The organism is Phenylobacterium sp., assembly GCF_041916435.1.
Classification (GTDB): Bacteria; Pseudomonadota; Alphaproteobacteria; order Caulobacterales; family Caulobacteraceae; genus Phenylobacterium.
In genome coordinates, this window is sequence record NZ_JAYRZM010000001.1 from 167,035 (window position 1) to 276,376 (window position 109,342).

The 109,342-nt window shown below is 70.5% G+C and carries 108 protein-coding genes and 2 tRNA genes (2 of these 110 running past the window's edge); 61 read left to right on the top strand and 49 right to left on the bottom strand.

Annotated features, from left to right (window positions below):
* The 4 genes in view from ccoG to ccoS are tightly spaced (at most 35 nt apart) and all read left to right on the top strand, a layout consistent with a single transcriptional unit that may run on beyond the window.
* Window positions 1-814 carry the 3' portion of a cytochrome c oxidase accessory protein CcoG gene (gene ccoG / locus ACE3TA_RS00845; protein ID WP_374569795.1) on the top strand. It extends 695 nt beyond the left edge of the window, so the window shows 814 of its 1,509 coding nt (coding positions 696-1,509); its start codon lies beyond the left edge, outside the window; its stop codon occupies window positions 812-814.
* A gap of 2 nt (window positions 815-816) precedes the next feature.
* A complete protein-coding gene (locus tag ACE3TA_RS00850) occupies window positions 817-1,296 on the top strand; it encodes a FixH family protein (RefSeq protein WP_374569796.1) in 480 nt (159 codons plus the stop codon).
* A 35-nt stretch (window positions 1,297-1,331) separates the two neighbouring features.
* Window positions 1,332-3,467 carry a heavy metal translocating P-type ATPase gene (locus ACE3TA_RS00855; RefSeq protein ID WP_374571092.1) on the top strand — a complete coding sequence of 712 codons (2,136 nt, stop codon included), beginning with the start codon at window positions 1,332-1,334 and terminating at the stop codon, window positions 3,465-3,467.
* Window positions 3,464-3,619, top strand: coding sequence for a cbb3-type cytochrome oxidase assembly protein CcoS (ccoS, locus tag ACE3TA_RS00860; protein ID WP_374569797.1), 156 nt, complete (start codon window positions 3,464-3,466; stop codon window positions 3,617-3,619). Before ACE3TA_RS00855 ends, ccoS begins: the two co-directional genes overlap by 4 nt.
* Window positions 3,620-3,711: 92 nt before the next feature.
* On the opposite strand, the gene ACE3TA_RS00865 is transcribed toward ccoS, so the two are convergent.
* Window positions 3,712-6,057, bottom strand: coding sequence for a TonB-dependent receptor domain-containing protein (locus ACE3TA_RS00865; protein WP_374569798.1), 2,346 nt, complete (start codon window positions 6,055-6,057; stop codon window positions 3,712-3,714).
* Between the two features lie 190 nt (window positions 6,058-6,247).
* Between ACE3TA_RS00865 and ACE3TA_RS00870 the strand changes: the two genes are divergently transcribed.
* The 3 genes from ACE3TA_RS00870 (at window position 6,248) to ACE3TA_RS00880 (ending at window position 9,067) form a co-directional block, all read left to right on the top strand.
* Window positions 6,248-7,009 carry a DeoR/GlpR family DNA-binding transcription regulator gene (locus ACE3TA_RS00870; protein ID WP_374569799.1) on the top strand — a complete coding sequence of 254 codons (762 nt, stop codon included), beginning with the start codon at window positions 6,248-6,250 and terminating at the stop codon, window positions 7,007-7,009.
* A gap of 91 nt (window positions 7,010-7,100) precedes the next feature.
* Window positions 7,101-8,486 carry an oxygen-independent coproporphyrinogen III oxidase gene (gene hemN, locus ACE3TA_RS00875; protein ID WP_374569800.1) on the top strand — a complete coding sequence of 462 codons (1,386 nt, stop codon included), beginning with the start codon at window positions 7,101-7,103 and terminating at the stop codon, window positions 8,484-8,486.
* Entirely contained in the window at window positions 8,486-9,067 is a 582-nt protein-coding gene (locus tag ACE3TA_RS00880; protein ID WP_374569801.1) for an NAD(P)H-dependent oxidoreductase, read from the top strand. Before hemN ends, ACE3TA_RS00880 begins: the two co-directional genes overlap by 1 nt.
* A gap of 37 nt (window positions 9,068-9,104) precedes the next feature.
* On the opposite strand, the gene ACE3TA_RS00885 is transcribed toward ACE3TA_RS00880, so the two are convergent.
* The 4 genes from ACE3TA_RS00885 to ACE3TA_RS00900 form a co-directional block, all read right to left on the bottom strand.
* A complete protein-coding gene (locus tag ACE3TA_RS00885; RefSeq protein WP_374569802.1) occupies window positions 9,105-9,488 on the bottom strand; it encodes a response regulator transcription factor in 384 nt (127 codons plus the stop codon).
* A gap of 84 nt (window positions 9,489-9,572) precedes the next feature.
* A complete protein-coding gene (gene fixJ, locus ACE3TA_RS00890; RefSeq protein WP_374571094.1) occupies window positions 9,573-10,208 on the bottom strand; it encodes a response regulator FixJ in 636 nt (211 codons plus the stop codon).
* Window positions 10,198-11,697 (bottom strand): PAS domain S-box protein, encoded by a 1,500-nt coding sequence (locus ACE3TA_RS00895; RefSeq protein ID WP_374569803.1) that lies wholly within the window; start codon window positions 11,695-11,697, stop codon window positions 10,198-10,200. The genes fixJ and ACE3TA_RS00895 overlap by 11 nt, the downstream gene beginning before the upstream one ends.
* Window positions 11,694-14,357 (bottom strand): GNAT family N-acetyltransferase, encoded by a 2,664-nt coding sequence (locus ACE3TA_RS00900; RefSeq protein WP_374569804.1) that lies wholly within the window; start codon window positions 14,355-14,357, stop codon window positions 11,694-11,696. The genes ACE3TA_RS00895 and ACE3TA_RS00900 overlap by 4 nt, the downstream gene beginning before the upstream one ends.
* 129 nt (window positions 14,358-14,486) lie before the next feature.
* Here ACE3TA_RS00900 and ACE3TA_RS00905 point away from each other — a divergent pair, with 129 nt between their 5' ends.
* Window positions 14,487-15,491 (top strand): zinc-dependent alcohol dehydrogenase family protein, encoded by a 1,005-nt coding sequence (locus ACE3TA_RS00905; protein WP_374569805.1) that lies wholly within the window; start codon window positions 14,487-14,489, stop codon window positions 15,489-15,491.
* Window positions 15,492-15,564: 73 nt separating this feature from the next.
* Here ACE3TA_RS00905 and ACE3TA_RS00910 read toward each other — a convergent pair whose 3' ends face one another.
* From ACE3TA_RS00910 to ACE3TA_RS00945, 8 genes are all read right to left on the bottom strand, one after another.
* The gene (locus ACE3TA_RS00910) at window positions 15,565-16,392 is read right to left on the bottom strand and encodes a universal stress protein (RefSeq protein WP_374569806.1); all 828 of its coding nucleotides are present in this window, start codon (window positions 16,390-16,392) and stop codon (window positions 15,565-15,567) included.
* 28 nt (window positions 16,393-16,420) lie between these two features.
* A complete protein-coding gene (locus ACE3TA_RS00915; protein WP_374569807.1) occupies window positions 16,421-17,074 on the bottom strand; it encodes a helix-turn-helix domain-containing protein in 654 nt (217 codons plus the stop codon).
* 94 nt (window positions 17,075-17,168) lie between these two features.
* Window positions 17,169-17,771: an NAD(P)H-dependent oxidoreductase gene (locus ACE3TA_RS00920; protein ID WP_374569808.1), complete on the bottom strand. Its 603-nt coding sequence runs from the start codon at window positions 17,769-17,771 to the stop codon at window positions 17,169-17,171.
* A 77-nt stretch (window positions 17,772-17,848) separates the two neighbouring features.
* Window positions 17,849-18,757, bottom strand: coding sequence for a flagellin (locus tag ACE3TA_RS00925; protein WP_374569809.1), 909 nt, complete (start codon window positions 18,755-18,757; stop codon window positions 17,849-17,851).
* Between the two features lie 4 nt (window positions 18,758-18,761).
* Complete coding sequence (gene flgK, locus ACE3TA_RS00930; protein WP_374569810.1) at window positions 18,762-20,489, bottom strand: flagellar hook-associated protein FlgK; 1,728 nt, start codon at window positions 20,487-20,489, stop codon at window positions 18,762-18,764.
* Window positions 20,490-20,495: 6 nt separating this feature from the next.
* Entirely contained in the window at window positions 20,496-20,798 is a 303-nt protein-coding gene (locus ACE3TA_RS00935) for a hypothetical protein (protein WP_374569811.1), read from the bottom strand.
* Between the two features lie 4 nt (window positions 20,799-20,802).
* On the bottom strand, window positions 20,803-22,089 hold the full coding sequence (flgE, locus tag ACE3TA_RS00940) for a flagellar hook protein FlgE (protein ID WP_374569812.1): 1,287 nt from the start codon (window positions 22,087-22,089) through the stop codon (window positions 20,803-20,805).
* A 14-nt stretch (window positions 22,090-22,103) separates the two neighbouring features.
* The gene (locus ACE3TA_RS00945) at window positions 22,104-22,430 is read right to left on the bottom strand and encodes a flagellar hook capping FlgD N-terminal domain-containing protein (protein WP_374569813.1); all 327 of its coding nucleotides are present in this window, start codon (window positions 22,428-22,430) and stop codon (window positions 22,104-22,106) included.
* Between the two features lie 232 nt (window positions 22,431-22,662).
* On the opposite strand from ACE3TA_RS00945, the gene ACE3TA_RS00950 reads away from it, so the two are divergent.
* From ACE3TA_RS00950 to ACE3TA_RS00980, 7 genes are all read left to right on the top strand, one after another.
* The gene (locus ACE3TA_RS00950) at window positions 22,663-23,493 is read left to right on the top strand and encodes a flagellin (protein ID WP_374569814.1); all 831 of its coding nucleotides are present in this window, start codon (window positions 22,663-22,665) and stop codon (window positions 23,491-23,493) included.
* A gap of 96 nt (window positions 23,494-23,589) precedes the next feature.
* The gene (gene fliD / locus ACE3TA_RS00955) at window positions 23,590-25,299 is read left to right on the top strand and encodes a flagellar filament capping protein FliD (protein ID WP_374569815.1); all 1,710 of its coding nucleotides are present in this window, start codon (window positions 23,590-23,592) and stop codon (window positions 25,297-25,299) included.
* 4 nt (window positions 25,300-25,303) lie between these two features.
* On the top strand, window positions 25,304-25,687 hold the full coding sequence (locus ACE3TA_RS00960; protein WP_374569816.1) for a flagellar protein FliS: 384 nt from the start codon (window positions 25,304-25,306) through the stop codon (window positions 25,685-25,687).
* A gap of 105 nt (window positions 25,688-25,792) precedes the next feature.
* Entirely contained in the window at window positions 25,793-26,413 is a 621-nt protein-coding gene (locus ACE3TA_RS00965; RefSeq protein WP_374569817.1) for an RNA polymerase sigma factor, read from the top strand.
* The gene (locus tag ACE3TA_RS00970; RefSeq protein ID WP_374569818.1) at window positions 26,367-26,594 is read left to right on the top strand and encodes a hypothetical protein; all 228 of its coding nucleotides are present in this window, start codon (window positions 26,367-26,369) and stop codon (window positions 26,592-26,594) included. The genes ACE3TA_RS00965 and ACE3TA_RS00970 overlap by 47 nt, the downstream gene beginning before the upstream one ends.
* Before the next feature lie 337 nt (window positions 26,595-26,931).
* On the top strand, window positions 26,932-28,443 hold the full coding sequence (locus tag ACE3TA_RS00975; RefSeq protein WP_374569819.1) for a methyl-accepting chemotaxis protein: 1,512 nt from the start codon (window positions 26,932-26,934) through the stop codon (window positions 28,441-28,443).
* Between the two features lies 1 nt (window position 28,444).
* Window positions 28,445-28,912, top strand: a complete 468-nt coding sequence (locus tag ACE3TA_RS00980; protein WP_374569820.1) for a chemotaxis protein CheW — start codon at window positions 28,445-28,447, stop codon at window positions 28,910-28,912.
* An 87-nt stretch (window positions 28,913-28,999) separates the two neighbouring features.
* On the opposite strand, the gene ACE3TA_RS00985 is transcribed toward ACE3TA_RS00980, so the two are convergent.
* The 4 genes from ACE3TA_RS00985 to ACE3TA_RS01000 are packed head-to-tail and all read right to left on the bottom strand — an operon-like array spanning window position 29,000 to window position 33,997.
* Window positions 29,000-29,332, bottom strand: coding sequence for an ArsR/SmtB family transcription factor (locus tag ACE3TA_RS00985; protein WP_374569821.1), 333 nt, complete (start codon window positions 29,330-29,332; stop codon window positions 29,000-29,002).
* Between the two features lie 42 nt (window positions 29,333-29,374).
* Window positions 29,375-32,587 carry an efflux RND transporter permease subunit gene (locus ACE3TA_RS00990; RefSeq protein ID WP_374569822.1) on the bottom strand — a complete coding sequence of 1,071 codons (3,213 nt, stop codon included), beginning with the start codon at window positions 32,585-32,587 and terminating at the stop codon, window positions 29,375-29,377.
* Complete coding sequence (locus tag ACE3TA_RS00995; protein ID WP_374569823.1) at window positions 32,584-33,615, bottom strand: efflux RND transporter periplasmic adaptor subunit; 1,032 nt, start codon at window positions 33,613-33,615, stop codon at window positions 32,584-32,586. Before ACE3TA_RS00995 ends, ACE3TA_RS00990 begins: the two co-directional genes overlap by 4 nt.
* 19 nt (window positions 33,616-33,634) lie before the next feature.
* Entirely contained in the window at window positions 33,635-33,997 is a 363-nt protein-coding gene (locus ACE3TA_RS01000) for a rhodanese-like domain-containing protein (protein ID WP_374569824.1), read from the bottom strand.
* Window positions 33,998-34,165: 168 nt separating this feature from the next.
* Here ACE3TA_RS01000 and ACE3TA_RS01005 point away from each other — a divergent pair, with 168 nt between their 5' ends.
* The 7 genes from ACE3TA_RS01005 to ACE3TA_RS01035 all read left to right on the top strand — a co-directional run bounded on the left by ACE3TA_RS01005 (window position 34,166) and on the right by ACE3TA_RS01035 (window position 39,997).
* The gene (locus ACE3TA_RS01005; RefSeq protein ID WP_374569825.1) at window positions 34,166-35,446 is read left to right on the top strand and encodes an NAD(P)/FAD-dependent oxidoreductase; all 1,281 of its coding nucleotides are present in this window, start codon (window positions 34,166-34,168) and stop codon (window positions 35,444-35,446) included.
* A gap of 9 nt (window positions 35,447-35,455) precedes the next feature.
* Window positions 35,456-35,899 (top strand): thioredoxin TrxC, encoded by a 444-nt coding sequence (gene trxC, locus ACE3TA_RS01010; RefSeq protein WP_374569826.1) that lies wholly within the window; start codon window positions 35,456-35,458, stop codon window positions 35,897-35,899.
* A 21-nt stretch (window positions 35,900-35,920) separates the two neighbouring features.
* Complete coding sequence (locus tag ACE3TA_RS01015; protein WP_374569828.1) at window positions 35,921-36,124, top strand: DUF2892 domain-containing protein; 204 nt, start codon at window positions 35,921-35,923, stop codon at window positions 36,122-36,124.
* A gap of 95 nt (window positions 36,125-36,219) precedes the next feature.
* Window positions 36,220-37,071: a universal stress protein gene (locus ACE3TA_RS01020; protein ID WP_374569830.1), complete on the top strand. Its 852-nt coding sequence runs from the start codon at window positions 36,220-36,222 to the stop codon at window positions 37,069-37,071.
* A 61-nt stretch (window positions 37,072-37,132) separates the two neighbouring features.
* Complete coding sequence (locus tag ACE3TA_RS01025) at window positions 37,133-38,560, top strand: murein L,D-transpeptidase (RefSeq protein WP_374569831.1); 1,428 nt, start codon at window positions 37,133-37,135, stop codon at window positions 38,558-38,560.
* A 45-nt stretch (window positions 38,561-38,605) separates the two neighbouring features.
* The gene (locus tag ACE3TA_RS01030; RefSeq protein ID WP_374569832.1) at window positions 38,606-39,136 is read left to right on the top strand and encodes a DUF882 domain-containing protein; all 531 of its coding nucleotides are present in this window, start codon (window positions 38,606-38,608) and stop codon (window positions 39,134-39,136) included.
* 117 nt (window positions 39,137-39,253) lie between these two features.
* Entirely contained in the window at window positions 39,254-39,997 is a 744-nt protein-coding gene (locus ACE3TA_RS01035) for a hypothetical protein (protein ID WP_374569833.1), read from the top strand.
* A gap of 25 nt (window positions 39,998-40,022) precedes the next feature.
* Here ACE3TA_RS01035 and ACE3TA_RS01040 read toward each other — a convergent pair whose 3' ends face one another.
* Window positions 40,023-40,592, bottom strand: a complete 570-nt coding sequence (locus tag ACE3TA_RS01040; protein ID WP_374569834.1) for a LuxR C-terminal-related transcriptional regulator — start codon at window positions 40,590-40,592, stop codon at window positions 40,023-40,025.
* Window positions 40,593-41,058: 466 nt separating this feature from the next.
* Here ACE3TA_RS01040 and ACE3TA_RS01045 point away from each other — a divergent pair, with 466 nt between their 5' ends.
* Both ACE3TA_RS01045 and ACE3TA_RS01050 read left to right on the top strand, forming a co-directional pair.
* Window positions 41,059-42,546 carry a methyl-accepting chemotaxis protein gene (locus ACE3TA_RS01045; RefSeq protein ID WP_374569835.1) on the top strand — a complete coding sequence of 496 codons (1,488 nt, stop codon included), beginning with the start codon at window positions 41,059-41,061 and terminating at the stop codon, window positions 42,544-42,546.
* 8 nt (window positions 42,547-42,554) lie between these two features.
* Window positions 42,555-44,576: an ATP-binding protein gene (locus ACE3TA_RS01050; RefSeq protein ID WP_374569836.1), complete on the top strand. Its 2,022-nt coding sequence runs from the start codon at window positions 42,555-42,557 to the stop codon at window positions 44,574-44,576.
* An 83-nt stretch (window positions 44,577-44,659) separates the two neighbouring features.
* Here the strand turns inward: ACE3TA_RS01050 and ACE3TA_RS01055 are convergent, their stop codons facing one another.
* A complete protein-coding gene (locus ACE3TA_RS01055; protein ID WP_374569837.1) occupies window positions 44,660-45,130 on the bottom strand; it encodes an Hsp20/alpha crystallin family protein in 471 nt (156 codons plus the stop codon).
* Window positions 45,131-45,336: 206 nt separating this feature from the next.
* Between ACE3TA_RS01055 and ACE3TA_RS01060 the strand changes: the two genes are divergently transcribed.
* Both ACE3TA_RS01060 and ACE3TA_RS01065 read left to right on the top strand, forming a co-directional pair.
* Entirely contained in the window at window positions 45,337-47,841 is a 2,505-nt protein-coding gene (locus ACE3TA_RS01060) for a cation-translocating P-type ATPase (protein WP_374569838.1), read from the top strand.
* Window positions 47,842-47,863: 22 nt separating this feature from the next.
* Window positions 47,864-48,883, top strand: a complete 1,020-nt coding sequence (locus tag ACE3TA_RS01065; RefSeq protein WP_374569839.1) for a sodium:calcium antiporter — start codon at window positions 47,864-47,866, stop codon at window positions 48,881-48,883.
* Window positions 48,884-48,889: 6 nt separating this feature from the next.
* Here the strand turns inward: ACE3TA_RS01065 and ACE3TA_RS01070 are convergent, their stop codons facing one another.
* Entirely contained in the window at window positions 48,890-49,753 is an 864-nt protein-coding gene (locus ACE3TA_RS01070; protein ID WP_374569840.1) for a universal stress protein, read from the bottom strand.
* A 170-nt stretch (window positions 49,754-49,923) separates the two neighbouring features.
* On the opposite strand from ACE3TA_RS01070, the gene ACE3TA_RS01075 reads away from it, so the two are divergent.
* From ACE3TA_RS01075 to ACE3TA_RS01095, 5 genes are all read left to right on the top strand, one after another.
* A complete protein-coding gene (locus tag ACE3TA_RS01075; RefSeq protein WP_374569841.1) occupies window positions 49,924-50,901 on the top strand; it encodes an NAD(P)H-dependent flavin oxidoreductase in 978 nt (325 codons plus the stop codon).
* Window positions 50,902-51,063: 162 nt separating this feature from the next.
* On the top strand, window positions 51,064-51,930 hold the full coding sequence (locus ACE3TA_RS01080) for a xanthine dehydrogenase family protein subunit M (protein WP_374569842.1): 867 nt from the start codon (window positions 51,064-51,066) through the stop codon (window positions 51,928-51,930).
* Window positions 51,927-52,409, top strand: coding sequence for a (2Fe-2S)-binding protein (locus ACE3TA_RS01085; protein ID WP_374569843.1), 483 nt, complete (start codon window positions 51,927-51,929; stop codon window positions 52,407-52,409). The genes ACE3TA_RS01080 and ACE3TA_RS01085 overlap by 4 nt, the downstream gene beginning before the upstream one ends.
* Window positions 52,409-54,697 (top strand): xanthine dehydrogenase family protein molybdopterin-binding subunit, encoded by a 2,289-nt coding sequence (locus tag ACE3TA_RS01090; protein ID WP_374569844.1) that lies wholly within the window; start codon window positions 52,409-52,411, stop codon window positions 54,695-54,697. Before ACE3TA_RS01085 ends, ACE3TA_RS01090 begins: the two co-directional genes overlap by 1 nt.
* 16 nt (window positions 54,698-54,713) lie before the next feature.
* Entirely contained in the window at window positions 54,714-54,947 is a 234-nt protein-coding gene (locus ACE3TA_RS01095; protein WP_374569845.1) for a MoaD/ThiS family protein, read from the top strand.
* A 3-nt stretch (window positions 54,948-54,950) separates the two neighbouring features.
* On the opposite strand, the gene ACE3TA_RS01100 is transcribed toward ACE3TA_RS01095, so the two are convergent.
* On the bottom strand, window positions 54,951-56,114 hold the full coding sequence (locus ACE3TA_RS01100) for an acyl-CoA dehydrogenase family protein (protein WP_374569847.1): 1,164 nt from the start codon (window positions 56,112-56,114) through the stop codon (window positions 54,951-54,953).
* A 171-nt stretch (window positions 56,115-56,285) separates the two neighbouring features.
* Between ACE3TA_RS01100 and ACE3TA_RS01105 the strand changes: the two genes are divergently transcribed.
* Window positions 56,286-56,981, top strand: a complete 696-nt coding sequence (locus ACE3TA_RS01105) for a GNAT family N-acetyltransferase (protein WP_374569848.1) — start codon at window positions 56,286-56,288, stop codon at window positions 56,979-56,981.
* Here the strand turns inward: ACE3TA_RS01105 and ACE3TA_RS01110 are convergent, their stop codons facing one another.
* Both ACE3TA_RS01110 and ACE3TA_RS01115 read right to left on the bottom strand, forming a co-directional pair.
* On the bottom strand, window positions 56,982-58,148 hold the full coding sequence (locus tag ACE3TA_RS01110; protein ID WP_374569849.1) for an acyl-CoA dehydrogenase family protein: 1,167 nt from the start codon (window positions 58,146-58,148) through the stop codon (window positions 56,982-56,984).
* A 162-nt stretch (window positions 58,149-58,310) separates the two neighbouring features.
* A tRNA-Lys gene (locus ACE3TA_RS01115) sits at window positions 58,311-58,386 on the bottom strand.
* A gap of 367 nt (window positions 58,387-58,753) precedes the next feature.
* Between ACE3TA_RS01115 and ACE3TA_RS01120 the strand changes: the two genes are divergently transcribed.
* Window positions 58,754-59,194 carry a hypothetical protein gene (locus ACE3TA_RS01120; RefSeq protein ID WP_374569850.1) on the top strand — a complete coding sequence of 147 codons (441 nt, stop codon included), beginning with the start codon at window positions 58,754-58,756 and terminating at the stop codon, window positions 59,192-59,194.
* A gap of 90 nt (window positions 59,195-59,284) precedes the next feature.
* Window positions 59,285-59,635 carry an Hpt domain-containing protein gene (locus ACE3TA_RS01125; RefSeq protein ID WP_374569851.1) on the top strand — a complete coding sequence of 117 codons (351 nt, stop codon included), beginning with the start codon at window positions 59,285-59,287 and terminating at the stop codon, window positions 59,633-59,635.
* On the opposite strand, the gene ACE3TA_RS01130 is transcribed toward ACE3TA_RS01125, so the two are convergent.
* A complete protein-coding gene (locus ACE3TA_RS01130; protein WP_374569852.1) occupies window positions 59,608-59,940 on the bottom strand; it encodes a chorismate mutase in 333 nt (110 codons plus the stop codon). The two genes, ACE3TA_RS01125 and ACE3TA_RS01130, sit on opposite strands and share 28 nt — an antisense overlap.
* A 12-nt stretch (window positions 59,941-59,952) precedes the next feature.
* Entirely contained in the window at window positions 59,953-60,909 is a 957-nt protein-coding gene (gcvA, locus tag ACE3TA_RS01135; protein ID WP_374569853.1) for a transcriptional regulator GcvA, read from the bottom strand.
* Between the two features lie 174 nt (window positions 60,910-61,083).
* Between gcvA and cobA the strand changes: the two genes are divergently transcribed.
* From cobA to ACE3TA_RS01165, 6 genes are all read left to right on the top strand, one after another.
* Window positions 61,084-61,932, top strand: a complete 849-nt coding sequence (gene cobA, locus ACE3TA_RS01140; protein ID WP_374569854.1) for a uroporphyrinogen-III C-methyltransferase — start codon at window positions 61,084-61,086, stop codon at window positions 61,930-61,932.
* On the top strand, window positions 61,929-62,291 hold the full coding sequence (locus ACE3TA_RS01145) for a DUF2849 domain-containing protein (RefSeq protein ID WP_374569855.1): 363 nt from the start codon (window positions 61,929-61,931) through the stop codon (window positions 62,289-62,291). Before cobA ends, ACE3TA_RS01145 begins: the two co-directional genes overlap by 4 nt.
* An 11-nt stretch (window positions 62,292-62,302) precedes the next feature.
* Entirely contained in the window at window positions 62,303-63,958 is a 1,656-nt protein-coding gene (locus ACE3TA_RS01150) for a nitrite/sulfite reductase (protein ID WP_374569856.1), read from the top strand.
* Window positions 63,942-64,445 carry a DUF934 domain-containing protein gene (locus tag ACE3TA_RS01155; protein WP_374569857.1) on the top strand — a complete coding sequence of 168 codons (504 nt, stop codon included), beginning with the start codon at window positions 63,942-63,944 and terminating at the stop codon, window positions 64,443-64,445. The genes ACE3TA_RS01150 and ACE3TA_RS01155 overlap by 17 nt, the downstream gene beginning before the upstream one ends.
* 2 nt (window positions 64,446-64,447) lie before the next feature.
* Window positions 64,448-65,185 carry a phosphoadenylyl-sulfate reductase gene (locus tag ACE3TA_RS01160; protein ID WP_374569858.1) on the top strand — a complete coding sequence of 246 codons (738 nt, stop codon included), beginning with the start codon at window positions 64,448-64,450 and terminating at the stop codon, window positions 65,183-65,185.
* A gap of 98 nt (window positions 65,186-65,283) precedes the next feature.
* The gene (locus ACE3TA_RS01165) at window positions 65,284-66,099 is read left to right on the top strand and encodes a ferredoxin--NADP reductase (RefSeq protein WP_374569859.1); all 816 of its coding nucleotides are present in this window, start codon (window positions 65,284-65,286) and stop codon (window positions 66,097-66,099) included.
* Window positions 66,100-66,120: 21 nt separating this feature from the next.
* On the opposite strand, the gene ACE3TA_RS01170 is transcribed toward ACE3TA_RS01165, so the two are convergent.
* A complete protein-coding gene (locus ACE3TA_RS01170) occupies window positions 66,121-66,612 on the bottom strand; it encodes a 3D domain-containing protein (RefSeq protein WP_374569860.1) in 492 nt (163 codons plus the stop codon).
* 168 nt (window positions 66,613-66,780) lie between these two features.
* On the opposite strand from ACE3TA_RS01170, the gene ACE3TA_RS01175 reads away from it, so the two are divergent.
* From ACE3TA_RS01175 to folD, 4 genes are read left to right on the top strand one after another with little or no spacing between them, the layout of a single operon-like run.
* Window positions 66,781-67,368 (top strand): glutathione S-transferase family protein, encoded by a 588-nt coding sequence (locus ACE3TA_RS01175; RefSeq protein WP_374569861.1) that lies wholly within the window; start codon window positions 66,781-66,783, stop codon window positions 67,366-67,368.
* 9 nt (window positions 67,369-67,377) lie between these two features.
* A complete protein-coding gene (locus ACE3TA_RS01180; protein ID WP_374569862.1) occupies window positions 67,378-68,391 on the top strand; it encodes a S1/P1 Nuclease in 1,014 nt (337 codons plus the stop codon).
* On the top strand, window positions 68,391-68,849 hold the full coding sequence (locus tag ACE3TA_RS01185) for an NUDIX domain-containing protein (RefSeq protein ID WP_374569863.1): 459 nt from the start codon (window positions 68,391-68,393) through the stop codon (window positions 68,847-68,849). Before ACE3TA_RS01180 ends, ACE3TA_RS01185 begins: the two co-directional genes overlap by 1 nt.
* 48 nt (window positions 68,850-68,897) lie before the next feature.
* The gene (folD, locus tag ACE3TA_RS01190) at window positions 68,898-69,794 is read left to right on the top strand and encodes a bifunctional methylenetetrahydrofolate dehydrogenase/methenyltetrahydrofolate cyclohydrolase FolD (RefSeq protein WP_374569864.1); all 897 of its coding nucleotides are present in this window, start codon (window positions 68,898-68,900) and stop codon (window positions 69,792-69,794) included.
* Here folD and ACE3TA_RS01195 read toward each other — a convergent pair.
* From ACE3TA_RS01195 to ACE3TA_RS01210, 4 genes are read right to left on the bottom strand one after another with little or no spacing between them, the layout of a single operon-like run.
* Complete coding sequence (locus ACE3TA_RS01195) at window positions 69,791-70,429, bottom strand: ABC-type transport auxiliary lipoprotein family protein (protein WP_374569865.1); 639 nt, start codon at window positions 70,427-70,429, stop codon at window positions 69,791-69,793. The genes folD and ACE3TA_RS01195 overlap by 4 nt on opposite strands.
* On the bottom strand, window positions 70,426-71,364 hold the full coding sequence (locus tag ACE3TA_RS01200) for an MlaD family protein (protein ID WP_374569866.1): 939 nt from the start codon (window positions 71,362-71,364) through the stop codon (window positions 70,426-70,428). The genes ACE3TA_RS01195 and ACE3TA_RS01200 overlap by 4 nt, the downstream gene beginning before the upstream one ends.
* Window positions 71,364-72,185, bottom strand: a complete 822-nt coding sequence (locus ACE3TA_RS01205) for an ABC transporter ATP-binding protein (RefSeq protein WP_374569867.1) — start codon at window positions 72,183-72,185, stop codon at window positions 71,364-71,366. Before ACE3TA_RS01205 ends, ACE3TA_RS01200 begins: the two co-directional genes overlap by 1 nt.
* On the bottom strand, window positions 72,182-73,297 hold the full coding sequence (locus ACE3TA_RS01210; RefSeq protein WP_374569868.1) for an MlaE family lipid ABC transporter permease subunit: 1,116 nt from the start codon (window positions 73,295-73,297) through the stop codon (window positions 72,182-72,184). The genes ACE3TA_RS01205 and ACE3TA_RS01210 overlap by 4 nt, the downstream gene beginning before the upstream one ends.
* Window positions 73,298-73,572: 275 nt before the next feature.
* Here ACE3TA_RS01210 and ACE3TA_RS01215 point away from each other — a divergent pair, with 275 nt between their 5' ends.
* Window positions 73,573-73,944: a hypothetical protein gene (locus ACE3TA_RS01215; RefSeq protein WP_374569869.1), complete on the top strand. Its 372-nt coding sequence runs from the start codon at window positions 73,573-73,575 to the stop codon at window positions 73,942-73,944.
* A gap of 84 nt (window positions 73,945-74,028) precedes the next feature.
* Here ACE3TA_RS01215 and ACE3TA_RS01220 read toward each other — a convergent pair whose 3' ends face one another.
* From ACE3TA_RS01220 to ACE3TA_RS01245, 6 genes are all read right to left on the bottom strand, one after another.
* A complete protein-coding gene (locus tag ACE3TA_RS01220; RefSeq protein WP_374569870.1) occupies window positions 74,029-75,282 on the bottom strand; it encodes an acetyl-CoA C-acetyltransferase in 1,254 nt (417 codons plus the stop codon).
* A gap of 80 nt (window positions 75,283-75,362) precedes the next feature.
* Window positions 75,363-76,574, bottom strand: a complete 1,212-nt coding sequence (locus ACE3TA_RS01225; RefSeq protein WP_374569871.1) for an MFS transporter — start codon at window positions 76,572-76,574, stop codon at window positions 75,363-75,365.
* Between the two features lie 44 nt (window positions 76,575-76,618).
* Window positions 76,619-77,674 carry a 2-oxoacid:ferredoxin oxidoreductase subunit beta gene (locus tag ACE3TA_RS01230; RefSeq protein WP_374569872.1) on the bottom strand — a complete coding sequence of 352 codons (1,056 nt, stop codon included), beginning with the start codon at window positions 77,672-77,674 and terminating at the stop codon, window positions 76,619-76,621.
* A complete protein-coding gene (locus tag ACE3TA_RS01235) occupies window positions 77,671-79,497 on the bottom strand; it encodes a 2-oxoacid:acceptor oxidoreductase subunit alpha (protein WP_374569873.1) in 1,827 nt (608 codons plus the stop codon). The genes ACE3TA_RS01230 and ACE3TA_RS01235 overlap by 4 nt, the downstream gene beginning before the upstream one ends.
* On the bottom strand, window positions 79,488-81,269 hold the full coding sequence (locus ACE3TA_RS01240; RefSeq protein WP_374569874.1) for an FAD-dependent oxidoreductase: 1,782 nt from the start codon (window positions 81,267-81,269) through the stop codon (window positions 79,488-79,490). The genes ACE3TA_RS01235 and ACE3TA_RS01240 overlap by 10 nt, the downstream gene beginning before the upstream one ends.
* Before the next feature lie 155 nt (window positions 81,270-81,424).
* The gene (locus tag ACE3TA_RS01245; protein WP_374569875.1) at window positions 81,425-82,252 is read right to left on the bottom strand and encodes an enoyl-CoA hydratase; all 828 of its coding nucleotides are present in this window, start codon (window positions 82,250-82,252) and stop codon (window positions 81,425-81,427) included.
* 168 nt (window positions 82,253-82,420) lie between these two features.
* Here ACE3TA_RS01245 and ACE3TA_RS01250 point away from each other — a divergent pair, with 168 nt between their 5' ends.
* From ACE3TA_RS01250 to phnE (ACE3TA_RS01275), 6 genes are all read left to right on the top strand, one after another.
* The gene (locus tag ACE3TA_RS01250) at window positions 82,421-83,170 is read left to right on the top strand and encodes a VOC family protein (RefSeq protein WP_374569876.1); all 750 of its coding nucleotides are present in this window, start codon (window positions 82,421-82,423) and stop codon (window positions 83,168-83,170) included.
* A gap of 166 nt (window positions 83,171-83,336) precedes the next feature.
* Window positions 83,337-83,750, top strand: coding sequence for a hypothetical protein (locus ACE3TA_RS01255; protein ID WP_374569877.1), 414 nt, complete (start codon window positions 83,337-83,339; stop codon window positions 83,748-83,750).
* A gap of 168 nt (window positions 83,751-83,918) precedes the next feature.
* Entirely contained in the window at window positions 83,919-84,890 is a 972-nt protein-coding gene (gene phnD, locus ACE3TA_RS01260) for a phosphate/phosphite/phosphonate ABC transporter substrate-binding protein (protein WP_374569878.1), read from the top strand.
* Complete coding sequence (locus tag ACE3TA_RS01265; protein ID WP_374569879.1) at window positions 84,887-85,735, top strand: phosphate/phosphite/phosphonate ABC transporter substrate-binding protein; 849 nt, start codon at window positions 84,887-84,889, stop codon at window positions 85,733-85,735. Before phnD ends, ACE3TA_RS01265 begins: the two co-directional genes overlap by 4 nt.
* 5 nt (window positions 85,736-85,740) lie before the next feature.
* The gene (gene phnE / locus ACE3TA_RS01270; protein WP_374569880.1) at window positions 85,741-86,631 is read left to right on the top strand and encodes a phosphonate ABC transporter, permease protein PhnE; all 891 of its coding nucleotides are present in this window, start codon (window positions 85,741-85,743) and stop codon (window positions 86,629-86,631) included.
* Window positions 86,628-87,449 carry a phosphonate ABC transporter, permease protein PhnE gene (gene phnE, locus ACE3TA_RS01275; protein WP_374569881.1) on the top strand — a complete coding sequence of 274 codons (822 nt, stop codon included), beginning with the start codon at window positions 86,628-86,630 and terminating at the stop codon, window positions 87,447-87,449. The genes phnE (ACE3TA_RS01270) and phnE (ACE3TA_RS01275) overlap by 4 nt, the downstream gene beginning before the upstream one ends.
* Here phnE (ACE3TA_RS01275) and ACE3TA_RS01280 read toward each other — a convergent pair.
* Window positions 87,446-88,315: a carbohydrate kinase family protein gene (locus ACE3TA_RS01280; RefSeq protein ID WP_374569882.1), complete on the bottom strand. Its 870-nt coding sequence runs from the start codon at window positions 88,313-88,315 to the stop codon at window positions 87,446-87,448. The two genes, phnE (ACE3TA_RS01275) and ACE3TA_RS01280, sit on opposite strands and share 4 nt — an antisense overlap.
* A 190-nt stretch (window positions 88,316-88,505) precedes the next feature.
* Here ACE3TA_RS01280 and phnC point away from each other — a divergent pair, with 190 nt between their 5' ends.
* The 3 genes from phnC to phnN are packed head-to-tail and all read left to right on the top strand — an operon-like array spanning window position 88,506 to window position 90,560.
* Window positions 88,506-89,291 (top strand): phosphonate ABC transporter ATP-binding protein, encoded by a 786-nt coding sequence (phnC, locus tag ACE3TA_RS01285; RefSeq protein ID WP_374569883.1) that lies wholly within the window; start codon window positions 88,506-88,508, stop codon window positions 89,289-89,291.
* The gene (locus ACE3TA_RS01290) at window positions 89,291-89,983 is read left to right on the top strand and encodes a DapH/DapD/GlmU-related protein (RefSeq protein WP_374569884.1); all 693 of its coding nucleotides are present in this window, start codon (window positions 89,291-89,293) and stop codon (window positions 89,981-89,983) included. Before phnC ends, ACE3TA_RS01290 begins: the two co-directional genes overlap by 1 nt.
* The gene (phnN, locus tag ACE3TA_RS01295; RefSeq protein WP_374569885.1) at window positions 89,931-90,560 is read left to right on the top strand and encodes a phosphonate metabolism protein/1,5-bisphosphokinase (PRPP-forming) PhnN; all 630 of its coding nucleotides are present in this window, start codon (window positions 89,931-89,933) and stop codon (window positions 90,558-90,560) included. The genes ACE3TA_RS01290 and phnN overlap by 53 nt, the downstream gene beginning before the upstream one ends.
* Before the next feature lie 6 nt (window positions 90,561-90,566).
* Here the strand turns inward: phnN and ACE3TA_RS01300 are convergent, their stop codons facing one another.
* The 8 genes from ACE3TA_RS01300 to phnG are packed head-to-tail and all read right to left on the bottom strand — an operon-like array spanning window position 90,567 to window position 97,080.
* Window positions 90,567-91,301 (bottom strand): DUF1045 domain-containing protein, encoded by a 735-nt coding sequence (locus tag ACE3TA_RS01300; protein ID WP_374569886.1) that lies wholly within the window; start codon window positions 91,299-91,301, stop codon window positions 90,567-90,569.
* Window positions 91,298-92,446, bottom strand: a complete 1,149-nt coding sequence (locus ACE3TA_RS01305; protein WP_374569887.1) for an alpha-D-ribose 1-methylphosphonate 5-triphosphate diphosphatase — start codon at window positions 92,444-92,446, stop codon at window positions 91,298-91,300. The genes ACE3TA_RS01300 and ACE3TA_RS01305 overlap by 4 nt, the downstream gene beginning before the upstream one ends.
* Window positions 92,447-92,448: 2 nt before the next feature.
* Window positions 92,449-93,159, bottom strand: a complete 711-nt coding sequence (gene phnL / locus ACE3TA_RS01310; protein WP_374569888.1) for a phosphonate C-P lyase system protein PhnL — start codon at window positions 93,157-93,159, stop codon at window positions 92,449-92,451.
* Window positions 93,160-93,166: 7 nt separating this feature from the next.
* Window positions 93,167-93,964, bottom strand: coding sequence for a phosphonate C-P lyase system protein PhnK (phnK, locus tag ACE3TA_RS01315; protein ID WP_374569889.1), 798 nt, complete (start codon window positions 93,962-93,964; stop codon window positions 93,167-93,169).
* Complete coding sequence (locus ACE3TA_RS01320; RefSeq protein WP_374569890.1) at window positions 93,964-94,884, bottom strand: alpha-D-ribose 1-methylphosphonate 5-phosphate C-P-lyase PhnJ; 921 nt, start codon at window positions 94,882-94,884, stop codon at window positions 93,964-93,966. Before ACE3TA_RS01320 ends, phnK begins: the two co-directional genes overlap by 1 nt.
* Window positions 94,881-95,990, bottom strand: a complete 1,110-nt coding sequence (locus ACE3TA_RS01325; RefSeq protein WP_374569891.1) for a carbon-phosphorus lyase complex subunit PhnI — start codon at window positions 95,988-95,990, stop codon at window positions 94,881-94,883. The genes ACE3TA_RS01320 and ACE3TA_RS01325 overlap by 4 nt, the downstream gene beginning before the upstream one ends.
* A 2-nt stretch (window positions 95,991-95,992) precedes the next feature.
* On the bottom strand, window positions 95,993-96,607 hold the full coding sequence (phnH, locus tag ACE3TA_RS01330; protein ID WP_374569892.1) for a phosphonate C-P lyase system protein PhnH: 615 nt from the start codon (window positions 96,605-96,607) through the stop codon (window positions 95,993-95,995).
* Entirely contained in the window at window positions 96,607-97,080 is a 474-nt protein-coding gene (phnG, locus tag ACE3TA_RS01335) for a phosphonate C-P lyase system protein PhnG (RefSeq protein WP_374569893.1), read from the bottom strand. The genes phnH and phnG overlap by 1 nt, the downstream gene beginning before the upstream one ends.
* Window positions 97,081-97,235: 155 nt before the next feature.
* Between phnG and phnF the strand changes: the two genes are divergently transcribed.
* Genes phnF through ACE3TA_RS01350 form a run of 3 tightly spaced genes read left to right on the top strand, consistent with a single transcriptional unit; the run spans window position 97,236 to window position 99,884 of the window.
* Complete coding sequence (phnF, locus tag ACE3TA_RS01340) at window positions 97,236-97,973, top strand: phosphonate metabolism transcriptional regulator PhnF (RefSeq protein ID WP_374569894.1); 738 nt, start codon at window positions 97,236-97,238, stop codon at window positions 97,971-97,973.
* Window positions 97,974-97,975: 2 nt separating this feature from the next.
* Window positions 97,976-99,109, top strand: coding sequence for an alpha-D-ribose 1-methylphosphonate 5-triphosphate diphosphatase (locus ACE3TA_RS01345; RefSeq protein WP_374569896.1), 1,134 nt, complete (start codon window positions 97,976-97,978; stop codon window positions 99,107-99,109).
* Window positions 99,110-99,116: 7 nt separating this feature from the next.
* The gene (locus tag ACE3TA_RS01350) at window positions 99,117-99,884 is read left to right on the top strand and encodes an endonuclease/exonuclease/phosphatase family protein (protein WP_374569897.1); all 768 of its coding nucleotides are present in this window, start codon (window positions 99,117-99,119) and stop codon (window positions 99,882-99,884) included.
* 125 nt (window positions 99,885-100,009) lie between these two features.
* Here the strand turns inward: ACE3TA_RS01350 and ACE3TA_RS01355 are convergent, their stop codons facing one another.
* A complete protein-coding gene (locus tag ACE3TA_RS01355) occupies window positions 100,010-102,742 on the bottom strand; it encodes a TonB-dependent receptor (RefSeq protein ID WP_374569898.1) in 2,733 nt (910 codons plus the stop codon).
* A 379-nt stretch (window positions 102,743-103,121) separates the two neighbouring features.
* Between ACE3TA_RS01355 and ACE3TA_RS01360 the strand changes: the two genes are divergently transcribed.
* The gene (locus tag ACE3TA_RS01360) at window positions 103,122-103,991 is read left to right on the top strand and encodes a sulfurtransferase (RefSeq protein WP_374569899.1); all 870 of its coding nucleotides are present in this window, start codon (window positions 103,122-103,124) and stop codon (window positions 103,989-103,991) included.
* 2 nt (window positions 103,992-103,993) lie between these two features.
* Here the strand turns inward: ACE3TA_RS01360 and ACE3TA_RS01365 are convergent, their stop codons facing one another.
* The 3 genes from ACE3TA_RS01365 to gph all read right to left on the bottom strand — a co-directional run bounded on the left by ACE3TA_RS01365 (window position 103,994) and on the right by gph (window position 105,748).
* On the bottom strand, window positions 103,994-104,758 hold the full coding sequence (locus tag ACE3TA_RS01365; RefSeq protein WP_374569900.1) for an SDR family oxidoreductase: 765 nt from the start codon (window positions 104,756-104,758) through the stop codon (window positions 103,994-103,996).
* Between the two features lie 178 nt (window positions 104,759-104,936).
* Window positions 104,937-105,011: transfer RNA gene (locus ACE3TA_RS01370), tRNA-Val, on the bottom strand.
* Window positions 105,012-105,058: 47 nt separating this feature from the next.
* Window positions 105,059-105,748: a phosphoglycolate phosphatase gene (gph, locus tag ACE3TA_RS01375; protein ID WP_374569901.1), complete on the bottom strand. Its 690-nt coding sequence runs from the start codon at window positions 105,746-105,748 to the stop codon at window positions 105,059-105,061.
* Window positions 105,749-105,859: 111 nt separating this feature from the next.
* Between gph and glmU the strand changes: the two genes are divergently transcribed.
* The 3 genes from glmU to gor form a co-directional block, all read left to right on the top strand.
* Window positions 105,860-107,218, top strand: coding sequence for a bifunctional UDP-N-acetylglucosamine diphosphorylase/glucosamine-1-phosphate N-acetyltransferase GlmU (glmU, locus tag ACE3TA_RS01380; protein WP_374569902.1), 1,359 nt, complete (start codon window positions 105,860-105,862; stop codon window positions 107,216-107,218).
* Between the two features lie 82 nt (window positions 107,219-107,300).
* Window positions 107,301-107,984 (top strand): ribose-5-phosphate isomerase RpiA, encoded by a 684-nt coding sequence (gene rpiA, locus ACE3TA_RS01385; protein ID WP_374569903.1) that lies wholly within the window; start codon window positions 107,301-107,303, stop codon window positions 107,982-107,984.
* 13 nt (window positions 107,985-107,997) lie between these two features.
* Window positions 107,998-109,342, top strand: partial view of a glutathione-disulfide reductase gene (gor, locus tag ACE3TA_RS01390; protein ID WP_374569904.1) — the 5' portion only. 38 nt of this gene lie beyond the right edge of the window; the window shows 1,345 of its 1,383 coding nt (coding positions 1-1,345); it begins with the start codon at window positions 107,998-108,000; its stop codon lies off the right edge, out of view.

Sequence of the window (109,342 nt, forward strand, 5' to 3'; positions counted from 1 at the left end):
GGCCGGCACCATGCGCGAGCAGGTCTGCACCTACATGTGCCCCTGGCCCCGCATCCAGGGGGCCATGCTGGACAAGGACAGCCTGCAGGTCACCTACCGCCGCGATCGCGGCGAGCCGCGCGGCCCGCACAAGAAGGGCGCCTCCTGGGAAGGCCGGGGCGACTGCATCGACTGCAACCAGTGCGTGGTGGTCTGCCCCATGGGCATCGACATCCGCGACGGCGCGCAGCTCGAGTGCATCAACTGCGGCCTGTGCATCGACGCCTGCAACGAGATGATGGTGAAGATCGACCGGCCCAAGGGGCTGATCGCCTACGACACCGACGCGGCGGTGCTGGCGCGCGAGGCCAAGCAGCCGGCGGTCTATCGCCTGCTGCGGGGCCGCACGATCTACTACGCCGTCGCCCTGACCGTGGTCTCGGCGGTGATGCTGTGGGGCTTCCTGAACCGGCCGCAGTTCGAGCTGCACGTGCTGCGCGACCGCAACCCCACCTTCGTGCGCCTGCACGACGGCTCGATCCGTGACGGCTACACCCTGAAGGTCTCCAACCGCACCTTCGAGCCGCATGAGGCGGTGATCAGCTTCACCGGGATCGACGGCGCCAAGCTGCGCACGCCGGGCGAGCAGGCGACCACGGCCGACTTCAAGATCACGCTGGAGCCCAACCAGGTGCGGGCGATCCGCGTGTTCGTCACCGCGCCTGAGGACAGCCTGACCGGGCCGAACATGCCGGGCGCCTTCGAGGTCCATACGGACGGCCAGGTCGTGCAGACCAAGACGGTGTTCCTTTCGGGAGCTGCGAACGAACAATGAGCATGACGGACACCCCTTCGGGCTTTCGCCTGCGCGGCTGGCACGTGCTGGTCATTCTGGTGGCCTTCTTCGGCGTCGTGTCGGCGGTGAACGCGGTGATGATCACCGCCGCCATCGGCACCTTCCCCGGCCAGGTCTCGGTGACGCCCTACGAGGACGGCATCGTCTACAACAAGACCCTGGCGCAGATGGCCTCGCAGGAGCGGCTGGGCTGGCGCGCCGCGGCCAGCGTGGAGGAGGGCGCGGTGATGATCCGCGTCGTCGACCGGCTGGGCCAGCCGGTCGAGGGCCTGCGGCTGAACTGCAAGCTCGAGCGGCCCGCCACCGAGACCGGCCGGCTGACGCCGGCGTTCAAGGAGGTGTCGCCGGGCGTCTACCGGGCCCATCCGGGCGTGACCGCCGGCGCCTGGGACCTGAGCTTCGACGCCACCGACGCCGCCGGCCACAGGTTCGAAGGCCAGCGGAGGCTGATGTGGCCCTGACCTACGGTCTCGCCGGGGCGGACCTGTCCGCCTTCATGCGGCCCCGCGACGACGGCGGCCGCACGCTCGAACTGCTGGTCAAGGGCGCGCGCTGCGCGGGCTGCCTGGCCAAGATCGAGCGGGAGGTGGGCGCGCTGCCCGGCGTGTCGCAGGCGCGGATGAACCTGACCACCGGCAAGCTGGTGGTCGCCTTCGAGGGGCAGGCGGGCGATCCGGTCGCCGTGATCCAGACCCTGGAGCACGCCGGCTATCCGGCCGCGCCCTTCGATCCCGGCCAGGCCCAGGCGGCGCAGGACAAGGAGGGCCGGCGGCTGTCGCTGGCGCTCGCCGTCGCCGCCTTCGGGGCCGGCAACGTGATGATGTTCTCCGTGCCCGTCTGGGCCGGACTGTTCGGCCAGGAGCTGGGGCCGGCCACGCGCGAGGTGATGCAGTGGCTGTCGGCGATCATCGCCGCGCCCTGCGCGATCTTCGCCGGCATGCCGTTCTTCGAGTCCGCCTGGCGCTCGGTGCGCCGCGGCCGGGCCAACATGGACGTGCCGATCTCGATCGCGGTGATCCTGACCCTGCTGATCAGCTTCACCGAGACGATCCTGGGCGGCCGCGACGCCTATTTCGACGCGGCGATCTCGCTCCTGTTCCTGCTGCTGATCGGCCGCTGGCTGGACCACCGGCTGCGCGCCACGGCCCGCAGCGCGGCCTCCGACCTGCTGGCCATGCAGGCGCCCACGGCCGCCGTGGTCGGCGCCGACGGACACGAGCGGGTGACGCCCCTGCGCGAGGTGATGACCGGCGACGTCCTGGTGGTGCGGCCGGGCGAGCGGGTGCCGGTGGACGGGGTGGTGGAGAGCGGAAGCTCGGCCTTCGACAACGCCCTGCTGACCGGCGAGACCGCGCCGGTGGACGTGACCGCGGGCTCGGCCTGCCGGGCCGGGGCGGTGAACCTGAGCGGGACCTTGCGCATCCGCGCCACCGCCCGCTCGGAGGACTCGGCCCTGGCCGAGATCGCCCGGCTGGTGGAGGCCGGCGCCCAGTCGAAGTCGCGCTACGTGCAACTGGCCGACAAGGCCGCGGCGCTCTACGTGCCGGTGGTGCATACGGTGGCCGCCCTGACCTTCGCCGGCGGCTGGGCCCTGGGCCTGGGCCCGCGCGAGGCGCTGCTGCGGGCGGTGACCGTGCTGATCATCACCTGTCCCTGCGCCCTGGGGCTGGCGGTGCCGGCGGTGCAGATCACCGCCTCGGGCCGGCTGTTCCGCAAGGGCGTGCTGGTGAAGTCCGGCGCGGCGCTGGAGCGCCTGGCCGAGGTGGACCAGGTGGTGCTGGACAAGACCGGCGTGCTCACCGAGGGCCGCCCGCGCCTGATCGACGCGCCGGCCAGCGTGGTGGCCATGGCCGCGCCGCTGGCCCGCGCCTCGGCTCACCCGCTGGCCCGCGCGCTCGCCGCCGAGGCCGGGCCCGGACCTTCGGCCGAGGGCGTGATCGAGTTCGCCGGGCAGGGGGTCGAGGGCCTGATCGACGGACGGCGCGCGCGCCTGGGCCGGGCCGTGTTCGTCGGCGCGCCGGCGGGCGAGGCCAGCGAGACCGAGCTGTGGTTCGGCTTCGAGAACGACACCAAGATCCGCCTGCGCTTCACCGACCACCTGCGCGCCGACGCGGCCGAGGCGGTGGAGGCGCTGCGCCGGCGCGGGCTTTCCGTGCGCGTCCTGTCCGGCGACAGCGCCGGGCCGGTCGAGCGGGCCGCCCGCCAAGCGGGGATCGACGACTGGCGCGCGGGCCTGACGCCGGCCGAGAAGGCTGAGGCCGTGGAGGCCGCGACGGCCGCCGGCGGCAAGGTGCTGATGGTCGGCGACGGGCTGAACGACACGGCCGCGCTGGCCAAGGCCCATGCGGCCATGGCGCCGGGCACGGCGCTGGACGCCAGCCAGAACGCCGCCGACCTGATCTTCTCCGGCGAGGAGCTGATGGCCGTGGTCGACGCCATCGACGTGGCCCGCGCGGCCCGCCGCCGGGCCCTGGAGAACTTCGGCTTCGCTGCGGTCTACAACGCCGTGGCCGCGCCCGCGGCGGTGCTGGGGCTGGTCAATCCCTTCGTGGCGGCGCTGGCGATGTCGGGTTCGTCGATCACGGTGACGCTCAACGCGCTTCGCATGCACTTCGCGGGGAGGTCGAAATGAGCATCGTCCTGTTCCTGGCGCCGATCTCGCTGTTCATCGCCGTGGTGGGCCTGGGCGCCTTCTGGTGGACGCTGAAGAGCGGCCAGTACGACGACCCGGCGGGCGACGCCGCGCGCATCCTCATCGACGATCCCGAGGACCGGCCGCTCTAGGCGCCGATCCGGGCTCTCCAAAAAGCTAGGGGCGCCGCGGCGTTTCCGCCGAGGCGCCCCCGCGTGGGCGGACCGATCCCAAGGGGCTCGGATCAGAAGTCCGCCGTCAGGGCGATGGTCACGGTGCGCGGCGCGCCGATGAAGGCGGTCGAGCCGTCCGCGCCAGCCAGGTAGCTCTCGTCCGTCAGATTGTTCACCGTCAGGGTCAGGTCGAAGCCCTTCAGGAGCGGATTGACGGCCTCGCCGGCCACGCCGACGTAGGCGTTGGTAAGCACCACGCTGTCGGCCTTCACCGAGCCGGCTTTGTCGAGGAAGCGCTCGCCGATGTACTTGCTCGACATGCCGGCCTTCCAGACGTCGCCGCGCCAGTCGAGCGAGCCCACGAACATGTGCTTGGGCGAGCCGGCCACCTGGGCGCCTTGGACGATCCCCAGCTCGGCGTCGCGGGCGGCGTCGCCGCTGCCGAGATAGCTCGCGTCGTTGTAGGTGTAGGCGCCCGACAGGCTCAGGCCGTTGGCGAAGGCGTAGGAGGCGGCCGCCTCGAGGCCCTTGCTCTCGATCCCGCCCAGGTTCTGGTAGACGCCGTCAACCTCCGACAGATAGTCGATGCCGGTCACGAAGCCCGAGGGCACGTAGACGATCCGGTTGTCGAACTTGATCTTGTAGAGGGTCAGGTTGGCGCTCAGCGGGCCGCGGGCGATGCGCGCGCCGAGCTCGATGTTGTCGGCCGTCTCGTTCTTCACGGTCTTGACCGACAGGGCGTCGGAGGCGCCCAGGACGCCGCGCGGCACCGCCGCGTAGTTCTGCGAGAAGCCGGCGAACAGCACCACGCCGTCCATCGGGGTCTGGTAGGCCACGCCCGTGGAGATCAGCGGGTCAGACTGCGAGTTCAGGCTGATGTGGAACTTGTCGTTCATCAGCTCCTGGCGGCTCTGGTCGATGAAGAACTGCTTGACCCCGATCCGCGCGGTGAGGGGGCCGACCACCGCCACGTCCTCGACGTAGTACATGGTCTCGTCGGTCTCGTAGTCGGTGCTGTACTGGATCCAGTAGGGGTTGTCGGCGAAGGCGTAGCCGATGCGCGTGTCGATCAGCTTGTGCCAGTCGCGGGTGGAGTTGGACTTGCCGTGCTCCAGCCACAGGCCGCCGCGCAGGGTGTTGTCGACCTGGCCGAAGACGTGGCGCCACTCGGCGTCGGCGGTCACCCCGTAACGGCGGTTGCGGTAGTGGGTGTGGCGGTAGGACTGCACCGCCAGGGAGTCGGAGGCGTAGCAGGTCGGGTCGTACTCGGCCGGGATGCCCGCCGTGCCGGCGCAGCCGGGGATCATCGTCGCCGTGGCCCCGGTCGGGGTGACGAAGTAGATCTTGCCCAGGGCCGAGCCGCCGAGGATCGTCGTGCCGCTGAGGAACTCGGTGTTGGGCGCCGAGCCATTGTCGGTGACGTCGACCAGGTAGGGCGGCAGCCAGTCGCCGCGGCCGTTCATCATGTGGCCGTAGCCGGTGAGCGTGACCTTGACCTCAGCCACGTCGAACTTGCCGCGCAGGTAGGCGAAGGTGTTGTCGCGCAGGGCCCGCGAGCCGGAGCGGTAGGCCTGGTCGATGTAGGGAACGCCCGTCCAGGTTCCGGTCAGGCGGTCCCAGCCGGGGTTTTCCGCGAACTGCTCGGGCGAGATGCTGCTGTATTCGGACTCGTCGGCGTTGTCGTAGGACAGGTAGCCGGTGAGGTCGACGCCGGCGAAGCGGCTGACGATCTTGGCCGCGGCGTGGTCGCGGGTGGTCTTGCCCGAGCCGTCGATCCAGTCGCTGTTGCGCGCCGAGGAGGCGCTGATCCAGGCGTAGGTGTCCGGGGCGATCTCGCCGGTGTCGAGGCGCACGTAGTACTTGCGCGCGTCGTAGTCGCCGCCCGCGACCGTCACGCGCACGCGCTGCTCGTGCTCCGGATCAGAGGTGACGTAGTTGAGCGTGCCGCCCAGGGCCTCGTTCGAGCGCGAGGCGATGTCGGCGGTGCCCTGCGAGACCTCGACGGTCTTCAGGTCGAGCACGTCGATGTAGCGGTTGGCCTTGGAGCCGCCGCCGTAGCCGGAGCCGCCGTTGGGCAGGCCGTCGATGGTGGTGCCGATCTGCTGTTCGTCACGGTTGGAGACGAAGCCGCGCATGGTGATCGACGTGCCCCAGTCGGACGAGCCGAAGGTGTCGGCCTCGGTGACCAGCACGCCGGGCAGTTCGTTCAGCACGTCGTTGGCGCTGGAGAGGGCCGATTGCCGCTCCATCATCGGCTGCTGGACCACCGAGCTCGCATAGACTTCCTGCGCGCCGGTCACCACCAGCTCGTCGACCGTTCCGGCGGTCGCGTCGGCCCCCGCGCCGTCCGCAGCGCGCGCCTGCGCGCCGGCCAGACTCAGGGCGACCACGGCCGCCCCCATCATCCACTTGTTCATCCCCGTCTCCTTCAGCGGCCCGCTCTCTCAGGCGCGGGGGGACCGCTAGCGACGGCGCACGACAGACATGTGACAGCATGACTGGATCAGCGTGAATTATGTGGGTTTATGTGGGATTCCCACAGGCCCGTGTTGCCGACCGCACACGGGTGAGCTAGAGCGCGCTCGAACGGGAGGCGCCGGTGGCGGCATGACTCAGCTCGATCGGCTGGCCGAGATTCTCGACCTGCTGCAGTCCAGGGGCGCCTGCGCCATCGGCGAACTGGCGCTCAAGTTCGGCGTGTCCGAGGAAACCATCCGCCGCGACGTGCGGCGCCTGGAGGCGAGCGGGCGGGCCTACAAGGTGCACGGCGGAGTGCGGCTGCCCGACAACCTGTTCGAGGCGCCCTACCAAATCCGCATGAACGAGAACGCCGAGGCCAAGCGGCGGGTGGCGGCCCAGGCCGTGCGCCTGGTCGAGGACGGCATGACCGTGATGATGGATTCCGGCAGCACGACCTTCTGGACCGCCAAGGCGCTGGTGCGGCCGCGGAACCTGACCATCGTGACGAATTCGCTGGAGGTCGCGCGCGAAGTGCTGGGGCGCGACAACAACCGGCTGTTCTTCGCCGGCGGGGAGGTCAACGTCGACCACCGCGCCGCCTTCGGCGCCGACGCCGTCGCCTTCGCCGGGCGCTTCGTGCCGGACATCGCCTACCTGTCCATCGGCGCGATCGACGCCGAGCGGGGCTTCCTGGACTTCCACGTGGACGAGGCCCAGTTCAAGCGCTCGCTGCTGGCGGATGCGCGACGGGTGGCGGTGGTGGCCGACCACAGCAAGTTCGGCCGCGTGGGCGCGGTGCACACGGCGAGCTTCGCGCAGGTGGACGACCTCATCGTCGACGAGGAGCCGCCCGCCGATATCCGCGCGGCGGCCGAGGCCGCCGGGGTGCGCGTGCACGTCGCCGGCTGAGCCTCGCGGCAGGGTGAACGCGGGTTGATCTAGATCAGCGCGTTCGAAGCGCGCCGAAGCGATTGTGGCGGCCTCAATCCGGAGGAGCGCCTTGTCCGTCGTCGTGCCCTTGAAAGCCCACACGAGCGCGCTGATGGCGCTGGTCGACAAGTACGACGGCCGCGTTCCGCGCTACACGAGCTATCCCACCGCCGTGCAGTTCACCCCGGAGGTGGACGCCGAAACCTACGGGCGGTGGCTGTCGGAGCTGCCGGCCGACGAGGCGGTTTCGCTCTACGTCCACGTGCCGCTCTGCGCGCGGCTGTGCTGGTACTGCGGCTGCAACACCCGCGCGGTGAACCGCCCCGAGGCGGTGAGCGATTATGTGACCCATCTGGTGCAGGAGCTGGCGTTGGCCGAGCCGGTGCTGCCGGGCCGCCTTCGGGCCAGCGCCCTGCACCTGGGCGGCGGCACGCCCAACATGCTGAGCCGCGAGGACATGCGCGTGCTGTTCGAGGCGGTGCGCCACGTCTTCCGCCTGGAGGCCGGCGCCGAGATCGCCGCCGAACTCGACCCGGCGGTGCTGACCGAGGACTGGGTGAAGGCGGCCGCCTATCACGGCCTGAACCGCGCGAGCCTGGGCGTGCAGAACTTGTCGCCCAACGTGCAGGCCGCGGTGAACCGGCCCGAGCGCTTCGAGGACATCGCCCGCTGCGTCGGCTGGCTGCGCGCGGCCGGCGTGCGCTCGGTGAACCTGGACCTGATGTACGGCCTGCCCGAGCAGACGGTGGCCAACACCCTGTCGACGGTGCACCAGGTCATCGCCCTTCGGCCCGAGCGGATCGCCCTGTTCGGCTACGCCCACGTGCCCTGGATGAAGGCGCACCAGCAGCTCATCGATGAGAAGGCGCTGCCGGGCCCGGCCGAACGGCTGGAGCAGAGCGAAGCCGCCGCCGAGCTCCTGGCCATGGAAGGCTATGTGCGCATCGGCCTGGATCACTTCGCCCTGCCGGGCGACGAGCTGGCGATCGCCCAGGCCGAGGGCCGGCTGCACCGCAACTTCCAGGGCTACACCACCGATACGGCGGGCACGCTGCTGGGCTTCGGCGCCTCGGCGATCAGCTCGCTGCCGCAGGGGTTCACCCAGAACAACGCCCAGGAGCTGGGCTGGCGCAAGGCGGTGAACGAAGGCCGCGCGCCGGTCGTGCGCGGCGTGGCGCTGAGCGAGGACGACCGCTGGCGCGGCGAGATCATCGAGCGGCTGATGTGCGACCTGCAGGTCGATCTGGCCCAGGTGAGCGCGCGCCACGGCCGCGACTGGCGCACGCTCGAGGCCGAGGTCGCCGGCCTGGCGCCGATGACCCGCGACGGTCTGCTCACCATCGAAGGGCCGAAGCTCTTCGTCACCGAGACGGGGCGGCTCCTGGTCCGCACCATCTGCGCGGCGTTCGACGCCTATTACGCGCCGGAGGCCCAGCGTCACTCCAAGGCGCTGTGATGGTCGACCGGATCCTGGTGATCAACGGCCACCCCGATGCGCGCTCCGAACGGCTCTGCTCGGCGCTGGCCGACGCCTATGTGCGCGGCGCGCACCGGGCCGGCCACGAGGTGCGCCGCATCGACGTGGGCCAGCTCGATTTTCCGCTGATCCGCTCGCAGGCCGACTTCACGCAGGGCGCGCCGCCGCCGGTGGTCGCCGAGGCGCAGGCCTCGCTGAAGTGGGCCAACCACCTGGTCTTCATCTTCCCCCTGTGGATCGGCGGGCCGCCGGCCCTGCTGAAGGGCTTCCTGGAGCAGGTGTTCCGCTACGGCGTGGCGCTGTCCGGCTCGGACAGCCACGTCCAGGGCCTGCTCAAGGGCCGTTCGGCGCGGATGATCGTCACCATGGGCATGCCGGCGGCGGTGTTCCGCCTGGTGTTCGGCGGCTATGGGCTGAAGAGCCTGACCCGGGGCCTGCTGTGGATCAGCGGCGTCGGCCCGATCCGCAGCACCGTCCTGGGCGGCGTCGAAGCGGTGGCGCCGTCGCGCCGCGAGGGCTGGCTGCGCAAGGTGGAGGCGCTGGGCGCGTCGGCGTCCTGAGCGCGGCGGGCGAAGCCGGACACGGGCGAAGCCGGATTCAGGAAGCCGAGGCCAGGGCGGTGTGGATCTCGCCCAGCAAGGCGTCGCCCAGCAGGGGCTTTTCGACGATCTTGGCGTGCGCGTGTTCGGCGCCCAGGCGCACGGTCAGCCGCGGATGGCTGGTGATCAGCAGGGCGGGCAGGTTTACCCCGCGCCGGCGCAGCTCGGTCAGGGCGGCGAGGCCGTCCATGCCTCCAAGGTTGTAGTCGAGCACCAGGCAGGCGCGGGAGGTGGGCAGCTTGGCGGCCAGCAGCTCTTCGCCGCTCTCGCAGGCCTCGACCTGGTAGCCTTCGATCTCCAGCGAGAACTTCAGCGCCGTGCGCAGCGCCGTGTCGTCGTCGACGAGCACTACGGTCGGGCGTGGGGGCAGGGCCTGCAACATGACCCTGATGCTAGGGCGCCCCTCGCGGGGCTCATTGATCCAGCGCAACCCGGCCCTTGCGACAACCGGCGCTGATCCAATGGGTTAGTCGACGCGCACCCCGGCCAGCAGCGCCATGCGGACCAGTTCCGACAGATTGGCCGCGCCGGTCTTGGTCATGACGTTGGCGCGATAGACCTCGACCGTGCGCGGGCTGATGCCCAGCTCCAGCGCGATCACCTTGTTGGCCTTGCCCGCCACCACGCCCATGAACACCTCCTCCTCGCGCGGCGAGAGCGCGGCGACGAGGGCTTCGAATCGGCGGGTCTCTTCGGTGTCGCGGGTCTCGGTCCCGCCGCCTGCGGTCGGCGCGGGCGCCTTGAGCGCCGACTGGATGGCGCCCAGCAGGGCGTCGTCGCTGAACGGCTTTTCGAGGAAGTCGATGACGCCGGCCTTCATCGCCTGCACCGCCAGGGGCACGTCGCCGTGGCCGGTGATGACGATGACCGGCAAGGTCACGCCGCGCTCCTTCAGGCGCTGCACCAGCTCCAGCCCGCTCATCTCCGGCATGCGCACGTCGGTGACGATGCATCCCTCGGTGAGGCTCTGGGCCTGCTCCAGGAACTCGGCGGCCGAATCGTAGGTGCGGGCCGGCAGGCCCGCGGTGTCGAGCAGAAAGGCGAGCGACTCGCGCATGGCGTCGTCGTCGTCGATCACATGCACTACGGTCTCAGTCACCAGCCGCCAGGTCTCCCGCAGGCACGGCGGGCAGGGTGAAGCGGAACACCGCGCCGCCGCCGTCATTCGGCTCGACCCAAATCCGCCCCCCATGGGCCTCGATGATCGTGCGCGAAATCGACAAGCCTACGCCCATACCTTGTTGCTTGGTCGTGATGAAGGGCTGGAAGAGCTGATCGCGGATTTTCTCGCTGACGCCCGGACCGGTGTCGGCCACGGCGGTTTCGACCATGTCCTCGCCCACCGGGCGGGCGGTGACGAGCAGATCGCGGCGCGGCGACTCCTCCATGGCGTCGACCCCGTTGCGCATCAGGTTCAGCAGCACCTGCTGAATCTGGACCTTGTCGGCCAGCACCCGGTCCACCCGCGGGTCGATGGACATGCGCAGGCGCACGCCGTGCTCCTTGGCGCCGACCATGGCGAGCGCGGCGGCCTCCTCGATGAGCTGCGGCATGCTCTCGATGCGCCGCTCGCTCTCGCCCTTGGCCACGAAATCGCGCAGCCGGCGGATGATCTGGCCCGCGCGCAGGGCCTGTTCGCCGGAGTTGGCCAGGGCCGACTTCACCTTCTCCAGGTCGGGCGACGGCTGGTCCAGCAGGCGCACGCTGCCCTTCATGTAGTTGGCGATGGCCGACAGGGGCTGGTTGAGCTCGTGCGCCAGGGCCGAGGCCATTTCGCCCATGGCCGTGAGCCGCGAGACGTGGACCAGCTCGGACTGCAGATCCTGCATCCGCCGCTCGGTCTCCTGGCGCTCGGACAGGTCGCGCACGAAGCCGGTGAAGTAGCGTCCCTCGGCCGACTTCAGCTCGCCCACCGCCAGCTCCATGGGGAAGGTCGAGCCGTCGCGCCGCTCGCCGACCACCACCCGGCCGATGCCGATGATGCGCCGCTCGCCGGTGGTCATGTAGCGACCGATGTAGCTGTCGTGCGCGCCGCGATAGGGCTGGGGCATCAGGATGCTGACGTTGCGCCCGATCACCTCCTCGGTCTTCCAGCCGAACATGCGCTCGGCCGCGGCGCTGAACGATTGCATCACGCCGCGCGCGTCGATGACGATCATGGCGTCCGGCACGGTGTCGAGGATGAGCTGCAGGTGCGCCTCGCGGGCGCGCAGGTGGTCCAGCAGGTTCGCCGCGCGCTCGTTCGACCGCTTCGAGCGCTCGCCGAGCACCGACATCACCAGGCCGAGCGTCACGTAGACGGCCAGGCTCACCAGCTCCGCCGGCTGGGCCAGCGCGTCGCCGCCGCCGAACGTCAGGCTGGCGACGCCGCCCAGCACCACGGCCACGAGGCCCGGCCCGAGTCCGCCCCAGATCGCCGAGACGAACACGGCCGGGATGAACAGCACGAACAGGGCCGCGTCGTGCATCCACGGCGCGACGGCCAGGCGCGCGATCGCCGCCGCGCCGGTCGCGACCAGGGCCAGCAGGTAGCCGAAGAACGCCGAGCGGGGAGGGCGCGGCTCGCGCGCCGCCAGGGGCGTCGCCGTCACTGGACGGCCGGCTCAGGCTCGAAGCGCACGACCACCCGCACCAGGCGCGGGTCCTCCGAGGTGTGGCGCTTGAAGCCCACCGCGTCGGTCAAGGTCAGCATGCGGTCGTTGTCGCTCATCACGTCTCCCCAGACGCAGCTCAGATTACGGCGGCGCGCGTATTCGACAATGGATCGAAGCAGGGTGCGCCCCAGCCCCTGCTTCTGATGATCCGTGCGGACGAACAAGGCGAATTCGCCGGCCTCGCCCTCGGGATCGGCGATGACGCGGGAGACGCCGACGATCGCGTCCTGCTCGTCGACGGCGACGATCGCCATCTCGCGGTCGTAGTCGATCTGGCTGAGGCGGGCGGCCAGGGCGTGGGGCAGGGTGCGCAGGCCCCCGTGGAAGCGCAGGCGCACGTCCTCGGCCGAGGAGCTGGCCACCAGATGCTCCAGCCCGGGCGCGTCGTCCGGCCGGATCGGCCGCACGGTGACCTTCTCGCCGGAGTCCAGGGTGAGCGTGGCCTCCAGGTCCGACGGATAGGGGCGGATGGCGAAGCGCGCCTTGGGCTGGGCCAGGCGGATGCGCGCGTCGAGCGCCAGGACGCCGTGCTCGTCGGCCAGCAGCGGATTGATGTCCAGCTCGGCGATCTCGGGAATGTCGATGGCCAGCATGGACAGGCGCTCAAGCACCTCGGCCACCAGGTCCTCGTCGACGGCGTCGCGGTCGCGGAACGCCTTGAGCAGGCGCGAGACGCGGGTGCGGCCGATCATCTCGTGGGCCAGCACGCGGTTGAGCGGCGGCAGGCCCACGGCCCGGTCCTGCATCACCTCCACGGCGATGCCGCCGGAGCCGAACAGCACGATGGGGCCGAAGGTGGGGTCCACCGCCAGGCCGGCGATCAGCTCGCGGGCGTGCGGCCGCTCGGCCATCGGCTGGATCAGGAAGCCGCCGAGGCGCGCCTCGGGCGCGGCCTGGGTGACGCGGGCCAGCATGGCGTGGGCGGCGATCTCCACCGCCTCGGCGTCGGCCAGGCCCAGCACCACGCCGCCCACGTCGGACTTGTGGCTGATGTCGGCCGAGCGGATCTTCAGCGCGAAGGGCCCGCTCATGCTGCGCGCGAGCCTGGCGGCCTCGGCGGGCGTGTCCGCCACCGCGTTGCGCACCACCGGCACGCCGTAGGCCTCCAGCACCGCCTCGGCCTCCAGCGGGGTCAGGGTGTCGCGCTGCTCGGCCAGGGCCGCGTCGACCACCTGGCGCGCCCGCTCGCGCTCGGCCGCCTGGGGGCTGGCCGGCGGCGTCTGCAGCAGGAGTTCCTGGTTCCGGTGGTGGTCGACCATGTGCATGAAGGCGCGCACGGCCTCGTCCGGGGTCTCGTGGGTGGGAAAGCCGTGCTCGCTCAGGAGCCGGCGGGCCGGCGCGGCGTTGGTCTCGCCCAGCCAGCAGGTCAGGATCGGCCGGCGCACGCGGCCCTTGGGCCGGCTCTCCAGCACCTTGACCACCGCCTCGGCCGCCGCCGTGCTGTCGGCCACGGCGGTGGGGCAGTTGAGGATCAGCAGCGCCTCGGCGTTCTTGTCGGCGAGCACGGTCTCCAGCGCGGCGGCGTAGCGCTCGGGCGGGGCGTCGCCGATGATGTCCACCGGATTGCCGTGCGACCAGGCGGCGGGCAGCACGCCGTCGAGGGCCTCGATGGTCTCCGGCGCCAGGTCGGCCAGGCGCCCGCCGTGGGCGGAGAGCGCGTCCACCGCCATCACGCCCGCCCCGCCGCCGTTGGTGAGGATGGCCAGGCGCTCGCCGCGCACCCAGGCGCCGGCGCCCAGGGTGTCGACCGCATCGAACAGCTCGCGCAGCTCGCCGACGCGCAGCATGCCGGCCCGCCGGATGGCCGCGTCGTAGACGGCGTCGGAGCCGGCCAGCGCGCCGGTGTGGGAGAAGGCCGCCTTGGCGCCGGCGGCGCTGCGTCCGGACTTGATCACCACCACCGGCTTGGCGCGCGAGGCGATACGGCCGGCGGTCATGAACTTGCGCGCGTCGGTGATGCTCTCGACGTAGAGCACGATGGCCTTGGTCGCGCGGTCGAGCGCCAAGTAGTCGAGCACGTCGCCGAAATCCACGTCGGCCATGTCGCCGAGCGTGACCACGTGGGAGAAGCCGATGCCGCGCCCCTGAGCCCAGTCCAGCGCCGCGGCGGCGATCGCGCCGGACTGGGCCACCAGGGCGATGTCGCCGGCCTTGGGCGTGAGCTGGGCGAAGCTGGCGTTGATCCCGCGCGCCGGCGAAATGAAGCCCAGGCAGTTGGGCCCGACGACGCGCAGCAGGTGCGGCCGCGCCGCGTCCAGCAGGCGCTGGTGCAGGCCCTGATCGGAAAAGCCGGCGCTGATCACCACCGCCGCGCGGCAGCCGCGCGCGCCCAGCTCGGCGACGATGTCCGGCACGGTCGGCGCGGGTGTGGCGATCACCGCCAGGTCCGGGGTGACGGGCAGGTCGGCCACCGACTTGTAGGCCAGCGCCGAGCGGACGGCCTCGGCGTGGGGATTGACCGGCAGCACCGGCCCGGCGAAGCCGTTCTCCAGGAGGTTGCGCGCCAGCACCTCTCCCACCGAGCCCGGCGTGTTGCTGGCGCCCACCAGCGCGATCGCCGCAGGCTCGAACAGAGCATGGAAGTTCCGTGTGGTCATCTTCGGGCTCCTTGGGCGCGGAAGAAATCCAAAGGGCGCGTCGCGGCCATGATCAACCTCAAAACGATGGGGCCGCCGCCGAGGCTATCATCGCGCGGTGCATGATAGTTTGACGCCAAGGAGCCTGTGATGTTCGCCATGAGCCTGAGCCGTCCGGGCGAGCCCCTGCGGGCCGAGACCCGGCCCGATCCCGAGCCCGGGCCGGGCGAGGTGCGCCTGCGGGTGAGGGCCTGCGGCGTCTGCCGCACCGACCTGCACATCGTCGACGGCGAGCTGGAGCCGCAGCGCTCGCCCATCGTGCCGGGCCACGAGATCATCGGCGTGGTCGACGCGATCGGGCCGGGCGTGTCCGGCGTGGAGCTGGGCGCGCGCGTCGGCGTGCCGTGGCTGGGCGCGACCTGCGGAACCTGCCGCTATTGCCGCGACGGCGAGGAGAACCTGTGCGACGCGCCCGGCTTCACCGGCTGGACCCGCGACGGCGGCTATGCGGACGTGGTGGTGGCCCGCGCCGACTACGTCTTCCCCGCGCCCGAGGGGCTGAGCGACGCGGAGGCCGCCCCGCTGATGTGCGCGGGCCTGATCGGCTATCGCGCCTGGCGCATGGCCGAGCAGGCGCGGCCGGTGAAGCGGCTGGGGCTCTACGGCTTCGGCGCGGCGGCGCACCTTCTGGCGCAGCTCGCCATCCACCAGGGCCAGGAGATCTACGCCTTCACCCGCTCGGGCGACGCGGCCGCCCAGGGCCTGGCCCGCGAGCTCGGCTGCATCTGGGCCGGCGGCTCGGACGAGGCGCCGCCGCAGGAGCTGGACGCGGCGATCATCTTCGCCCCGGTGGGCGCGCTCGTGCCCGCGGCCCTGCGCGCGGTGCGCAAGGGCGGCACGGTGGTGTGCGGCGGCATCCACATGAGCGACATCCCGAGCTTTCCCTACAGCATCCTGTGGGAGGAGCGGCGGGTGGTCTCGGTGGCCAACCTCACCCGGCGCGACGCCCTGGAATACCTGCCGCTGGCGGCCAAGGCCGGCGTGCGGCCGCAGGTGAAGCTCTACGCCCTGGGCGACGCCAACACCGCGCTGAACGACCTGCGGGCCGGCGCCTTCGCCGGCGCGGCCGTGCTGACGCCCGACCTCGGCGACTGAGCGCGGCGCAAAAAAGAGCCCCGCCGAGGGGGACGGCGGGGCCAAGCAGCAAGGTGCGGGGAGGAACCGCGCCTCAATGGCTGAGAAGCACGAACCGGTCGGCCATGTTCAGGAGGTCTCGGGTCACGCCGCCCAGGACCCATTCCTGCAGGCGGCTGTGGCCATAGGCGCCGGCGACCACCAGATCGGCGTCGATCGACACGGCCTCGTTGAAGATTTCGCCGCAGATGTCTTCCTCGTGCTTGGGCGTGACCACCTTGGCCTTGGCCGGCACGCCGTGGCGCGCCAGGGCGGCGGCGACGTCGTTCACCTGGAACTCGACGGCGGTGGTGTCGGTCTCCAGCGTGGCGCCCAGCACGGTGACCCGCTCGGCGCGCTTGAGGAAGGGCATGGAGTCGGAGAGCGCCCGGCGCGCCTCGCGCGTGTCCTTCCAGGCCAGCACGACGCCCTTGGCCTGCAGCCGCCCGCCGGTGGGCGGCGCCACCAGCACCGGGCGGCCGGCGTTGACGGCCAGCTCGCCGGTGTCGACGATGCGGTAGATGTCGATGGTTCCGCGCGGCGCGCCGCCGGCCACGATCAGGTCGGCCGCGCGGGCGGCGCGGGCCATGGCCTGGGTGGGGATGTCCTGGGAAATGCGCCACTCGTTGGACAGGCGTCCGGCCTTGGCGCGGAAGGCGGCCTCGGCGGCGGCGGCGTTGACCTCGATCGCCGAGCGCATGGCCACGATCATGTCGCCCTGGGCGAAGCCGTAGGGGTCGGCGAAGCCGAGCGGCGGCAGCGCCTCGGCGCCCAGGCCGATCAGGTGGGCGCCGAAGTCGCCCGCTACGTCCACGGCGCTTTGCAGGCGCAGCACCGCTTCCGCGTCCGGCTGGACGTGGGTGAGGATCGTCTTGTAGGTCATCACGCGCTCCCTTTACGCAGGCCTTGGACTACTCGGCCAGGCGGGCCAGCGCGGCGTCGTTGCAGATCTTGAAGTGGCGGCAGCCCTCGAACTCGATGATCGCCTGGTTCTGCAGCTTGGAGATGGTGCGCGACACCGTCTCGATGGTCAGGCCCAGGTAGTCGGCGATGTCCTGGCGGCTCATCGGCAGGTCGCCGGAGCGGCCCTTGCCGCGGCGGGTGATGTCGGACAGGAAGCTGGCGACCTTCTCGAAGGCGCTCTTGCGGCCCAGCAGCATCACGTGCTCGTGGGCGCGTTCCAGTTCGCGGGTGGTGGCTTCCCAGACCACGCGGGCCAGGGCTTCCTCGTCGGCCTGGGTGCGCAGGGCCGATTGCTTCAGCACCTGGACCACGCAGTCGGTGAGGGCCTCGGCGCTGTAGCGATGCTCGTCGCCGGGCTCCAGGCCGAAGATGTCGCCCGGGTAGTAGAAGTCGCCCACCTGGCGGCGGCCGTCGCTCATCAGGCGCGAGGTGCGCACCACGCCGGAGACGACGCGGTAGATGAGATCGGCTTCCTCGTCTTGAGCGTAGATCTCCTCGTCCTTGGCGAAGGCCATCTTCACGCCCAGGCGTTCGATGGCGTCGGCGCAGGTGTCGACGGCGTGTTGGGCGGAAGAGGAGTGCAGGGGATAGGCCAAGGACATCGGGTGAGCCTCCAGTGCTGTCCCCTAATGCCTAGGCCCCTCGCGCCGATGGAGAAATTCGGGTCGGCGCCTTAAGTAGACCCCCGCTACGTACTCATACGGAGGCGTTCGGACCGAAGCGTTCGGCCACCGCCGCGTCGATCCGGCCCATGATCGCCGAGAAGGCTTCGTCGGTCATGTTGGGGATCACGCCGCCCTCGTGCACGTGGTCGACCACGGTCATGCCGCACACGGCGGCCACATGCCGGTCGAACAGGGTCATCAGCGCCTCGTAGGCGCCGGTCGAATGCACCCAGCGCTCCGGCGCGCCGGAGGTGGTGAAGCTGATCATCTTGCGGCCTTCCAGCAGGCCGCTGGTGCCGCCGTAGACCGCCTCGAAGCCGAAGCCGATGCTGAAGACGCGGTCCACGTAGCCCTTGATCATCGCCGGCGGGGCGTTGAACCAGAAGGGGTAGACGAAGGCGAAGACGTCGGCGTCGGCGATCGCCTCGCGTTCGGCGACGATGTCCGGCGCCGGGCCGAAGTGGTCGCCCACAGGCAGCTCGCCGGCCTTCAGCCGAGGGTCGAAGTCCATCCTGTAGAGATCGCGCAGCACGCTGGTGTGGCCGAGCTTTCCGACCGCCTCGATGTAGCGGTGGGCGACGGCCAGCGCCAAGCTGTGCTCGCTGGGGTGGGCGACGATGACGGCGTGTTTCATGACGGGCCTCCGAGCGCACGATAGGGCGCCCGAAGCGGGCGTCCTTGACCCTGGTCATGTCAAGCGTAAGCGCGACCCTAGAGGTACTTCAGAAGGCTCAGCGACGAGAGCCGGCTGATCGTCGAATAGAGCGTCTCGAGCTGGGTCTGCTGCTGGGTGACCTTGACCGCCGCCTCGGCCAGGTCGACGCCGTTCAGGTCGCTGGACAGGCCGTCGAGGATGTCGATCTTGGCGGTGTTGTGGTCGATGCGGTCCTGCAGGGCGCTCACCCGCGCCGACAGGCCCTCCTGCAGCGTGCCGAGGCCGGAGATGGATTCCTGCACCAGGTCATAGGCTTGTTGCGCCACGTCGGCGTCGCTGGGCGACGCCTTGAGCAGGGTGAGGGCGCGCGCGAGCTTCTCGAACGCCGGATCGTCGGCCGTGACCGATATCTCCACTGTCGAGCCGTCCGAGGCGGTGTAGGTGCGCGCCTTGGCCGTGCCCTGGTAGTAGCCGGTGTCCGAGGCCGTGGGATCGGCCGTGGGGTCGTAGCCGGCGTCGGAGAAGTCGACGGCGTCCCCGTCGAGCGCCTCGCCGGAGAACAGCGAAATCCCGCCGAGGTCGGCGTTCATCATCGACTGCAGATCCTCCAGCCACTGGCTGGCGTAGGTCGAGACCAGCTCGGAATCGTCGCTGGAGCCGCTGTTCAGGGCCGAAAGCTGGCTGAGGATGGTGGTCGCCAGGTCGGAGATGTCGCCCACCGCCGAATAGGCGCCCTGGGCGAAGCTCTGGGCGTCGGTGGCCGCGGCGTTGTCGGCGGTCAGGCGCGCAGACTGGGAGTTCAGGCGCAGCAGCCGGGCGGCGTCCGCGCCCAGGCCGCCGAGCGAGCTGGATTTCACCCCCGAGGCTTCCTGGTCCTGCACCTTGGCCATGTCGGCCTGCACCTTCAGGCTGGCCGTGATCATCTGCTGGGTGTGGGCGAAGGTGGCGATGCGGCTGACGGACATGGTCTCAGTTCACCATGGACATGAGCGTGTCGAAGAGATCGCGCGCGACGGAGATCATCTGGGCGTTGGCCTCGTACTGGGCCTGGTACTGGGTGAGCAGGGCGGTCTCCTCGTCGAGGTTGACCGCCGTCTGGTTCTCCAGCCGCGTCTTGGCGTAGTCGTAGACGCTCTGGGCCGTGTCCGCGTCGGAGGAGGCCTGGGAGATCTTGGTGGCCGCCGACGAGACGAAGCGGGCGGCGTAGCCGGCGATGGTGGAGCTCTGGGCGGCGAAGTCGCCGGCGGCGGGGAAGTCCTGCGTCGCCGACAGGAGCGACTGCAGGGCCGTGACCGTGGTGGTGTCGCCCGAGGCCAGGCCGATGTCGCCGGCGGCCAGGGCGGAGTCCGCGCTCAGCACGCCGGTCGGCAGGCGGCTGGAGTCGGCGCTGATCGTCGATGAGAGCGCGATGTCTGCGGCGCTGGAGCCGCTCAGCAGGTCGTTGAAGCCGAAGTAGCTGGAGAAGTCGTCGCTGTCCGCGCCCACGCTGGAATCGAGGGCGCCGAGCGAGACGCCGTTGGCGGAATCGTCGGCGCTCAGCACCAGCTTGCCGTCGGCCGAGATCGAGGCGGACAGGCCGTCGACCGCGTCCAGCGCGCTCACCAGGTCGCCCATGGTGGAATAGGCGGATAGGTCGATGTCCTGGGTGGAGACCACGGTCCCGGAGGAATCCAGCACGGCCACGCGCACCGAGCCGGTGGCGCTGAAGGCGTCGGACGCCGCCACCGTCGTGCTGCTGCTCAGGGTGTCGGGCGGCGGATAGGCGGTTCCCTGGTTGGCGACGGTGTTCACCTGGTCGATCAGGCTGGCCGCCAGGGCGTCGAGCTTGGCCTGTTCGTCGGGCAGGATGTCGTCGCGCAGCGAGATCAGCCCGCCGAGTTGGCCGCCGGTCAGCGAGGTCGTGACGTCCTTGCCGTTGAGATAGATGCCGGAGATGGCGCCCGGATAGCTCGTCGAGGCGTCCAGGGTGCTGGAGGCGGTGTAGGACAGGCTGGCCGCCGTGGTCCCGACCAGGAGGTCGCCGCTGGGGGCGTAGACCATCACCCGGTTGTCGGAGTTGGTGTAGTAGGACACCCCCATCAGGTTCGACAGGGTCTCCAGCGCCGTGTCGCGCTGGTCCTCCAGGTCGGTCAGGTCCTGGCCCGTGGCGCCGCCCTGGGCGATCTGGTCGTTCAGGCTGGCGATGGTGGAGAGCTGGCTGTTGATCTGGTCGACGGTGTCGGCGATCGACTTGTTGGCCTCGGTGCGCAGCGACTGGATCTCGTCGGAGGTGTCGCTCAGGCTGGAGACCACCGCGCTCAGGGCCGAGACGGCCGAGGACTTCTCGGCGCTGCTGGTGGGCGAGCTGGCCAGCCCCGAAAGCGCCGTGGCGTAGGCGTCCAGGAGGCTGGAGAGGTCGTCGCCGCCGTCGGTCGTGCCGAGCGCGGCGTCGTACGACTGCATGTACTCGTCGATCACGCTGGTGCGGCCGGCCTCGGCCGCCTTGGCGATCATCGTCTTGGACAGATAGCTGTTGGTGACGCGGCCGACGGTCCCCTCGGTCAGGGCCAGCACGGTGGTGTTGGCCGTCGCCGAATAGGTCTTGCGGCTGATGGAGGTGTCGCTCGCATTGGCGATGTTCGTGTCGGTGATCGAGATCGCGTACTGCGTCTTGATCAGCGCCGCCGAGGCCGAGGAGATGATCGAGTTGAGCGACATGGCCGGTCAGTCCCGCCGGCGCGTGGGCGCGTAGCGGGCGTGCGCCTGCAGGCCCTGGTTCAGCGACAGGATCGCCGCGCGCTCCGCGCGCATGTCCTCGTCCAGCTGCTCGATGCGCTCGGTGAGCCCGCGATGCAGGTCGTTCAGCGCCGACAGGAGCAGGAGCCGCTGGTCGCCGGAGACGGCGGCCAGGCGGTCGGCGATCTCGCGGGCGATGGCGCGCGCCTCTTGCGGCGTGGCGATGAGCGGGACGTCCGACCGCCGTCGGCGGCGCGAGGCCCGTTCGGCGAGGATCTCGATCTTCTCCATGAGATCACCGCACGGCCTGGACCAGGGTGTCGAACATGTTGCCGACCGTGCTGACCACCTGGGAGGCGGCCGAATAGGCCTGCTGGGCGATGATCATCTTGTTGAACTCGGTCGCCGTGTCGGTGGTCGAGCCCTCCAGGGCGCTGGCCGTGAGCGTGCCCGCGCCGGACGAGCCGGCCAGCGACAGGGTCACGCGGCCGGCGGCCTGGTTCTCGTCGTAGATGGTGCCCGAGACCTGGGTCAGGCCGGAGGGGTTGGAGAAGGTGGCGATGGGGATGCGCGCGACCGCCACGCTCAGGCCGTTGTCGAAGCTGGCGGTGACCAGGCCGTCGGCATCGATGCTGAGGCCCGAGAGCGAGCCGTAGCGCGCGCCGTCCTGCTCCACCTGGGTGTTCTCGATCGTCGCCGGCGTCGTGGTGGAGGCCTTCTGGGTCAGGCCGTCGGTGCCGCCCACTTCGCCGAGGTCGAGGGTGAAGGTGTTGTCGGCCGCCCCGGTGGTGAAGCCGCTGATGGTGAGCGACACCGGCGAGGGGTTGGTGGAGGCCAGCACGCCGTCGGTGTCGAAGGTCACGTCCACGGTGGAGGGGCTGATCGTCCCGCTGGTGACGCTGGCGTCGCCGCTGGCGGTGGCGAAGGGATCGTCCAGCGACAGCGTCCAGGTGTTGGCCGCGGTCTTGGTCCAGGTCTGGTTGACCGTGTGGCTGACGCCCAGGGAGTCGATCACCTCCATGCTGGAGGCGAAGGTGTCGCCCACCTCGGCGTCGGCCGGCAGGTTGGCGGACATGGTGACGGTGGAGGTGGCCTTGGCCGCGCCGCTGATGGAATCGACGTTGATCGGCTCCAGGCTGGTGAGCGTGGAGGTGTTGGCCGCGGTGATGTTGCCGTCCGCGTCGGTGGGATAGCCCATCAGGTAGTAGCCCTGGTCGTTGACCAGGTAGCCGTTGGCGTCGGGGGCGAAGCTGCCGTCGCGGGTGTAGGTGAAGGCGGCCGCCTGGTCGGACGTGTCGCCGGCGACCACGAAGAAGCCCGAGCCGGTGATGGCCAGGTTGGTGCTGACGCCCGTGGAGGTGACCGTGCCGTTGGCGGCCATGGCCTGCATGGCCTTGGCCACGACGCCGCTCGAGGAGGAGCTGGAGCCGGAGTAGCCGGCCAGCAGCGTCTGGAAGTTGGTCTCCTTGGTCTTGTAGGCGGTGGTCGAGGAGTTGGCGATGTTCTCGGAGATCGCCGACAGCGCGACGCCCTGGGCGGTGAGGCCGGAGACGGCGGAGGAGAGGGCGGAGGACAGGCTCATCGTCTCGGCTCCCCTCAGGCGGTGGTGGTGCTGGAGGAGTCGTCGCCCGAGGCCAGGAGCGAGACCTGGGTGAGCACGGACGCCAGGTTGTCCGACATCGACGACATCGTGTCGGTCATCGAGGACAGGTAGCTGTTGGTGTTCAGCTGCTGCTCGAGGCTGGCGTAGGAGACGATCTGGCTGGTGAACTCGCTGGGGTCGGTGGGATCCAGCGGGTTCTGGTTCTGAAGCTGCGTCATCAGCAGCCCGAGGAACTCGGTGCTGTCGAAGCTCTGCGTGACGGCCGACGACGTGGAGACCGTGCTGGCGGTCGTGCTCGAGACGGCAGAAGTGTCGGTCATGGGACCCTCGCGGTGATCTCGGGCGGCGCGCTTGGGCGCCGATCACCTCTTCAACGAGGGCTCCTCAGGGCTTGGGGCGGACTTTCTTCTCCGGCCCCCGAAAAAAGTCCGCCCCATCCGGCGGCGACGCTCCGTTTGAACTCGTCGAGGCCCGGCCGCGCAGAAAGGGCGGCCCGCTTCCCCGGCCGGATTGGTCCGCGCCGGGCGACCCCTTGAGAAACCGGAGACAGAAATGCCTGTTATCTCGACCAACCTCGCCGCGAACTCCGCCCTGCGTTACCTGGAGATCAACTCCACCGCGCAGAGCGACTCGCTGGCCAAACTCTCCAGCGGCTCGCGGATCACGAGCGCCAAGGACGACGCGTCTGGCCTGGCCATCGCGACGACCATGTCGTCTGACATCGCGGTCCTGACCCAGGCTTCGACCAACGTTCAGAACGGCACCGCCGTCTTGAACACCGCTGACGGCGCCCTGTCGAACATCAGCGAGATCCTGCAGCGTATGAAGTCGCTGACCGCCCAGGCCCAGTCCGGCACGGCCAGCACTGACGACCTGTCCTACATCGACGCCGAGTATCAGCAGCTTCTGGAGGAAGTCGACGACATCTCGGGTTCGGCCAATTTCAACGGCGTGAAGCTGTTGGACGGCTCCGACTCCTACTCCGCGTCGGCCGGCGTCGCCTTCCTGGTGGGCACCGACAGCACCGACACGCTGTCGATCCACCTGGACGGCGCCGACGCGACGACGCTGGGCATCAGCGGCACGAGCGTGACCTCCGCCTCGGCGGCGGCCACGGCCATGGCCGACCTGGACACGGCGATCTCCACGATCTCGGAAGCCCGGGCCAACGTGGGCGCGCTGCAGTCGCGGTTCACCTATCGCGGCGATGTCATCGACACCTCTCTCGAGAACCTGGAAGCGGCGAAGTCGGCGATTTCGGACGTCGACCTCGCAGCCGAGCAGACCAACTTCGTCAACGCCCAGACGCTGACGAGCGCGGCCATCGCGGCGCTTGGCCAGGCCAACTCGATGAACCAGTCGCTGCTGAAGCTTCTCCAGTAGCGAGCCACCTTCGGGCCGTAGCGATCAGGGCGCTGCGGATCCTCAACTGGGCGGGGAGGGGCGACCTTCCCCGCCGCCCTTTGCGGGTAGAAGACGATGACGACGACCACGAGTTCGACCTCCACCGTCGTGACTTCCGGTTCGACGACCTACATCTCCTCCACGGCTTCCGGGCTGGACACCGACGCCCTGGTCGAGGCGGCGGTGGCGCAGAAGACCCAGCGCGCCGACACCATCGATTCCAAGATCACGGCCAACGAGGCCAAGATCTCCGCCTACGAGTCGCTGCAGAGCATGCTGTCGGACATCAGCAGCGCCCTGTCCGACCTGGCCGCGCCGGCCTACAGCTCGCTGGGCGCCACCAACGCCTTCGACGAGAAGGAAGCCTATCTCACCGCCTCGGACGGCTCGGACGCGACCTCGACGATCGCCGTGAGCGCCGATTCCACGGCGGTGGCCGCGTCCTACACGATCGAGGTCTCGCAACTGGCCAAGGCCATGAAGGTGGCCGCCACGGCGCAGGACAAGACCACGGCGCTGGGCCTGGACGGGACCTTCAGCCTGGGGACGGGCGGCGACTCGGCCGAGATCACCGTCACCGCCGACATGACGCTGGCCGACATCGCCGACGCGATCCAGGCGGTCTCCAGCGACACCGGCGTCAACGCCACCCTGATCCAGGTCTCCTCCGGCAGCTACCAGCTCGTGCTGTCGGCGGCCGACACCAACACCGACATCGAGACCTCGGTGGTCTCGGGCGACGACGTGATGAACGGCATCGGCGTCACCGCCTCGGACGGCTCGTTCGCCAACGTGCTGCAGGCGGCCCAGCCGGCGATCGTCTCGATCGACGGGGTGGAGGTGAGCTCCGACAGCAACCAGCTCGACGACGTGATCGACGGGCTGAGCATCTCGCTGCTGTCGACCACCGACACGGGCGAGTCCGTCACCCTGGACATCGAGCCGAACTACTCGACCGTGAAGACGGCGATCACCGACTTCATCACCGCCTACAACACCCTGCGCGACTTCGTGAACACCCAGCAGACGGTGAACGACGACGGCACGGTGCCGGACGACGCGGTGCTGTTCGCCGACACCCTGTTGCGTTCGCTGACCCAGACCCTGTCGTCGATCCTGACCGGCTCGGCCGATTCCGCCAGCAGCGACGACTACAACGACCTGACGGACCTCGGCATCACCTTCAACTCCAGCAACGAGCTGGAGCTGTCGGACGAGAACAAGCTGGACAGCGCCCTGCTCAGCAACTTCTCGGACCTGGAAAGCTTCTTCGAGACCTCGTTCGAGACCTCCAACAGCAAGCTCAAGCTGTTGAAGAACGACACCACGCGCTCCTACGACTTCACCCTGGACGTGACCGCCAGCTCCGACGGGACCATCACCGGCGTGACCGTGAACGGGGTCTCGGGCCTCTTCACCATCTCCGGCTCGCGGATCGTCGGCGCCGAGGGTTCGATCTACGAGGGCCTGTCGTTCGCGCTCACGGCCACGGCGGACACCTCGATCGACGTGAAGATCTCCCAGGGCTTCGCCAACGAGATCACGACCCTGATGAGCAGCTACTCGGACACTTCGAGCGGCCTGATCCAGACCCAGATCAACAACCTCACCGACCTGGACACCCAGCTCCAGTCGCAGTCCGACCAGATCCGCTCGGACGCCGAGGACTACCGGACCAAGCTGATCCAGAAGTACGCCAACATGGAGACCGAGGTCTCCGCGGCCAAGCTTCTGCAGCAGCAGATCGAAGCCATCCTCAACGCGAGCACCAGCAATGCAAGCTAGCCCCATGCCCTACGCCCGGGCGGCGTCGGCCTACCGCGCCTCGGCCCAGCTCAACACCAATCCGATCGACGTGCTCGTGGCCGTGCACGACGAACTGCACCGCCGGCTGACGGCGGCAAAAATCGCCTATGAGCAAGGGGCGCTGGATCAAATGTGCCGCCACACCGAAGCGGCGCGGCTGATCCTGTTGACGCTGGAGTCGGTTCTCGACTTCGCGGCGGCCGGAGAGGGCGGCCAGACCCTGCGCCGTTTCTATCGGCGGCTGCATCGAGCTATCAATCGTATCCTGACTACGACGAACGTATCAGAATCGGTGCAGTCGGTGATAGATACGTTGCATCCGATGTGCGTTGAGCTCAGGAAAAGAAAAAATCCGGTTACAGAGTAAGGAGACCTGAAAAGTCGGAGTTTTACGCGGAAGAGTCAAAAACAACCTGGTCTGCATCTTGCGAAGTCCTCGGGGATATTCGCGCTTGGTGTTGATGACATGGGTATGGCTGCTGACGACTCCGCCGACGAAGTCCTGTTTCGACTGGCGCAATCCGGCGACGAGGCCGCTTTCGGCCGGCTGATCGACCGGCACATGCGAATGGTCCTGCGTCTGGCGTCCAACGTCGTGGGCGACGCGCACGAGGCCGAGGATGTGGCCCAGGAGACCTTCGTCGCCATCTGGCGGGCGCGGGAGACCTGGGAGCCGGGGGCGGCGCGGTTCACCACCTGGCTCCACCGGGTGGCGGTCAACAAGGCGATCGACCATCGCCGCCGCCGCAAGGCCGAGCCGGTCGCCGAGGAGGTGATCGTGGCGATCGCCGATCGGGAGGCCGCCCGGCCGGCGCCCGGCCAGGAGGCCGCGCTGGAGAGGCAGGACGCCGCCGAACGGCTCAGGGCGCTGGTCGAGCGCCTGCCGGCCAACCAGAAGGCGGCGGTGGAGTTGTTCTACTTCGACGATCTCGGCGTCGGCGAAATCGCCGAGCGGCTGCAGGTCTCAGAGCAATCAGTGCGCTCGCTGCTCAAGAGGGGCCGCGAAGCGATCAGGCAGAAGATCCGGAAGCAGAAGAGCATCTGGCATGGATATCGCGGTGTTGAAGGCTCGCCTCGAGGAACTCGGGGCTGACCTCGCAAAATGGCCGCCGGACGAGGCGGAGGCGGCGCTGGCCCTCATGTCCGCCTCGGACGAGGCCAAGGACCTGTTCGCCCATGCGTCGGCCGACGACGCCGCGCTGCTCGGCGGCGAGGACGCGCGGGCCCGGGCGGCGGCCGAGCGCGTGAAGGCGGCGCTGCGCCGCGGCGGCTGAGGCGCGCATCCGCGGTTGCGCGGTCAGGAAATAACACCTTCAAAGATATGTAATTTAACCAAGAATACTCGCCCCGCGAGCTTCGAAGTCCACGCTACTTCTCAAGGGTGCGACAAGTAGACTTGCTCAATTTGGGTAACGGCGATCTCTGAATTAGGGGTTTGTTGACCAGGATTCGCAATCCTGGCGTCGGGCGTGGTGAAGCGCGCTGACGGGGCGAACAGCCAAGTTTCAATTCTATGTCAGGTGAACGCCGAGGTCTCGGCCCATCGGGGGGGCGGGCGTCGGCGGCGCCCGCGTTCAATCTTGAGCTCCCAAACCTTGAAGGGGACGTTGCGTGGTTAGTTTCTTCAACAAGCGGCGTGGCGACGACGGCGCGGGCGACAAGCAGATGGAGCTCGAGGCCATGGTCGCGGCGATCAATCGCTCGCAGGCCGTCATCGAGTTCAAGCTGGACGGCACGATCCTGTCGGCCAACGACAACTTCCTGCATGCGCTCGGCTATACGGCGCAGGAGGTGATCGGCCGCCACCACAGCATGTTCGTCAAGCCGGACTACGCCGCCAGCGCCGAATACAAGGACTTCTGGCGCAAGCTGAACAACGGCGAATTCGTCGCCGAGAAGTTCCTGCGCATCGGCAAGGGCGGCAAGGAGGTGTGGATCCAGGCCTCCTACAACCCGCTGCTCGACCGCACCGGCAAGCCGTTCAAGGTGGTCAAGTTCGCCACCGACGTGACCGACATCGAGCTGGAGCGCGCCCGCAACGACGCCGAGCGCGAGGCCGTGCGCGAGCGCCAGGAGCACGCGGTCGAAGCCGTGGCCGCCGGCCTCTCCGGTCTGTCGGCGGGCGACCTGACGACCCGCATCAACGGGACGATGCCCGACGAGTACCGGAAGCTGCAGACCGACTTCAACAGCGCCATGGAGCGGCTGCACGAGGTGATGTCCACCATCATCAATTCGGCCGACGGCATCCGTTCGGGCACCGGCGAGATCAGCCAGGCCGCCGACAACCTGTCGCATCGCACCGAACAGCAGGCCGCCAGCCTGGAAGAGACCGCCGCCGCGCTCGAGCAGATCACGGCGACCGTCAAGCGCACCGCCGAGGGCGCCCGCCAGGCCCAGAACGCCGTCACCTCGGCGCGCACCGACGCCGACGCCTCCGGCGCGATCGTGCAGAGCGCCGTCGCCGCCATGGGCGAGATCGAGCAGTCGGCCAGGCAGATCAGCCAGATCATCGGCGTGATCGACGAGATCGCCTTCCAGACCAACCTCCTGGCGCTGAACGCCGGGGTCGAGGCGGCCCGCGCGGGCGAGGCCGGCCGCGGCTTCGCGGTGGTCGCCTCCGAAGTGCGGGCGCTCGCCCAGCGCTCGGCCGAAGCGGCCAAGGAGATCAAGACCCTGATCAACGCCTCCAGCGAGCAGGTCGGATCGGGGGTGGACCTGGTCGGCAAGACCGGCGAGGCCCTGCAGCGCATCGTCGGCCAGGTGGCGCAGATCACCGAACTGGTGACCGAGATCGCCGCCAGCGCCCAGGAGCAGGCGACCGGGCTCCAGCAGGTCAACACCGCCGTCAACCAGATGGACCAGATGACCCAGCAGAACGCGGCGATGGTCGAGGAATCGACCGCCGCCAGCCACGCCCTGGCCCAGGAGGGCCAAGAGCTGGGCCGGCTGATGAGCGAATTCCGCCTGGCCGAGCGTGCGGCCGCGCCGCGCGCGCCCGCGGCCAGGGCGGCCCGGCCGGCGCCGAGGCCGGCGGCGGCCGCGCCGGTCGCCCGTTCCGGCGCGGCGACCGCCCGCAAGCTCGAGCTCGCCTCTGAAACCGAAGGCTGGGAGGAGTTCTAGGATGGCCGCCCCGGAGCACGCGCTTCCCGCGATCGGCTCGGAGCTGGTGACCGTCGCCATCGGCGGTCAGCAGTTCGCCATCGACATCATGGTGGTGCGGGAGATCCGCGGCTGGACGACCTCCACGCCGCTGCCGCACGCGCCGTCCTATGTGCTGGGCATGATCAACCTGCGCGGCGCGGTGCTGCCGGTGGTCGACCTGGGCATGCGGCTGGGCCTGTCGGCCTGCGTGCGGGACAACTCCGCCGTGGTCGTGGTCGCCCAGATCGGCGGGCGCGAGGTCGGCCTGCTGGTGGACGAGGTCTGCGACATCCTGACGGTGTCGGAGAACATGCTGCAGGAGCCGCCCGACGTGGGCGCCGACGGCCTGGACGACTTCGTGCGCGGCGTGATCACCACCGACGAAGGCATCGTCACCCTGTTGACGCTGGACGGGGTGCTGCCCCCGGCGATGCAGGACGCGGCCTAGGGCGAATTCCGATCCGTCCGGACCGGAATTCGCTCGGGACTCTTTGAATTCAGGGCACTTTTCTCGTGCGCGTCAGCGTGGGCGGCTCTAGCTGGCCATGCCGCGATAGATGCTGCAGAGCGTGTCTATGACGCGCACGGCCGCCGGATCGGCCAGGCGGTAATAGATGGTCTGGCCTTCGCGCCGGGTGGTCACTACGCCCTCGGCGCGCAGCTTGGCCAGGTGCTGGGAGGCGGCCGACTGGGCCAGGCCCACGTGGGCGGCCAGGTCGCCCACGGAGCACTCGCCCTCGCCGAGCCGGCACAAGAGGATCAGCCGCTGCTCGTTGGCCATCAGCTTCATCAGCCGCGCCGCCGCATGCGCGCTGGCCTGCAATTCGGCCAGTTCGTCAGCGGTGGGAAGGACGGCGGTGGACGTCATACTCATTTCTCTAATGTAGGAACTTCTAATGCACCGGCAACGTCAGGAGCTGGCGGGGCGGCCGTCGTCGCGCAGGACCACGTAGATCGCCGGGATCACGAGCACGGTCAGCAGCGTGGATGACGCCAGACCGAACAGCAGCGAGATCGCCAGGCCCTGGAAGATCGGGTCGAACAGGATCACCGCCGCCCCGATCATGGCCGCCACGGCGGTGAGCAGGATCGGCTTGAAGCGGATCGCCCCGGCCTCCAGCAGCACGTCGCGCAGCGGCCGGCCTTCGCCCTGGCTGTGGCGTATGAAGTCCACCAGCAGGATCGAGTTTCGCACGATGATGCCGGCGAGCGCGATGAAGCCGATCATCGAGGTGGCCGTGAACGGCGCGCGGAACAGGATGTGGCCCAGGACGATGCCCACCAGGGTCAGCGGGATCGGAGTCAGGATCACCAGCGGCAGGCGGAAGCTTTTGAACTGGGCGACCACCAGCACGTAGATGCCCAGGATCGCCACGCCGAAGGCCGCGCCCATGTCGCGGAAGGTCACCCAGGTGATCTCCCATTCGCCGTCCCACAGCACCGTGGGCTTGGCCTCGTCCTCGGGCTGGCCATGCAGGCGGATGGCCGGCTTGGGCAGGCCCTTGGCCGCCCAGTCCATGTCCTTGATGGCCTTGTCGACGGCGAGCATGCCGTAGATCGGCGCCTCGTACTGGCCCGCGAGCTCGGCGGTGACCATCTCGGCGTCGCGCCCGTCGCGGCGGTAGATCGGATAGGAGCCCGGCTCGCGGGCGGCCTTGACCACCTCGCCCAGCTCCACCAGCCGCGGCGAGCCGCCGACGCTGGTCACCGCCACCGGCGTGGAGGCCAGCCGTTCGGACCAGGTGCGGTCCGACTGAGGCAGGCGCACGGCGATCTCCAGCGGCGTGCGCTCGTCGCCCCGCTGGGAGTAGCCGATGGTGGAGCCGCCCAGCACGGCGCCGATGGAGTCGTACATGTCGCTTTCCGACAGGCCGAAATACTCCAGCTGCTCGCGGTTGGGCGTCAGGCGCAGGCGCGGGCGCGGCACGCCCCAGCTATCGTCCACGTCGACGATGTAGGGCACCTTCTTGAAGAGCGCCTTCACCTGGGTCGCCACGGCGCGGCGGGTGGCCGCGTCGGGGCCGTAGACCTCGGCGAGCAGGGTCGCCAGCACCGGCGGGCCCGGCGGCGCCTCGACCACCTTCAGCGAAGAGCCGGGGGGCAGGGGCAGGACGGCGAGCTTCTTGCGCAGGTCCAGCGCCACGGCGTGGCTGGGACGCTTCCGCTCGCCCTTCGGCGTCAGCATGATCGCCAGGTCGCCCTGTTCGGGGTGGTTGCGCAGGTAGTAGTGGCGCACCAGCCCGTTGAAGTTGAACGGCGAGGCCGTGCCCGCGTAGGACTCCAGCGACACCACCTCGGGCAGGGTCTTGGCGATCTCGGCGGCCGCGGCGAGCGTGCGCTCGGTGGTCTCCAGGCTCGTGCCCTCGGGCAGGTCGGCGACCACCTGCAGCTCGGACTTGTTGTCGAACGGCAGGAGCTTCACCGTCACCGTCTTGGTGGCGAACATGGTGCAGGCGACGAGGGTGGCCACGCCCACGGCCAGCAGGAAGGTCCAGGCGCTCTTCCGGGTGGCGATGACCCGGCCGGCGACGCGGCGGTAGATCCGGCCGAGCACGCCTTCCTTCAGCTCGTGAGTGTGCTCTTCGGCCAGGACGGTGCGGGCGAAGCGCACCATCAGCCATGGCGCGATCACCACGGCCACGAAGAACGAGAACAGCATGGCCGCCGAGGCGTTCACCGGGATCGGCGCCATGTAGGGGCCCATCAGGCCGGAGACGAACAGCATCGGCAGCAGGGCCGCGACCACCGTGAGGGTGGCCACGACCGTGGGGTTGCCCACCTCGGCCACGGCCTCGATCGCCGCCTGCATGCGGCTTCGCCCGTCCCTCATCTCCCAGTGCCGGGCGATGTTCTCGATCATGACGATGGCGTCGTCGACCAGGATGCCGATCGAGAAGATCAGGGCGAACAGGCTGACCCGGTTGATGGTGTAGCCCATCAGCTTGGAGGCGAAGAGGGTGAGCAGGATCGTCGTGGGGATCACCACGGCCGTCACGCCCGCCTCGCGCCAGCCGATGGCGAAGCCGATCAGGATGACGATGGAAATGGTCGCCAGGGCCAGGTGGAAGAGCAGCTCGTTGGCCTTTTCGTTGGCCGTCTCGCCGTAGTCGCGGGTGACCGACACGTTCAGGCTGTCGGGGATCAGCGAGCCCTTCAGGGTCTCGACGCGCTTGAGCACGCCTTCGGAGACCACCACGGCGTTGGCGCCCTGGCGCTTGGCGATGGCCAGGCTCACGGCGGGCGTCCTGGACCAGGCGCCGTCGGCGCGGGCGTAGCGCCACACCTGCGCCTGATCCTGGCGCGGCGCCTGGATGACGGTCGCCACGTCGCGCAGGTAGACCGGCTCGCCGCTGATGGAGGTGGCGGTCAGAAGGCCCACCTGGGCGGCCGACTGCAGCGGATGGCCGGCGGAGACGTCCAGGGCCTGGCCGCCCTCGCGGATCGAGCCGGCGGGGAAGGCGCGGTTGGCGCCGGCCACCGCGTTGATCACCGAGCTCAGCGGCACGCCGCGCAGGGTCAGGCGCGCCGGGTCGGGCTCGACGCGGATCTCGTCGGGCCGGCCGCCGACGATGAAGGTCAGGCCGACGTCGTCGACCTTGGCCACCTCGGTGCGCAGCTTGACGGCGATGTCGTAGAGCGCCTGGTCCGTCCAGTGGGACGCCTGTCCGGGCTTGGGCGACAGGGTCAGCACCAGGGCGGGCACGTCGTTGATGCCGCGGGTGACGACCTGCGGCTCGGGAATGCCGACGGGCAGCTTGTCGATGTTGGCGCGGATCTTCTCGTGCACGCGCACGGCCGCGCTGTCGGGGTTCTCGCCCACCTTGAAGCGGGCCACCACCATGACCTGGTCGTCGTAGACGTAGGTGTAGACGTGGTCGACCGCGTCGATCGACTTGACGATGGTCTCCAGCGGCTTGGCCACCAGCTCGGCGCCGTCCTGGGCGCTGAAGCCCGGCGTGCTGACGGAGATGTCGACCATCGGCACGCTGATCTGCGGCTCCTCCTCGCGCGGGATGGAGACCACGGCGAGCAGGCCGACCAGGATCGCGGCTATCAGGAACAGCGGCGTCAGCGGCGAGGCGATCGTCGCCTGCGCCAGACGGCCGGAGAGGCCGAGTTTCATTTGCGGGTCGCCTCCGCCAGGATGATGTCGCCGTCGTTGAGGCCGGACAGCACCTCGACCTGGTCGGCGCCGGGGGCGGGCGCGAGCTGCACGGCGACCTCGCTGGCGTGGCCGGACTTGTCCAGCACGCGCACGTAGTCGACGCCGAAGCGGGTGGAGACGAAGCGCCTGGGCACGACGATCGCCTTGCGCTCGCCGACCTTGACACGCACCGGCACGCGCTGGCCGACCAGCTCGGCGGCCAGGCCGGGGACGGCGATGTCGGCGGTCACGCGGCCTGAGGTCACGGCCGGATAAAGCTGGATGATCTTGCCGCTCGTGGCGCCGTTCGGCAGGGCGCCGGGGTCGATCGCCACCTCGTCGCCCAGCTTGAGGGCGCGGGCGTGGGCTTCCGGCAGCTCGATGCGCAGCAGCGGCTCGCCGGCGGTGACCGTGGCCACCGACTGGCCGGCGACCACCACCGAGCCTTCCGGCACGTCGGCGTGCAGCACCTTGCCGTCGGTCGGCGCCAGGATCGCGCCCTGGGCGCCGGTCTCGGCGCTGGCGGAGCGCTGGGCGCGGGCGGCGGCGGCGGAGCCTTCGGCCGCGCGGGCGGCCGCCTCCATCTGGTCTAGGCCCGCCTTGGCGTAGAAGCCCTTCTCATAGAGGACCTGGTAGCGCTTCAGGTCGGCCTTGGCGCGGGCGGCCTCGGCCTCGGCCGCGGCGGCCTGGGCCGCGTAGGCGTTGGTCTCGTAGGACACCCGCTGGTCCGCCACGACGGCGATCACCTGGCCCTCGCGCACCTTGTCGCCCTCGCGCACGTTCAGGCGCACGAGGGTGCCGCCGATGCGCGCGCGCGCATCGCTCATCTTGCGGGTGGTCACCTGGGCGGCCACCGGCTTGAGATCGGCGATCGGCGCGGCCGTCACCGTCAGGCGCTCGCCCGTGGTGGCGACCGGCTGGCTCTTGGCGGGCTCGTGGCCGTCGCCGCAGGCGGAAAGCGCCGCGGCCAGGCCCACGGCGGCGCCGATGCGCAGGAAGCGTCTCATGGCGGAATTCGGTCTCGGTCTAACGGGGATCGCGAACCGCGCCGCTGGCGAGGTCCAGGGTGATGGTCGGAAGACCGGCGGCGCGCCAGGCGCCGATTCCGCCGGCCAGGTGCGCGTCGACCTTCAGGCCCGCCGCCCGGCAGCGTTCGGCGGCCATCAGCGAGCGCTTGCCCGAACCGCACTGCATGACGATTCGGCGGTCGCCGCACGGGGGCAGGGCGGCCGGGTCGAAGGTGCTGAGCGGGAAGTTGAGCGCGCCGTGAATGCGTTCGGCGGCGAACTCGGCCGGCTCGCGCACGTCGATCAAGAGAATCTCATGGCTGTCCAGCATGGCTTTGACCTGCGCCGCCGTCAGATCCTCGGTCTTGGAGCGTCCAAACATCTCATCCTCCTCATCGGCCTTGAGAGCGGCCGGGTCTCGTAATATCATAATATGCGCATATATTGATATACGAAGAGCGTTCAAGGCTGTTGTGCGTAGGGCGGGGTCGTCATTCCCACCTTGATCGAGCGCAAGGCGGCATGGGCGGAAACACTTAGGGTAGAGGACATGACAAAACCCACAATCGCCGTACTGGGAGCTGGTCTGGGCGGGACCATCGCGGCCTTCGAGATCAAGGAAGCGGTCGGCTCCAAGGCTGATGTCACCGTGGTCAGCCTCGGCGACACGTTCCATTTCGTGCCGTCGAACCCGTGGGTTGCGGTGCATTGGCGCACCCGCGACGCGATCGAGGTGAAACTGCCCCCCATCATGAAGAAGAAGGGGATCGGCTTCACGGCCGTGGGCGCCAAGAAGGTGCATCCGGCGGAGAACCGCCTGGAGCTCAACGACGGCCAGAGCCTGGCCTACGACTATCTGGTGATCGCCACCGGCCCGGACCTGGCGTTCGACGAGATCGAGGGCCTGGGGCCGCACGGCGGCTTCACCCAGTCGGTCTGCCACGTGGACCACGCCGAGCGCGCGGGCGCGGCCTTCGACGCCTTCGTGCAGAACCCCGGCCCGATCGTGGTCGGCGCGGTGCAGGGCGCCTCGTGCTTCGGCCCGGCCTACGAGTTCGCCATGATCCTCGACACCGAGCTTCGCCGGCGCAAGATCCGCGACAAGGTGCCGATGACCTTCGTCACCTCGGAGCCCTACGTCGGCCACCTGGGCCTGGACGGGGTGGGCGACACCAAGGGCCTGCTCGAAAGCGAGATGCGCGACCGGCACATCAAGTGGATCACCAACGCCAAGGTGTCCAAGGTGGCGTCCGGCGTGATGCACGTGGAGGAGGTCGCCGAGGACGGCTCGACCAAGGCCAACCACGAACTGCCCTTCGCCTATTCCATGATGCTGCCGCCCTTCCGCGGCGTGGAGGCGGTGCGCGGGATCGAGGGGCTGGTCAATCCGCGCGGCTTCGTCATCGTCGACAAGAACCAGCGCAACCCGGCCTTCCCGAACGTCTTCGGCCTGGGCGTGTGCGTGGCCATCGCGCCGACGGGCAAGACCCCGGTGCCGGTGGGCGTGCCCAAGACCGGCTTCATGATCGAGAGCATGGTCACCGCCATCGCCCACAACGTGGCGGACCTGATCAACGGCAAGCCCGCGACCAAGGAAGCCACCTGGAACGCGATCTGCCTGGCCGACTTCGGCGACGGCGGCGTGGCCTTCATCGCCCAGCCGCAGATTCCGCCGCGCAACGTCAACTGGTCGTCCGACGGCAAGTGGGTGCACCTGGCCAAGGTGGGCTTTGAAAAGTACTTCATCGGCAAGGTGAAGCGCGGCCAAAGCGAACCGTTCTACGAGAAGCTGGCGCTCGATCTGATGGGCGCGCACAAGCTGAAGGCGTAGGGGGCGGCCATGAGACAGTTCGTCTGCCCCGACTGCGGGGCCGTGAACCGCACGCCCGAGGACCGCGACGCGCACGCCGCTAAGTGCGGCCGCTGCGGCGCCAGGCTCTTCGAGGGAAAGCCGGTGGAGGTCACCTCCGCGCAACTGGCGGCGCATCGCCGCTCGACCAGCGGCGCGGCCCTGCTGCTGGACGTGTGGGCGCCCTGGTGCGGTCCGTGCCGGGCCATGGCGCCGCAGTTCGCCGCCGCGGCCGCCAAGCTGGAGCCCGAGGTGCGCCTCCTGAAGCTCAACAGCGACGAGGAGCCGCAGGCGGCCTCGGAGCTGGGCGTGTCGGGCATTCCCGCCCTCATCCTCTTCCGCGACGGGCGCGTGATCGCCCGCCAGGCCGGCGCGATGAGCGCCAGCCAGATCGTCGCCTGGACGCAACAGGCGCTGGCTCAGGCCGCGGCCTGAGCCCTGCATGGAGCAAACATCATGACCCTCGATAGAGCCGTGTTCATCTTCGCCGGCCTGGTCATCCTGGCCAGCGTGGCGCTGGCCCACTACGTCAGCCCCTGGTGGCTTCTCCTGGCGGTGTTCGCCGGGCTGAACATGATCCAGGCGGCCTTTACGGGCTTCTGTCCCGCTGCGATCGTGTTCAAGAAGCTGGGCGTCAAGCCGGGCGCGGCCTTCCGCTAGCTCCCGACTCGATGGCGGAGCTTTCCTGATCACGATCAAGGCGAGGGCTCGCGGGTAGGCGATGCTGCGCCGACACCTGCCTGGGAGCCCGACTGATGGCCTTGAAAGATGTCCTGCTGCACCTCGACAGCTACCCTGAGGCGACGCCGGACGCGATGATCGATTCTGCGGTGGGGCTGGCGGCGGCGCTGGGCGCGCAACTGACGGCCCTGGCCGTGCAGGTGCAGTTCCCGGTGAAGAGCAACCGGGTGGCCGACTACCTGATCGGCCTCAGCGCCCTGGCCCAGGACGAGGCCGCGCGCAGCCGGGCCAACGCCGAGGCGGCGCTGGCGCACTTCACCGCCGCAGCCAAGGCGGCCGGCGTCTTCCAGGAGGCGCGGCTGGACTCGGCGCTGATCTACGACGTGGCCGACCGCGTGGCCGAGCGGGCGCGCACGCGCGACCTGTGCATCGTGCCCCTGGCCGAGCGGTTCGACGGCCAGCAGGAGGTGGCGCAGAGCGTGGTGTTCGGCTCCGGCCGGCCGGTGCTGGCGATGGGCCCGCAGGCCGCGCCGCCGGCGGGAGAGACCGGGCTGGGCCTGGCCGTCCTGGCCTGGGACGGCAGCCGTTCGGCCGCGCGGGCCATGGCCGACGCCCTGCCGATCCTGAAGAAGGCCCGGCAGGTCCACGTGCTGACCGTCGTCAACGACAAGCCCGCCGCCGTCGCCGGCCTGGGGGAGGAGGCGGTGCGCCACCTGACCCAGCATGGGGTGGCCGCCCTGGCGCGGGAGATCGACGCCGACGGCCTGGCGATCGGCGAGACCCTGGCCGGCTATCTGAAGGCCGAGGGCGCGGACCTGCTGGTCATGGGCGCCTATGGCCATTCGCGCCTGCGCGAGTTCGTCCTTGGCGGGGCGACCGAGCACATGCTGCACGAGCCGCCGACTCCTGTCCTGATGGCGCACTGACGGGAACGAACGGGCCCGAAAGTCATATTTCCTCAAGAAGATGCGTGTGATTGATCGCTTGATGAAAGAGCGTGCCGCAACGTCCGCGCTCGGCGGCTGGGCGCTCGCCGCCGCCCTGGCGCTCTGCGCCGTGGGCCATGCCGCCCAGGCCCAGGCCCAGGCGACGGCCTTCACGCCGCAGGAGCGCGCCGCGATCCTGCCGGCGCTGGACGACTGCGCCCGCGGCGGGGCCGCGCGGCTCGGCCAGTTGGACGACGATGCCCTGCAGGCGGCGCTGATCGAGCAGGCGCGCACGGACCTCGGCCAGCGGATCCGCCCCTCGCAGGTCGATTCCTTCTGGGCCATCGAGCCGCCGAAGCGCGACGTGGAGGCCGAGTTCGCCCAGGCCCGCGCGCAGGGCCGGCTGCAGGCCTGGATCCAGGGGCTGGAGCCGACCTTCCCGCGATATCGCGCGCTGCAGGCCGGCTGCCGGCGCTACGCCGCGCTGGTCGCCTCCGGCGGCTGGGAGCCGCTGGCGGACGGTCCGGCCCTACGGGCGGGCGACCACGACCCCGCCGTCGCCGCCCTGCGCCTGCGCCTGGCCCGCGAAGGCTACGCCCCGGCCACGGCGCAGGACCCGGAGCTGTTCGACGACGCCCTGGCCGAGGCGCTGGGCCGCTTCCAGGAGCGCCATGGCCTGGAGGCCGACGCCGTGCTGGGGCCCAAGACGCGGGCCGCGCTCAACGTGACGGCCCAGGCGCGGCTCTCCCAGATCGAGATGAACCTGGAGCGCTGGCGCTGGCTGCCGCGCACCCTGCCGGCCGAGCGCATCGAGGTGGACATCGGCGGCGCCGAGGCCACCTACTTCGTTCAGGACAAGCCGGCCCTGGCCATGCGCGCGGTGGTGGGCGATCCGAAACACCACACGCCGATGTTCATCTCTCGGGTGGAATCGGTGCTGTTCAATCCGCCCTGGAACGTGCCGACCTCCATCGTCCAGAAGGAGATCCTGCCCAAGGCGGCGCGCAATCCCGGCTACCTGGCGAAGAACAACTTCACCTACATCGACGGCCGCCTGGTGCAGAGGCCCGGGCCGAAGAACTCGCTGGGCGTGGTGAAGTTCGACCTGCCGAGCCCGTTCGGCGTCTATCTGCACGACACCCCCGCCAAGTCGGCGTTCGACCGGACCGACCGGGCGCTGAGCCACGGCTGCATGCGCCTGCAGAAGCCGCGCGAACTGGCCGCGCTGCTGCTGGGCCGCCAGGGGCAGGGCGCCGACACCGTCGAACAGGCCATCGCCGCGGGCGTCACCTCGCGCACCATGCTGACCACGGCGGTGCCGCTCTATGTGGTCTACTGGACCGCCGTGGCCGACGACGCGGGCGAGGTCAGCTTCCGCCCCGACGTCTACGGCTGGGACGACAAGCTGGCCGCGGCCCTGGCCGAGGCCCAGGCCAAGCGCGCGGCATTGTCGCAGGCCGCGACGGGTTGCGGCGGCGGCGAGGGATAGCCAAACTGCAAGGGCCTGCGGGGGCTCAAGTCGGGGAAAGATTGAATGCTGACCCATCGTCGCGACCTGCTGAAGGGCGCCCTTGGCGCCGCGAGCCTCGCCGCGATCGCCGGACCGGCGTTCGCCACGGCGCCGGCGCGCAGCCTGTCGCTGCTCAACCTGCACACCGGCGAGAAGCTGAACGCCACCTTCTGGGAGGCCGGCCAGTATCTGCCGGACGCGCTGCAGGCGATGAACCACCTGCTGCGCGACTTCCGCACCGGCGACGTCCATCCGATCGCGCCGGGTCTGCTCGACCTGGTGAGCGCGCTCAGCCACAAGTTCGAGGCCGCCGGATCGGTGCAGGTGATCTCCGGATACCGTTCGCCCAAGACCAACGCGGCCCTGCACGCCCGCTCCGACGGGGTGGCCACCCACAGCCTGCACATGCAGGGCCAGGCGATGGACATCCGCATGCCCGGCGTGCAGTTGGCCGACCTGCGCAAGGGCGCCCTGGACATGAAGCGCGGCGGCGTCGGCTACTATCCCAGCTCCAACTTCGTCCACGTCGACATCGGCCGCGTCCGCCAGTGGTAGGCCGCTGCCCGCAGCCGCCTTTCCCTGCGTCTTCCCGCATTTAGCGCCGGCTGCGGCTGGATCGGCCGGCGGATTTCGCCGATGGTCGCGGCAAACGCGACCGGAGGAGACCGCCCCATGTTCATCCGCAGCCTGATCGCCGCCGCCGCGGCCGGCCTTTGCCTGGCCGGCGCGGCCGCCGCCGAGCCGACGCCGGTGGTGGTGCGCGCCATCGCCAAGGACGCCAAGTTCATCGGCGACAGCATGGGCGGGGTGGCGATCACCCTGTCCGACGCCAAGACCGGCAAGGTCCTGGCCGAGGGGGTCACGAGCGGCGGGACGGGCGACACCGAGCGGCTGATCGTCAAGCCCCGCGTGCGTCGCGAGCCGATCTCCACGCCCGACGCCGCCGGCTTCGCCGCGACCCTGGACATCGACAAGCCGACCCTGGTGCAGGCGCGCGCGAGCGGCCCGCTGGGCAAGCCCGACGCGAAGATCACCGTCACCTCGCAGATGTGGCTGCTGCCCGGCCGGGCCGTCGAGGGCGACGGCTGGATCCTGGAGATGCCGGGCCTGGTGATCGAGCCGCAATGGACCTCGGCCGGCTCGGCCGCGACGCTGACGGCCAAGGTCACCCTGATGTGCGGCTGCCCGATCACGCCCGGCGGCCACTGGGATGCGGCGCGCTACGATGTGGAGGCCACGCTTAGCCGGGACGGGACGTCCCTGCCGGCCGCCAAGCTCGACTACGCCGGCTCGCCCTCGACCTTCGACGCGGCCTTCCACGACCTGACGCCGGGCCGCTACCTGCTGACGCTCACCGCCCATGACGCCGGCAGCGGCAACTCCGGCGTCGTCCAGCGCGAGGTGGTGGTCGAATAGGCCCGCCGCCCCGGCCCGCGGGGCTTCAGCTCAGGGTGGGGGCGATGAAGCGGCCGGCGACCAGGGCCGCCTCGGTGCGGTTGCGCGCGCCGGTCAGCTTCAGGATCGCGTGGATGTGCAGCTTGACGGTGCCCGGCGAGATGCCGAGCGCCTCGGCGATCTCCTTGTTCGACTTGCCCGAGGCGAGCTTCTTCAACACGTCGAGCTGGCGCGGCGACAGGCGCGGCGAGCGATGCGACCGCACCAGCGGCGCGACCTCGGGCGGGAAATAGGCCTCGCCCGCGGCCACGGTGCGGATCGCCGAGCTCAGCGTCTCCGGGGCGAGGTTCTTCGAGACATAGCCCAGCGCGCCGGCGTCCTTGGCCAGCCGCGCGAACGTCGGATTGAGGCGGTCGTCGATCGCGAGCGTGTGGACGGGGCCGGCGCGTTCGAGGAGGCGCTGGATGCCGCTGAAGTCGTAGTTGACGGTGAACAGGTCCACCAGGGCCAGGGTCGGCGGGGCGGCCGCGAGCGCGATCATCGCCTCGGAGATGGAGCCTGCGAAGCTGGCCTTGCCGAGCTGCGTCGACTGACGCGCCAGCTCCGCCAGCGCCACGCGACAGATCGGCTTCTCCTCAAGGACGAGGATGGAAACAACCTGCGCCGGCGGCGAATCGCCATCGGTCGCACTTCCAGATTGATCGCCGCTCATCGCAGGCAAACACGAGGCATGTAGGCGCCGCCGTCCCTAATGACCACAAAAATACAAGGGATAATGCGTCGTTAGGGGTACGCGGAAAATCAACCACTTAGCAATATATATCTTTGGTTGTATCTGGAAAAAAGACAATGAAATCAACGAATATCGCGTGACGCGCGAGTCACTTTTTGCGGTCGCGGGAAAAATTGAGGCATATATCTCTCATTATACCAGAGAAGTTTCAAGTTGACGCCAACTCTGACTGAGCGATCGTCGAAATATCAGGGTTATACTCATGTTAACCTGAACTATTCCTACGCTGTACCAACCGGGGGGTTAGGTCATGTCGGATGGTGATGCGCTTGGCGATCGCTTGAGCTTCATGCGTATCGACGCGGAGGCGCGCAACGACCTCCGACGAATAAAATCCATCCTGATGGAGGGGCTGCCCGACGCGCTGGACACGTTCTACGGGCAAGTGCGCAGCCGGCCGGAGACGCGGCGCTTCTTCTCCGACGCCGAGCACATCGCCAACGCCAAGCGCCGCCAGCTCGGCCACTGGGAGGCGATCTCCAGCGGCCAGTTCGACGAAACCTACGTTCGCGCCGTGACCGCGGTGGGCCAGACCCACGCTCGCATCGGCCTGGAGCCGCGGTGGTACATCGGCGGCTACGCCCTGGTGATCGAGTCCCTCATCGCGGCGGTGGTGAAGGCCCGCTGGCCGAAGTCCGGCTTCGGCGGAAAGGGCGGTTCGGCCAAGGAGGCGGCGGCCGAGCTGGGCGCCCTGGCCAAGGCCACGCTGCTCGACGTGGACTACGCGATCTCGGTCTATCTCGAGACGGCGGAGGCCGCGCGCAAGCAGGCCGAAGCCGAGGTGCTGCACGCCGAACGCAGCGCCGTGGTGGCCTCGATGGGCCGCGGGATGGCCGCCCTCGCGGCCGGCGACCTGACCTATCGCATGATCGACGACATGCCGAGCGAGTACGCCGCCCTGCGCGACGACTTCAACGGGGCCCTGGCGCGGCTGGAAGACGCGATCGGGGCGGTGTCCTCGACCGTCGAGATCGTCAGCGCCAGTTGCTCGGAGCTGACCCAGGCGTCCGCCGACCTGTCGCGGCGCACCGAGCAGCAGGCCGCCGGCCTGGAGGAGACCGCCGCCGCCCTCGACGAGATCACCGCCACGGTGAAGACCACCGCCGAGGGCGCCCGGCACGCCGGCGCCGTGGTGGCCGAGGCCAAGAGCGTCGCCGAACAGTCCGGCGCGGTGGTGGCCGAGGCCGAACGGGCGATGGGCGAGATCGCCGCCTCCTCGCGCCAGATCGGCCAGATCATCAGCGTGATCGACGAGATCGCCTTCCAGACCAACCTCCTGGCGCTGAACGCCGGGGTCGAGGCGGCCCGCGCGGGCGAGGCCGGCCGCGGCTTCGCGGTGGTCGCCTCCGAAGTGCGGGCGCTCGCCCAGCGCTCGGCCGAGGCCGCCAAGGAGATCAAGGCCCTGATCTCGGCCTCGACCGACCAGGTGGAGGCCGGCGTGGAGCTGGTCGGCAAGACCGGCGGCGCGCTGCAGTCGATCGTCGCCAAGGTCGGCGAGATCGACGGGGTGATCGCCGACATCTCGGCCTCGGCCCAGGAGCAGGCGACCGGGCTTCAGCAGGTCAACACCGCCGTCAACCAGATGGACCAGGTGACCCAGCAGAACGCGGCCATGGTCGAGCAGTCGACCGCCGCCAGCGCCTCGCTGAAGGAGGAGATCCATAGCCTGATGACGCGGGTCGGCGGCTTCCGCGCCGGCCGCGCGGCCTCGCCGCCGCTTCGCCAGGGCCTGTCCGACCGCCACGCCCAGGGCGAGCGGCGGGCCGCGTCGAACTGAGGGCGGCGATGGCGCGGGACATCGATAGACGCGACGTGGTCGAGGCGGACGGGCGGACGAACGCCGAACTCGCCGAGACGATCGAGCACCTGAAACGGGCCCAGCGGCTGTCCAACACGGGCAGTTGGGACTGGAACGTCGGGACCGACGAAATCATCTGGTCGGACCAGATCTTCCAGATCTTCGGCCTGGACGCGGCGAGCTTCCAGCCGTCCTACCCGGCCTTCATTGAGCGGGTGCATCCCGCCGACCGCGCGAGGGTCGAAGCCGCCGTGCGGCGCGCCCTCGACGGCGAACAGGCCTTCGAACTGGATCACCGCATCGTGCGCCCCGACGGATCGGTCCGCGTGGTGCACGAGGAGGGCGAGGTGGTGCGCTCGCCCGACGGCGCGGTCCTGCGGATGGTGGGCGCGGTGCAGGACGTCACCCAGCTGCGCAGCGCCGAGGCGGCCTCCCGGCGCAGCCAGGAAATGCTGGAGAGCATGCTGCGCATTTCGCCCGAGGCGATCGTGGTGACCGATCCCACCGGGCGCATCCTGCTGTTCAGCGCCGGCGCCGAGGCGACGTTCGGTTATCTCGCCGAGGAGGTGGTCGGGCTGCGGGTCGAGGCCCTGATGCCGGAGCGCCTGCGCTTCAACCACAGCCGCCACGTGGAAGGCTTCGCCGAGGGCGTGCGTCCCAGCCTGCGCATGCATGAGCGCGCCGAGATCATGGGGCTGCGCAAGTCCGGCGACGAATTCCCGGCCGAGGCTTCGCTGGCCAGGCTGGAGACCGGCGACGGCTTTGTCTTCACCGCCATCATCCGCGACCTGTCCGACAGCAAGGCCGCCGAACGGCGCCTGATCGAGGCCCGCGAGGAGGCCGAGCGGGCGAGCCTGGCCAAATCGTCGTTCCTGGCCAACATGAGCCACGAGATCCGCACGCCGCTGAACGGGGTGCTCGGCGTGGCTGGCGCGCTCGCCCGCACCGGGCTCAACGCCAAGCAGGCCGAGATGGTCAATCTGATCGAGGCGTCGGGCCGGGCGCTGGAGGGGCTGCTCAGCGACATCCTCGACCTGGCCAAGGTCGACGCCGGCCGCATGGCCATCCGCGCCGAGCCGTTCGACCTGTGCGCGGTGGTGCGCGACACGGTGGCCCTGTTCCAGGCGAGCGCGGCGGAGAAGGGGGTGGGCCTGTCGCTCGTGGCCGAGCCGGCGACCCACTGCTACTTCCTCGGCGACGACCTGCGCATCCGCCAGGTGCTCTCGAACCTGCTCAGCAACGCGGTGAAGTTCACGGCGCGCGGCCAGGTGCGCATGCGCGTGACCGACCGCGGCGAAAGCGCGGGCGTGCGGCGCATCCGCTTCGCCGTGGAGGACACGGGCATCGGCTTCGCCCCGGAGACGGCGGGCTGCCTGTTCGAGCGCTTCGAGCAGGCGGACGGGTCGATCACGCGCCGGTTCGGCGGAACCGGCCTGGGCCTGGCGATCTGCAAGTCGCTGGTGGAGCTGATGGGCGGCACGATCGCCGCCTCGTCCCAGCCGGGCGTGGGTTCGGTGTTCACCGTGGAGTTGCCGCTGCCGATGCTCGACAGCGTCAGCCACACGGGCGGGACGTGCGCCTTCGTCCAGACCGAGGTCTCGCCGAACCGGCTGCAGGTGCTGCTGGCCGAGGACCATGTGATCAACCGGCGCGCCGTGGAGCTGATCCTCGAGCCCTTGCCGATCGACCTGACCTGCGTGGAGAACGGGCGGGAGGCGGTCGCCGCCGCCTCCAAGCGGGCGTTCGACCTGATCCTGATGGACATGCAGATGCCGGTGATGGACGGGCTGAGCGCCATCGAACTGATCCGCGCCCGGGAGGCCGAGATCGGCGCGCGCAGGGCGCCCATCTGCGTGCTGACCGCCAACGCCATGCCCGAACACCGCGCCGCCGCCGAACGGGCCGGGGCCGACGCCTTTCTCACCAAGCCGATCCACGCCGAGGCGCTGATCGAAATGGTCGCGGAGCTGGCCGACGCGCCCTATCGCGCCGCCGAGGGCGTGGTCTAGGGGCCGGTCCAGGCGCCCAAAAGAGAAGGAGCGTCCCCGCTTTCGCGGCGACGCTCCCACAAACTCGCCAGTCGTTGGGGGGGCTACTTGGCGGGTTCGATCTTGATGGTCTTGGCCTTGGCCGCCGCGCTGCGCGGCGCGGTCAGGGTGAGCACCCCGTCCGCCATCACGGCCTTGATCTTCGCGGCGTCGACGCCGCCGGGCAGGGTGATCGTGCGGGAGAACGCGCCGAAGGTGCGTTCGGCCAGCCGGTAGCCGCCCTCCTTGGTCTCCTTCTGCGTCTTCTTCTCGCCGGCCACGGTGAGCAGGTTGTCCTCGACGCTCACGGTGACGTCGGATTCCTTCAGGCCCGGCAGCTCGACGGTGACCTCAAGCCCCTCGTCGGTGTCGCGCACGTCCATGCGGGGAACCGGCTCCAGCTCCGCCAGCGTGCTCCAGCCAGCGCCCAGCTGATCGAACAGCCGGTCGAATTCGCGGTGGATCGGGCCGAAGACATTGGCGGCCGAACGCTGCAGGGTGGGAAGGAATTGATTGACCGGAGGTTGGGCTGTCATCGAGGTGCTCCATCAATGCGAATGAAACAACTGATGACAGTTAACGCTCGCCGGGGACGCGCTTCCTTGATGAATCTCAACTGACGCGGGATATGCGATCTGGCTGGCGGTCCCGGCGCGCCTTGATGCGCGTCATGGGCATGACGCGCCGCCGCCGCTAGCGATGAAGCGAAGCCGCCGACAGCCCAAGGGAATCCAAGGCCGCCATGGCGACCACCGATCAGCCGTCCAGTCCGTACCGGGGTTTGAGCCAGGCCGAGGCCGCCGCGCGCCTGGCCGAGGCCGGCCCCAACGAACTGCACAAGCCGCGCACGCGCAGCCTGGCGGCCATCATGGCGGGCGCCCTGCGCGAGCCTATGTTCGCGCTGCTGCTGGCGGCCTCGGCGCTCTACCTGATGCTGGGCGACCTGGGGGAGGGGCTGTTCCTCACCGCCGGCGCCTGCGTCTCCATTGGTCTGGTGGTGTTTCAGGAGGCGCGCAGCGAAAAGGCGCTGGCGGCCCTGCGCAGCCTGGCCGAACCCTACGCCCGCGTGGTGCGCGACGGCGCCGAACAGCGCATTCCCGCCCGTGACCTGGCGCCGGGCGACCTGATCCTGATCGGCGAGGGCGATCGCGCGCCGGCCGACGCGGTGCTCGTGCACGGCGACGTGCTCAGCATGGACGAGTCCGTGCTCACCGGCGAATCCGCGCCGGTGGACAAGACCCCGGCGCCCTCGGCGCAGGCGGCGGACCCGGAGGCGTCGACGCTGTTCGCCGGCGCCCTGGTGGTGCGCGGCCAGGGCGCCGCCGAGGTGGTCGCCACCGGCCCGCGCACGGCGCTGGGGCGGATCGGCGCCTCGCTGGCCGCGATTTCCGAGGAGCCGACGCCCCTGCAGAAGGCGTCCGCGCGGCTGGTCGGCTTCATGGGCGTGGCGGCCGTCGCGATTTCGGTGCTGCTGGTGGTGATCTACGGGGTGATGCGCCACGACTGGGTGGCCGGCGTCCTGGCCGGGGTGACCCTGGCGATCTCGCTGATCCCCGAAGAATTCCCCATGGTGCTGGCGGTGTTCCTGGCGCTCGGCGGCTGGCGGCTGGCGCGCCACAAGGTGCTGGTGCGCCGTTCGGCGGCGATCGAGGCGCTCGGCGGCGCCACGGTGCTCTGCGTCGACAAGACCGGCACCCTCACCGAGAACCGCATGCGCGTGGCCCGGTTGTGGGCCGATGGCGCGGAACGCGCGCTGCGCGAGGACGGGGCGGCCGCCGGCGCGCTGGTCCGGGCCGCGGTCCTGGCCTCGGCCGTGCGTTCGGTCGATCCGATGGATCGGGCGGTGTTCGAGCTCAGCGCCGAGGCCGGCGTCGCGGGCCCCTCCGACGGCGAGGCGCCCACGCGCACCTGGCCGCTGCGGCCCGAGCGGCTGGCGGTGGTGCAGGCCTGGCGGAGCGGCGGCGGCGAGATCGCCGCGGCCAAGGGCGCGCCCGAGACGATCTTCAGCCTGTGCCGCCTGCCGCAGGACGAGGTCGCCCGGCTGCGCGAGGTGCTGGAGGCCATGGCGGCCGAGGGCCTGCGCGTGCTGGCCGTGGCCGATTGCTTCCGCCAGGGCGTGTTCCCCGACGAGCCGGAGGCGGCCGTGTTCGCCTTCCGCGGGTTCGTCGGCTTCCAGGATCCCGTGCGTCAGGACGTGCCGGCCGCGCTGGACGAGGCGCGCGGCGCCGGCATCTCCGTGGCCATGATCACCGGCGACTATCCGGCCACGGCTCGCGAGATCGCCCGCCAGGCCGGCATCGACGGCGATGCGGGCGTGCTCACCGGCGACGAGGTCGCCGCCATGTCGCCCCAGGCCCTGAGCGAGGCGGTGGAGCGCACGCGCATCTTCGCCCGCATCCGTCCCGAGCAGAAGCTCAAGCTGGTCGAGGCGTTCAAGGCCGCCGGCGAGGTGGTGGTGATGACCGGCGACGGGGTGAACGACGCGCCCGCCCTGCAGGCGGCCCACATCGGCATCGCCATGGGCCAGCGCGGCACCGACGTCGCCCGCGAGGCCGCCGACCTGGTGCTGCTGGACGACAGCTTCGCCTCGATCGTCGGCGGGGTGCGGTTGGGACGGCGGATCTTCTCCAACCTGCGGCGGGCGCTGACCTACATCACCGCCATCCACGTGCCGATCGCGGGCTTGGCGCTGACGCCGATCCTGATGGGCCTGCCGCCGATGCTCGCGCCGATGCACGTGGTGCTGCTGGAGCTGGTGATCGACCCGGTCTGCTCGCTGGTGTTCGAGACTGAGCCCAGCGAATCCGACGCGATGAAGCGCCGGCCGCGCAGCGCGCGCGAATCCCTGTTCGGCCGCCCGCAGGTGGCGATGGCCGCCATCCAGGGGCTGGCGATCTTCGCCGCGATCCTGGGGCTCTACGTGTGGGCGCTGGGCGTAGCGCCCCTGCTGGAGGCGCGCGCCGTCGCCTTCGCCGCCCTGGTCATGTCGATCCTGGTCCTGGCCTTCGCCGACGCGGCCAGCCTCAGCGTGAGCATCTTCGACCGCCGCCACGTCATCTTCTGGGGGATCGCCGCGGCCGCCGCGTCGATCGTCTCGCTGGCGCTGTTCGTGCCCGCCTTCGAGGACGTGTTCGAGATCTCCACGCCCAGCACGCCGCTGCTGGGCCTGAGCGTGGCCGTGGCGCTGGCGGCGGGCGGCTGGGTGCGGATCTACCGGCGCCTGCGCGAGCGGGCGGCGGCGCGATGAGTCACGCAGGGCGGGGGCGAGAGTGATCTGGATCGTGCTGGAGTTCGCGTTGCTGGCCGCGATCATCGCGGTCGCCGGCTTCTGGCTGTCGCGCTTCGGCGACATCATCGCCGAGCGGACCGGCCTGAGCGGTAGCTGGGTCGGTCTCGTCATGCTGGCCACGGTCACCTCGCTGCCGGAGCTGGTCACCGGCGTGACCGCGAGCGCGGTCCTGCGCGCGCCGGACCTGGCGATCGGCGACGCCCTGGGGTCGTGCGTCTTCAACCTGCTGCTGTTCGTGGCGGTGGACTTCTTCTATCGGCCCGACCGGATGTACGCCCGCGCCTCCCAGGGCCATGTGCTGTCGGCCGGATACGGCTCGATCCTGCTGGCGGTGGTGGGGCTGAACATCCTGGCCGGGCCCAGGCTCGCCGCCCTGACCCACGCGCCGGTGGGCGCGGCCACCATCGTCATCGTGCTGGTCTACCTGCTGGCCGTGCGCACCATCTTCAGCTACGAGCGCCGCCAGCTCATGGAGCCGGCCGAGGTGGCGGTCGAGCGCTACCCGCAGGCCACGGTGCGCCGCGCGATCCTGGGCTACGCGATCGCCGGCGCTTGCGTGTTCTCGGCGGGGATGATGCTGCCGGACGCCGCCCTGCGCCTGGCCGACGCGATGGGCTGGAGCCGCACCTTCGTGGGCACCATGTTCCTGGCCATGGCCACGTCGCTGCCGGAACTGGTGGTCACGCTCGCCGCCGTGCGCAGCGGGGCGCTGGACATGGGCGTCGCCAGCCTCCTCGGCAGCAATCTCTTCAACATGATGGTGCTGGCCTTGGACGACCTCGTCTATGCGCCCGGTCCCATCATGGCCGACGCCTCGCCGACGCACGCCGCCACGGCGTTGTCGGCGGTGGCCATGAACGCGGTGATCATCGTCGGCCTGATCTATCGGCCCGCCGGGCGGCCGTTCGGCGCGGTGAGCTGGGCCAGCATCGGCCTGATCGGCATCTACATCGCCACGGCCTGGATGGCCTTCGCCGGCGTCGGTTCGGCGGCGGGCTGAAGCGCGCTAGCGGCCCGGGTGCTCGGGCTCGGGGCAGAGCAGCACGTCGCACCGGCTGGCCATCAGAAGCGCCGTCGCCGTGCCGCCGTGATGCGGCCCGCCGCCGCGCCGGCGCGAGGCCACGGCGACCAGGTCCGGGTTCTGCGCCTCGACGTATTCGGCCGTCAGGTGCTCGGGCGCGCCGTACTCCAGCAGCACCTCCGGGTTCACGGGCCGGCCCAGGCGCGCCGCGACCCGCTCGAGGAAGCCGTCGCGGGCGCGGGCGGCCTCCTGGCGCATCTCGTCGTGGTGCGCCGTCTCGCTGATGAAGCCGGCGAACGGCACGCGATAGGCGTGCAGCAGGGTGAGCGCGGCGTCCGGGAACAGCTCGACCACGTGCTGGGTGGCCTGCTCGGAGACCAGCGAGAAGTCCGTGGGCGCGAGGATGCGGCGATAGGGGCCGGCGACCCGGCGCTTGACCACCAGCACCGGCGCGGGGGCGGCGTGGGCCAGCATCTCGACCGTGCGGCCGGGGTTGGAGCGGCCCAGCAGCTCGTTGCGCGCCGCGCCGGTGATGATGAGCTGGCTGCCCAGCTTGGCGGCGGTCTCCAGCGCCACCTCGTGCGGCGCGCCGGCGTCGACCGACACGTGCCAGTTGATGTTGCGGCCGGCGAACACCGGCTCCAGTTCGGCCCGCGCCGCGCCGAGGTCCGCCGCGAGCGGCCCGCTCCAGGACGGTTCGCGGAAGTCGCGCTCCACGGCCGCGACGACGTGAAGCTGCGCGCCCCACAGCTCGGCGAGCTGGGCGGCGCGGTCGGTCGCCCGGTCGCAGCGGCAGCTGAGGTCGGTGGCCAGGAGGATGGAGGAGGGCGTCGTCGCAGCGCTGGTCATGCCCAGGTGTTTAGCCCGGTCCGGCCGTTGGTTTCAAAGGCCAGGCGCCGATTGGCGCGCGCAAGGCGCCTCGTTCGCGGCTTCCAAGACCGTCCGAGGCCGGGCTATGGATGCGGCCGACAGTTCTTTCGTCGTGCTTTCATCCAACTCAAATCGATAGAGCCCAGCCCATGAAAACCCGCATCACCGAACTCTTCGGCATCAAGCACCCGATCATCCAGGGCGGCATGCACATGGTAGGCTACGCCGAGATGGCGGCGGCGGTGTCGAACGCGGGGGGGCTGGGGATCATCACCGGCCTGACCCAGGGCACGCCGGAGAACCTGACCAAGGAGATCGCCCGCTGCCGGGAGATGACCGACAAGCCGTTCGGCGTGAACCTGACCTTTCTGCCGGCGGTGACGCCGCCGGACTATCCGGGCTTCGTCGAGGCGATCATCAAGAGCGGGGTCAAGGCGGTGGAGACCGCCGGCAACAACCCGCAGAAGTGGATGCCGGCGCTGAAGGAGGCCGGCATCAAGGTGATCCACAAGTGCACCTCGGTGCGCCACTCGCTGAAGGCCGAGGCGATCGGCTGCGACGCGGTCAGCGTCGACGGCTTCGAGTGCGGCGGCCACCCGGGCGAGGACGACGTCGGCAACTGGGTGCTGCTGCCCAGGGCCGCCGAGGAACTGAAGATCCCGTTCGTGGCCTCCGGCGGCTGCGCCACCGGCAGCCAACTGGTGGCGGCCCTGTCCATGGGCGCGGACGGCGTCAACATGGGCACCCGCTTCATCGCCACCAAGGAAGCGCCGGTGCATGAGAACGTGAAGCAGGCGATCGTCGCGGCCACCGAACTGGACACGCGCCTGATCATGCGCCCGCTGCGCAACACCGAGCGCGTGCTGGTCAACGCCGGGGTCGAGCGGCTGCTCGAGAAGGAGCGGACGCTGGGCGACAAGATCACCTTCGCCGACATCGCGCCCGAGGTGGCTGGGGTCTATCCGGCGATCATGAAGGAGGGGAAGATGGACGCCGGCGGCTGGTCCTGCGGCATGGTCGCGGGCCTGATCCACGACATCCCCACCGTGCAGGAGCTGATCGACCGCATCATGTCCGAGGCCAAGGCGATCATCCGCGGCCGCCTGGAGACGATGCTCGACGACTAGCGCTCCGACGGGCCCCGCCGCGGCTTGACCGCGCGCAAGGCCCGGGCGCAACCTTCCCATGACGGCGCCGGCGCGCTTGCGGGCGCGCCGGAGATTTCGCCGCGGGGCGCGGTTCCATACGCTGGCGCGCGCCCCATATGTGCTGAAAGCATGGGAGGTCGCTTGTCTCAGACGGAGTATGTCGCGCCGTCGACCGTCGAGGACGCGGTCAAGGCGCTGGAAACCGCGGGCGCGCGGGCCATGGGCGGCGGGACGGACCTCCTGGTCCAGTTCCGGTCGGGCCGGGCCAAGCCCTCGGTCATCGTGGACCTGAAACGGATCGCCGAGACGATCGGCGTGCGCCAGGAGGGCGGCGGCTTCGTGATCGGGGCGGCCACCAGCGGCGCGGCCCTCGGCGAGCACGCGGCCCTGGCCAAGGCCTGGCCCGGCGTGATCGAGGCGGCCAACCTGATCGGCTCCACCCAGGTGCAGGGCCGGGCGAGCCTGGCGGGCAATCTCTGCAACGCCTCGCCTGCCGCCGACAGCGTGCCGGCGATGATCGCCGCGCGGGCGGTCTGCGTGATCGCCGGCCCCGACGGGCGGCGCGAGGCGCCGGTGGAGACCATCCCCGTCGCTCCCGGCAAGACCTCGCTGAAGCCCGGCGAGTTCATCGTCGAATTCAAGCTGCCGCCGCGGCCGGCCCGCGCGTCCGACGCCTATCTGCGGCTGATCCCGCGCACGGAGATGGACATCGCCGTGGTGGGCGCGGGCGTGAGCCTGACGCTGGACGCGGCCGGCGTGATCACCGAGGCCGACGTCGCCCTCGGCGCGGTGGCGCCGACGGCGCTGCTGGTTCCCGAGGCGGGGGCGGCGCTGGTCGGCTCCAAGCTGGACGAGGCGGCGCTGGCCAGGCTGGACGCGGCGGCCCAGGCGGCCTGCAAGCCGATCAGCGACAAGCGCGGAACAACCGAATACCGGACGAAGATCGCCGGCGTGCTGGCCAGGCGCGCCGCGCAGATCGCCTACCAAAGGGCGGGTGGACAAGCGTGACCAAGATCCATGTTTCGACGAGCGTGAACGGCGACCCGGTGGAGTTCCTGGCCGAGCCCGGCCAGACCCTGCTGGACATCCTGCGCGACGAGCTCCACCTGACCGGCTCCAAGGAGGGCTGCGGCTCCGGCGACTGCGGCGCGTGCAGCGTCACGGTGGACGAGCGGCTGGTCTGCTCGTGCCTGGTGCTGGCGCCGGAGGTCGAGGGCCGGCGGGTGACCACCATCGAGGGCATGGCCCAGGGCGGGCGGCTGCATCCGCTGCAGCAGAAGTTCCTGGAGCACGCGGCCCTGCAGTGCGGCTTCTGCACGCCGGGCCTCCTGGTGGCGTCCAAGGCGTTGCTCGACGCCAATCCGGATCCCACCGAGACCGAGGTCCGTTATTGGCTGGCCGGCAACCTGTGCCGGTGCACCGGATACGACAAGGTGGTCCGCGCCGTGATGGATGCGGCCGCCGAACTGCGCCAAGCGAGGGTGTGATGACCGACGTCCTGGACAGAGCCGAGCAGAAGACTGAGCTGAAGGTCGTCGGCGGCCGGCCGATCCGGCCCGACGGGGCCGACAAGGTCACCGGCCGGGCGGCGTTCGGCGCCGACCTGAACGTGGCCGGCCAGCTGGTGGGCAAGGTGCTGCGCAGCCCGCACGCCCACGCCCGCATCGTCTCCATCGACGCGCGCAAGGCCCGCGCCCTGCCGGGGGTGAAGGCGGTGGTCACCGGCGACGACTTCCCCAACCTCGCCAGCGAGATGCACGAGGGCGGCGAGTCGGCCTCCAACCTTCGCGACCTGGCGATGAACGTGATCGCCCGCGACAAGGCGCTCTACGACGGCCACGCCGTGGCCGCGGTGGCGGCGATCTCCAACGCGGTGGCCGACCAGGCGCTGGAGCTGATCGAGGTGGTCTACGAGGAGCTGCCCCACGTGCTCGACGTGGAGGACGCCATGGCGCCCGGCGCGCCGGTGCTGCACCAGCATCTGTTCACCCAGGGCGTGGATCCCAAGCCCGCCGCGCCGTCGAACGTGGCGATGCGCCACCGCCTGGGCCGGGGCGATCCGGACGCGGCCTTCGCCGAAGCCGACGTGGTGGTGGAAGGCCGCTATGTCACCAAGGCCGTGCACCAGGGCTACATCGAGCCGCACGCCTGCGTCGCCTCCTGGGCCGAGGACGGCCAGTGCGAGGTCTGGGCCTCCAGCCAGGGCGCGTTCATGGTGCGCACCTACTGCGCCAAGGTGCTGGGCCTGGAGATCTCCAACATCCGCGTCACCCCCGCCGAGATCGGCGGCGGCTTCGGCGGCAAGACCACCGTCTACCTGGAGCCCCTGGCGCTGGCGCTCTCGCGCCAGTCCGGCCATCCGGTGAAGATGGTGATGACCCGCGACGAGGTGTTCCGCGCCACCGGACCGACCTCGGCCTCGGTGATGCACGTCAAGCTGGGCGCCAAGGCCGACGGGACCATCACCGCCGCCGAGGTGGAGCTGAAGTACCAGGCCGGCGCCTTCCCGGGCTCGCCGGTGGGGGCCGGCTGCATGACCGCGCTGGCCTGCTATGACATCGACAACTTCACCATCACCGGCTGGGACGTGGTGACCAATACGCCGAAGGTCGCCGCCTACCGCGCGCCGGGCGCGCCGATCGCCGCCTTCGCCGTGGAGAGCGCCCTGGACGACCTGGCGCTGAAGCTGGGCGCCGATCCCATCGAGCTTCGCCTGAAGAACGCGGTGCGCGACGGGGCCAAGGCGTCCTACGGGCCGACCTACCGCAACATCGGCTTCGTCGAGACGCTGGAGGCGATCCGCGACAGCGAGCACTACAAGGCCCCGCTCGGCCCCAACCAGGGCAGGGGCGTCGCCGCCGGCTTCTGGTTCAACGTGGGCGGCGAGAGCACCGCGGCGGTCCACGTCAGCGAAGACGGCAGCGTCGCGGTGGTCACCGGCAATCCCGACATCGGCGGATCGCGCGCCTCCATGGCGATGATGGCCGCCGAGACCCTGGGCGTGGCCGTCGAGCACGTGCGCCCGCGGGTGGCCGACACCGCCTCCATCGGCTTTTCCATGGTCACCGGCGGCAGCCGCACCACCTTCGCCACCGGCATGGCCGTGGTGCAGGCCGCCGAGAAGGTGATCGACGACCTGAAGCGCCGCGCCGCGGTGATCTGGGACACCACGCCGGAGATGGTGGAGTGGACCGAGGGCCGGGCCGTATGCCTGGATCCGGCCAAGGGCGAGGCCAAGCCGCTGACCCTGGCGGCGCTGGCCGCGCAGTCGGCCAAGACCGGCGGGCCGATCTCGGCCGAGGTGGCGCTGAACGCCCAGGGCGCGGGCCCCGGCTTCGGCGTGCACGTCTGCGACCTGGAGGTCGATCCGGAGACCGGCCACGTCACCGTGGTGCGCTACACCGCCGCCCAGGACGTGGGCCGGGCGATCCACCCGTCCTATGTGGAGGGCCAACTCCAGGGCGGCGTCGCCCAGGGCGTCGGCTGGGCGCTGAACGAGGAGTACATCTTCGACCGCGAGGGCAGGATGGAGAACGCCGGCTTCCTGGACTACCGCGTGCCGGTGGCCTCGGACCTGCCGATGATCGACACCATCCTGGTGGAGGTGCCCAACCCGCGCCATCCCTTCGGGGCCAAGGGCGTGGGCGAGGTGCCGATCGTGCCGCCGCTGCCGGCGGCGGCCAACGCCGTGCGCCGCGCCATCGGCGTGCGCATGGCCGAGCTGCCGATGTCGCCGCCCAAGCTGCGCGCGGCGATGGACGGCAAGGCCGGGTAGGGCGATGGCGCGGGTCGTGCTTCCGGCCGACTGCGCCGACATGACCGGCGGCCAGACCGAGTTCGTGGTCGAAGCCGACACCGTGCGCCGCCTGGTCGCGGCGCTGGACGCGCGCTTTCCCGGCCTCGGCGACGTCTTGGACCGGCGCATGGCCTTCGCCATCGACGGCGAAATCCACCAGGACGCCTGGCTTTCGCCGATCGGCCCGGACAGCGAGGTCTATCTGATCCCCAAGATCGGCGGCGGCTGAGCCTCAGTAGGAGCGCGGCAAGCCCAGCACGTGCTCGGCCACATAGGCCAGGATCAGGTTCGTGGAGATCGGCGCGACCTGGTAGAGCCGCGTCTCGCGGAACTTGCGCTCCACGTCGTACTCCTCGGCGAAGCCGAAGCCGCCGTGGGTCTGGATGCACATGTCGGCCGCGTGCCAGGAGGCCTCGGAGGCCAGCATCTTCGCCATGTTGGCCTCCTCGCCGGCCGGCTTGCCGGCTTCGTAGCGGGCCGCCGCCTCGCGGGTCATCAGCTTGGCCGCGCGCACCTCGGCGTAGGCGCGCGCGATCGGGAACTGCACGCCCTGGTTCTGGCCGATCGGCCGGCCGAACACCACGCGCTGCTTGGCGTAGTCGGCGGCCTTGGCCACGAACCAGCGGCCGTCGCCGATGCATTCCGAGGCGATCAGGATGCGCTCGGCGTTCATGCCGTCCAGGATGTACTTGAAGCCCTTGCCCTCCTCGCCGATCAGGCACGACGCCGGGATTTCCAGGTTGTCGAAGAAGAGCTCGGTGGTGGCGTGGTTGAACATGGTGCGGATCGGCTTGATCGTCAGGCCCTTGCCGACCGCCTCGCGCATGTCGAGCAGGAACACCGAGATGCCGTCGGCCTTCCTGGCCACCTGGTCCTTCGGCGTGGTGCGGGCGAGCAGCACCATCAGGTCGGAGTGTTCCGCCCGGCTGATCCACACCTTCTGGCCGTTGATCACGTACTTGTCGCCCTGGCGCACGGCCTGGGTGGTGATCGACGTGGTGTCGGTGCCGGCGGTGGGTTCGGTCACGCCGAAGGCCTGCAGCCGGATCTCGCCCGAGGCGATCTTCGGCAGCCATTGGGACTTCTGCGCCTCGCTGCCGTGCCGCAGCACCGTGCCCATGGTGTACATCTGGGCGTGGACGGCCGCGGCGTTGCAGCCGCTGGCGTGGATCTCCTCCAGGATCGCCGAGGCGGCGGTCAGGCCGAGGCCGCTGCCGCCGTATTCCTCGGGGATCAGGACGCCCAGGAGACCCGCCTCGGTGAGCGCCTGGACGAAGGCGGTCGGATAGGTCCGCTCCCGGTCGCGCTCGCGCCAGTATTCGCCCGGAAAGCCGGCGCACAGCTTGCGCACGGTCTGAAGGATCGGCTCCAGGTCGTCTCGGTCGTGGTCGGTCATCGGCGTCCCAATCGCAGCGTTCGCGCGGTGGTTTCCCACGAAGCGCGGACGATGACGAGGCGCCGCTACGTCAGTGGCCGCCGCCGCGCCGGCCGGGCGCTGAAGCCGGTTGCGCGCCGCCACGGCGATCCGCTAGCGCTTGGGGCGCACTGATGATCGGGAGCTGCGAGCTTGAGCGTTCTTCATCCGCTGGACCGGCCCGTCTGGAACGCCTTCACCGCGCGCCAGGCCGCGCTGGCCCGCAGCGACGGGCGGGCGCTGCGCCTGGAGCCCGACTACGGGATCTTCGTCGCCGCGGCCGATCCCTCGCCGGAGAGCCTCGCGGCGCTCGCGGCCCTGGTCCTCGAAGGCGACGAGGCGGCCATGGTCGAGGCCGAGCCCTGGCCCGACATCCCCGGCCTCGCCGCCGAGCGGCGCACCCTGGTGCAGATGGTCGCCGAAGCGGTGACGCCGGCCGATCCGCCGGCCTTCGAGATCGTTCCGCTCGGCGAGGCCGAGGCGGCCGAGATGCTGGCCCTGGCGACCTTGACCAAGCCGGGCCCGTTCCGCGCCCGCACCCACGAGCTCGGCGACTTCGTGGGCGTCAAGCAGGACGGCCGGCTCATCGCCATGGCCGGGGAGCGGATGAAGCCGGCGGGCTTCACCGAGGTGAGCGGGGTCTGCACCCTGCCGGAGCACCGCGGACGGGGCTATGCGGGCGCGCTGATGCGGGTCGTGGCCGCGCGCATCCTTCAGCGCGGCGAGACGCCGTTCCTGCACTCCTACGCCCACAACGCCGGCGCCATCGGCCTCTACCGCTCGCTGGGCTTCGAGGTGCGCCGGCAGATGATCATGACGGTGCTGACGCGCCCCGGGGCAGGCGCCTGATCAGTACGATTTGGGCAGGCCCAGCACCCTCTCGGCGATGAAGCACAGGATGAGCTGCGGGCTGACCGGGGCGATGCGCGGGATCATGATCTCGCGCAGGTATCGCTCGACGTGGAACTCACGGGCGTAGCCGAAGCCGCCGTGGGTCATCACCGCCTGCTGGCAGGCGTTGTAGCCGGCCTCGGCCGCCAGGAACTTGGCCGAGTTGGCGGCCGCGCCGCAGTCCAGGCCCTGGTCGTAGCGCCAGGCCGCGTTCATCGTCATCAGCCAGGCCGCCTCCAGCTCCATCCAGTTGCGGGCCAGGGGATGCTGGATCGCCTGGTTCTGGCCGATCGGCCGGCCGAACACCACGCGCTCCTTGGCGTAGGCGCTGGCCGCCTCCAGCGCCAGGCGGCCGAGCCCGGTCGCCTCGGCGGCGATCAGGATCCGCTCCGGGTTCATGCCATGCAGGATGTACTCGAAGCCGCGGCCCTCCTCGCCGATGCGGTCCTCCACCGGCACGTGCAGGTCGGTGATGAACAGCTCGTTGGAATCGACGGCCGCACGGCCCATCTTCTCGATCTCGTGCACGGCCACCTTGGTGCGGTCCAGGTCGGTGTAGAACAGGCTGAGGCCCTCGGTCGGCTTGCGCACCTCCTCCAGCGGCGTGGTGCGGGCGAGCAGCAGGATCTTGCGGGCCACCTGGGCGGTGGAGATCCACACCTTGTGGCCGTTGACGACGTAGTGGTCGCCGTCGCGCACGGCCAGGGTGCGCAGGTGGGTGGTGTTGAGCCCGGTGTTGGGCTCGGTGACGCCGAAGCAGGCCTTCTCCTCGCCCTTCAGGATCGGCGGAAGCATGCGGCGCTTCTGCTCGTCCGTGCCGAACACCACCACCGGGTTCAGGCCGAAGACGTTCATGTGGATGGCCGAGGCCGCGGTCATGCCGCCGCCGCTCTCGGAGACCGCGCGCATCATGATCGCCGCCTCGCTGATGCCCAGGCCCGCGCCGCCCAGCGCCTCGGGCATGCACACGCCCAGCCAGCCGTCGGCGGCCATGGCGCGGTAGAAGGCCTCGGGGAAGTAGCCGTTGCGGTCGACCTCCAGCCAGTAGGCCTTGTCGAACTGGGCGCAGACCTTCTGCACCGCGGCGCGGATCGCCTCCTGCTCGTCGCTGAGCGCGAAATCCATGGTTCATCTCCCCGGGGCGGCGGCGCGTCAGGCGGCCGCGCGTTCGATTGCTTGGCGTCAGCCTGATCTATATCGCCCAGGCGGCTTTGGGGATGGTCAAGCGCCGGCGCTCGCGCTCAGCGCCGAAAACCGCCCCGGCCGGGGCCAAATCCTTGGAGGAGATGGTGGGTGTAGTAGGATTCGAACCTACGACCCGCTGATTAAGAGTCAGCTGCTCTACCAACTGAGCTATACACCCGCAGCCCTTGCGCCCTAAGGCGTTGCGGACCGTTCCCGAGGGGCCCGAGCGGCTGTTTTGCAGCGGCCTTTTTCGGGGTCCCGTTTGGGAGGCGTTCTCCTACCCTCCCTTTGCGAGCTTTGCAAGCGCGGCCTCCGCCAGCCGTGACGCCGACGCGGCGGCTTGCGCCACAGGCGATCTTAACAGGGGCGCACGCCGCACGCGCGTAAGCCGTCGACGCGCCTGCCGCTAACCGGCTAGGGTGCACCACCTATAGTAATCAAGCTCGAATGGGCGTCTGGGTGATTATGACAGGTCAGCGGCTATTGATCGGGGGCGGCCGCAGCGCCGCCGCGCGTCTGAAACGTCATGCGCCGGGTTCCGGCGCATGACGCTCTACATCTTCGGGGGGCTTTTCCTCGCGATCGCGGGCGTCTGCCTCTGGCTGGCGCCTCAGTACAGGGCCGACGGCGACGACGCCGAGGCTCGGGCCGCCATGGGCGGCGTGGTCGCATTCCTGGCGCTGGGCCTGGTCTTCCTGGTCGCGGCCACCAGCTTCACCTTCGCTCAGGGCGACGACGGCCGGGGCGGCGACGTCGATCCGCGTCCTCGCCAGCGGGCCGCTCACGCGGCGAACTGGGCGCGTTCGCGGAACCTGTCCGGCGGGCAGCGCGCGCGCATCCGCGTTCGCCGGCGAACGGCGCCCGGCGAGGGCGAGCGACGCCTGGCGCGGAGCGCCGGGCCCGCGCGCGTCGAGGCGGCCGCGTTCCGCGTGCGGCGAGGGTGGGCCGGCGCTCGCGGCGGGCCTCCCGCCGCGCTGACGGGCTGATCCATCAAGGCCAGGCGACGCGGGCGCGCGAAATGCGCTAGGACGGAGCTTGGCGGGCGCGGGGTCTTCCCGCCGTTTCGAGAGGCTCCGATGGCCAGACGCGATCTGACGGGCGCGGTGGATTTCGACTACCTGGAAGAGTTCGCCGCCGGCGATATCCAGGTGATCGAGGAGGTGCTGGCGCTGTTCCGCGAGCAGGCCGCGATCTGGTCCGCCATGCTGGATCCGGGCTTCGACGGCTGGCGCGACGCGGTGCACACCATCAAGGGATCGGCCCGCGGCGTCGGCGCCTTCGCGCTCGGCGAAGCCTGCGCCCAGGCCGAATCGCTAGGAGCCGCGCACCTCGACGCCGTGCGCGACGCGCTGAACGCGGCGCTCGCCGACGTGGCCGCCTACGCCCACGAGCAGGCGCTTCAGTCGCTCAAGTCGCCGCGCGACTGATCCCAGGCGGCGAATTCGTAGGCGATCGAGCGGTCGATCAGCAGGCGCCAGACCGGCTCGGCGATGGCCTCCGACAGCCCGGCGGCCCGCGCGGCGGCCTTCACCTTGGCCACCACGTCCTCGATGCGGGCGGTGTCGCGCACGGCGGCGCGGTCGGCCTTGATGCGCGCGGCGGCGTCCATGTAGCCCTGGCGCTCGGCCAACAGGGCCACCAGCGCCCGGTCCAGCGCGTCCACGCCCTGGCGCACTTCGGCCATGGTGGTGCAGTCGCGGGGAGGCAGGCGGTCGTCAACAGGGATGGTCATAGGGGGTGGAACTCAGATTCCTGCGCCATTGTCTATCGCCCGCAGCGCCGCCTCGTGCGCCTCGGCCTCGGCCTTGATCCAGGTGATGAAGGCCTTCACCTGGGGCAGCCGGCCCTTGGCCTTGGGGTGGACCAGGTAATAGGCGAAATCCACGGCGGTTTCGATCTGCAAGGGCGCGACCAGGCGGCCGGCGTCCAGGTCGGCCTGGGCCAGGGTGCGCTTGGCCAGCGCCACGCCGCGGCCGTTCACGGCGGCCTCGATCACCAGGCTCGACTGGTTGAAGCGGGGCCCGCGCGCCCCGTCGATCCCCTTCAGCCCCCGCGCGGCCAGCCACATCGGCCAGTCGGGGCAGGAATCGTCGAGCTCGGGCGAGCCGTCGTGCAGCAGGGTGTGGTTGGCCAGGTCCTTGGGCTCGCCCAGCGGCGTCGTCTGCAAGAGGGTCGGGCTGACCACCGGGATCACCGCCTCGCTGATCAGCCGCGTCACCTCCAGCCCCGGATAGCGGCCGCCGCCGTAGCGGATGGCCACGTCCACCTCGCCGGCGGTCAGGTCCACCAGGTCGATGCCGGCCGAGAGCCACACGTCCACCTGCGGATGGGCTTCCTCGAACCGGCCGAGCCGCGGCACCAGCCACTTGGCTGCGAACGAGGGCGCCGCCGTGAGCGTCAGCCGCCGTCCGTCCACCGCCGCCGTCAGCATCGAGGCGGCCTCGGCCAGCCGGTCGAACGCCTCGCGCAGCGCGGGAAGGGCGGTCTGCGCCGCGTCGGTCAGGAGCAGGCCCCTCGGCGTGCGCTTGAACAGCGGTGCGCCGACGTAGTCCTCCAGGTTCTGGATCTGCTGGCTGACCGCGCCGGGCGTCACCGAAAGCTCGTCGGCAGCGCGGCTGAAGTTGAGATGCCGAGCGGCGGCCTCGAAGGCCCGCAGGGCGTTGAGCGGCGGCAAGCGGCGGCGCTCGACGTTTCGTTCCATGAGTTTTCCTGACAACCCGGGCAGAACTCCTTGGGTTGCGAAGTGGCGTCGCCGGACCCAGTTTGCAACCGCTCGCCGATGTATCGGCCCTTTTCGTCGGCGGGCGCTGTGCGGGGCGGGCGTCAGCCCGTCCCGCCACATGTCCCTGGGTAAGCGTTTAGAGAAGCTAAAGCCATGGCGCAACGCGCAGCCAAGTCGAAGCGGCAGGGACGCCTCGTCGTCCTGGGCGGCGAGCGCCCGGTCGAGCCGGGCCGCGTGTGGCTCGTGGGCGCCGGTCCCGGCGACCCAGACCTGTTGACGATCAAGGCGCTGAAGGCGCTGCAGGGCGCCGACGTGGTGGTCCACGACGGCCTCGTGTCCGACGAGATTCTCGATCTCGCGCCGGCCGCGGCGCGGCGCATCTGCGTGGCCAAGCGCAAGTCGCGCCATTCCTACGCCCAGGACGAGATCAATCGCATGCTGGTCGCCTTCGCCCTGGAGGGGCTGGAGGTGGTGCGGCTGAAGGGCGGCGATCCCTTCATCTTCGGCCGTGGCGGCGAGGAGCTGGAAGCCTGCCGCGAAGCGGCCGTGGACTGCCGCATTGTGCCGGGGATCACCACGGCCCTGGCGGCCGGCGCCAATGCGGGCGCGCCGCTCACCCACCGCGGGGCGGCCCAGGCGGTCACCTTCGTCACCGGCCACGCGGCCAAGGGCGAGGCTCCGGACTTGGACTGGCCGGCCCTGGCGCGGCCCAACCACACCGTCGTCGTCTACATGGGCCTGTCCACCGCCGGCGAGATCGCCGGGCGGCTGACGGGCGCGGGCCGCGCGGCCTCGACCCCGGCCCTGATCGTCGAGAACGCCAGCCGCCCCGACGAGCGGCGGATCGTCACCACCCTGGCCGGCCTGGCCGAGGCGGCGGCGGGCCTTTCCGGCCCGGCCCTGCTGATCGTCGGCGAGGCCATGGCCCTCGCCCGGCCGGGCCAGGGCGTCGAGGGACTTGTGCAGGAGGCCCGTCAGTTGGGCCGGGGAGTTGTGGGATGAGGGCGCTGACCGCCAACCGCCTGATCGACGGCGAGGTCGTCTTCTGGGCCAAGGACCGCTGGGTCGAGCGCTTCGCCGAGGCCGAGCTGTTCGCCGAGGGCGAGGGCGAGGCCGCGCTCGCCGCCGAGGGCCACGCCAAGGCCCAGCCGACGGTGGTGATCGACCCGTATCTGATCGACCTCGCCGAATCCGAGGGCATGTGGGCGCCGGTGTCCTATCGCGAGCGGCTGCGCGCGCTGGGGCCCACCAACCATCTGCGTCACGGCAAGCAGGCCGAGGGCGGCCAGGCCATCGAGGCCCTGCAACACGCCTCCGGCGCGGCCCGCTCGGCCGGCCGGGTCAAGCTGATCAAGCGTTAGGGGAGGGGCCGATGTACCTCTACGACACCCTCGACCGTGAATTCGTCGCGGACCGCTCCGCCGAGTTCCGCGAACAGGTCGCCCGCCGCCTGGCCGGCGAGATCACCGAGGACCAGTTCAAGCCGCTGCGGCTGATGAACGGGCTCTACCTGCAGCTCCACGCCTACATGCTGCGCGTGGCGATCCCGTACGGCTCGATGAACGCGGCCCAGCTTCGCAAGCTGGCCTGGATCGCGCGCACCTACGACAAGGGCTACGGCCACTTCACCACGCGCACCAACATCCAGTTCCACTGGATCAAGCTGCGCGATGCGCCGGACATCCTGGACGCCCTGGCCAGCGTGGACATGCACGCCATCCAGACCAGCGGCAACTGCATCCGCAACACCACGGCCGACCCTTATTCGGGGGCCACCGCCGAGGAGCTGGACGATCCGCGCGTCTGGGCCGAGGCGATCCGCCAGTGGTCGAGCCTGCATCCGGAATTCTCGTTCCTGCCGCGCAAGTTCAAGGTCGCGATCACCGGCTCGGCCAAGGACCGCACCGCCGCCAAGGTGCACGACATCGGCCTGATGCTGCGCCGGGGCCGCGACGGCCAGCTCGGCTTCGAGGTGATCGTCGGCGGCGGCATGGGCCGCACGCCCTACGTCGGGCCGACGATCCGCGAATTCCTGCCCGCCGGGCGGCTGTTCTCCTACCTGGAGGCGGTGCTGCGCACCTACAACCGCTATGGCCGGCGCGACAACAAGTACAAGGCGCGCATCAAGATCCTGGTGGCCGCCCTTGGCGCCGAGGAGTTCGGCCGCCAGGTGGAGGCCGAGTGGGAGAAGATCGGTCCGGCCGGCGACCTGCCGGACACCGAGCTCGCCCGCATCCGCGCCGCCTTCGCGCCCAAGCGCTTCGAGACCCTGCCGCCCGTCTCGGCGGCCTTCGAGGAGGCCAAGGCCTCCGACCCGGCCTTCGCCCGCTTCGCGCGCAACAACGTCAAGGCGCACAAGACGCCCGGCTACGCCATCGTCGAGGTCTCGCTGAAGGCGATCGGCGAGACGCCCGGCGACGCCACCGCCGACCAGATGGACGTGGTGGCCGACCTCGCCGAGCGCTACGGCCAGGACGACGTGCGCGTCACCCACGAGCAGAACCTGGTCCTGCCGCACGTCAGGCAGGACGACCTGCCGGCGGTCTACGCGGCCCTGGCCCAGGCCGGGCTCGGCACGGCGAACATCAACCTGATCAGCGACATCATCGCCTGCCCGGGGCTGGACTACTGCGCGCTGGCCAACGCCCGGGCGATCCCGATCGCCCAGGACATCGCCGAGCGCTTCGCCGATCCCGACCGCGCCGAGACCATCGGCGAGCTGAAGGTGAAGATCAGCGGCTGCATCAACGCCTGCGGCCACCACCACGTGGGCCACATCGGCGTCCTGGGCGTCGATAAGAAGGGCGAGGAGTTCTACCAGCTCACGCTCGGCGGCTCCGGGGCCGAGGACGCCGCTGTCGGCCAGATCCTGGGTCCGGCCCTGCCGGCCGACCAGGTGGCCGAGGCGGTCGACACCCTGGTCGAGGTCTATCTGCGCGAGCGCGCCGAGGGCGAGCGCTTCCTCGACACCTTCCGGCGCACCGGCGTCGCCCCGTTCAAGGAGGCCGTCTATGCCGCCGCTCATTAAGCTCAAGGCCGGCGAGATGAGCCTGGTGGAGGACCCCTTCACCCAGGTCGCCGACGAGGACGACATGCCGCCCGGCGACGTGATCGTCTCGCTGGCGCGCTTCGAGTCGGAAGGCGAGGCGCTTCTGTCCGAGGGCCGCGCGATCGGCGTGCGCATCGAACCGGACGAGGACGTCGAGGCCCTGGCCTACGACCTGCCGCGCCTGGCGGTGGTGGCGCTGGCCTTTCCCAAGTTCGGCGACGGCCGCGCCTACAGCTATGCGCGCCTGCTGCGCGAGCGGCTCGGCTTTTCCGGCGAGGTCCGCGCCGTGGGCGACGTCCTGCGCGAGCAGGCCGGCTTCATGGTGCGCGTCGGCTTCGACGCCTTCGAGCCGGCGGACGGCGCCTCGCCGCAGGACTGGGCCCGCGCCGCGGCCCGTCACCGCCACGTCTACCAGCGCTCCGCCGACGGCCGCGCCCCGGCGTTCGTGGAGCGGGAAGGGACCTGAGTATGGCTTACGATCAACTGGAGCGGCCCTCCCTGGCCGCCCGCCTGGACGCCGAGCTGCGTCACGCCCATCCGGCCACGGTGCTGGAGGCGGCGATCGAGACCTTCGGCGACCGGCTCGCCCTGGTGTCCTCGTTCGGCGCGGAATCGGCGGTGCTGCTGCACCTCGTCGCCCAGTTGAAGCCGGACATCCCGGTGCTGTTCCTCGACACCGGCATGTTGTTCGGCCAGACCCTGGACTACCGCAAGCAGCTCGCCGCCAGGCTGGGCCTCACCGGCGTGCGCGACCTGCGCCCCGCCTACCAGGACCTGGCGGTGGCCGATCCCGAGGCCAAGCTCTGGCAGTCCGACACCGACGCCTGCTGCCACGTGCGCAAGGTCCTGCCGCTGGACCGCGCGCTGGCCGAGTTCGACGGCTGGATCACCGGGCGCAAGCGCTTCCATGGCGGCGACCGGGTCTCGCTGCCGGTGGTCGAGCCGGCCGACGGCAAGGTGAAGTTCAATCCGCTGGCCAACTGGGGCAAGGTGGAGCTGGACGCCTACGCCGCCGAGCATGACCTGCCCGCCCATCCGCTGGTCGCACAGGGCTTCCCCTCCATCGGCTGCTGGCCGTGCACCCAGCCCGTCGAGGACGGCGAAGACGTGCGCGCCGGCCGCTGGAAGGGTTCCGACAAGACCGAATGCGGCATACATCTGGCCCGCGCGCCGGGCGCCGTCGCCAACGTGGGCGGCGACATCTGACCGCAGGACACCCCTCGCCGAATTTGTCCGAATTCAAAGACTCTTGAGCAAATTGCGGTCTTCTGCGCCCCGATCTGCTCAGCTAGCTCGAGTTGACCATGACTGACGCCACCGTGGCCGCGCCGGCCGCCAGCAAGGCCCGAGGCGCCTTCCTCGTCGAACGGGTGACCTGGGTCCAGCACTGGACCGACGAACTCTTCTCGTTCCGCACCACCCGCGATCCGGGCTTCCGCTTCTCCAGCGGCCAGTTCGTGATGGTGGGCCTGGAGGTGGACGGAAAGCCGCTGGTGCGCGCCTATTCGATCGCCAGCCCGGCCTGGCACGACGAGCTGGAGTTCTACTCCATCAAGGTCCAGGACGGCCCGCTCACCTCGCGCCTGCAGCACCTGAAGGTCGGCGACGAGGTGCTGATCGGCAAGAAGCCCACCGGCACCCTGGTGCTGGACGGCCTCAAGCCCGGCAAGCGGCTCTACATGCTGGGCACCGGCACGGGCCTGGCGCCCTGGCTGTCGCTGGCCCGCGACCCGGAGGTCTACGACCGCTTCGAGACGGTGGTGGTGACCCACACCGTGCGCCACGTGGCCGACCTGAACTACCGCACGCTGTTCGAGACCGAGCTGCCGAACGACGAGATCCTCGGCGAGGTTGTCGCACCCAAGCTGCGCTACTACCCGACCGTCACCCGCGAGCCGTTCAGGACCCAGGGCCGGATCACCGACCTGATCGCGTCCGGTCAGATGTCCCGCGACCTGGGCCTGCCGCCGCTCAATCCGGCGGAGGATCGCGTCATGCTGTGCGGCGGGCCGTCGGTGCTGGCCGACCTGAAGGTGCAGCTCGAAGGCATGGGCTATGTGGAGGGGTCGATCTCCTCGCCCGGCGACTATGTGCTCGAGCGGGCCTTCGTCGAGACCTGAGCCCGAAGGTCCGGGCCGGCCTTACTTGGCCGGCGGGCAGCCCTTGAATTCGCCGACCTTGCTGACGCTGAGGGTGTCCAGGTTGAGCTGGCGCATCGGGGCCATCGAGGACGCGCCCTTGCCGGTGTAGAGGTCGATCCGCTCGCCCTTGATCGCCCCGCCGGTGTCCGAGGCGTACCAGTAGCCGTCATGCTTGGTGCCGTCCGGCATCGGCAGGCCGACCGTCTCCTTGATGAACAGGACCGTGTGGCGCGGGATCAGGTGCGTATCGACCGCGGCCGTGCGCATGGCCACCACCTTGCAGCCCAGCGAGTCCAGCGCGCCCACGCCCTTGGCCCCGGCGTGATAGAGGGTCGCCTTCAGGCTCCAGTCGGGCGTGCCGATCGGCGAGCCCGACAGAATCGAGACGATCAGGTCCCCGATCGGATCGGGGTTGGCGGGGGCGGCGTGCGCCGCACCCCCCGCGACGATCAGCGGAAGGACGACGGCCAGGGCGGCGAGGCGGCGTCGCACGACGGCGTCTCCTCAGTCGTTGATCTGGATCGCCGAACGTTTTGAGGGGCTTGAGCGCCGCTGACAAGAAAAAGGAGTCAGCCGAGCTGAGCGGGCTGTTAGACTCATTCGCTTGCGCCTTGAATCCGCGCAGCTATTCGTCCGCAAGGCATTTTTGGGGCAGAGCTAATGACGCTTAGGATCTACGGCGACTCGATCTCCGGCAATTGCCTGAAGGTGAAGTGGACGGCCGACCGGCTGGGCCGGGCCTACGAGTGGATCGAGACCAGCGTGCTCAAGGCCGAGACCCGCACGCCGGCCTTCCTGGCGATGAACCCGGCCGGCCAGGTTCCGCTGGTCCTGCTGGACGACGGCCGCCCGCTCGCCCAGTCCAACGCGATCATCCTGCACCTGGCCGAGGGCTCGGACCTGATCCCTGCGGACGCCTATGAGCGGGCCAGGATGCTGGAATGGATGTTCTGGGAGCAGTACAGCCACGAGCCCTACGTGGCCGTCGCCCGCTTCCACCACCACTATCTCGGCAAGCCGCTCGGCGAACTCGACCCGAAGCTGTTCGAGCGGGGGAACGGGGCGCTCCAGCGCCTGGAGGATGCGCTCGAAGCCGAGCAATTCCTCGTGGGCGGCCGGCTCAGTCTCGCCGATGTCGCCTTGGTGGCCTATACGCGGGTGGCGCACGAGGGCGGCTTCGACCTGTCCCGCTATCCCAAGGTCCAGGCCTGGGTGGCTCGGGTGGAGGCGGCCCTCGGCATCGCCTGAGGAGTGTCCATGTTGCGTCCGTTTCGTCTGGCCGCCGTCGCGCTGGCCGCCCTGTCGCTCGCGCCCGGCGCGGCCCTGGCCTGGGGCGCCAGCGGCCACAGGATCATCGGCATGACGGCCGCCGAGGCGCTGCCTAACGAGGTTCCCGCCTTCCTGCGCACGCCCACGGCGGCCTCGGACATCGGCGAGCTGTCGCGCGAGCTCGACCGCTCCAAGGGCGCGGGCAAGGTGCACGACCTGGACCGCGATCCCGGCCACTTCCTGGACCTGGACGACAGCGGCCGCGTCCTCGGCGGGCCTCTGCTCTCCGCCTTGCCGGCCACCCGCGCCGACTACGAGACCGCCCTGCGCGCCGCCGGCGTCGACAGTTGGAAGGCCGGCTATCTTCCCTATTCGATCATCTCGTCCTGGCAGCAGCTCGCCAAGGACTTCGGCTACTGGCGCGTGCTGAACGCCGCCGAGGCCCGCGCGACCGATCCGGGGCGCCGCGCCTGGTACGCCGAGGACCGCCGCCGCCGCGAGGAGCTGATCCTGCGCACGATCGGCAATCTGTCGCACTACGTCGGCGACGGCTCGCAGCCGCTGCACGTGAGCGTCCACTACAACGGCTGGGGCGCCTATCCGAACCCCAAGGGCTACACCCAGGCCAAGATCCACGGCCCCTTCGAGGGCCAGTTCGTGCGCGGCTACATCAAGCCCGAGGCCGTCGCCGCGGACGTCGGCGCCTTCCACGACTGCGGCTGTCCGATCGAACGGCGCACGGCCGACTATCTCGCCGTCGCCGGCCATGAGGTCGAGCCGCTCTACGCCCTGGAGAAGGCCGGCGGCTTTTCGCCGGACGATCCGCGCGGGGTGGCCTTCGTCACCGCGCGGCTCGCCGCCGGGGCCACCGAGCTGCGCGACCTGATCGTGGAGGCCTGGCGCGCGGGCGGGGAGTCGACGGTCGGCTGGCCGGCGGTGAGCGTCGCCGACGTGGAGGCCGGCAAGGTCGATCCGTTCGACGCGCTCTACGGCGTCGACTGATGGAGGCGGTTCCCCAGTTCGGCGCCGTGCAGGACGGCCGCGTCTACGCCGACCGCCCCGCCGCGTTCGGCCTGGCCCTGCGCGAGGGGCTGATCGCCGTGGTCCGGGTGCAGCCCATCGGCTTCGACACGCCCTGGATCGACCTGCCGGGCGGCGGGATCGACCCGGGCGAGACCGCCGATGTGGCCGTGGTGCGCGAATTCGGTGAGGAGACGGGGCTCAAGGTGTCGGCGGGCAGGGCCTTCGCCCGCGCCGACCAGCTCTTCATCAACACCGACGGCGTGGCGTTCAACAACCGCTCGACGCTGTTCGCCGTTCGCATTCAGGCCGAGGCGCCGCACCTGAAGGTCGAGGCCGACCATGAGCTTCTTTGGCTCGACCCGAACGAGGCGATCGCCCGCCTGCGCCACGACTCCCATGCCTGGGCGGTGGCCGCCTGGCTGCGCCGCGTTGCGTGACTCGGCCCAAACCGTTAGTGCGGGCGCGCGTTTTCGGGAGGCGCATCCATGTCTGAAGCCCAGATCATCGACGGCAAGGTCTATGCCGAGAAGCTGCGCGCCGAGGTGGCGGCCGAGGTCGCCGAGCTGAAGGTCAGGCACGGTCTGCAGCCCGGACTGGCCGTGATCCTGGTGGGCGAGGACCCGGCCAGCCAGGTATATGTGCGCTCCAAGGGCGAGAAGTCGCTGGAGGCCGGGATGCACTCGGTCACCCACCGGCTGCCGGCCGACACCCCCCAGGACGAGGTCCTGGCGCTGATCCAGAGCCTCAACGCCGACCCCGCCATCCATGGCGTCCTGCTGCAGCTTCCCCTGCCCAAGGGGCTGGACGAGAAGCCGCTGCTGGCGGCGATCGATCCCGACAAGGACGTCGACGGCCTGCACGTGGTCAACGCCGGGCGCCTGTCCCAGGGGCTGCCGGCGCTGGTGCCCTGCACGCCGATGGGCTGCATGATCCTGCTGCGCGAGACCGTGGGGGATCTAGCGGGCAAGCGCGCGGTGGTGGTGGGCCGCTCGGTGCTGGTGGGCCGGCCGATCGCCCAGCTCCTGCTGCAGGCCGACTGCACCGTCACCATCGCCCATTCGCGCACCGTCGACCTGCCGGCCGTGTGCCGCGAGGCCGACATCCTGGTGGCCGCCGTCGGCCGCCAGCGGATGATCAAGGCCGATTGGATCAAGCCGGGCGCGGCGGTGATCGACGTGGGCATCAACCGCGTGCCGTTCGACGATCCGGTCAAGGCCGCCGAGGGGCGCACCAAGCTGGTCGGAGACGTGGACTACAAGGCCGCCCGTCAGGTGGCCGGCTGGATCACGCCCGTGCCGGGCGGCGTCGGCCTGATGACGGTCGCCTGCCTCCTGCAGAACACGGTGACCGCCGCCAAGCGCCTGAACGGCCTGGACGGCTAGTCCTTCGTCGGAACCGCCTTCTCGTTGGTCCAGGCGATCAGCTTGGCGATCGCCTCGCCCGACGCCTCGTCGAAGGCCTCGACGATCGAACCGACCCGGTTGTTCTTGGCGCGCGTCCGCACGTCGAAGGTCACGTCGCCGATGAGCGCGCGGTCGGACGAGCGTGTCAGCACCGCGCGCAGCTTCACCAGCACCGTCGGCGCGCCGCGCGAGCCGTGGTCGTAGTCCGCCTCGAAGCCGTTCACCTCCACCCGCAGGAAGTAGGCCGCCCGCGAAGCCTCGCCGCGCACCACCAGCCGGGCGGGGCCGACGTTGTCGTCGAACGCCTGGTTGAGCGCCTCGTCGAACAGGACGCTCGCCGGCGACACCCAGCGCGCGTCGGCGATGTAGGCGGCCTTGGAGCCGCTCATGGTCAGGATCCGGTCGGAGGCCACCGCGCGCGAGAAGCTCGTGCGGTTCTTGAACACGCCCACCGGCGTCACCTCGCCCTGCGGCGCCTCGGCCGCCGGCTGCGGGGCGGTGAAGCGATAGAGCTGGACAGGCTTGGTCTTGGGAAACACGGTGACGCAGGCCGCCAGGGCCGCCGCCGCCAGCGCCACGCCCGCGGCGCGGACCATCGATCGTGCCAGGCTCATGGCTTCACCTTGACTTCCTGCGCGGGCGCCTTGCTGACCAGGCCCTGCGGGTTGGATTCCAGTTCGTTGGACAGACGCTCCAGCGAGGTGGCCGCCGACTGCAGGGCGGTCACCGCGTCGGTGATCTGCGGCAGGCCGTTCTTGGCGAAGTCCGCCGTCGGGCCCTGAAGCTCGGCGACCATGCCGCGCAGGTCCTTGGCGGCGGCGCCGACCTCCTGGGCGGCCTTGTCGAAGTCGGCCAGGGTCTTCTTGCCGTCGTTGTCCACCAGGCCCTTGGTCGACTGGGAGAGCTCGGCGATCTGCTGGGCGGCCGCGTCGATGTCCTGCAACGCCTTCTGTGCGTCGCCGATCATGTCCTTGTGCTTCGCCAGTTCGGCGGTCACCGCCTGGGTGTCGGCCAGGGCGTCGCCGAAGGTCTTGATGTTCTTGTCGGACATCACCCGGTTGAGCCGGTCGAGCGCCTCCACGGTTCGCGTCAGCACCGTGCCCCCGCCCTCCAGCAGGTCGGCCAGGGTGCTGCGCTGGCTCTGGATCTTGGGAATCTGCCCCTTGGGGGTGACGTCCTTCAGGAGCGGCTTGGAGGGCGTGCCCGCGGTGATCTGCACCAGGTTCACGCCGGTGACGCCCAGGGGCTCCAGGGTGGCGTAGGAATCCTGGCGGATCGGCACGTTGGAGGTCACCCGCGTACGGGCGATCACGCGGGTGGGGTCGCTCGGGTCCAGGTCGATCTTGGTGACCTCGCCGACCTTGATGCCGTTGAAGTGCACTTCGCCGCCCTGCGACAGGCCCCGGACCGGCCCCTGGAAGACGATGTCGTAGACGTCGTAGTCCTGGGCGAAGCGCAGTTGCATCAGCCACACGGCGAACACCACCGCGCCGATGAACAGGATCAGCGTCGACAGGCCCACCAGGGCGTAGTTGGCGTTCCTTTCCATCAGGCCTCCTCGGCGGCGAGCTTGGCCCCGGCCGCCGCGGCGCGGCCGCGGGGACCCAGGAAGTACTCGCGGATCCAGGGGTGGTCGGAGCGTTCCAGCTCGGCCACGGGGGCGGTGGCCACCACGTGCTTGTCGGCGATCACCGCCACACGATCGGTGATCGCGTAGAGCGTGTCCAGGTCGTGGGTGATCATGAACAGGGTCAGCTCCAGGCTCTCCGACAGGTCGCGGATCAGCTCGTCGAAGGCGGCCGCGCCGATCGGGTCGAGGCCGGCGGTGGGTTCGTCCAGAAAGAGGAGTTCCGGATCGAGCGCAAGGGCGCGGGCCAGGGCCACGCGCTTGCGCATCCCCCCGGACAGCTCCGCGGGCTTCAGGTCGGCGGCGTCGGCGCGCAGGCCCACCAGGGCGATCTTCAGGTCGGCGAGTTCGCTGACCTCGTTGCGCGACAGGCGCGTGTGCTCGACCATCGGCGCGGAGACGTTCTCCTTGACGGTCAGGTTGGAGAACAGCGCCCCGTTCTGGAAGAGCACGCCCCAGCGCCGCTCCACCCGCGACCAGCGCTTGCGCGAGCTGGTCTGCACGTCATAGCCCAGCACCCGCACGGTGCCGGCCTCGGGCTTCTTCAGGCCGATGATGGTGTTCAGCAGCACCGACTTGCCCGAGCCGGAGCCGCCGACGACGCCCAGCACCTCGCCGCGGCGAACGGTGAGGTTGAGGTTGTCGTGCACCACGTGGTCGCCGAACTGCGAGCGCAGCCCGATCACCTCCACGGCGGGGCCTTCGCCGCCGAAGGCCGGCTCGTTGTCGGCCGCGCCGCTCAAATGTCCAGTTCCATGTAGATCAGGGCGAACACCGCATCGATGAGGATGATGGCGAAGATGGCGTGCACCACGGCCGCCGTCACCCGCCGGCCCAGGGATTCCACGTCGCCGCCCACCTCCATGCCCTGGCGGCAGCCGATTCCAGCGATCGCCATGGCCATCACGGGCGCCTTCGAAAGCCCGATCCAGAAATGGGTGGCGCCCACGTTGTCGATGATGCGCTGCAGGAAGAAGGCCGGCCCCAGGTCCAGCACCGACCAGGTGACCAAAAGGCCGCCGAACAGGCCGGCCAGGGTGGCCACGAAGGTGAGCAGCGGAATGGTCAGCAGCAGGGCGAAGAAGCGCGGGAAGACCAGGGCCTCGAACGGGTCGACCCCCAGGACGCGCATGGCGTCGATCTCCTGGTTCATCTTCATCGAGCCGATCTCGGCGGCGAAGCTCGAGGCCGAGCGGCCGGCCAGCAGGACGGCGGTGATGATGATGTTGAACTCGCGCATCACCGCGATGCCGATCAGCTCGACGGCGAACACCTGGGCGCCGAACTGGCGCAGCATGTTCGCGCCCAGGAGGCCCACCACCGCGCCGATGAAGAAGGCGGTCGTGGCCACGATCGGCAGGGCGTCCAGCCCCGCGCGCTCGGCCAGCGAGATGCAGGCGGCCCAGCGGATGCGGGCGGGATTGATCAGGTTGCGGCCGGTGACGGCCAGCAGGTGGCCGCCGAAGGCCAGGGTGCCCACAGCGTCGGCGCCGAGGTTGATCACCCCCCTGCCGATGCGCACCAGCATGTCCTCGAAGCCGCGACGCGGGGCGGGGGGCGGCTTCTTGGTCTGGGCGGCGCGGGCGACCAGGTCGATCAGCCGCTTGGTCTCGGGGCGCGCGCGAAGCTCGGCCGCCTTGAGCGCGCCGCCGGTGGCGCGCACCAGGGCGTAGGCGCCGGCGGTGTCGAGCCGGTGCACGCCGGTCAGGTCGAGCACGCCGGCGGGCGCGCCGTCCAGGTACTCGGCCAATTGATCGGCCGCCCGTCCCAGGGATCCGGCGGTCCAGTCCCCCGTAAGCAGGGCGACACGGCCAGCGGCCGTGTCTTCGACCTTGAAGTCAGCGGGACGATCCATGGGCGAGGGTCCGCCAAGCCTCCGACGCTACAAGCTGGGCCGTTGAATCAGGCCCGAAGCGGCCGACCCTAACAGAGCCTGGCCGCCGACCGAACGCCTTATGCCGCCGAGCGCGACCTTCGCGCCCGGCGCCCAGCTTGGGGCGCCTCTCGCCTTGGTGATCGTCCAGGCGGCGCAATCGGCCAATCTTTCGCCCCAGTCGGACGGGTATCGAGGGGCGCGGGCGAACCTTCCGGGGGCGTCCCGTCGTCATCTTTCAGGGCTGGGAGAGTGCGTTGACCCGCCAGATCGACTTCGCCGGCAAGTCCGGAACCATCTACCGCTACACGCAGCTCGACGAGGCTCGGCCGCTGCCGCCGGCGGGAGCGAACTACGTGCTGGCCGACGTCGCCGACCGCGTCGTCATCCTCTTCGCCGGGGAGACCGACAATCTGGCCAAGGGCGACTGGCGCTCGCCGCTGGTCGAGGCGCGCGAGCGCTATGACCGCGTGGAGGTGCTCACGCGGCTGAACGTGCGCAGCGCCGTACGCGTGCAGGAACAGGAAGACATCATCCGTCAGCACCAGCCGGAGATGAACGCGCCGCTCGAATCTCCGCCTGCGGACGAACCCGAGGCGCCGCCGGCCGCCGGGCCGGACGAGGACTGACCGGCCGGGCGCCGCGCGCGGCGCGCCGGAGCGCGCGCGGCCTCGTCGAATCGATCGAGGCGCGCGGCTCCAGCCAGGATTTTCCTACATCCGCTCGACGATGATCGCCGGCGCCATGCCGCCGGCGGCGCACATGGTGACCAGGCCGCGCTTGAGGTCGCGGCGTTCCAGTTCGTCGATGATCGTGCCGATCAGGATGGAGCCGGTGGCGCCGATCGGGTGGCCGAGGGCCATGGCGCCGCCGTTCACATTGACCTTCTCGCGATCGAGCCCGAGGTCGCGGATGAACTTCTCCGTCACCACGGCGAAGGCCTCGTTGATCTCCCACAGGTCGATGTCGTCGACGGTCAGGCCGGCCTTCTTCAGCGCCTTGTGCGCCGCCGGGACCGGGGCGTTCAGCATCAGGGTCGGGCTGTCGCCGACATTGGCCATGGCCACCACGCGGGCGCGCGGCGTCATGCCGTTCTTCTTGGCGTAGTCGGGCGAGGCCAGCACCACGGCCGCCGCGCCGTCCACCACGCCCGACGAATTGCCCGCGTGGTGCACGTGCTTGATCTTCAGGTCCGGATAGACCTGCTGGATCAGCCCGGCCAGGGTCATGCCCGACGCGTCCATCGGCACATTGGCGATGGCCTCGAACGACGGCTTCAGCGCCGCCAGCCCCTCGAGCGTGGTCTGCGGACGCGGGAACTCCTCGCGGTCCAGCGCCAGCGTGCCGTCGTCATGGAACACCGGCACCAGCGACTTGTCGAAGCGGCCCTCGTCGATGGCCTTGGCCGCCCGCTGCTGGCTCACATAGGCCAGCTCGTCCAGCGCCTCGCGCGGGATGTTCTCCAGGGTGGCGATGGCGTCGGCGCAGATGCCCTGGTGCGATTGCGGGTGGATCTTGCGCAGATGCGCGTTGCCGGCGTCCATCAGCGCCGGGCCCTCGAAGAAGGCGGCGTTCTGCGGCGCGCTGGAGGCGGTGTAGGACATCATCTCCGTGCCGCCGGCGATGACCAGGTCCTCCATGCCGGACATGATCTGCGAGGCCGCCAGGTTCACCGCGGTGATCCCCGAGCCGCAGAAGCGGTCCAGCGTCATGCCGCTGGCGCGCACGTCGTAGCCGGCGTCCAGGGCGGCCATGCGGCCCAGGTCGTTGCCCTGCTTGCCGCGCTGGGACGAGGTGCCCCAGATCACGTCGTCCACCTCGGCGGTGTTCAGATTGTTCCGCTCGGCCACGGCCTTCAGCACGGTGGCGGCCAGGCGCTGCGGGTGGAAGTCCGCCAGCGCGCCCTTGCCCAACTTGCCAACGCCGCGCGGCGTGCGCGCCGCATCGATAATCCAAGCTTCAGTCATTCCTGCAGATCCTTCCCAAAATGCGTCTACGCGCAAATCGATCTCGAACACGAGTTTGAACCGGCGGACGCTGGGGCAGGCTAGCCCCCTTTTTTCGGCGCCGCCGGGGCGGGATCGCGCGCCTTCAGCAGCGCCGTCACGCCGATCAGGCTCGCCAGGGCGAAGCCGCCGCCGGTCATGAAGGTCGCCGGCGCGCCCCATCGGGCCCAGATCGCGCCGGCCGCCAGGCTGGCCATGAGCTGGGTCACGCCGGTGGCCAGGTTGAACAGGCCGAAGGCCGTGCCGCGCAGGCGGGCCGGGGCGGCGTCGGCCACCAGGGCCGACAAGAGCCCCTGGGTCAGCCCCATATGCAGGCCCCACAGCGCCACGCCCGCCATCACGCCGGCCAGGTCGCCCGACCAGGCCAGGAGCGCGTCGGCGAAGATCAGGGCCACGACCCCGGCGGCCAGCAGGCGCCGGCGGCCGATGCGGTCGGACAGGCCGCCGGCCGGCGCGGCGACCAGGGCGTAGACCACGTTCATCGCGATCAGCACCAGCGGCGTCAGGGTCAGCGGCAGGCCCGCGTCCGATCCGCGCAGCACCAGGAACGCCTCGGAGAACCGCGCCATGGTGAAAAGCACGCCCACGGCCACGGCGATCCAGAACGCCGTGCCGATGCCGCGCACGTCGGCCCAGCGGATCGGCGCCGGCGCGGCCGCGGCGCCGGCCGCGCCGTCCGGCTCCTTCACGCCGAAGATCAGGAGCAGCACCGCCGCGGCGGCGGGGATCACGGCGAAGCCGAACACCGCGCGCATGTCGTCGGCCATCAGCGCCATCAGGCCGATCGCCAGGCCCGGGCCGACGACGGCGCCGATCGTGTCCAGCGACTGGCGCAGGCCGAACGCCGCGCCGCGCATCTGCTTGGGCGCCACGTCGGTGATCAGGGCGTCGCGCGGCGCGTCGCGCACGCCCTTGCCGATGCGGTCGGCGAAGCGCGCGGCGAGCACCTCGTAAGGCGTCGCCGCCAGCGGGAACACCGGCTTGGTCAGGGCCGCCAGGCCGTAGCCGGCCACGGTCAGGAGCTTGCGCTTGCCCAGCCGGTCGCTGAGCCAGCCGGAGAACACCTTGGTGATCGAGGCGGTCGCCTCGGCCACGCCCTCGATCAGGCCGAGCAGGGCCGGCGAGGCGCCCAGCGTCGAGACCAGGAAGACCGGCAGAAGGCCGTGGATCATCTCCGAGGAGACGTCCATGAACAGGGACACCAGCCCCAACGCCCAGACCGTGCGGGGCAGACGGACGAACCGCTCGAACATGCGCCTTTTCCTAGGCGCGGCGGCGGGGCCGGTCCAGGCGTCGCCTAACGCAGGGCGGCGTTGATGCGGTCCAGCGCCGCCGCGCCGGGGGACAGCTCGGCCTCGTTCAGGCTGTTGAGCGGAACGTCCACCGTGCCGAGGTTCTCGTGCAGGTCGCGCGCCTCCGGATCGACGAACAAGAGGCCCGTGACGATCTCGCCCAGGGCCTGGCGCGACTGCAGATAGGCCATCGCGCCCACCCGGTCGGACGGGTCGTAGTGCTCGGCCAGCTTGTGCAGGTGCAGGATCGAGCCGTCGTGCTGGGCGACCTGCACGGTCTGGCCCGGCGCGTAGTCCACGGTGATCGGCGCGCGCGGCAGGACCACGTCCAGCCGGTTCACCGCCTCGTTGTGCTCGCGCACATAGTCGTAGGACTTGGTCGAGCCGGGGTGGTTGTTGAACTGCACGCAGGGGCTGACGCAGTCGATGAAGGCCGCCCCGCGGTGGCTCAGCCCCGCCTTGATCAGCGGCACGAGCTGGGCCTTGTCGCCGGAAAAGGCGCGGGCCACGAAGGTCGCGCCCATCTGCAGGGCCAGATTGACCATGTCGATGCCGGCGTCGTGGTTGACCACGCCCTTCTTCGACTTCGAGCCCTTGTCGGAGGTGGCCGAGAACTGGCCCTTGGTCAGGCCGTACACGCCGTTGTTCTCGACGATGTAGAGCATGTTCACGCCGCGGCGGATCGAATGGGCGAACTGGCCCAGGCCGATGGAGGCGGAGTCCCCGTCGCCGGAGACGCCCAGGTAGATCAGGTCGCGGTTGGCGAGGTTGGCGCCGGTCAGCACCGAGGGCATGCGCCCGTGCACGGTGTTGAAGCCGTGCGAATTGCCCAGGAAATAGTCCGGCGTCTTCGACGAGCAGCCGATGCCGGAAAGCTTGGCCAGCCGGTGCGGCGGCAGGTCCAGCTCGTAGCAGGCCTGGATGATCGCCGCCGAGATCGAGTCGTGGCCGCAACCGGCGCAGAGGGTGGAGACCGAGCCCTCGTAGTCGCGCCGGGTGTAGCCCAGCGAATTGGGCTTGAGCTGCGGGTGATGCAGGCGGGGCTTGGCGATGTAGGTCATTCGGCGGCCTCCGGCATGGGCCGGCGATCGCTCATCCGGCGCTGCACCGCATCGACGATGAAGCGGGCGGTGATCGGCGTGCCGTCATAGTGAAGGACGGCGGTCAGGCGGTTGGGGTCCACGTCGCCCTCGTTGATCAGCAGGCTGCGAAGCTGGCCGTCGCGGTTCTGCTCGACCACGAACACCCGATCGTGGGCGGCGATGAAGTCGAACACCTCGTCGCTGAACGGGAAGCCCCGCACGCGCAGGGCGTCCATCGCAAGGCCGCGCTCCTCCAGCGTCTCCAGCGCCTCGTGCACCGCCGGCGTGGAGGAGCCGAAGTAGATCAGCCCGTCAGTGGTCGAGCGTGCGGCCCGGCGCAGCACCGGGGCGGGAACCAGTCCCTTGGCCGTGTCGAACTTGCGCAGCAGCCGCTCCATGTTGCCCACGTAGACGGGGCCTTCCTCGCTGTAGCGGGCGTAGGGATTGCGCGAGGTGCCGCGGGTGAAATAGCCGCCGCGGGTGGGGTGCGTGCCCGGATAGGTGCGGTAGGGGATGCCGTCGCCGTCGACCTCCAGATAGCGGCCGAAGTCGCGCCCGGACTCCAAGTCCTCGTAGGTCATCACCTTGCCGCGGTCGAGCTTGCGCGCGTCGTCCCAGGCGAACGGCTCGACCAGCCACTCGTTCATGCCGATGTCCAGGTCCAGCATGACGAAGATCAGGGTCTGCAGCCGGTCAGACAGGTCGAAGGCCAGGGCCCCCATCTCGAAGCACTCGCCCGGATCGGCCGGCAGCAGCAGCACGTGCTTGGTGTCGCCGTGCCCGGCGTAGGCGGCGGCCAGCAGGTCGGCCTGCTGCGTGCGGGTGGGCATGCCGGTCGACGGGCCGCCGCGCTGCACGTCGAAGATCACCGCCGGGATCTCGGCGAAATAGCTGAGGCCGATGAACTCGGTCATCAGCGACACGCCCGGCCCGGAGGTGGTGGTGAAGGCCCGGGCCCCGTTCCATCCGGCGCCCACCACCACGCCGATCGAGGCGATCTCGTCCTCGGCCTGGACGATGGCGTAGCGCGCCTTGCCGGTGTCCGGGTCGATGCGCAGCTCCTGGCAGTAGCCGGTGAAGGCCTCGGCCAGGGAGGTGGACGGCGTGATCGGATACCAGGCGCAGACCGTGGCCCCGCCATAGATCGCGCCGAGCGCGGCGGCGGCGTTGCCCTCCACGTAGATCCGCTCGCCCACCTGGTCGGCGCGGCGCACCTTCAGGCCGATCGGCGCCAGGTTCTGGGCGACGTAGTCGCGGCCCATGTGCAGGGCCGCCGCATTGGCCTTGATCAGCCGTTCCTTGCCGGCGAACTGCTCGGCGAAGAGCTGCTCGAACACCTCGGTCTCGATGCCGAGCAGGGCGGCGAGCGCGCCCACGTAGATGATGTTCTTGAAGAGCTGCCGTTCGCGCGGAACCTGGTAGGCGGTGTTGCACATCGCCGTCAGCGGCACGCCGACCACGGTGATGTCGTCGCGGAACTTCGAGGCGGGCAGGGGCTTGGTGGAGTCGTAGAATAGGTAGCCGCCCGGCTCGATGGAGGCCACGTCCTGGTCCCAGGTCTGCGGGTTCATGGCCACCATCAGGTCCACCCCGCCGCGCCGGCCGAGGTGCCCGGCCTCGGTGACGCGGACCTCGTACCAGGTGGGCAGGCCCTGGATGTTCGAGGGGAAGATGTTGCGCGCGGCCACCGGCACGCCCATGCGCAGGATGGCCTTGGCGAACATGCCGTTGGCGCTGGCCGAACCCGAGCCGTTGACGTTGGCGAACTTGACGACGAAATCGTTGACGGACTCTAGCGGCATGACGTCCCCGCGTGGGTCATTTCCAGGAGGAACTTCTGCATGTCCCAGGCCCCTGTGGGGCAGCGCTCGGCGCACAGGCCGCAGTGCAGGCAGACGTCCTCGTCCTTCACCATCACCCGCCCGGTGGGCAAGCCTTCGGAGACGTAGAGCGCCTGCTCGGCGTTGGCCGCCGGCGCCTTCAGCCGGCCGCGCAGGTCGTCCTCATCGCCGTTCTCGGTGAAGGTGATGCAGTCCATCGGGCAGATGTCGACGCAGGCGTCGCACTCGATGCAGGCCGGCGCGGCGAACACGGTCTGCACGTCGCAGTTCAGGCAGCGCTCGGCCTCCTTGTAGGCCAGCGCCTGGTCGAACCCGAGTTCGACCTCCAGGCGCACGTCCGACAGCGCCTCGGCCTTGTCGCGCAACGGCACCTTGAAGCGGTGGTCGTTGGCCACGTCGTTGTCGTAGCTCCACTCGTGGATGCCCATCTTCTGGCTGACCATGGTCACGCCCGGCGCCGGCCGGTCGGTCACCTCGCCGCCCTGGCAGAGCCGGTCGATGGAGATCGCCGCCTCGTGGCCGTGGGCGACGGCCCAGATGATGTTCTTCGGCCCGAAGGCCGCGTCCCCGCCGAAGAAGACGTTGGGAACCGTCGACTGGAAGGTGACCGGGTCGACCGCCGGCATGTCCCAGTCGTCGAACGCCAGGCCGATGTCGCGCTCGATCCAGGGGAAGGCGTTCTCCTGGCCCACCGCCACCAGCACGTCGTCGCATTCGTGGTGCTCGTCCGGCTCGCCGGTGGGGACCAGCCTGCGCCGGCCCTTGGCGTCGTATTCCGGACGCACCTTCTCGAAGAGAACGCCGGTCAGCCTGCCGCCCTCGTGGGTGAAGGCCTTGGGCACGAGATAGTTGAGGATCGGAATGTCCTCGTGGATCGCGTCCTCCTTCTCCCAGGGGGACGCCTTCATCTCCTCGAAGCCGGAGCGGACGATCACCTTCACGTCCTCGCCGCCCAGCCGGCGCGAGGTGCGGCAGCAGTCCATGGCCGTGTTGCCGCCGCCCAGCACGATCACCCGCCGGCCGATCCTGTCGATGTGGCCGAACGAGACGTTGGCCAGCCAGTCGATGCCGATGTGGATGTTGGCGGCGGCTTCCTGGCGGCCGGGAACGTCCAGGTCGCGGCCGCGCGGCGCGCCCGAGCCGACGAAGACCGCGTCATAGCCCTCGTCCAACAGGCCCTTCAGGCTCTCCACCCGCTCGCCCAGGCGAAGGGTCATGCCGAGGCCGGTGATGTAGCCGACCTCCTCGTCGATCACCTCCTCGGGCAGGCGGAAGCGCGGGATCTGGCTGCGGATCATCCCGCCGCCCTTCGCCTCGCCGTCGAACAGGGTGATCTCGTAGCCCAGGGGCGCCAGGTCGCGGGCCACCGTCAGCGAGGCGGGGCCGGCGCCCACCAGCGCCACGCGCTTGCCGTTGGACTGGGCCGCGGGCGCGGGCAGGCGCGCCGTGATGTCGTCCTTGTTGTCGGCCGCCACGCGCTTGAGCCGACAGATCGCCACCGGCTCGTCCTCCACCCGGCCGCGCCGGCAGGCCGGCTCGCAGGGGCGGTCGCACGTGCGTCCCAGGATTCCCGGGAAGACGTTGGACTTCCAGTTGATCATGTAGGCGTCGGAATAGCGCCCCTCGGCGATCAGCCGAATGTACTCCGGCACGGGGGTGTGGGCGGGGCAGGCCCACTGGCAATCGACGACCTTGTGAAAGTAATCGGGCCCCTCGGTACTTGTGCGCTGCACAACCGCTTCCTTCCTACGACGCCGTTCTGACGCGGATGCGCAGGCGAATCCTTGGAGAGGGGGGTTCGTCGTGCCGCGAAGCAGCGTTTGCGTTGATGGTAAGACCTTGCCGGACCGTCAGACAAAACATTTCTCGAGTTGATCCCCAAGCGGCTTCAACGGCCCTGGAACACCGGCTCGCGCTTCTCCACGAAGGCCTTGGCGGCCTCACGGTGATCTTCGGTCTGGCCGCAGTGGACGTGGTGCGTCGCCTCCAGGTCGAGGCAGTCGTCCACCTCGCCGGCCATGGCGCGGTTCAGGTTCTCCTTCATGTAGCGGTAGGCCACGGTCGGCCCGTTCGCCAGGCGCGTGGCGACTTCGGCGGCCTTGGCCGCCAGCTCCTCGGGCTCGCACACCCAGTTGGTCAGGCCCAGGGCCAGCGCCTCGTCCGCGGTGATCCGGTCGGACAGGTAGTAGAGCTCGCGCGCCTTGGCCGAGCCGACGAGCTGGGTCAGGAAATAGGTGCCGCCGTAGTCGCCGGAGAAGCCCACCTTGGCGAAGGCGGTGGTCATGATCGCGGTCCTGGCCATGATCCGCAGGTCGCAGGCCAGCGCCAGCGACAGGCCCGCGCCGGCCGCGGCGCCGGGCAGGGCGGCGATGGTCGGCTTGGGCATCTTGAAGAGCTTGCCGGCGGTGGCGCGCTGGTTCACCCGCTGGCTGTGGATCGCCTCGTCCAGGGTGGCCGGCTGGCCCGAGCCGGCGTTGCGCGCGTTCATGCCCTTCACGTCGCCGCCGGCGCAGAAGCCCTTGCCGGCGCCGGTGACCACCACGACCTTCACCGACCGCTCCAGCTCGGCCCAGGCGAGCTGCTGGGCCAGGGCTTGGTTCATCTCACCGCTCATGGCGTTGCGCGCCTCGGGGCGGTTGAGGGTGAGCGTCAGGACGCCGCCGTCCAGACTGGCCAGAAGGTCGGACGTGCCGGTGTCGATGGAGCTTGCAGCCATGGTTTCCTCCCCCTCGCGCCGTCGACGGCGGCTTCTGTCGGGGCGATATAGATAGGCCTCCCCAGGCGCGATGCAAACGCTTGTTTGACTCAAATCCGCGGCTTGACCGGTCCCTCGGCGGGCCCTGTAGTTCGGCCCCAACGCCGCCAAGAGCCGGGAGGAGACCCCATGCGCCTGCGCCAGATCGCCCTGGTGGGCCAGAACCTCGACGCCGCCGTCGACGACATCAAGACCGTGCTCGGCCTCGACTACGCCTACGACGACCCGGGCGTGGGCAAGTTCGGCCTGAAGAACGCCGTCTTCCCGGTGGGCGACACCTTCCTGGAGGTGGTCTGCCCCAAGCAGCCGGGCACCACCGCCGGGCGCCTGCTGGAAAAGCGCGGCGGCGACGGCGGCTACATGGTGATCCTGCAGGTCGACGACATCGCCGAGGCCCGCGCGCGGGTCGCGCAGGCCGGCGCGCGCGTGGTCGAGCAGGCCGACTTCGACGGGGTGTCCATGAGCCACGTCCATCCCAAGGACATCGGCGGGGCGATCCTGTCGGTGGACTGGATGAACCCCAAGGAGCGCTGGGAGTGGGGCGGGCCCGTGTGGCGCGACAATGCGCGCACCGACGTCTCCACCGGCGTGGTCGGCGCCGAACTGCAGGGCGAGGACCCCGACCGCATGTCCGCCCGCTGGAGCCAGGTCCTGGGCGTCCCGCGCGAGAAGGCGGGGCAGGGCTGGCGCATCCCGCTGGAGGGAGGCGAGCTGCGGTTCGCGCCGGTCCGCGACGGGCGGGGCGAGGGGCTGGGCGCGTTCGACGTGGCCGTGCGCGACCCCGCCGCCGTGCGCGCCGTCGCCAAGGCGCGCGGCCTGCTGGACGCCGACGGAGAGCTCGTCCTCTGCGGGACGCGGGTGAGGCTCGTGCCGGCCTAGGGGCGAGCGACCGCCCCGGCGCACGTTTTGGTTGCCGCTGCGGCGACTTGCTGCGACCTTGCCCGGCAGGCTGGGTCGAACGGGAGGTCGACGGCGGGCGATGGAGTTGGCCTGGGCACAGGGGCGCATGCGCCGCCGGCCGCCGCCGCCGTGGATCGCCGGTGCCTTGCACGCCCTGTCCGTGCTCGGCGCCCTGAGCATCGTTCCCGCCCTGGTCGTCTACTCCGTCTGGTCCGAGGAGGCGGCGCTGCGCGCCGACTGGACGATCGACGGGCCGGCCTGTCCGGTGGTCGCCAGGGCCGCGCCGGCCGCGGTGGGGCGCAAGCCGCCGAAGGTTTTCCGCTACGGCCAGGCCCGGTTCGAGCGGGCGTTCGGCGCGGTCTACTGCGCGGCCCTGCCGGAGAAGGGGCTCTTCACGCGGGCCGTCTATCGCGTCTGCCAGTTCAACAATCCGGGCGCGGTGACCGTCGAGGTCGGCGCGGTGAAGACCATTTTTCAGCCGCCGCCGGGCGGGCGCGTCACCGTGACCGTGCGGCGCGGCAAGGCGAACTGCGTCGTCGGCGGCTGGTTCAGCTACTGAGCCTGCACCTCGTTCGCGCTCGCAGCCGGCGGCGCATCTGATCCGACAAACCGCCAGGCGGTCGTCCCCGCCGGGCCGTCCCGCGTCACGCCCGCGACATACGCAGGTGGCATCACATGACCCCGACCGGCGCGCAGGAGTTCCAGCGCGCGCCAGGAGGGTCTGGGCGTGTTTCAACGTATATCCGGCTGGTGCGGCGCGAGCCTTGTCGCGGCCAGTCTCGTTCTCGCCGGCTGCGGCGACAAGGCCGGGGCTGACGCGCCCGGCTTCGCCGGCATGAGCCAGATCCGCATGGCCGTGCGCGGCTCCGAGGACGATCCGCGGATGGCCCGCCGCTGGAGCGCCTATCGCGACTATCTGCAGGCGGCCACGGGGCTGCCGGTGAAGACCTTCGAGTCGTCCGACTACAACGGCACCATCCAGGCCCTGTCCTCGGGCCAGGTGGACATCGCCACCATCGCCGGCGGCGGCTACGCCAACGTCTACGCCCAGGTCGGCAAGCTGGTGGAGCCGATCCTGACGATCCGCCAGGCCGAGGGCGACATGGGCTACTACTCCGCCCTCTTGGTGAAGGCGGACAGCCCCTACCATTCGATCCAGGATCTGAAGGGCAAGAGCCTCGGCTACGTCGATTTCAACTCGACCTCCGGCTATCTCTACCCGCGCGCCAAGATGCGCCAGCAGGGCATTGATCCGGACAGCTTCTTCGGCAAGACCTCGTTCGCCGGCGGGCACACCCAGTCGGTCATGGCGCTGGAGAACGGCCAGTTCGACGCCGCCGTGGTGGAGATGGGCGGCGGCGATCCCGTGCACGGCTTCACCACCGGCGCGCCCTACACCATGGCCCGCCGCGGCCTGGTGAACATGGACGACTTCCGCATCATCTGGGCGGTGGGGCCGATCCCCAACGCGGCCATCGCCGTGCGCACCGACCGGCCGCAGGCGTTCATCGACGTGGCCCGCGGCGCCCTGGCCGCCCTGCCGTACGACGACCCCGAGCTGTGGCGCGACACCGGCCAGCCGGACGGGGCGGCGCTGACGGCCGTCGACTATCGCCACTACGCCGAGATCATCGCCTTGCGCAAAGCCGACATCGACCAGCGCCGGGCTCGCGCCGGCGGCCAGGGAGGCCGGCCGTGAGGGCCGCGTTCCTCGCCGCGGCGGCCCTCGCCCTCGCGCCGGCGCTCGCCCGCGCCGAGCCCCTGCGGCTGGCGGTGCTGGGCGCGCCGGCCGGCGCCTGCCACGCCGTCGGCCCGTCCGCGCCGGCTGGTGAACGGGCCTATTTCGACTTGCTGACCAAGCGCTTGGGCCAGGAGGTTCAAGCCTGCCCCGAGCCCGACGCCGCGGCGGCCGCCAAGGCTCTGGCCGGGGGCAAGGTCGACATGGCCCCGCTGGATCCGGCGGCCTTCGCCGCGGTCGCCAAGACCGATCGGGCCATCCTCACGGTCCGTCCCAAGGGAAGCCTGAACCGCATTCCGGTGGTGGTGGCGGTCAAGGCGGACTCGCCCCGCAAGACCCTGGCCGACCTGAAGGGCGGCGCGGTCGCCTTCGGCGGCGTGATCCAGGCGGCCTATGCGACGCCGCGCATGGCCCTGGCCGATCAGGGCGCCGATCCGGCGTTCTTCTCCCGCGAGGACAAGGCAAAGGACGCCGAGGCGGCGGCGGCCGACCTGCGCGCCGGCAAGGCCGACGCCCTGGCGCTGAACGCGGCGTCCTGGCAGCGCCTGTGCCGCGGCGACACGCCCGGCGAGGACCGCTGCACCGACCTGAAGGAAATCTGGCGCGGACGTCCCCGCGCGAAGATGGCCCTGGTCGTCGCCAGGGACATGCCGCTGGCCCTGCGCTACCGCATCATCGGCATCCATGTGGCCATGCACCTGGAAGCGCCCCAGGCCTTCGCCTGGGCCTCCTCGTTCATTCCGAACGGCGAGGAGTTCGAGCCCACCGAGGCCGACGCCCTGATCGTCACGACCCAGGCGCGCTAGGACCGATGTCCGAGACGCCTCACGCCGTCGTCGAGTTCGAGCGCCTGCGCCGTTCCGAGCTCATCCGCCAACGCACCCACGCCGCCCTCGGCCTGGCGGTTTTCTCGGCCCTGCTGGTCGTCTCTTTCCAGCGAAGCCAGTTCTTCGGCGCCGACCTGGGCGGCGACCCGCTGGGCCGGGTGGGCGACTTCCTGGATCGCCTGATCCCCGACCTGCGCCTGCCGGTGCTGTTCGCCGACCGCGCCACCCACGGCTCCCTGTCCTGGTGGTTCTACGACCTGCCGCTGTGGCTCAAGTCCGGCTGGCAGACGGTGGAGATGGCCATCCTCGCCACCCTGATCGGCGCGGTCGCGGCCGCCGGCGCCTCGGTGCTGTGCGCGCGCAACCTGATGCCGTTCGCCCCGCTGCGCTTCGTCGTGCGCCGTGGCCTGGAGGCGATCCGCACCCTGCCGGACCTGATCGTCGCCATCATCCTGGTGGCGGCCTTCGGCGTGGGCCCGCTGCCGGGCGTGATCACCCTGGCGTTCTCCACCCTCGGCAGCCTCGGAAAGCTGTTCTCCGAGATCAACGAGGAGATCGATCCGCGCCCGCTGGAGGCGCTGGAGGCGGCCGGCGCCGGCTTCTGGAAGAAGATCCGCTTCGGCGTCGTGCCCCAGGTGCTGCCCAACTACGCCTCCTATGCGCTGATCCGCCTGGAGGGGAACCTGGCCGGGGCTGCGGCCCTGGGCATCGTCGGCGCCGGCGGCATCGGCCTGGAGCTGCAACGGGCCATCACCTACACCGAATTCGACACCTATCTGGCGATCCTGCTCCTGATCGTCGGCATGATCTTCGTGCTGGACATGGCCTCCGAGGCCATCCGCCACCGGCTGATCGGCCTGGGAGGCGAGGCGTGAGTTCGGAGACGCGCGTGCGCGCGGCCCAGCTCGCGCCGGCGGCGCTGAGTCCCAGCCTGCCCAAGCGGGTCTGGCGCCTGCTCCTGCTGGTCCTGGCGGCGGCGGCCGTGGTGCAGATGGGCCGCGACCTCGATCTCGCACCCGGCGCGCTGATGAAGGGGACCGACAAGCTCGCCCTGTTCCTCGGCGCCATGGTCCCGCCCACCAGCGGCGGCATGCTGGTGCGCATCGTCAAGGCCCTGGGCGAGACCTTCGCCATGGCCTTCGCCGGCACGGTGCTGGCGGCGGTCACGGCCCTGCCGCTCGGCGTGGTCGGCGCCAAGACGATCGTGCGCAACCCGGTCGCCCATTTCGTCTTCCGCCGGTTCCTGGACCTGTTCCGCGGCGTACCGGCGCTGGTCTGGGCGCTGATCCTGGTCTCGGCGTTCGGCCTCGGCCCCTTCGCCGGGGTGGTGGCCCTGGCGCTGGCCGACATTCCGCACCTGGCCAAGCTCTTCGCCGAGGCGATCGAGAACTGCGATCCCAAGCCGGCCGAGGGCGTGCGCGCGGCCGGCGCGCCGCCGCTGGCGGTGATGCGCTACAGCCTGGCGCCCCAGGTGACGCCGGTGATCGCCAGCCAGTGCCTGTTCTTCCTGGAAGGCAACTTCCGCAGCGCCGCCGTGCTCGGCATCGTCGGCGCGGGCGGGATCGGCTTCGAGCTGGAGGAGCGCATCCGCATCTTCGCCTTCGACCAGGCCGCCTTCATCATCCTGCTCTACATGGCCGGCGTCGCCACCCTCGACCTCATCTCGCGCGAGCTGCGCAAGCGCCTGGCCTAGCCGCCGTAGCCGCGGAACGCGTCCGGCCCGGCGCCCAGCGGCGCCGAACAGTCCAGCGCCACCGCCGTCGCGCCCCAGCCGCAGGCGTGCGCCAGCGCATCCTTCATCGCCGCGCCCCGGCTGAGCGCGTCCAGCAGGCCCGCCGCGAAGATGTCGCCCGCGCCGGTGGCGTCCACCGTGCGGGCCTTCGGCGCGGGCGCGTCGATGCGGCCGGCCTCGCCGAAGGCGCTGGCCCCCTCGGCGCCGCGAGTCACCACCGCCCAGCTCACGCCCTCGCCGAGTTGGGCGCGCGCCGCGCCCAGCGGGTCGGCGGCCAGTTCGGGAGGCAGGTCCTCGGCCGAGGCGGTCACCACCTCCACGCGGCCCCTCAGGTTCGGCGAAGGCCAGTGGGCCACCACCGGCCCCGTGCACGTCGTCGTCCAGGCCTCCGCGCCGGGATAGGCGGCCCGCACGAACAGTCCGGCGGGGCGGATGGCCGGCCAGGCCTGCGGCGGGTCCAGCGGGGGCGGGGGCTTGGGCTCCCAGTCCAGCCCCATCACCAGCCGCTCGCCGGCCGGGTCGATCAGGATCAGCGTGGTCTTGCTGTCGCCGTCGCGGCGCGAGACCAGGCGCGTGTCGACCCCGGCGGACTCCACATCCTCCAGCGCCGCGTCGGCCGCCGCGTCCTGGCCGATCACCGAGGCCAGCGCCACCTGGCGGCCGGCCTTGGCCAGGGCCACCGCCGCATTCGCCCCGCCGCCGCCGAGCCGGCCGCCGAGGCGTCCCTCCAGCGTGCGGCCCACCAGCCGCGCCCCCGGCGCCACCGGCCCCGACAGCCGGATCGGCCGGTCCCACGCCAAAGCTCCGATCACCAACAACTCACTCAACGCTCGTCTCCATGCCGGAAGGACCTTCGAGCCTAGCGGCGGGCGGTGAAGCCTCGATGGCGCGGCTATGACCGGTGCAAGCGCACAAATCGCCGCCTGGTGCGCGCGGCCGTCCGAAATCCCGTCACGGGCGGGTCACGGCCCGGCGTTAGCTTCTGTCTGACGGTGGCCTGCGGCGAGTGGAGCGCGCATGCTGGAATTGCACGGTGTTTCAAAGCGCTACGGCGAAACCCTCGCTGTGGACGACGTTTCCCTCAAGGTGGGGCGCGGCGAGCTGGTCGGCGTCATCGGCCGCTCCGGCGCCGGCAAGTCGACCTTGCTGCGCATGATCAACCGCCTGGCCGAGCCGAGCGCCGGCCGCGTCACCTGGGACGGCCAGGACGTCACCCGCCTGAAGGGCAAGGCGCTGCGCCTGTGGCGGCGGCGCTGCGCGATGATCTTCCAGCAGTTCAACCTTTCGCCCCGGCTCGACGTGATCACCAACGTCCTGGTCGGCGTGCTGGCCGAGCAGCCGCTGCCGGCCTCGATGATCAAGTTCTTCCCCGCCGAACAGCGCGCCCGCGCGGTGCTCGAGCTCGACGCCCTGGACATGGCGCCGGCGGCCCTGCAGCGGGCCGGCACCCTCTCCGGCGGCCAGCAGCAGCGCGTGGCCATCGCCCGCGCGATGATGCAGGAGCCCGACATCCTCCTGGCCGACGAGCCGGTGGCCTCCCTCGACCCGGTGAACGCCGAGGTGGTGATGGACGCCCTGGAGCGCGCGTGCCGCGAGCGGGGCATTCCGGTGATCGTCAACCTGCACAGCCTGGAGATCGCCCGCAGCTACTGCACGCGGATCATCGCCATGGCCAAGGGCAAGGTGGTGTTCGACGGCGTGCCGTCCGACCTGACCGCCGAGGTGATCGAGCGGATCTACGCTGGCCGCAACGGCGCCAAGACCCGGCGCAGCGGCGCCTTCGCCGTGGTGGAAGCCGCCTGATGACCCTGTTGCTCGCCGACCGGCCGCTGGCGCCGGGCTACGCCTATTTCGACCGCTTCGTCGCCGATCCCGCCGCCGCCGAGCGCGGCCGCGGCCCCGACCCGGTGATCAGCCCCGAGGCCCAGGTGCGCGACTGCATCCTCGGCCCCTGGACCCGGGTGGGCGCGCGCACCAGCCTGTCCGAAGTCTCGATGGGCGCCTACAGCTACATCGTCAACGATTCCAGCGCGGTCTACGCCGACATCGGCAAGTTCTGCTCGATCGCCCGCGACGCGCGGATCAACCCGGGCAACCACCCGACCTGGAAGGCGGCCCAGCACCACTTCAGCTACCGCGCGGTCTCCTACGATCTCGGCCCGGAGGACGACGCCGAGTTCTTCGACTGGCGCCGTTCGCACCGCGTGACCCTCGGCCACGACGTGTGGATCGGCCACGGCGCCACGGTGCTGCCGGGCGTCGCCATCGGCACCGGCTCGGTGGTCGGCGCGGGCGCTGTGGTCTCCAAGGACGTGCCGCCCTTCACCATCGTCGGCGGCGTGCCGGCCAATCCGATCCGCGAGCGCTTCCCCAAGGCCGTGCAGGACGGCATCCTGGCGATCGCCTGGTGGGACTGGGAGCACGAACGCCTTGCCGACGCCCTTGAAGACTTCCGCCGCCTCGACGCCGACGCCTTCGTCGAAAAGCACGCCTGAGCCCGGCCGGCTGGTCCTGGTCGTCGGCCCCTCCGGGGTCGGCAAGGACACCCTGATCGACGGCGCGAAGACCGCGCTCGCCGGCTCCGAGGTGGTCTTCCCGCGCCGCGAGATCACCCGCCCGGCCGAGGCCGGCGGCGAGAACCACATCCCTGTCAGTGAAGATGAGTTCGCCCGTCGCCAGGCGGCCGGCGCCTATGCGCTGTCCTGGCGCGCCCACGGCCTGGGTTACGGAATCCCGGCCGCGATCGGGGACGATCTGGCCGCCGGCCGCACGGTGGTGGCCAACGTCTCGCGCGGAGTGCTGGACGAGGCCCGCGCGCGCTTTTCCAATGTGCGGGTGGTCTCCATCGGCGCCGACGCCGAGGTGATCCGTCAGCGGCTGATCCATCGCGGCCGCGAAAGCGCCGAAGATATCGCCGAGCGCGTGGCCCGCGCCGGCGCCTTCAAGGTCGAGGGCCCGGACGTGGTCGAGGTGCGCAACAACGCCACGCCCGAAGCCGGCGTCGCGGCCTTCCTGAACGCGATCGGCCAGCCAGATGCTCCCCCTCTGGGGGAGCTGTCGCGAAGCGACTGAGGGGGACTAGGAGTCGACCGCGGCGGGGCGTTCCCCTGCCACCTCGGCGCCCTGCGCCGAAAAGTCGAACCGCTCCAGCACGTGGAACGGCGCGTTCCGCTCGTCCTGCTTGAACACCGCCACCCCGTCGAAGGCGTGCGGGCCCGAAACGTCGGCGAAGTGCTCGCGCAGGGCGGCCAGCACGCGCTCGGCCAGCTCCGGCTCGCGGATCGCGCCGGTCAGCGTCATGTGGAAGCGGAAGTCCTCGAAGACGTAGGGATAGCCCCAGGCCAGCAGCCGCTCGTCCTGCTCGGGGCTCAGCGGCGCCTTGCGCCGGCGGGCGAGGTCGAAGTCGCTGAGCGGGGCGCGGAAGCGGTCGAACTCGCGCACGCAGGCGCCGTGCAGGGCGTCCATCTCCGCGCAGGCGGCCTCCAGGCGGAAGGCCAGGAACCGGCCCAGGCTCGCCGGCGCGATCGCTGCGGTGAACGGCGCGCGGCCGGCGGCGAACGTCTCGCCGAACGCCAGCAGCGCCGATTCCGTAGCGCCGTCAGCCAGTTCGAACGGCGCCTTCAAGGTGGCGTGGAAGCCGTAGCCGCGCGGGTCGGCGGTCAGGGCGTCCAGGTCCAAGCCCTCCAGGCCCGGCAGGGCGGGGCGCGCCAGCGCGCGGCCGGCGAAGGCGTCGCGCCCCAGCCAGGCCGCCGCCTTGTCCGCCAGGGCGCTTCCCCGCGGCGGGACGTAGTAGATCGCGTACCTGGCCGTCATGCCACGCGCAGGCCCCGCCGCCACACCTCGGCCGGGGCGGGCCAGCCGGCGGCCCCGCGCCGCACCCGCACCATGTCGGCCAGTTGGCCGGGCGCGATCTCGCCGCGGTCGGTCAGGCCCACGCTGCGGGCGGCGTTGACGCTCACGGTGGCGAGCGCCCGTTCCGGCGTCCAGCCCAGGTCGTCGATCAGCATGAAGGCGGAACGCAGCATGGAGAGCGGCACGTAGTCCGAGGCGATGATGTCCAGAGCGCCGGCCTCGGCGGCCTCGCGCGCCGACAGATTGCCCGAATGCGAGCCCCCGCGCACGAAGTTCGGTCCGCCCATGGCCACGGCCATGCCGTAGCCCCGCGCCGCCTCGGCGGCCTTCAGGGTCACCGGGAACTCGGCGATGACGCAGCCGTCGTCGTGGGCTTCCTCCACATGCTCCAGGCTCTCGTCGTCGTGGGCGGCGAGCGGCAGGCCGTACTCGCGCGCGAAGCCCACCACGCTGCGGCGGTTGGAGTAGGCGACCGAGGGATCGCGGCCGGCGTGGCGGCGGGCCAGCATCTCGTCGATCTCGTCCTGCGAGCGGCCGGCGGCCACCATCCGCTGGTGGAAGCGCTCGGTGTTGGCGGTCTGCCGCTGGCCCGGCGTGTGGTCCATCACCGACAGGAGCTTCAGGCGCGGGTTGTCCGCGTGCGGCTCCAAGAGCGACAGCAGCTCGGGATTGGTCACCTCGCAGCGCAGGTGCAGCAGGTGTTCGGCGCGCAGGGCGCGGTCGGCGTCGGCCGCGTCCATGGCCGCGATCATCGGCCCCAGCGCGTCCTTGCGGTTCAGCCCGTCCTTGGAGCCGTGCAGGCTGAGGCTGTCGAACACCGTGGTGATCCCGGCCGTGGCGCACTGGCCGTCGTGGGCCATGGCCGCGCCGTAGGCGTCCCACAGGGCGCCCGGCCGCGGCTGGTAGTGCTTTTCCAAGTTGTCGGTGTGGATGTCGATCAGGCCGGGGATCAGCCAGTCGGCGCCCCAGTCCAGGGCCGCGGCCGGCGCCTCGGCGCGCGGCTCCACGGCGGCGACCTGGCCGTCCTGCACCACCACCTCGCCGCGGACGAGGCCGCCGGGCGTGACGATGTTTTCCGAGAAGATGCGGGTTTCCTGCCGGGCCATGGTCACGCCGCCGCCTTGAATTCGGCCACCGGGAACAGCCGGGTGGCCACCGCGTCGCGAACGTCCTGGTCGTGGAAGATGCCGATCATCGCCGCGCCGGCGTCCAGCGCCTGCTTGATCAGGTCGACCACGATCGAGCGGTTCTCCGCGTCGAGCGAGGCGGTCGGTTCGTCCAGCAACAGCACCGGATATTCGCGGATGAAGCTGCGGGCGATGTTCACCCGCTGCTGCTCGCCGCCGGAGAAGGTGGCCGGCGGCAGGTCCCAGTGCGCCTCGGGCAGGCGCAGGGCCGACAGCAGCCCCACCGCCTTGGCGCGGGCGGTCTCGGCGTCCACCCCGTTCTCCAGCAACGGCTCCATGACCAGTTGCAGGGTGGGGATGCGCGGGATCACCCGCAGGAACTGGCTGACGTAGCCCAGGGTGCGGCGGCGCACCTCCAGCACCTCGTGCGGGCTGGCGTTGGTGATGTCCACGTACTGGCCGTCGTGCAGCACCCTCACCGAGCCGGCCGTGGGCATGTAGTTGCCGTAGATCGAGCGCATCAGGGTCGACTTGCCGACCCCGCTCTCGCCGGCCAGCACCACGCACTCGCCCGGCGCGACCTCCAGGCGCAGCCGCTCGAACACCGGGATCGTCGCGTTCTCGGCGTTGTGCAGCACGAAGGTCTTGGCCAGATCCTCGACGATGATCAGGGGCTTGGAAGCTTCGGTCATGTGGGCCTCAGATCTGCAGGACGGAGGAGACGAGGAGCTGGGTGTAGGGGTGCTGCGGGTCGTCCAGCACCTGGTCGGTCAGGCCGGTTTCGACCACGTGGCCCGACTTCATCACCATCAGCCGGTCGGCCATCAGCCGGGCCACGGCCATGTCGTGGGTGACGATGATCACCGCCAGGCGCAGGTCGCGCACCAGCTCGCGCAGGAGGTCCAAGAGGCGCGCCTGCACCGACACGTCCAGGCCGCCGGTCGGCTCGTCCATGAACACCAGCTTGGGCCCGTGGATCAGGTTGCGGGCCACCTGGATGCGCTGTTGCATGCCGCCGGAGAAATTGCGCGGCTTGTCGTCGATGCGCCGGGTGTCCAGCTCGACGCGCTCCAGCCAGTCGATGGTGGCCTGGCGCATCTTGCCGTAGTGGCGCTGGCCGAGGTTCATCAGGGGCTCGGCCACGTTGGCCCCGCCCGAGGCGCGCATGCGCAGGCCGTCGCGCGGGTTCTGGTGGACGAAGCCCCAGTCCTCGCGCTGCATCCGCCGCCGGTCGGGCTCGGAGAGCGCATAGATGTCGGTCAGGCCGAAGCGGCTGGTCTCGAACTGGATCGAGCCGGAGGACGGCGCGAGCTTGCCGGACACGCAGTTGAGCAAGGTGGTCTTGCCCGATCCGCTCTCGCCGACCACGCCCAGCACCTCGCCGGGACGCATCTCGAAGTCCACGTCGCGGCAGCCCAGCACGTGGCCGTACCACTTGGTCAGGCCCTCGACCTTCAGCAGCGGGGCGGCCTCAATCGTACGCGGGATCGCATTCATCACGCCGGCTCCTCTTCGGTCTGGTCGAGCTGGTGGCCGGCCATCGGGCCGGCGTGGCCGGCGGCGCGGCGCTCGGCGCAATGATTGCTGTCCGAGCAGACGTACATCTTGGCCCCCTCGTCATCGAGGATGACCTCGTCGAGGTAGGCGTCGTCGGCGCCGCAGAGCGCGCAGCTCTCCTCCCAGGTCTGCACCTCGAAGGGATAGTCCTCGAAGTCGAGGCTGCGCACGCGGGTGTGCGGCGGCACGGCGTAGATCCGCTTCTCGCGGCCCGCGCCGAACAGCATGATCGCCTCGTTGTCCTCCATCTTTGGATTGTCGAACTTCGGGATCGGCGAGGGCGACATCAGGTAGCGCTCCTCGATCATCACCGGATAGCCGGCGGTCGAGGCGATGCGGCCGTAGCGGGCCACGCTCTCGTAGAGCGAGACGTACTGCAGGCCGTATTCCTCGTAGGCGTGCATCGCCCGCGTCTCGGTCTCGCGCGGCTCCAGCCCGCGCAGGGGCTCCGGCTGCGGCACCTGGAAAACGATCACCTGGCCGGCCTTCAGCGTCGCCTCGGGAATCCGGTGGCGGGTCTGGATGATCGTCGCCTCGGCCGTGCTCTCGGTGGTCTCCACGTCGGCCACCTTGGCGAAGAAGCGGCGGATCGAGACGGCGTTGGTGGTGTCGTCCGCGCCCTGGTCGATGCACTTGTAGACGTCGCGCGGCCCGATGATCGCCGCGGTCAGTTGGATGCCCCCGGTGCCCCAGCCGTAGGGCACCGGCATCTCGCGCGAGCCGAAGGGCACCTGATAGCCGGGCACGGCCAGGGCCTTCAGGATCGCGCGGCGGATCATCCGCTTCGTCTGTTCGTCCAGATAAGCGTAGTTGTAATAGCGCTCGGCCTCGTTGGGCCGCGATTGGATACTGGTGCTCATTCGGCGGCTTCCTTCATCGCGGCCCGGCGCTCGAAGTGCTCGCGGCGCAGGCGGCGGATCAGCTGCAGGTCGGCCTGGAAGTCGACGTAGTGGGGCAGCTTCAGGTGCTGCACGAAGCCGGAGGCCTCCACGTTGTCGGAGTGGTAGAGGACGAACTCCTCGTCCTGCACCGGCGCGTCGGCCTGTTCGCCCACCTCGCGGTGGCGCAGCGCCCGGTCGACGATGGCCACGCTCATCGCCTTGCGCTCGCAGTGGCCGAAGGTCAGGCCGTAGCCGCGGGTGTATTGCGGCGCCTTGTCCGCCGAGCCGGAGAAGCCCGACAGCATCTGGCACTCGGTCACGGTGATCTCGCCCACCTCGATGGGGAAGCCGAGCTCCTCGGGAACGAACTCCACGGCCACCTCGCCCAGGCGAATCTCGCCGCACAGCGGGTGGGTGGAGCCCCAGCCGCGCTGCGAGGAGTAGGCCAGGCTGAGCAGGAAGCCCTCGTCGCCGCGGGCCAGGGCCTGCAGGCGCTGGTCGCGTCCGGCCGGGAAGCTCATCGGCTCGCGGGTCAGGTCGAACGGCTCGGGCGCATCCTCGGTCCGCTCGTCGGTCTCCAGGAGGCCCTCATGGGCGAACACCGAGCCGATCGTCGGCATCGGATAGGTCTGGGGCTCTTCGGCCTGGGGCGCGATCGGGCGCGGCGCGCCGCCCTCGGCGGCCAGGGCGAAGTCGAGCAGGCGGTGGGTGTAGTCGAACGTCGGGCCCAGCACCTGGCCGCCCGGGATGTCCTTGAACGCGGCGGACACGCGGCGGCGCACGGCCATCTGCGTGGTCTCCAGCGGCTCGGACGCGCCGAAGCGGGGCAGGGTGGTGCGATAGGCCCGCAGCAGGAACACCGCCTCGGGCAGGTCGCCGCGCGCCTGCTTGATCGCCAGCGCGGCGAGGTCGCGGTCGTAGCACGACCCCTCGGCCATCACCCGGTCGACGGCCAGCGAGAGCTGCTCGCGCACCTGGCCGATCTCGAGTTCGTTCACCGCCGGGTCGCCCCGGCGTTCCTCGGCGAGCCATTCGTGGGCGTTGGTGATCGCCTTCTCGCCGCCCTTTACGGACACATAGGCCATGGTCAGCCTCCCTGGATCTTGGCGCGCTGCGAGCGCGGCAGGCCGATCAGCGCCTGTCCCGCCACGAGCAGGACGTCGACGCCGAACTGGAATTGCACGGAGTTGGTCTCGAACTGGTCCCAGAACCCGGCCGGCAGGCCGGCGGGCGCGATGGCGATCTCGCCCTTCACGCCGGGGCCGCTCAGCGTCACCGGCTGGCCGCCTTCAAGCGCGGCGATTTGCAGGATCAGCGTGGTCGAGCGGTCCGGATACTTGGCGTCGCCCTGGTTGAAGGCCGCCAGCGGCGGCGCGTTGGCCGCGTCGGTCACCAGCGCGAACGCCGCCTGCGCCGGATCGGCGGTCAGCGGGCAGCCGCAGTGGAAGCGCAGCCACGCCTCGGCCTCGCCGCCGGCCAGGGCCGGGTCGAGCCAGACGGGCGTCTCGAAGTCGAAGAGGGTCAGGGCCACGGCCGCGGCGGCGGGCGACAGGCCCTGCGGCGGGTCCACGGCCAGGCCCAGGTCGGCGACGCGGCCCGGGCGGGCGACCGATTCCATCACTTCGCGGAACACGGACTGGGACTGGCGCACCGGATCGGCGAACGCCGGGCGGACCTGGGTGAGATCAAGGGCGGCGGACATCAGGCGGGCGCTCGCGTGCGGACCATGGTGAAGAAGTCGACGCGCGTGGCCGCGGCCTTGCGCGCGGCGGCGGCGCGGCGCTCGTCCTGGGCGCGGGCGAGGCGGGCGACGATCGCGCCCTCCACCCGGCCGCGCAGCGACGGCGACTGCATCATCGCGTCCACCGCCGCGGCGATCTCGGCGTGGCGGCGGTCGCGGCCGGCCACATAGGCCAGCCCCGTCTCGCCGCTTTCCAGCCGCACGGCCGCGCGGGTGAGGGTCATTTCGCCCAGATTGAAGGCGTCGCCCGCGCCGCCCATCCGCCCGCGCACCAGCATCAGGCCGAGTTCGGGCGCGCGCAGGGCGCTGTAGGCGGGGCGTTCCTCGAGGGCGTCCCAGGCGGCGGACACCTCCTCGGCGCGCGCTTTGGCCAGGATCGACAGCCAGCGGCGGCGGTCCATCTGTTTGGCGTCGACAACCGGTTCTACCGGCATTTCTTCACCTCCGACAACTTGGTGAGATGTTGTATTCGTCGGAGATAATTGGTAGTTTAAGTCGCTCCAGGCATCAATAAAGCAAGTATGAAGGTTATATAACGATAGTAAAACTTGTCTAGACGACCTCCTGGAGACTTCGGAAGGAGTTGAAAATGGCGCTGAATTTGCCGCTATGGCGTGAGATTTCGCAGTCCCTTGAACGTCGAATTGCGACGAAGGAGCTGTGTCCGGGCGATAAACTGCCGACGGAATACGAGCTTTCACGGGAGTTCATGGTCAACCGCCACACCGTGCGGCGCGCCTTGTCCTATCTGCAGGACAAGGGGATCGTGGAATCCACCCAGGGGCGCGGCAGTTTCGTGCGCCGCCCGTCGCGTCCGGCGCGACTCATCCGCCGCCCGCGCTTCACCGACGCGGTGATGGGGCAGGGGCGGGAGCCCAGCACCAAGACGCTGAAGCTCGACGTGCGGCCGGCCGACGCCAAGGTCGCCGGCGAGCTCGGGCTGAAGCCGGGCAAGCCCGTGATCTTCCTGGAGCGGATCCGCTTCATCGACGGCGAGCCCGTCGGCCTGAGCCTGCACTATCTCAGCTTCGAGCGGTTCCCGACCTTCGTCGAGATGTACCGCGCCCGCGGCTCGATCACCCACACCCTGATCGACAGCGGCGTGCCCGACTACACGCGCCGGCGCACCCTGATCTCGGCCCGCCTGCCCACGGCGCAGGAGTCCGAGCAACTGCGCGTGCCGCGCCACGTGCCGCTCTTGATCCGCCGCTACCTCAACGTCGACGGCCTGGGCCGGCCGCTCGAGTACGGCGAAGGGCGAGGTTCGCAGGAAGTGGTGATCGAGTTCGCCGACACGGCGCGTGATGACGGTCTGGTGGGAGAGTGAGTGTGGAACTGGCGTTTCGAAACGCGCGCGTTGTCACGCGCGACGAGGATTTCCTGGGCTCCGTCGTCGTCCGCGACGGCCGGATCGCCGCGGTCGATCGCGGCCCCGGCGCGGTGGGCGAGGACATGGAGGGCGACGTGCTGATGCCGGGCGTCGTCGACATCCACACCGACAATCTGGAGCGGCATTTCTTCCCGCGTCCCAACATCGACTGGAACCCGGTGTCCGCGGCGGTCACCCATGACTCCGCCTGCGTGTCGGTCGGCGTCACCACCGTGTTCGATTCCCTCAGCGTGGGCTCGTTCAACGGCGCGCCGTCGCGCGGCGTGGACAATCTGGTCCGGCTGACCGGCGGCCTCGCCGAGGCGCGCGAGGGGGCCATGCTGAAGGCCGACCACCGCATCCACTGGCGCTGCGAAACCACGGCCGACGATCTCGGCGCGCGCCTGGAGCCCCTGGCCGACCACCCGATGGCGGCGATGTTCTCGGTGATGGACCACACGCCCGGCCAGCGGCAGTACCGCAACGTCGAGGCGCACATGGCCCACTGGCGCGCGGGCGGCATGAGCCTGGAGGCGGCCGAGCAGCGGCTGGCCGAGGCCCGCGAGCGCCAGGCCCGCAACGCCGCGGCCAACCGGCGCATGGTCGCCGAGCTCGCCAGGGCCAAGGGCGCGCCCCTGGTCAGCCACGACGACGAGGACGCCGCCCACATCGACGAGGCCGCCGATCTCGGCGCCACCGTCGCCGAATTCCCGGTGACGGAGGAGGCCGCCTCCCGGGCGCGCGAGCGCGGCATGGTCATCGTCATGGGCGGGCCGAACCTGATCCGCGGCGGCTCCTATTCGGGCAACGTGCCGGCCTCGGCCCTGGCCGACGCCGACCTTCTGGACGCCTTCGCCTCCGACTACGTGCCGCGCAGCCTGATCGAGTGCGCCTTCCGGCTCACCGAGCCGCCGTTCGGCTGGCCGCTGGCCCGGGCCGTGGCGACGGTCACCTCGGCGGCGGCGCAGGCGGCCGGGCTTGGCGATCGCGGCGCGGTGGAGCCGGGCCTGCGCGCCGACCTCCTGCGCGTTCGCCGCGTGGGCGGGCTTCCGGTGCTCAGGGGCGTGTGGGCCGGCGGCGGCCGGGTCGGCTGACGCGCCCGTGCGGATCGTCACCCTCAACACCTGGAAGAACGAGGGCGACTACGCCCGCCGCCTCGCCCTGATGGCGCGCGGCCTGGCCGCGTTGTCGCCCGACGTCGTCTGCCTGCAGGAGTGCTTCGCCGCCCGCGGCGCCGACACCGCCGCCGAGCTGGCGGGCGCCATGCGCCTGGCGCTGCACGCGCGTCCGGCCCGCCGCAAGCGGCGCGAGCACGGCGGCGTGGCGGTGACCAGCACGTCGGGCCTGGCCATCCTCGCCCGCCGCGCCGGCGAGGAGGCGGGGCTGGAGCTGGTCTCCGACCCGGCCGACGGCGAACGCATCGCCCAGCGCCTGGACGTGGCCGGCGAGGCCGGGCCGCTGCGCGTGCTCAACCTGCACCTGACCCATCTGCGCGGCGAGGCCGCCGCCGAGCTCAGGGCCCGCCAGCTCGTCCAGGCCCTGGATTGGGCGCGGGGCGGCCCGGTCCTGGCGGCGGGCGACTTCAACGCGCCGCTGGAGGCGCCGGAGCTGGCGGTCCTCGTGGAGCAGGCCGTGCCGCCGGACCGGCCGGAAGCGGCCTATCCGCGGCGCGCCACCCTGCAAGGCGGCCGTGTCGGCGCGTCGCTCGCCGCGGCCGCCACCATCGACCATGCGGTGCTGATCGACCCCACCGGCGCCTGGCGCGTGCGCCGCCGTTTCCTGGCCCTGGACCGTCCCGACGCGCAGGGCTGGTTCCCCAGCGACCACGCCGCCGTGGTCGTAGACCTGGAGCCGGCCTACGGCCTCTAGGCCCGGCCGGCGTTCCGGCAAGATCCCAAAATGAAATCGGCGCTCCCGTCGGGCTGAGTGACGGGAGCGCCGAAGTATCCGGCCGGCGGCCGCTAGAGGGGTGCGACGGTCCGGCCGGCAGGGGATCAGAACGTGGCGCGAATACCGAACAGGTACTTGCGGCCGAACTGTTCGACTTCGTAGGGCCGGTTCGGATAGCCCTGGTAGCGGATGCCGGTCTCGTTGGTCAGGTTGTTGGCGTCCATGAACACCGAGAAGGTCTCGTTGATCTGGTAGCGGGCCGACAGGTCCAGACGCTGTTGCGGCGCCCAGTAGAGGTTGGAGTTGGCCGAGCTGCCGCTCGGGAACACCTCGTCCAGCCACTTGGTGCGGTGCTGGAAGGTCAGGCGGGTCGACAGGCCGTACTTTTCATAGAACAGCGTGGCGCCGACGATCCGGTCCGACGTGCCGGGGAACTCCAGCTTCTCGCCGTCCGGGGTCTCGAACTTGCCCTTGGTGAAGGCGACGCTGCCCTGGAAGCCGAAGCCGTCCAGCCAGCCGGGCAGGAAGGTCCAGGGCTGGTAGTAGACGAACTCGACGCCGGTCAGGTGGCCGTCGCCGCCGTTCATCACGGTGGAGAAGGTGTAGCCGCTGCGGTCCGTGCCGTCGTAGTTGTAGCTGGTGTCGCCGACGATCCGGCTGGAGTCGAATAGCACGTCCTGCACCTGGCGGTGGTAGGCGCTCACCGCCAAGAGGGCCGACGGGGCGAAGTACCATTCCGCCGACAGGTCCACGCCGTAGGCCGTTTCCGGCGTGATGTTCGGATTGCCGCCCGAGATGGTCTGGCTGGTGTCGTTCACCGACACCGTGGCGCGCATGTCCGCCAGGCTGGGCCGCGCCTGGCCGGAGATGAACGCCGCGCGCAGCTTCAGGGTGTCGGAGTAGTCGAAGTTGTAGTGCAGGCTCGGGAAGACCTTGGTCTCCTCGCTCGACAGGGTGAGCGGGGTCAGGTTCGAGCCGGCGGTGGCGAAGCCGGTCGTCTCGATCTTGGTGTGCTCCACGCGCAGGCCGGCGGTCAGGGTCTGGCGGCCCCAGGCCCAGCGGTTCTCCACATAGGCCGCGCCGACCTTTTCGGAGACGTTGTTGATCGAGCGCGGGTCGGGCGCATAGACGGCGTAGTTGCCGGTGCCCGCCGCGTTCGCCGCCTTGGCCGCCTTCATGATCTGGCGCATCTGGTAGGACATCGCCGGGTTGTGGATGTAGTCCACCGTGAAGCCGAGCGGCCAGGGCTTGACCCAGGCGTTGCGCGTCACGAAGGCCTCGGGCGTCCAGGGCAGGCCGAGTTCGGCGGCCACGGTCGCCAGGTTGAAGCCCTTGTAGTTGCCCGACACCACCGTGCCGTCAGGCTTCACCAGCGCGATCGAATAGTTGTCCTGGCTGCGGTCGTCGTACTGGAAGCCGGCGCTGAACTTGGAGTCGGCGCCGAAGCTGGTCCATTCGCGCGAGATATCGGCCTTCACGGTCTTGGCTTCGGTCTCGAAGCTGCTCGAGAACTCGGTCGCCCATTGATAGGGGAAGGCCGTGGTCGACTGGTCCAGGGCGTTGGTCTGGGCGCCGCGGGTCAGCACGCCGCCCACGTCGATGGTGTCGTAGAGCGTCGCATAGGGGATGCCGCCGGACTTGGCGTTCACCACCAGGTGGATCGAGGGCAGCACCGAGGCGTTGGCGAAGGTCGGGGCGCTGAGCGCCGTCGAGGTGCCCTCGCCGGTCTCCGGCGTGTTGGTGTTGAATTCGGTGGTCGTGTAGGCCAGGTGCCAGTCGGCGTGCCAGCCGTTCCAGTCGTGCTCGCCGTGCAGGTCGGTGAACGACACCCCGTTGGAGTAGACCCCGTCCTCGAAGGTCGCGTCCATCGGCACGCCGACCAGGTCGGCGGTCTCGAAGTTGCGCGTGCCGGACCAGGCCTTGTCGTACTGGAAGCGGTACTGGTTGCGCTCTTCGAAGTCGTTGAATTCGGTGTTCAGGTGGCTCAGCGTGAACTTGTTGTTGTCGTCCGGCGCGAACTCCACCTTGCCCGAATAGGACTGGGTCTGGCGCGTGATGATGTACTTGGCGATGCGGAGCTGGGTGATGCCCACGTCGTCGAAGCGCGGTTCGGAGTTGTTGGTCTGCTGGCGGAACTCGTAGTGCGAGCCGATCAGGCTGACGCCCCAGGTCCCGTTCGACCAGGACAGGCGGCCCGAGTACTGCTTCACCGGCCCGTCGCCCAGGTCCACGAAGCCCTTGCCGAAGTCGAAGCTGCCGTGGAAGCCCGGATTGCTCAGCGGCGAGAAGGTGGTGATGTTCACCCGCCCGGCCAGGGCCTCGGCCGGCATGTCGGCCAGCAGCGTCTTGTTCAGGATCACCTGGCTGATCTGCGAGGCGGGCACGGAGTCGAAGCGGAAGATACGGTCTTCGGCCCCCAGCACGTTGATCCCGTCCAGGGCCACCGTGGTCCAGCGCGTCGGCGCGCCGCGGATCTGGATGTAGCGCTCCTGGCCCTGGTCGCGTTGCACGCCCACGCCCGGCAGGCGCGCCAGGGCGCCGGCGGCGGTGGCGTCGGGGAAGCGGCCGATGGTGTCGGCGGCGATCACGTTGACCAGGTTGTCGGCCGCCTTCTGCACCTCCAGCGACTTCTCGATGCTTTCCTTGATGGGCGAGGCGGTGACGACCAGCTCGCTCACCGAGGTGGCCGCATCGGCGTCGGCCGCGTCGGCGTCGGCGGCCGAGGCCGCGCCCGCCAGGGCCCAGCAGATCGGCAGGGCCGCGGCGAAGGCCAGAAGCTTCAGTTTGCCGCTATGGCCCGCGGGCCGGCGTTGGAAGTCGTGATGCGAAGGCGTCATCCCAGTCCCCTTCTCGGATGCGTTTGGACTGGGGCGGCGAAATAACGTTGCGAAGTGTCAGCCTCGCTTTGCTTCGGTGAATGCGGCGTGTTCCGTACGAAATTTGTCGATCCGACAGATTCCGGTCTTGGGCGATAAGACGTGTACGGACATCTCTACCGTATCCGGCGCGATCTGCGACTGAGTTGCAGCTCTGAACACCGGCGCGGCGCTCATACGATGCAAGAATAGACGTCTTCATCGTGTGGTTGTCCTTGAAGGCGCCTGCCGTCGGCTGCGACGCGCCGTTCGGCGCGCGCGGGCTTGCCTTCCGCGCGCCGATCCTCATCCATGGGCGGCGAACGGGGCGGCGATGGCCCCGGCGAGCGGGGAGAGCGGCATGACCGGCTGGGATGGACGCGGACTGGTGTCGACGGCGTGGCTGGCCGGCCGGCTGGAGGATCCCGACCTTCGGCTCTTCGACGCCACGGTCCATCTGCGCCCGTCGACGAAGGGGCCCTACAGCGTCGAGAGCGGGCAGGCCGACTATCTCCAGGCCCATGCGCCCGGCGCGGCCTTCATGGATCTCGCCGCCGATCTGTCGGACCACGCCTCGCCGCTGGCCTTCACCCTGCCGCCGATCGAGGTCCTGTCGAAGGGTTTCGGCGCCTGCGGCGTCGCGCCCGGAACGCGGGTCGTCGTCTATTCGTCGACCACGCCGATGTGGGCCACGCGGGTCTGGTGGATGCTGCGCGCCTCGGGGTTCGACGACGTCGCCGTGCTCGACGGCGGCCTCGCCAAGTGGATCGCCGAGGGGCGGCCCGTGGAGTCCGGGGAGCGGCGCTACGCGCCCGCCGCCCTGACGCTCCAGGCCCGGCCCGGCGCCTGGGCCGACAAGGGCGAGGTGCTGGCGGCCATCGAGGACGGCGGCGTCTGCACCATCAACGCCCTGTCGCCGGGCGTCCATTCGGGCGAGGCGGCCACGAACTACGGCCGCAAGGGCCACATCAAGGGCAGCCGCAACGTGCCCTACGCCGCGCTCCTGAAGGACGACGGCACCTGGCGGGACGAGGCGGAGCTGCGCCCGCTGTTCGAAGCGGCGGGCGCTTTCGAGCGTCCGCGCGCCATCTGCTACTGCGGCGGCGGCATCTCCGCGACCATGGACGCCCTGGCCCTGACGCGCCTCGGCCACCCATCCGTGGCGGTCTACGACGGCTCCATGGCCGAATGGAGCCGCGATCCGGACCTGCCGATGGAGACCGGCGCCTAGCCTCAGCCCTTGTAGCGCCGGTTCAGCTTGCGCATGCCGCCGATCCAGCGGTTGTAGTCGTCGGTCTTGTTGCGCATGTACTGCACCACCTCGGGGTGCGAGAGGATCAGGAAGTCCTCGGCCTCCAGCCCGCGCACCACCGCCTCGGCCACTTCGTCGGCCTCCATCATCCCGTCGATGCTGGCCACCCCGTCCGGGTTGCCCGCGGTCATCGCCGTGCGCACCGCCTGCGGGCAGAGCACCGAGACCTTGATCCCGTCGTCGCCGTGGGTCAGCGCCAGCCATTCGGCCAGACCCACCGCCGCGTGCTTGGTCACCGCATAGGGCGCCGAGCCGATCTGCGAGAGCAGGCCCGCCGCCGAGGAGGTGTTGAGCAGATAGCCGCCGCCGCGCGCGACCATGCGCGGGATCAGGTGCCGCGCGGCCCAGACGTGGGCCATCACATTGATGTCCCAGATGCGCTGCCAGCCCTCGTTCGGGGCCTCGGCGCCGCCGCCGATGCCGATGCCGGCGTTGGAGCAGAAGAGGTCGATCGGCCCGTGCTCGGCCTCGACGGTCTCGATCAGCTTCTGGATGTCGGCTTCCTTGGACACGTCCACCTGGAAGGAGACGCCGCCGATCTCGTCGGCCGTCGCCTTGGCCCCGTCGCCGTTCACGTCGGCGCAGACCACCAGCTTGGCGCCTTCCCTGGCGAACCGCTGGGCCATCGCCCGGCCGATGCCGCTCGCGGCCCCCGTGATGACGATCGTCCGGTCCTTCAGTTGCATGGGCGTTTGTCTCCTTCAGAACGTCTGTGTCTTGTCCCTCGACTGGCGCGAGGGCGGGGCGGCCCAGGCCCTACCACGGCGCGGCGGCTTTGCAACATGGCGGGCCGGCCGACGACGGCTCACACGCCACGGCGCCGGATACGCCGATCGAGAGCCGCTGAATTGTCAGGAAGGGAAATGGTGGATGCGACAGGGATTGAACCTGTGACCCCCTCGGTGTGAACGAGGTGCTCTCCCGCTGAGCTACGCATCCGCCGGAAGGGGTGCGCCTATAACCCGGAGGCGCCCGCGCCGCAAGCGTCAAGCGCCGAGCAGGCGCACGCAGGCTCCGGGCAGTTCGTCGAAGTGGTTGATCAGCACGTCGGCCCCGAGCTCCTGCACCGGGATTTCGGTGTAGCCGAAGCTCACCAGCACCAGCCCCGCGCCCGCGGCCCGGGCCGCGCCGGCGTCGGTGGCGGCGTCGCCCACCATCACCGCGCGGGGCAGGGCGCCGCCGGCCGCGGCGATGGCGGTGGTCAGGTGGCGCGGGTCGGGCTTGGGGGCGGGGGCCGCGTCGGCGCCGATGATCGCCTCGAAGCGGCGGGTCATGTCCAGCGCGTCCAGCAGCGCCTTGGAGAGGTCCGTGCGCTTGTTGGTGCACACCGCCAGTTTCGCGCCCGCCTCGCGCAGGGCGTCCAGCGTCTCGACCACGCCGGGGAAGGGCCGGCTCTCCACGGCGATGTTGGCGTTGTAGTGGGCCAGGAAACGGTCGAACAGCGCGTCCAGCCGTTCCGGCGCCAGGTGCGCGCCCGCCGCGTCGAAGCCGCGCTCGATCAGCCGCCGCGCCCCGTGGCCGATGAACGGGCGCGCCTCCAGGAGCGGCAGGGGCGGCAGGCCCTCGCCCTGAAGCAGCACGTTCAGCGTGCCGATCAGGTCCGGCGCGGTGTCCACCAGGGTCCCGTCGAGGTCGAAGGCGATGGCGGCCCCATTCAGGGCGGAAAGGTCGGTCACGGTCTTGGAAAGCTCCGTCGAAAGCGTTCGCCGTTTCGGCTAAACGCCGGATGATTGCAACGCCTGTCCCGACTCGAACCGCTGCTCGAAGTCCTGCCCGAAAGGCCGCCCATGACCGCCAAGACGCCCCGCGCCGCCGTGATCCTCGCCGCCGGCCACGGCACCCGGATGAAGTCGGCCACGCCCAAGGTGCTGCACAAGGTGGGCGGCCGCTCGATGATCGACCGCATCATCGACACGGTGCAGGCCGCCGGCTGCGAGACGGTGGTCGTGGTGGTGGGCGCGGGGCCCGGCCCCGTGCGCGAGGCCGTCGTCGCCCGGCTGGGCGAGGGGGCGATCGCCGTGCAGGACCCGCCGCTCGGCACCGGCCACGCCGTGCTGGCGGCCAGGGAGGCGCTCGCCGGTTTCGACGGCGAGGTGCTGGTCACCAACGCCGATTGCCCGCTGCTGGAGGCGGCCGACCTGGAGCCCCTGTTCGCCATGCGCGGGGAGGGGGCGAAGCTGGCGCTGCTGGGCTTCGAGCCCGCCGACCAGCTCCTCTACGGCCGCCTGATCCGCGACGAGGCCGGCCAGGTGCTGCGCATCGTCGAGCCGGTGGCCTGCACCGACGAGGAGCGGGCGGTGCGCGCCTGCTATTCCGGCATGCTGGTCGCTGGGCGCGAGGACCTGTTCGGCTGGCTCGCGCGCGTGACCAACGACAACGCCAAGGGCGAGTATTTCCTGACCTCCATCGTCGGCCTGGCCGTCGGCGACGGCGCGGCGGTGCGCGCCGTCATCGCCCCGGAGGAGGCGGTGATGGGCGCCGACACGCCCGCCCAGCTCGCCGCCGCCGAGGCCGAGTTCCAGAAGCGCGCCCGCGCCCGGTTCCTGGCCGCCGGCGTGCGCATGGCCGCCCCGGACACGGTGCACTTTTCCTGGGATACGCGGATCGCCGCCGACGTGATGGTCGAGCAGTTCGTCGTCTTCGCCCCCGGCGTCTCCGTCGAGGCGGGCGCGGTGATCCGCGCCTTCAGCCACCTGGAGGGCGCGCTGGTGCGCTCCGGCGCGCTCGTCGGGCCCTATGCGCGGCTGCGCCCCGGCGCCGACATCGGCGAGGAGGCGCACATCGGCAACTTCGTGGAGGTCAAGAAGGTCAAGGTCGGCGCGGGCGCCAAGGCCAACCACCTGACCTACCTCGGCGACGGCTCGGTGGGCGCCAAGGCCAACATCGGCGCCGGCACGATCTTCTGCAACTACGATGGCTTCGACAAATACGAGACCCACATCGGCGAGAACGCCTTCATCGGCTCCAACACCGCGCTGGTCGCGCCGGTCAAGGTGGGGGCCGGCGCCTACACCGGCTCCGGCTCGGTGATCACCAAGGACGTGGACGTGGACGCGCTCGCCCTGGAGCGTTCGATGCAACTTGAGAAGCCGGGCTGGGCGGCGCGCTTCCGCGCCATGAAAGCGGCCAAGAAGGCGAAGAAATAGGTTCGCACACGGCCGGCCTATGGCCTATCTCGATCGCGCGTCCGGGGCTCACGCCGCGGACAAGCGGGGGACGGACGATTTCATGGATGCTGACGCGCAGAAGAAGGCCGCGGGCGAGGCGGCCGCGGGCCTCGTGGCCTCGGGCATGGTCGTGGGCTTGGGCACCGGCTCGACGGCGGCCTGGTTCGTCAAGGCGCTGGCCGAGCGCAAGCTCGACATCGTCGGCGTGCCCACCTCCCAGGCCACCGCCGACCTCGCCGAGAGCCTGGGGATCCGCCTGGGCGAGCTCGGCAAGGTGGGCGCGCTCGACCTCACCGTCGACGGCGCCGACGAGATCGGCCCGGGCCTGTCGCTGATCAAGGGCGGCGGCGCGGCGCTGCTGCGCGAAAAGCTGGTGTGGGAGGCCTCGCGCCGCTGCGTGGTGATCGCCGACGCGGCCAAGCGCGTGCCGGTGCTCGGCAAGTTCCCCCTGCCGATCGAGGTGGTCGCCTTCGGCCACGAGACCACGGCCCTTCGAATCTGCGACGCCCTGGCCGAATGCGACATCGGCGTCGCCCCCCGTCTGCGCATGAAGGACGGCGCCCCCGTGCGAACCGACAACGGCAACCTCATCTATGATGCGCCGTGCGGCCGCATTGAAGAGCCCTCGGCCCTCGCCGCGGCGCTGAAGAGCGTCACCGGCGTGGTGGACCATGGACTGTTCCTCGACCTCGCCGACAAGGCCCTGGTGGGCACGGCCGAGGGCGTGGTGACGCTGGAACCCTGAAGGAGACTTCCGCGTGGCGAACTACGACTACGACCTCTTCGTCATCGGCGCCGGCTCCGGCGGCGTGCGCGCGGCCCGCCTGGCGGCCATGAGCGGCGCCCGCGTGGCCGTGGCCGAGGAGCACCGCGTCGGCGGCACCTGCGTGATCCGCGGCTGCGTGCCCAAGAAGTTCATGGTCTACGCCTCCGAGTTCGCCCACCACGCCAAGACCGCCGAGGGCTACGGCTGGTCGCCCAGCCAGGCCAGCTTCGACTGGCCGACCTTCCTGGCCGCCAAGGACAAGGAGATCGCCCGGCTCTCCGGCATCTACGTCACCAACCTGCAGAACGCCGGCGCCGAGCTGGCGCACGACCGGGCCCGGGTGGTCGATCCGCACACCGTCGAGCTGGTCAACCACGGCCGCAAGGTCACCGCCGAGCGCATCCTGGTGGCCACCGGCGGGCGGCCCTGGAAGCCCGACATCCCCGGCGCGGAGCTGGCCATCACCTCCGAGGAGGCCTTCCATCTGGAGGCCCTGCCCAAGAGCATCGTCATCGCCGGCGGCGGCTTCATCGCCCTGGAGTTCGCCGGCATCTTCAACGGCCTGGGCGTGAAGACCACCCTGGTGCACCGCGGGCCCAACGTCCTGCGCGGCTTCGACGACCACGTGCGCGCCCACGTGGCCGAGGAGATGGAGCGGCGCGGGATCAAGGTGATCCTCGGCTGCCAGCACGCCAGCGTGGAAAAGACCGGCAAGGGCTACGTCAGCCACATGGCCGACGGCTCCAGCATCGAAAGCGACCTCGTCATGTTCGCCCTCGGCCGCCAGCCCTACACCAAGGGCCTGGGCCTGGAGGACGCCGGGGTGGCGCTGGCCGAAAACGGCGCGGTCGTGGTGGACGACTATTCGCGCACCAACGTGCCCAGCATCTGGGCCGTGGGCGACGTCACCGACCGCATCAACCTGACGCCGGTGGCGATCCGCGAAGGCGCGGCCTTCGCCCAGACCGAATTCTACGGCCAGCCGACCCGGTTCGACCACGAGATGGTCGCCTCGGCCGTCTTCTCCCAGCCGCCGGTGGGCGCGGTGGGCATGACCGAGGCCGAGGCCCGGCGCGCGCTGGGCAAGGTGGACATCTACCTCTCCCGCTTCCGGCCGATGAAATACACCTTCTTCGGCGGCGCCGAGCGCTGCCTGATCAAGCTGGTGGTCGAGGCCGCCACCCAGAAGATCGTCGGCTGCCACCTGGTCGGGCCGGACACCCCCGAGATCATCCAGATGGCCGCCGTCGCCATCAAGATGGGCGTGACCAAGCCGCAGTGGGATTCCACCTGCGCGGTGCATCCCACCCTGGCCGAGGAGCTGGTCACCCTTCGCG

What these genes read in the sequence shown, in the direction of transcription:
- ACE3TA_RS00850 (WP_374569796.1), top strand. Translation starts at nt 817, where the DNA reads ATGACGGACACCCCTTCGGGCTTTCGCCTGCGCGGCTGGCACGTGCTG.
- ACE3TA_RS00855 (WP_374571092.1), top strand. Translation starts at nt 1,332, where the DNA reads ATGCGGCCCCGCGACGACGGCGGCCGCACGCTCGAACTGCTGGTCAAG.
- ccoS (WP_374569797.1), top strand. Translation starts at nt 3,464, where the DNA reads ATGAGCATCGTCCTGTTCCTGGCGCCGATCTCGCTGTTCATCGCCGTG.
- ACE3TA_RS00865 (WP_374569798.1), bottom strand. Translation starts at nt 6,057, where the DNA reads ATGAACAAGTGGATGATGGGGGCGGCCGTGGTCGCCCTGAGTCTGGCC.
- ACE3TA_RS00870 (WP_374569799.1), top strand. Translation starts at nt 6,248, where the DNA reads ATGACTCAGCTCGATCGGCTGGCCGAGATTCTCGACCTGCTGCAGTCC.
- ACE3TA_RS00880 (WP_374569801.1), top strand. Translation starts at nt 8,486, where the DNA reads ATGGTCGACCGGATCCTGGTGATCAACGGCCACCCCGATGCGCGCTCC.
- ACE3TA_RS00885 (WP_374569802.1), bottom strand. Translation starts at nt 9,488, where the DNA reads ATGTTGCAGGCCCTGCCCCCACGCCCGACCGTAGTGCTCGTCGACGAC.
- ACE3TA_RS00900 (WP_374569804.1), bottom strand. Translation starts at nt 14,357, where the DNA reads ATGACCACACGGAACTTCCATGCTCTGTTCGAGCCTGCGGCGATCGCG.
- ACE3TA_RS00905 (WP_374569805.1), top strand. Translation starts at nt 14,487, where the DNA reads ATGTTCGCCATGAGCCTGAGCCGTCCGGGCGAGCCCCTGCGGGCCGAG.
- ACE3TA_RS00910 (WP_374569806.1), bottom strand. Translation starts at nt 16,392, where the DNA reads ATGACCTACAAGACGATCCTCACCCACGTCCAGCCGGACGCGGAAGCG.
- ACE3TA_RS00915 (WP_374569807.1), bottom strand. Translation starts at nt 17,074, where the DNA reads ATGTCCTTGGCCTATCCCCTGCACTCCTCTTCCGCCCAACACGCCGTC.
- ACE3TA_RS00920 (WP_374569808.1), bottom strand. Translation starts at nt 17,771, where the DNA reads ATGAAACACGCCGTCATCGTCGCCCACCCCAGCGAGCACAGCTTGGCG.
- ACE3TA_RS00925 (WP_374569809.1), bottom strand. Translation starts at nt 18,757, where the DNA reads ATGTCCGTCAGCCGCATCGCCACCTTCGCCCACACCCAGCAGATGATC.
- flgK (WP_374569810.1), bottom strand. Translation starts at nt 20,489, where the DNA reads ATGTCGCTCAACTCGATCATCTCCTCGGCCTCGGCGGCGCTGATCAAG.
- ACE3TA_RS00935 (WP_374569811.1), bottom strand. Translation starts at nt 20,798, where the DNA reads ATGGAGAAGATCGAGATCCTCGCCGAACGGGCCTCGCGCCGCCGACGG.
- flgE (WP_374569812.1), bottom strand. Translation starts at nt 22,089, where the DNA reads ATGAGCCTGTCCTCCGCCCTCTCCTCCGCCGTCTCCGGCCTCACCGCC.
- ACE3TA_RS00945 (WP_374569813.1), bottom strand. Translation starts at nt 22,430, where the DNA reads ATGACCGACACTTCTGCCGTCTCGAGCACGACCGCCAGCACGGTCTCC.
- ACE3TA_RS00950 (WP_374569814.1), top strand. Translation starts at nt 22,663, where the DNA reads ATGCCTGTTATCTCGACCAACCTCGCCGCGAACTCCGCCCTGCGTTAC.
- fliD (WP_374569815.1), top strand. Translation starts at nt 23,590, where the DNA reads ATGACGACGACCACGAGTTCGACCTCCACCGTCGTGACTTCCGGTTCG.
- ACE3TA_RS00960 (WP_374569816.1), top strand. Translation starts at nt 25,304, where the DNA reads ATGCCCTACGCCCGGGCGGCGTCGGCCTACCGCGCCTCGGCCCAGCTC.
- ACE3TA_RS00965 (WP_374569817.1), top strand. Translation starts at nt 25,793, where the DNA reads ATGGCTGCTGACGACTCCGCCGACGAAGTCCTGTTTCGACTGGCGCAA.
- ACE3TA_RS00970 (WP_374569818.1), top strand. Translation starts at nt 26,367, where the DNA reads ATGGATATCGCGGTGTTGAAGGCTCGCCTCGAGGAACTCGGGGCTGAC.
- ACE3TA_RS00980 (WP_374569820.1), top strand. Translation starts at nt 28,445, where the DNA reads ATGGCCGCCCCGGAGCACGCGCTTCCCGCGATCGGCTCGGAGCTGGTG.
- ACE3TA_RS00985 (WP_374569821.1), bottom strand. Translation starts at nt 29,332, where the DNA reads ATGACGTCCACCGCCGTCCTTCCCACCGCTGACGAACTGGCCGAATTG.
- ACE3TA_RS00990 (WP_374569822.1), bottom strand. Translation starts at nt 32,587, where the DNA reads ATGAAACTCGGCCTCTCCGGCCGTCTGGCGCAGGCGACGATCGCCTCG.
- ACE3TA_RS00995 (WP_374569823.1), bottom strand. Translation starts at nt 33,615, where the DNA reads ATGAGACGCTTCCTGCGCATCGGCGCCGCCGTGGGCCTGGCCGCGGCG.
- ACE3TA_RS01000 (WP_374569824.1), bottom strand. Translation starts at nt 33,997, where the DNA reads ATGTTTGGACGCTCCAAGACCGAGGATCTGACGGCGGCGCAGGTCAAA.
- ACE3TA_RS01005 (WP_374569825.1), top strand. Translation starts at nt 34,166, where the DNA reads ATGACAAAACCCACAATCGCCGTACTGGGAGCTGGTCTGGGCGGGACC.
- trxC (WP_374569826.1), top strand. Translation starts at nt 35,456, where the DNA reads ATGAGACAGTTCGTCTGCCCCGACTGCGGGGCCGTGAACCGCACGCCC.
- ACE3TA_RS01015 (WP_374569828.1), top strand. Translation starts at nt 35,921, where the DNA reads ATGACCCTCGATAGAGCCGTGTTCATCTTCGCCGGCCTGGTCATCCTG.
- ACE3TA_RS01020 (WP_374569830.1), top strand. Translation starts at nt 36,220, where the DNA reads ATGGCCTTGAAAGATGTCCTGCTGCACCTCGACAGCTACCCTGAGGCG.
- ACE3TA_RS01025 (WP_374569831.1), top strand. Translation starts at nt 37,133, where the DNA reads ATGAAAGAGCGTGCCGCAACGTCCGCGCTCGGCGGCTGGGCGCTCGCC.
- ACE3TA_RS01030 (WP_374569832.1), top strand. Translation starts at nt 38,606, where the DNA reads ATGCTGACCCATCGTCGCGACCTGCTGAAGGGCGCCCTTGGCGCCGCG.
- ACE3TA_RS01035 (WP_374569833.1), top strand. Translation starts at nt 39,254, where the DNA reads ATGTTCATCCGCAGCCTGATCGCCGCCGCCGCGGCCGGCCTTTGCCTG.
- ACE3TA_RS01045 (WP_374569835.1), top strand. Translation starts at nt 41,059, where the DNA reads ATGCGTATCGACGCGGAGGCGCGCAACGACCTCCGACGAATAAAATCC.
- ACE3TA_RS01050 (WP_374569836.1), top strand. Translation starts at nt 42,555, where the DNA reads ATGGCGCGGGACATCGATAGACGCGACGTGGTCGAGGCGGACGGGCGG.
- ACE3TA_RS01055 (WP_374569837.1), bottom strand. Translation starts at nt 45,130, where the DNA reads ATGACAGCCCAACCTCCGGTCAATCAATTCCTTCCCACCCTGCAGCGT.
- ACE3TA_RS01060 (WP_374569838.1), top strand. Translation starts at nt 45,337, where the DNA reads ATGGCGACCACCGATCAGCCGTCCAGTCCGTACCGGGGTTTGAGCCAG.
- ACE3TA_RS01070 (WP_374569840.1), bottom strand. Translation starts at nt 49,753, where the DNA reads ATGACCAGCGCTGCGACGACGCCCTCCTCCATCCTCCTGGCCACCGAC.
- ACE3TA_RS01075 (WP_374569841.1), top strand. Translation starts at nt 49,924, where the DNA reads ATGAAAACCCGCATCACCGAACTCTTCGGCATCAAGCACCCGATCATC.
- ACE3TA_RS01090 (WP_374569844.1), top strand. Translation starts at nt 52,409, where the DNA reads ATGACCGACGTCCTGGACAGAGCCGAGCAGAAGACTGAGCTGAAGGTC.
- ACE3TA_RS01100 (WP_374569847.1), bottom strand. Translation starts at nt 56,114, where the DNA reads ATGACCGACCACGACCGAGACGACCTGGAGCCGATCCTTCAGACCGTG.
- ACE3TA_RS01110 (WP_374569849.1), bottom strand. Translation starts at nt 58,148, where the DNA reads ATGGATTTCGCGCTCAGCGACGAGCAGGAGGCGATCCGCGCCGCGGTG.
- ACE3TA_RS01120 (WP_374569850.1), top strand. Translation starts at nt 58,754, where the DNA reads ATGACGCTCTACATCTTCGGGGGGCTTTTCCTCGCGATCGCGGGCGTC.
- ACE3TA_RS01125 (WP_374569851.1), top strand. Translation starts at nt 59,285, where the DNA reads ATGGCCAGACGCGATCTGACGGGCGCGGTGGATTTCGACTACCTGGAA.
- ACE3TA_RS01130 (WP_374569852.1), bottom strand. Translation starts at nt 59,940, where the DNA reads ATGACCATCCCTGTTGACGACCGCCTGCCTCCCCGCGACTGCACCACC.
- gcvA (WP_374569853.1), bottom strand. Translation starts at nt 60,909, where the DNA reads ATGGAACGAAACGTCGAGCGCCGCCGCTTGCCGCCGCTCAACGCCCTG.
- cobA (WP_374569854.1), top strand. Translation starts at nt 61,084, where the DNA reads ATGGCGCAACGCGCAGCCAAGTCGAAGCGGCAGGGACGCCTCGTCGTC.
- ACE3TA_RS01145 (WP_374569855.1), top strand. Translation starts at nt 61,929, where the DNA reads ATGAGGGCGCTGACCGCCAACCGCCTGATCGACGGCGAGGTCGTCTTC.
- ACE3TA_RS01150 (WP_374569856.1), top strand. Translation starts at nt 62,303, where the DNA reads ATGTACCTCTACGACACCCTCGACCGTGAATTCGTCGCGGACCGCTCC.
- ACE3TA_RS01155 (WP_374569857.1), top strand. Translation starts at nt 63,942, where the DNA reads ATGCCGCCGCTCATTAAGCTCAAGGCCGGCGAGATGAGCCTGGTGGAG.
- ACE3TA_RS01160 (WP_374569858.1), top strand. Translation starts at nt 64,448, where the DNA reads ATGGCTTACGATCAACTGGAGCGGCCCTCCCTGGCCGCCCGCCTGGAC.
- ACE3TA_RS01165 (WP_374569859.1), top strand. Translation starts at nt 65,284, where the DNA reads ATGACTGACGCCACCGTGGCCGCGCCGGCCGCCAGCAAGGCCCGAGGC.
- ACE3TA_RS01175 (WP_374569861.1), top strand. Translation starts at nt 66,781, where the DNA reads ATGACGCTTAGGATCTACGGCGACTCGATCTCCGGCAATTGCCTGAAG.
- ACE3TA_RS01180 (WP_374569862.1), top strand. Translation starts at nt 67,378, where the DNA reads ATGTTGCGTCCGTTTCGTCTGGCCGCCGTCGCGCTGGCCGCCCTGTCG.
- ACE3TA_RS01185 (WP_374569863.1), top strand. Translation starts at nt 68,391, where the DNA reads ATGGAGGCGGTTCCCCAGTTCGGCGCCGTGCAGGACGGCCGCGTCTAC.
- folD (WP_374569864.1), top strand. Translation starts at nt 68,898, where the DNA reads ATGTCTGAAGCCCAGATCATCGACGGCAAGGTCTATGCCGAGAAGCTG.
- ACE3TA_RS01195 (WP_374569865.1), bottom strand. Translation starts at nt 70,429, where the DNA reads ATGAGCCTGGCACGATCGATGGTCCGCGCCGCGGGCGTGGCGCTGGCG.
- ACE3TA_RS01200 (WP_374569866.1), bottom strand. Translation starts at nt 71,364, where the DNA reads ATGGAAAGGAACGCCAACTACGCCCTGGTGGGCCTGTCGACGCTGATC.
- ACE3TA_RS01210 (WP_374569868.1), bottom strand. Translation starts at nt 73,297, where the DNA reads ATGGATCGTCCCGCTGACTTCAAGGTCGAAGACACGGCCGCTGGCCGT.
- ACE3TA_RS01220 (WP_374569870.1), bottom strand. Translation starts at nt 75,282, where the DNA reads ATGACTGAAGCTTGGATTATCGATGCGGCGCGCACGCCGCGCGGCGTT.
- ACE3TA_RS01225 (WP_374569871.1), bottom strand. Translation starts at nt 76,574, where the DNA reads ATGTTCGAGCGGTTCGTCCGTCTGCCCCGCACGGTCTGGGCGTTGGGG.
- ACE3TA_RS01230 (WP_374569872.1), bottom strand. Translation starts at nt 77,674, where the DNA reads ATGACCTACATCGCCAAGCCCCGCCTGCATCACCCGCAGCTCAAGCCC.
- ACE3TA_RS01235 (WP_374569873.1), bottom strand. Translation starts at nt 79,497, where the DNA reads ATGCCGCTAGAGTCCGTCAACGATTTCGTCGTCAAGTTCGCCAACGTC.
- ACE3TA_RS01245 (WP_374569875.1), bottom strand. Translation starts at nt 82,252, where the DNA reads ATGGCTGCAAGCTCCATCGACACCGGCACGTCCGACCTTCTGGCCAGT.
- ACE3TA_RS01250 (WP_374569876.1), top strand. Translation starts at nt 82,421, where the DNA reads ATGCGCCTGCGCCAGATCGCCCTGGTGGGCCAGAACCTCGACGCCGCC.
- phnE (WP_374569880.1), top strand. Translation starts at nt 85,741, where the DNA reads ATGTCCGAGACGCCTCACGCCGTCGTCGAGTTCGAGCGCCTGCGCCGT.
- phnC (WP_374569883.1), top strand. Translation starts at nt 88,506, where the DNA reads ATGCTGGAATTGCACGGTGTTTCAAAGCGCTACGGCGAAACCCTCGCT.
- ACE3TA_RS01290 (WP_374569884.1), top strand. Translation starts at nt 89,291, where the DNA reads ATGACCCTGTTGCTCGCCGACCGGCCGCTGGCGCCGGGCTACGCCTAT.
- ACE3TA_RS01300 (WP_374569886.1), bottom strand. Translation starts at nt 91,301, where the DNA reads ATGACGGCCAGGTACGCGATCTACTACGTCCCGCCGCGGGGAAGCGCC.
- ACE3TA_RS01305 (WP_374569887.1), bottom strand. Translation starts at nt 92,446, where the DNA reads ATGGCCCGGCAGGAAACCCGCATCTTCTCGGAAAACATCGTCACGCCC.
- phnL (WP_374569888.1), bottom strand. Translation starts at nt 93,159, where the DNA reads ATGACCGAAGCTTCCAAGCCCCTGATCATCGTCGAGGATCTGGCCAAG.
- phnK (WP_374569889.1), bottom strand. Translation starts at nt 93,964, where the DNA reads ATGAATGCGATCCCGCGTACGATTGAGGCCGCCCCGCTGCTGAAGGTC.
- ACE3TA_RS01320 (WP_374569890.1), bottom strand. Translation starts at nt 94,884, where the DNA reads ATGAGCACCAGTATCCAATCGCGGCCCAACGAGGCCGAGCGCTATTAC.
- ACE3TA_RS01325 (WP_374569891.1), bottom strand. Translation starts at nt 95,990, where the DNA reads ATGGCCTATGTGTCCGTAAAGGGCGGCGAGAAGGCGATCACCAACGCC.
- phnH (WP_374569892.1), bottom strand. Translation starts at nt 96,607, where the DNA reads ATGTCCGCCGCCCTTGATCTCACCCAGGTCCGCCCGGCGTTCGCCGAT.
- phnG (WP_374569893.1), bottom strand. Translation starts at nt 97,080, where the DNA reads ATGCCGGTAGAACCGGTTGTCGACGCCAAACAGATGGACCGCCGCCGC.
- phnF (WP_374569894.1), top strand. Translation starts at nt 97,236, where the DNA reads ATGGCGCTGAATTTGCCGCTATGGCGTGAGATTTCGCAGTCCCTTGAA.
- ACE3TA_RS01355 (WP_374569898.1), bottom strand. Translation starts at nt 102,742, where the DNA reads ATGACGCCTTCGCATCACGACTTCCAACGCCGGCCCGCGGGCCATAGC.
- ACE3TA_RS01360 (WP_374569899.1), top strand. Translation starts at nt 103,122, where the DNA reads ATGACCGGCTGGGATGGACGCGGACTGGTGTCGACGGCGTGGCTGGCC.
- ACE3TA_RS01365 (WP_374569900.1), bottom strand. Translation starts at nt 104,758, where the DNA reads ATGCAACTGAAGGACCGGACGATCGTCATCACGGGGGCCGCGAGCGGC.
- glmU (WP_374569902.1), top strand. Translation starts at nt 105,860, where the DNA reads ATGACCGCCAAGACGCCCCGCGCCGCCGTGATCCTCGCCGCCGGCCAC.
- rpiA (WP_374569903.1), top strand. Translation starts at nt 107,301, where the DNA reads ATGGATGCTGACGCGCAGAAGAAGGCCGCGGGCGAGGCGGCCGCGGGC.